Source organism: Serratia sp. JKS000199, from assembly GCF_900215455.1.
GTDB classification, from domain to species: Bacteria; Pseudomonadota; Gammaproteobacteria; order Enterobacterales; family Enterobacteriaceae; genus Serratia; species Serratia ureilytica.
Window position 1 is genome coordinate 3,462,215 of record NZ_LT907843.1, and the last position, 114,718, is coordinate 3,576,932.

At 60.3% G+C, this 114,718-nt stretch carries 106 protein-coding genes, 1 tRNA gene and 1 other RNA gene; 39 read left to right on the forward strand and 69 right to left on the reverse strand.

The window, feature by feature from the left end; all coding sequences use genetic code 11:
• The first annotated feature begins 169 nt into the window (after positions 1 to 169).
• Positions 170 to 1,753, forward strand: a complete 1,584-nt coding sequence (locus CPH57_RS16525) for an L-lactate permease (protein WP_033652156.1) — start codon at positions 170 to 172, stop codon at positions 1,751 to 1,753.
• A gap of 42 nt (positions 1,754 to 1,795) precedes the next feature.
• Positions 1,796 to 2,935 (forward strand): FMN-dependent L-lactate dehydrogenase LldD, encoded by a 1,140-nt coding sequence (gene lldD, locus CPH57_RS16530; protein ID WP_033632193.1) that lies wholly within the window; start codon positions 1,796 to 1,798, stop codon positions 2,933 to 2,935.
• 1 nt (position 2,936) lies between these two features.
• Here lldD and CPH57_RS16535 read toward each other — a convergent pair whose 3' ends face one another.
• Positions 2,937 to 3,746 (reverse strand): MoaF C-terminal domain-containing protein, encoded by an 810-nt coding sequence (locus CPH57_RS16535; protein WP_060660288.1) that lies wholly within the window; start codon positions 3,744 to 3,746, stop codon positions 2,937 to 2,939.
• A gap of 36 nt (positions 3,747 to 3,782) precedes the next feature.
• A complete protein-coding gene (locus tag CPH57_RS16540; protein WP_046687745.1) occupies positions 3,783 to 5,048 on the reverse strand; it encodes an MFS transporter in 1,266 nt (421 codons plus the stop codon).
• A gap of 670 nt (positions 5,049 to 5,718) precedes the next feature.
• On the opposite strand from CPH57_RS16540, the gene CPH57_RS16545 reads away from it, so the two are divergent.
• Entirely contained in the window at positions 5,719 to 6,636 is a 918-nt protein-coding gene (locus tag CPH57_RS16545) for a TIGR03571 family LLM class oxidoreductase (RefSeq protein ID WP_033652158.1), read from the forward strand.
• A 158-nt stretch (positions 6,637 to 6,794) separates the two neighbouring features.
• On the forward strand, positions 6,795 to 7,226 hold the full coding sequence (locus tag CPH57_RS16550) for a VOC family protein (protein WP_033644796.1): 432 nt from the start codon (positions 6,795 to 6,797) through the stop codon (positions 7,224 to 7,226).
• Between the two features lie 6 nt (positions 7,227 to 7,232).
• Here the strand turns inward: CPH57_RS16550 and CPH57_RS16555 are convergent, their stop codons facing one another.
• The gene (locus CPH57_RS16555; protein ID WP_096242569.1) at positions 7,233 to 8,777 is read right to left on the reverse strand and encodes a BCCT family transporter; all 1,545 of its coding nucleotides are present in this window, start codon (positions 8,775 to 8,777) and stop codon (positions 7,233 to 7,235) included.
• A 158-nt stretch (positions 8,778 to 8,935) separates the two neighbouring features.
• Here CPH57_RS16555 and betI point away from each other — a divergent pair, with 158 nt between their 5' ends.
• Positions 8,936 to 9,532 (forward strand): transcriptional regulator BetI, encoded by a 597-nt coding sequence (betI, locus tag CPH57_RS16560; RefSeq protein WP_042785301.1) that lies wholly within the window; start codon positions 8,936 to 8,938, stop codon positions 9,530 to 9,532.
• Positions 9,533 to 9,541: 9 nt separating this feature from the next.
• On the opposite strand, the gene CPH57_RS16565 is transcribed toward betI, so the two are convergent.
• A complete protein-coding gene (locus CPH57_RS16565; protein ID WP_033644936.1) occupies positions 9,542 to 11,311 on the reverse strand; it encodes an ABC transporter ATP-binding protein/permease in 1,770 nt (589 codons plus the stop codon).
• A gap of 181 nt (positions 11,312 to 11,492) precedes the next feature.
• Here CPH57_RS16565 and CPH57_RS16570 point away from each other — a divergent pair, with 181 nt between their 5' ends.
• Positions 11,493 to 12,350, forward strand: coding sequence for a GyrI-like domain-containing protein (locus CPH57_RS16570; protein WP_033652160.1), 858 nt, complete (start codon positions 11,493 to 11,495; stop codon positions 12,348 to 12,350).
• A gap of 34 nt (positions 12,351 to 12,384) precedes the next feature.
• On the opposite strand, the gene actS is transcribed toward CPH57_RS16570, so the two are convergent.
• The gene (actS, locus tag CPH57_RS16575) at positions 12,385 to 13,140 is read right to left on the reverse strand and encodes an amidase activator ActS (RefSeq protein ID WP_033644792.1); all 756 of its coding nucleotides are present in this window, start codon (positions 13,138 to 13,140) and stop codon (positions 12,385 to 12,387) included.
• Positions 13,141 to 13,289: 149 nt separating this feature from the next.
• On the opposite strand from actS, the gene CPH57_RS16580 reads away from it, so the two are divergent.
• From CPH57_RS16580 to CPH57_RS16605, 6 genes are all read left to right on the forward strand, one after another.
• Positions 13,290 to 13,859, forward strand: a complete 570-nt coding sequence (locus tag CPH57_RS16580; RefSeq protein WP_033644791.1) for an HdeD family acid-resistance protein — start codon at positions 13,290 to 13,292, stop codon at positions 13,857 to 13,859.
• 136 nt (positions 13,860 to 13,995) lie between these two features.
• Positions 13,996 to 14,334, forward strand: a complete 339-nt coding sequence (locus CPH57_RS16585; RefSeq protein WP_033644790.1) for a hypothetical protein — start codon at positions 13,996 to 13,998, stop codon at positions 14,332 to 14,334.
• A gap of 259 nt (positions 14,335 to 14,593) precedes the next feature.
• Positions 14,594 to 15,208: a 2OG-Fe dioxygenase family protein gene (locus CPH57_RS16590; RefSeq protein ID WP_223524591.1), complete on the forward strand. Its 615-nt coding sequence runs from the start codon at positions 14,594 to 14,596 to the stop codon at positions 15,206 to 15,208.
• Positions 15,205 to 16,437, forward strand: a complete 1,233-nt coding sequence (locus tag CPH57_RS16595) for a cysteine desulfurase-like protein (protein WP_047573807.1) — start codon at positions 15,205 to 15,207, stop codon at positions 16,435 to 16,437. Before CPH57_RS16590 ends, CPH57_RS16595 begins: the two co-directional genes overlap by 4 nt.
• A 149-nt stretch (positions 16,438 to 16,586) precedes the next feature.
• Positions 16,587 to 16,934: a hypothetical protein gene (locus CPH57_RS16600; RefSeq protein ID WP_052752701.1), complete on the forward strand. Its 348-nt coding sequence runs from the start codon at positions 16,587 to 16,589 to the stop codon at positions 16,932 to 16,934.
• Between the two features lie 164 nt (positions 16,935 to 17,098).
• The gene (locus CPH57_RS16605) at positions 17,099 to 19,096 is read left to right on the forward strand and encodes a choline BCCT transporter BetT (protein WP_096242570.1); all 1,998 of its coding nucleotides are present in this window, start codon (positions 17,099 to 17,101) and stop codon (positions 19,094 to 19,096) included.
• Positions 19,097 to 19,196: 100 nt separating this feature from the next.
• On the opposite strand, the gene CPH57_RS16610 is transcribed toward CPH57_RS16605, so the two are convergent.
• Positions 19,197 to 19,586, reverse strand: a complete 390-nt coding sequence (locus tag CPH57_RS16610) for a DUF3224 domain-containing protein (protein WP_096242571.1) — start codon at positions 19,584 to 19,586, stop codon at positions 19,197 to 19,199.
• A gap of 247 nt (positions 19,587 to 19,833) precedes the next feature.
• Between CPH57_RS16610 and CPH57_RS16615 the strand changes: the two genes are divergently transcribed.
• The 3 genes from CPH57_RS16615 (at position 19,834) to CPH57_RS24720 (ending at position 22,138) form a co-directional block, all read left to right on the forward strand.
• Complete coding sequence (locus tag CPH57_RS16615) at positions 19,834 to 20,673, forward strand: helix-turn-helix domain-containing protein (protein ID WP_089195126.1); 840 nt, start codon at positions 19,834 to 19,836, stop codon at positions 20,671 to 20,673.
• A gap of 232 nt (positions 20,674 to 20,905) precedes the next feature.
• Positions 20,906 to 21,139 carry a DUF6538 domain-containing protein gene (locus CPH57_RS24715; RefSeq protein ID WP_231922811.1) on the forward strand — a complete coding sequence of 78 codons (234 nt, stop codon included), beginning with the start codon at positions 20,906 to 20,908 and terminating at the stop codon, positions 21,137 to 21,139.
• A 396-nt stretch (positions 21,140 to 21,535) separates the two neighbouring features.
• Complete coding sequence (locus CPH57_RS24720) at positions 21,536 to 22,138, forward strand: tyrosine-type recombinase/integrase (RefSeq protein ID WP_231922812.1); 603 nt, start codon at positions 21,536 to 21,538, stop codon at positions 22,136 to 22,138.
• Positions 22,139 to 23,890: 1,752 nt separating this feature from the next.
• On the opposite strand, the gene CPH57_RS16630 is transcribed toward CPH57_RS24720, so the two are convergent.
• The 6 genes from CPH57_RS16630 to xerD form a co-directional block, all read right to left on the reverse strand.
• A tRNA-Gly gene (locus CPH57_RS16630) sits at positions 23,891 to 23,964 on the reverse strand.
• Between the two features lie 147 nt (positions 23,965 to 24,111).
• Positions 24,112 to 25,629 (reverse strand): lysine--tRNA ligase, encoded by a 1,518-nt coding sequence (lysS, locus tag CPH57_RS16635; RefSeq protein ID WP_004931697.1) that lies wholly within the window; start codon positions 25,627 to 25,629, stop codon positions 24,112 to 24,114.
• Positions 25,630 to 25,638: 9 nt separating this feature from the next.
• Positions 25,639 to 26,737 (reverse strand): peptide chain release factor 2 gene (gene prfB, locus CPH57_RS16640; RefSeq protein WP_096242572.1). Its coding sequence is split into 2 segments (ribosomal slippage): positions 25,639 to 26,661 and positions 26,663 to 26,737, totalling 1,098 coding nucleotides; the frame shifts between segments, so codons are not numbered across the junction.
• Positions 26,738 to 26,903: 166 nt separating this feature from the next.
• Complete coding sequence (recJ, locus tag CPH57_RS16645; protein ID WP_096242573.1) at positions 26,904 to 28,637, reverse strand: single-stranded-DNA-specific exonuclease RecJ; 1,734 nt, start codon at positions 28,635 to 28,637, stop codon at positions 26,904 to 26,906.
• Between the two features lie 6 nt (positions 28,638 to 28,643).
• Positions 28,644 to 29,360 (reverse strand): bifunctional protein-disulfide isomerase/oxidoreductase DsbC, encoded by a 717-nt coding sequence (gene dsbC / locus CPH57_RS16650; RefSeq protein ID WP_042785306.1) that lies wholly within the window; start codon positions 29,358 to 29,360, stop codon positions 28,644 to 28,646.
• A 26-nt stretch (positions 29,361 to 29,386) separates the two neighbouring features.
• Positions 29,387 to 30,286, reverse strand: a complete 900-nt coding sequence (gene xerD, locus CPH57_RS16655) for a site-specific tyrosine recombinase XerD (protein WP_033644935.1) — start codon at positions 30,284 to 30,286, stop codon at positions 29,387 to 29,389.
• A 106-nt stretch (positions 30,287 to 30,392) separates the two neighbouring features.
• On the opposite strand from xerD, the gene fldB reads away from it, so the two are divergent.
• Positions 30,393 to 30,911: a flavodoxin FldB gene (fldB, locus tag CPH57_RS16660; RefSeq protein ID WP_033635825.1), complete on the forward strand. Its 519-nt coding sequence runs from the start codon at positions 30,393 to 30,395 to the stop codon at positions 30,909 to 30,911.
• 65 nt (positions 30,912 to 30,976) lie between these two features.
• Here fldB and CPH57_RS16665 read toward each other — a convergent pair whose 3' ends face one another.
• Both CPH57_RS16665 and sdhE read right to left on the reverse strand, forming a co-directional pair.
• The gene (locus tag CPH57_RS16665) at positions 30,977 to 31,399 is read right to left on the reverse strand and encodes a protein YgfX (protein ID WP_042785308.1); all 423 of its coding nucleotides are present in this window, start codon (positions 31,397 to 31,399) and stop codon (positions 30,977 to 30,979) included.
• A complete protein-coding gene (sdhE, locus tag CPH57_RS16670; RefSeq protein WP_019455657.1) occupies positions 31,380 to 31,646 on the reverse strand; it encodes an FAD assembly factor SdhE in 267 nt (88 codons plus the stop codon). The genes CPH57_RS16665 and sdhE overlap by 20 nt, the downstream gene beginning before the upstream one ends.
• 320 nt (positions 31,647 to 31,966) lie before the next feature.
• On the opposite strand from sdhE, the gene ygfZ reads away from it, so the two are divergent.
• A complete protein-coding gene (ygfZ, locus tag CPH57_RS16675; RefSeq protein ID WP_047573794.1) occupies positions 31,967 to 32,959 on the forward strand; it encodes a tRNA-modifying protein YgfZ in 993 nt (330 codons plus the stop codon).
• A 38-nt stretch (positions 32,960 to 32,997) separates the two neighbouring features.
• Here the strand turns inward: ygfZ and CPH57_RS16680 are convergent, their stop codons facing one another.
• On the reverse strand, positions 32,998 to 33,495 hold the full coding sequence (locus tag CPH57_RS16680; RefSeq protein WP_033644774.1) for a DUF2165 family protein: 498 nt from the start codon (positions 33,493 to 33,495) through the stop codon (positions 32,998 to 33,000).
• 150 nt (positions 33,496 to 33,645) lie between these two features.
• Positions 33,646 to 34,320 (reverse strand): hemolysin III family protein, encoded by a 675-nt coding sequence (locus tag CPH57_RS16685; RefSeq protein ID WP_033644772.1) that lies wholly within the window; start codon positions 34,318 to 34,320, stop codon positions 33,646 to 33,648.
• A 183-nt stretch (positions 34,321 to 34,503) separates the two neighbouring features.
• Here CPH57_RS16685 and CPH57_RS16690 point away from each other — a divergent pair, with 183 nt between their 5' ends.
• On the forward strand, positions 34,504 to 35,112 hold the full coding sequence (locus tag CPH57_RS16690) for an HD family hydrolase (protein WP_046687752.1): 609 nt from the start codon (positions 34,504 to 34,506) through the stop codon (positions 35,110 to 35,112).
• A 40-nt stretch (positions 35,113 to 35,152) separates the two neighbouring features.
• Here CPH57_RS16690 and rbsK read toward each other — a convergent pair whose 3' ends face one another.
• The 12 genes from rbsK to CPH57_RS16750 form a co-directional block, all read right to left on the reverse strand.
• Positions 35,153 to 36,079 (reverse strand): ribokinase, encoded by a 927-nt coding sequence (gene rbsK / locus CPH57_RS16695; RefSeq protein ID WP_046687753.1) that lies wholly within the window; start codon positions 36,077 to 36,079, stop codon positions 35,153 to 35,155.
• Positions 36,076 to 36,984, reverse strand: a complete 909-nt coding sequence (gene alsK, locus CPH57_RS16700; RefSeq protein WP_046687754.1) for an allose kinase — start codon at positions 36,982 to 36,984, stop codon at positions 36,076 to 36,078. The genes rbsK and alsK overlap by 4 nt, the downstream gene beginning before the upstream one ends.
• Positions 36,985 to 36,994: 10 nt before the next feature.
• Positions 36,995 to 37,666 carry a D-allulose 6-phosphate 3-epimerase gene (gene alsE / locus CPH57_RS16705; RefSeq protein WP_033644765.1) on the reverse strand — a complete coding sequence of 224 codons (672 nt, stop codon included), beginning with the start codon at positions 37,664 to 37,666 and terminating at the stop codon, positions 36,995 to 36,997.
• Between the two features lie 30 nt (positions 37,667 to 37,696).
• Positions 37,697 to 38,731: an ABC transporter permease gene (locus tag CPH57_RS16710; RefSeq protein ID WP_046687755.1), complete on the reverse strand. Its 1,035-nt coding sequence runs from the start codon at positions 38,729 to 38,731 to the stop codon at positions 37,697 to 37,699.
• Positions 38,732 to 38,741: 10 nt separating this feature from the next.
• Positions 38,742 to 39,728, reverse strand: a complete 987-nt coding sequence (locus CPH57_RS16715) for an ABC transporter permease (protein ID WP_025304132.1) — start codon at positions 39,726 to 39,728, stop codon at positions 38,742 to 38,744.
• The gene (locus tag CPH57_RS16720; RefSeq protein ID WP_046687756.1) at positions 39,721 to 41,238 is read right to left on the reverse strand and encodes a sugar ABC transporter ATP-binding protein; all 1,518 of its coding nucleotides are present in this window, start codon (positions 41,236 to 41,238) and stop codon (positions 39,721 to 39,723) included. The genes CPH57_RS16715 and CPH57_RS16720 overlap by 8 nt, the downstream gene beginning before the upstream one ends.
• Positions 41,239 to 41,240: 2 nt before the next feature.
• Entirely contained in the window at positions 41,241 to 42,224 is a 984-nt protein-coding gene (locus tag CPH57_RS16725; RefSeq protein ID WP_025304134.1) for a substrate-binding domain-containing protein, read from the reverse strand.
• Between the two features lie 48 nt (positions 42,225 to 42,272).
• Positions 42,273 to 43,091: a DeoR/GlpR family DNA-binding transcription regulator gene (locus CPH57_RS16730; protein WP_096242574.1), complete on the reverse strand. Its 819-nt coding sequence runs from the start codon at positions 43,089 to 43,091 to the stop codon at positions 42,273 to 42,275.
• A gap of 381 nt (positions 43,092 to 43,472) precedes the next feature.
• A complete protein-coding gene (locus tag CPH57_RS16735) occupies positions 43,473 to 43,790 on the reverse strand; it encodes a BrnA antitoxin family protein (RefSeq protein ID WP_016929995.1) in 318 nt (105 codons plus the stop codon).
• Positions 43,753 to 44,076, reverse strand: a complete 324-nt coding sequence (locus CPH57_RS16740) for a BrnT family toxin (RefSeq protein WP_071845113.1) — start codon at positions 44,074 to 44,076, stop codon at positions 43,753 to 43,755. The genes CPH57_RS16735 and CPH57_RS16740 overlap by 38 nt, the downstream gene beginning before the upstream one ends.
• A gap of 77 nt (positions 44,077 to 44,153) precedes the next feature.
• Positions 44,154 to 44,897, reverse strand: coding sequence for an SDR family oxidoreductase (locus CPH57_RS16745; protein WP_162997468.1), 744 nt, complete (start codon positions 44,895 to 44,897; stop codon positions 44,154 to 44,156).
• Positions 44,898 to 44,994: 97 nt separating this feature from the next.
• Positions 44,995 to 45,228 carry a hypothetical protein gene (locus CPH57_RS16750; RefSeq protein WP_096242575.1) on the reverse strand — a complete coding sequence of 78 codons (234 nt, stop codon included), beginning with the start codon at positions 45,226 to 45,228 and terminating at the stop codon, positions 44,995 to 44,997.
• A gap of 189 nt (positions 45,229 to 45,417) precedes the next feature.
• On the opposite strand from CPH57_RS16750, the gene CPH57_RS16755 reads away from it, so the two are divergent.
• From CPH57_RS16755 to CPH57_RS16765, 3 genes are read left to right on the forward strand one after another with little or no spacing between them, the layout of a single operon-like run.
• Positions 45,418 to 46,077, forward strand: a complete 660-nt coding sequence (locus tag CPH57_RS16755; protein WP_033652176.1) for a response regulator — start codon at positions 45,418 to 45,420, stop codon at positions 46,075 to 46,077.
• Between the two features lie 4 nt (positions 46,078 to 46,081).
• Complete coding sequence (locus CPH57_RS16760) at positions 46,082 to 47,500, forward strand: ATP-binding protein (protein ID WP_096242576.1); 1,419 nt, start codon at positions 46,082 to 46,084, stop codon at positions 47,498 to 47,500.
• Positions 47,500 to 48,027, forward strand: a complete 528-nt coding sequence (locus CPH57_RS16765) for a GNAT family N-acetyltransferase (protein ID WP_231922839.1) — start codon at positions 47,500 to 47,502, stop codon at positions 48,025 to 48,027. Before CPH57_RS16760 ends, CPH57_RS16765 begins: the two co-directional genes overlap by 1 nt.
• 9 nt (positions 48,028 to 48,036) lie before the next feature.
• On the opposite strand, the gene CPH57_RS16770 is transcribed toward CPH57_RS16765, so the two are convergent.
• From CPH57_RS16770 to CPH57_RS16805, 8 genes are all read right to left on the reverse strand, one after another.
• Positions 48,037 to 49,002, reverse strand: coding sequence for a zinc-binding alcohol dehydrogenase family protein (locus CPH57_RS16770; protein WP_033652179.1), 966 nt, complete (start codon positions 49,000 to 49,002; stop codon positions 48,037 to 48,039).
• Between the two features lie 108 nt (positions 49,003 to 49,110).
• Entirely contained in the window at positions 49,111 to 51,990 is a 2,880-nt protein-coding gene (gcvP, locus tag CPH57_RS16775) for an aminomethyl-transferring glycine dehydrogenase (RefSeq protein WP_015378983.1), read from the reverse strand.
• A 92-nt stretch (positions 51,991 to 52,082) separates the two neighbouring features.
• Positions 52,083 to 52,469, reverse strand: a complete 387-nt coding sequence (gcvH, locus tag CPH57_RS16780; RefSeq protein ID WP_025304150.1) for a glycine cleavage system protein GcvH — start codon at positions 52,467 to 52,469, stop codon at positions 52,083 to 52,085.
• A gap of 46 nt (positions 52,470 to 52,515) precedes the next feature.
• Positions 52,516 to 53,613: a glycine cleavage system aminomethyltransferase GcvT gene (gene gcvT, locus CPH57_RS16785; protein WP_004931631.1), complete on the reverse strand. Its 1,098-nt coding sequence runs from the start codon at positions 53,611 to 53,613 to the stop codon at positions 52,516 to 52,518.
• A gap of 506 nt (positions 53,614 to 54,119) precedes the next feature.
• Complete coding sequence (gene ubiI / locus CPH57_RS16790; protein WP_089197405.1) at positions 54,120 to 55,322, reverse strand: FAD-dependent 2-octaprenylphenol hydroxylase; 1,203 nt, start codon at positions 55,320 to 55,322, stop codon at positions 54,120 to 54,122.
• 78 nt (positions 55,323 to 55,400) lie between these two features.
• Positions 55,401 to 56,579 (reverse strand): 2-octaprenyl-6-methoxyphenyl hydroxylase, encoded by a 1,179-nt coding sequence (gene ubiH, locus CPH57_RS16795; RefSeq protein WP_047573764.1) that lies wholly within the window; start codon positions 56,577 to 56,579, stop codon positions 55,401 to 55,403.
• A 1-nt stretch (position 56,580) separates the two neighbouring features.
• A complete protein-coding gene (gene pepP / locus CPH57_RS16800) occupies positions 56,581 to 57,897 on the reverse strand; it encodes a Xaa-Pro aminopeptidase (RefSeq protein ID WP_033652182.1) in 1,317 nt (438 codons plus the stop codon).
• Between the two features lie 55 nt (positions 57,898 to 57,952).
• Entirely contained in the window at positions 57,953 to 58,531 is a 579-nt protein-coding gene (locus CPH57_RS16805; protein ID WP_004931622.1) for a YecA family protein, read from the reverse strand.
• A 319-nt stretch (positions 58,532 to 58,850) separates the two neighbouring features.
• On the opposite strand from CPH57_RS16805, the gene zapA reads away from it, so the two are divergent.
• The 3 genes from zapA to CPH57_RS16820 all read left to right on the forward strand — a co-directional run bounded on the left by zapA (position 58,851) and on the right by CPH57_RS16820 (position 60,064).
• The gene (gene zapA / locus CPH57_RS16810; protein ID WP_004931621.1) at positions 58,851 to 59,180 is read left to right on the forward strand and encodes a cell division protein ZapA; all 330 of its coding nucleotides are present in this window, start codon (positions 58,851 to 58,853) and stop codon (positions 59,178 to 59,180) included.
• Positions 59,181 to 59,221: 41 nt separating this feature from the next.
• Positions 59,222 to 59,404: non-coding RNA, 6S RNA (ssrS, locus tag CPH57_RS16815), on the forward strand.
• A gap of 51 nt (positions 59,405 to 59,455) precedes the next feature.
• Positions 59,456 to 60,064, forward strand: a complete 609-nt coding sequence (locus tag CPH57_RS16820) for a 5-formyltetrahydrofolate cyclo-ligase (protein WP_096242577.1) — start codon at positions 59,456 to 59,458, stop codon at positions 60,062 to 60,064.
• Between the two features lie 48 nt (positions 60,065 to 60,112).
• Here the strand turns inward: CPH57_RS16820 and serA are convergent, their stop codons facing one another.
• Entirely contained in the window at positions 60,113 to 61,351 is a 1,239-nt protein-coding gene (serA, locus tag CPH57_RS16825) for a phosphoglycerate dehydrogenase (protein ID WP_025304156.1), read from the reverse strand.
• A gap of 292 nt (positions 61,352 to 61,643) precedes the next feature.
• A complete protein-coding gene (gene rpiA / locus CPH57_RS16830; protein ID WP_025304157.1) occupies positions 61,644 to 62,300 on the reverse strand; it encodes a ribose-5-phosphate isomerase RpiA in 657 nt (218 codons plus the stop codon).
• Positions 62,301 to 62,504: 204 nt separating this feature from the next.
• Between rpiA and CPH57_RS16835 the strand changes: the two genes are divergently transcribed.
• Positions 62,505 to 63,398, forward strand: coding sequence for a LysR family transcriptional regulator ArgP (locus tag CPH57_RS16835; protein WP_004931613.1), 894 nt, complete (start codon positions 62,505 to 62,507; stop codon positions 63,396 to 63,398).
• A 48-nt stretch (positions 63,399 to 63,446) separates the two neighbouring features.
• Here the strand turns inward: CPH57_RS16835 and CPH57_RS16840 are convergent, their stop codons facing one another.
• On the reverse strand, positions 63,447 to 64,178 hold the full coding sequence (locus CPH57_RS16840) for an oxidative stress defense protein (protein WP_031300626.1): 732 nt from the start codon (positions 64,176 to 64,178) through the stop codon (positions 63,447 to 63,449).
• A gap of 121 nt (positions 64,179 to 64,299) precedes the next feature.
• Complete coding sequence (argO, locus tag CPH57_RS16845; protein ID WP_025304159.1) at positions 64,300 to 64,917, reverse strand: arginine exporter ArgO; 618 nt, start codon at positions 64,915 to 64,917, stop codon at positions 64,300 to 64,302.
• Positions 64,918 to 65,131: 214 nt separating this feature from the next.
• On the opposite strand from argO, the gene CPH57_RS16850 reads away from it, so the two are divergent.
• Positions 65,132 to 65,830 (forward strand): RluA family pseudouridine synthase, encoded by a 699-nt coding sequence (locus CPH57_RS16850; protein WP_047573755.1) that lies wholly within the window; start codon positions 65,132 to 65,134, stop codon positions 65,828 to 65,830.
• Between the two features lie 7 nt (positions 65,831 to 65,837).
• Here the strand turns inward: CPH57_RS16850 and CPH57_RS16855 are convergent, their stop codons facing one another.
• Positions 65,838 to 66,377, reverse strand: coding sequence for a DUF2058 domain-containing protein (locus CPH57_RS16855; RefSeq protein ID WP_047573752.1), 540 nt, complete (start codon positions 66,375 to 66,377; stop codon positions 65,838 to 65,840).
• Between the two features lie 316 nt (positions 66,378 to 66,693).
• Here CPH57_RS16855 and CPH57_RS16860 point away from each other — a divergent pair, with 316 nt between their 5' ends.
• From CPH57_RS16860 to CPH57_RS16870, 3 genes are all read left to right on the forward strand, one after another.
• Positions 66,694 to 67,671 (forward strand): DUF1852 domain-containing protein, encoded by a 978-nt coding sequence (locus CPH57_RS16860; RefSeq protein WP_033652185.1) that lies wholly within the window; start codon positions 66,694 to 66,696, stop codon positions 67,669 to 67,671.
• A 25-nt stretch (positions 67,672 to 67,696) separates the two neighbouring features.
• Positions 67,697 to 68,728 carry a methionine synthase gene (locus CPH57_RS16865; protein WP_033644741.1) on the forward strand — a complete coding sequence of 344 codons (1,032 nt, stop codon included), beginning with the start codon at positions 67,697 to 67,699 and terminating at the stop codon, positions 68,726 to 68,728.
• Positions 68,729 to 68,915: 187 nt separating this feature from the next.
• A complete protein-coding gene (locus CPH57_RS16870) occupies positions 68,916 to 70,265 on the forward strand; it encodes an MFS transporter (protein WP_096242578.1) in 1,350 nt (449 codons plus the stop codon).
• 97 nt (positions 70,266 to 70,362) lie between these two features.
• Here CPH57_RS16870 and CPH57_RS16875 read toward each other — a convergent pair whose 3' ends face one another.
• Positions 70,363 to 71,490, reverse strand: a complete 1,128-nt coding sequence (locus CPH57_RS16875) for a hypothetical protein (RefSeq protein WP_033644738.1) — start codon at positions 71,488 to 71,490, stop codon at positions 70,363 to 70,365.
• Between the two features lie 255 nt (positions 71,491 to 71,745).
• Positions 71,746 to 72,612 carry a small-conductance mechanosensitive channel MscS gene (mscS, locus tag CPH57_RS16880; protein WP_015378992.1) on the reverse strand — a complete coding sequence of 289 codons (867 nt, stop codon included), beginning with the start codon at positions 72,610 to 72,612 and terminating at the stop codon, positions 71,746 to 71,748.
• A 204-nt stretch (positions 72,613 to 72,816) separates the two neighbouring features.
• On the opposite strand from mscS, the gene CPH57_RS16885 reads away from it, so the two are divergent.
• Positions 72,817 to 73,485 carry a DUF1345 domain-containing protein gene (locus CPH57_RS16885; RefSeq protein WP_096242579.1) on the forward strand — a complete coding sequence of 223 codons (669 nt, stop codon included), beginning with the start codon at positions 72,817 to 72,819 and terminating at the stop codon, positions 73,483 to 73,485.
• 59 nt (positions 73,486 to 73,544) lie between these two features.
• Here the strand turns inward: CPH57_RS16885 and fbaA are convergent, their stop codons facing one another.
• The 4 genes from fbaA to CPH57_RS16905 all read right to left on the reverse strand — a co-directional run bounded on the left by fbaA (position 73,545) and on the right by CPH57_RS16905 (position 78,263).
• Positions 73,545 to 74,624 (reverse strand): class II fructose-bisphosphate aldolase, encoded by a 1,080-nt coding sequence (gene fbaA / locus CPH57_RS16890; protein ID WP_025304179.1) that lies wholly within the window; start codon positions 74,622 to 74,624, stop codon positions 73,545 to 73,547.
• A 116-nt stretch (positions 74,625 to 74,740) separates the two neighbouring features.
• Positions 74,741 to 75,904: a phosphoglycerate kinase gene (gene pgk / locus CPH57_RS16895; protein WP_025160206.1), complete on the reverse strand. Its 1,164-nt coding sequence runs from the start codon at positions 75,902 to 75,904 to the stop codon at positions 74,741 to 74,743.
• A gap of 70 nt (positions 75,905 to 75,974) precedes the next feature.
• Positions 75,975 to 76,991 (reverse strand): erythrose-4-phosphate dehydrogenase, encoded by a 1,017-nt coding sequence (gene epd, locus CPH57_RS16900; protein WP_096242580.1) that lies wholly within the window; start codon positions 76,989 to 76,991, stop codon positions 75,975 to 75,977.
• A 312-nt stretch (positions 76,992 to 77,303) separates the two neighbouring features.
• Complete coding sequence (locus CPH57_RS16905; protein WP_273866173.1) at positions 77,304 to 78,263, reverse strand: LysR substrate-binding domain-containing protein; 960 nt, start codon at positions 78,261 to 78,263, stop codon at positions 77,304 to 77,306.
• Positions 78,264 to 78,345: 82 nt separating this feature from the next.
• On the opposite strand from CPH57_RS16905, the gene CPH57_RS16910 reads away from it, so the two are divergent.
• The 5 genes from CPH57_RS16910 (at position 78,346) to CPH57_RS16930 (ending at position 85,059) form a co-directional block, all read left to right on the forward strand.
• Positions 78,346 to 79,431: a tartrate dehydrogenase gene (locus CPH57_RS16910; protein ID WP_033652189.1), complete on the forward strand. Its 1,086-nt coding sequence runs from the start codon at positions 78,346 to 78,348 to the stop codon at positions 79,429 to 79,431.
• A gap of 364 nt (positions 79,432 to 79,795) precedes the next feature.
• Complete coding sequence (locus CPH57_RS16915) at positions 79,796 to 81,406, forward strand: BCCT family transporter (RefSeq protein ID WP_033644733.1); 1,611 nt, start codon at positions 79,796 to 79,798, stop codon at positions 81,404 to 81,406.
• Between the two features lie 26 nt (positions 81,407 to 81,432).
• A complete protein-coding gene (locus CPH57_RS16920; RefSeq protein ID WP_033644732.1) occupies positions 81,433 to 82,557 on the forward strand; it encodes an aromatic ring-hydroxylating dioxygenase subunit alpha in 1,125 nt (374 codons plus the stop codon).
• A 46-nt stretch (positions 82,558 to 82,603) separates the two neighbouring features.
• A complete protein-coding gene (locus CPH57_RS16925) occupies positions 82,604 to 84,052 on the forward strand; it encodes an NAD-dependent succinate-semialdehyde dehydrogenase (RefSeq protein WP_096242581.1) in 1,449 nt (482 codons plus the stop codon).
• A 41-nt stretch (positions 84,053 to 84,093) separates the two neighbouring features.
• A complete protein-coding gene (locus CPH57_RS16930) occupies positions 84,094 to 85,059 on the forward strand; it encodes a PDR/VanB family oxidoreductase (protein ID WP_096242582.1) in 966 nt (321 codons plus the stop codon).
• A 30-nt stretch (positions 85,060 to 85,089) separates the two neighbouring features.
• Here the strand turns inward: CPH57_RS16930 and CPH57_RS16935 are convergent, their stop codons facing one another.
• From CPH57_RS16935 to CPH57_RS16945, 3 genes are all read right to left on the reverse strand, one after another.
• Positions 85,090 to 86,160 carry an ABC transporter ATP-binding protein gene (locus CPH57_RS16935; RefSeq protein ID WP_033652192.1) on the reverse strand — a complete coding sequence of 357 codons (1,071 nt, stop codon included), beginning with the start codon at positions 86,158 to 86,160 and terminating at the stop codon, positions 85,090 to 85,092.
• Positions 86,153 to 87,922: an iron ABC transporter permease gene (locus tag CPH57_RS16940; RefSeq protein WP_046687772.1), complete on the reverse strand. Its 1,770-nt coding sequence runs from the start codon at positions 87,920 to 87,922 to the stop codon at positions 86,153 to 86,155. Before CPH57_RS16940 ends, CPH57_RS16935 begins: the two co-directional genes overlap by 8 nt.
• 78 nt (positions 87,923 to 88,000) lie before the next feature.
• The gene (locus CPH57_RS16945) at positions 88,001 to 89,089 is read right to left on the reverse strand and encodes an ABC transporter substrate-binding protein (RefSeq protein WP_033641358.1); all 1,089 of its coding nucleotides are present in this window, start codon (positions 89,087 to 89,089) and stop codon (positions 88,001 to 88,003) included.
• Positions 89,090 to 89,659: 570 nt separating this feature from the next.
• Here CPH57_RS16945 and brnQ point away from each other — a divergent pair.
• Positions 89,660 to 90,982 carry a branched-chain amino acid transport system II carrier protein gene (gene brnQ / locus CPH57_RS16955; protein ID WP_096242584.1) on the forward strand — a complete coding sequence of 441 codons (1,323 nt, stop codon included), beginning with the start codon at positions 89,660 to 89,662 and terminating at the stop codon, positions 90,980 to 90,982.
• 69 nt (positions 90,983 to 91,051) lie between these two features.
• On the opposite strand, the gene tkt is transcribed toward brnQ, so the two are convergent.
• The gene (tkt, locus tag CPH57_RS16960; protein ID WP_096242585.1) at positions 91,052 to 93,046 is read right to left on the reverse strand and encodes a transketolase; all 1,995 of its coding nucleotides are present in this window, start codon (positions 93,044 to 93,046) and stop codon (positions 91,052 to 91,054) included.
• A 238-nt stretch (positions 93,047 to 93,284) separates the two neighbouring features.
• Between tkt and CPH57_RS16965 the strand changes: the two genes are divergently transcribed.
• The gene (locus CPH57_RS16965; RefSeq protein ID WP_004937650.1) at positions 93,285 to 94,037 is read left to right on the forward strand and encodes a M48 family metallopeptidase; all 753 of its coding nucleotides are present in this window, start codon (positions 93,285 to 93,287) and stop codon (positions 94,035 to 94,037) included.
• Positions 94,038 to 94,078: 41 nt separating this feature from the next.
• On the opposite strand, the gene CPH57_RS16970 is transcribed toward CPH57_RS16965, so the two are convergent.
• The 14 genes from CPH57_RS16970 to CPH57_RS17035 form a co-directional block, all read right to left on the reverse strand.
• Positions 94,079 to 95,719 carry a thiamine pyrophosphate-binding protein gene (locus CPH57_RS16970; RefSeq protein ID WP_025304194.1) on the reverse strand — a complete coding sequence of 547 codons (1,641 nt, stop codon included), beginning with the start codon at positions 95,717 to 95,719 and terminating at the stop codon, positions 94,079 to 94,081.
• Positions 95,720 to 95,771: 52 nt separating this feature from the next.
• Positions 95,772 to 97,241 (reverse strand): aldehyde dehydrogenase, encoded by a 1,470-nt coding sequence (locus CPH57_RS16975; RefSeq protein WP_046687776.1) that lies wholly within the window; start codon positions 97,239 to 97,241, stop codon positions 95,772 to 95,774.
• Between the two features lie 16 nt (positions 97,242 to 97,257).
• Complete coding sequence (locus tag CPH57_RS16980; RefSeq protein WP_096242586.1) at positions 97,258 to 98,052, reverse strand: aspartate dehydrogenase; 795 nt, start codon at positions 98,050 to 98,052, stop codon at positions 97,258 to 97,260.
• Positions 98,053 to 98,067: 15 nt separating this feature from the next.
• Positions 98,068 to 98,862, reverse strand: a complete 795-nt coding sequence (locus CPH57_RS16985; protein ID WP_033644722.1) for an SDR family oxidoreductase — start codon at positions 98,860 to 98,862, stop codon at positions 98,068 to 98,070.
• Positions 98,859 to 99,677 carry an alpha/beta fold hydrolase gene (locus CPH57_RS16990; RefSeq protein WP_046687779.1) on the reverse strand — a complete coding sequence of 273 codons (819 nt, stop codon included), beginning with the start codon at positions 99,675 to 99,677 and terminating at the stop codon, positions 98,859 to 98,861. Before CPH57_RS16990 ends, CPH57_RS16985 begins: the two co-directional genes overlap by 4 nt.
• The gene (locus tag CPH57_RS16995; protein ID WP_004937634.1) at positions 99,677 to 100,201 is read right to left on the reverse strand and encodes a cupin domain-containing protein; all 525 of its coding nucleotides are present in this window, start codon (positions 100,199 to 100,201) and stop codon (positions 99,677 to 99,679) included. Before CPH57_RS16995 ends, CPH57_RS16990 begins: the two co-directional genes overlap by 1 nt.
• Before the next feature lie 32 nt (positions 100,202 to 100,233).
• Complete coding sequence (locus tag CPH57_RS17000) at positions 100,234 to 101,490, reverse strand: MFS transporter (protein WP_033652738.1); 1,257 nt, start codon at positions 101,488 to 101,490, stop codon at positions 100,234 to 100,236.
• 23 nt (positions 101,491 to 101,513) lie between these two features.
• The gene (locus tag CPH57_RS17005) at positions 101,514 to 102,725 is read right to left on the reverse strand and encodes an NAD(P)/FAD-dependent oxidoreductase (protein ID WP_096242587.1); all 1,212 of its coding nucleotides are present in this window, start codon (positions 102,723 to 102,725) and stop codon (positions 101,514 to 101,516) included.
• On the reverse strand, positions 102,722 to 103,663 hold the full coding sequence (locus tag CPH57_RS17010) for a VOC family protein (protein ID WP_047573726.1): 942 nt from the start codon (positions 103,661 to 103,663) through the stop codon (positions 102,722 to 102,724). The genes CPH57_RS17005 and CPH57_RS17010 overlap by 4 nt, the downstream gene beginning before the upstream one ends.
• A gap of 109 nt (positions 103,664 to 103,772) precedes the next feature.
• Complete coding sequence (locus CPH57_RS17015) at positions 103,773 to 104,567, reverse strand: IclR family transcriptional regulator (RefSeq protein WP_033639418.1); 795 nt, start codon at positions 104,565 to 104,567, stop codon at positions 103,773 to 103,775.
• A gap of 37 nt (positions 104,568 to 104,604) precedes the next feature.
• Positions 104,605 to 105,360 carry an SDR family oxidoreductase gene (locus tag CPH57_RS17020; RefSeq protein WP_033644716.1) on the reverse strand — a complete coding sequence of 252 codons (756 nt, stop codon included), beginning with the start codon at positions 105,358 to 105,360 and terminating at the stop codon, positions 104,605 to 104,607.
• A complete protein-coding gene (locus CPH57_RS17025; RefSeq protein WP_033652735.1) occupies positions 105,357 to 106,400 on the reverse strand; it encodes an aromatic ring-hydroxylating dioxygenase subunit alpha in 1,044 nt (347 codons plus the stop codon). The genes CPH57_RS17020 and CPH57_RS17025 overlap by 4 nt, the downstream gene beginning before the upstream one ends.
• 20 nt (positions 106,401 to 106,420) lie before the next feature.
• Positions 106,421 to 106,729 (reverse strand): recombinase-like helix-turn-helix domain-containing protein, encoded by a 309-nt coding sequence (locus CPH57_RS17030; RefSeq protein WP_019456046.1) that lies wholly within the window; start codon positions 106,727 to 106,729, stop codon positions 106,421 to 106,423.
• Positions 106,730 to 106,731: 2 nt separating this feature from the next.
• Positions 106,732 to 107,049, reverse strand: coding sequence for a non-heme iron oxygenase ferredoxin subunit (locus CPH57_RS17035; protein ID WP_004937614.1), 318 nt, complete (start codon positions 107,047 to 107,049; stop codon positions 106,732 to 106,734).
• A 397-nt stretch (positions 107,050 to 107,446) separates the two neighbouring features.
• Between CPH57_RS17035 and CPH57_RS17040 the strand changes: the two genes are divergently transcribed.
• A complete protein-coding gene (locus tag CPH57_RS17040; protein ID WP_096242588.1) occupies positions 107,447 to 108,688 on the forward strand; it encodes an MFS transporter in 1,242 nt (413 codons plus the stop codon).
• Between the two features lie 110 nt (positions 108,689 to 108,798).
• Here the strand turns inward: CPH57_RS17040 and CPH57_RS17045 are convergent, their stop codons facing one another.
• The 3 genes from CPH57_RS17045 to speA form a co-directional block, all read right to left on the reverse strand.
• Positions 108,799 to 108,951: a Hok/Gef family protein gene (locus tag CPH57_RS17045; RefSeq protein ID WP_172428026.1), complete on the reverse strand. Its 153-nt coding sequence runs from the start codon at positions 108,949 to 108,951 to the stop codon at positions 108,799 to 108,801.
• 335 nt (positions 108,952 to 109,286) lie between these two features.
• Entirely contained in the window at positions 109,287 to 110,207 is a 921-nt protein-coding gene (gene speB, locus CPH57_RS17050; RefSeq protein ID WP_004937606.1) for an agmatinase, read from the reverse strand.
• Positions 110,208 to 110,401: 194 nt separating this feature from the next.
• Complete coding sequence (gene speA, locus CPH57_RS17060; RefSeq protein WP_028127388.1) at positions 110,402 to 112,378, reverse strand: biosynthetic arginine decarboxylase; 1,977 nt, start codon at positions 112,376 to 112,378, stop codon at positions 110,402 to 110,404.
• Positions 112,379 to 113,286: 908 nt separating this feature from the next.
• Between speA and metK the strand changes: the two genes are divergently transcribed.
• Positions 113,287 to 114,441: a methionine adenosyltransferase gene (gene metK, locus CPH57_RS17065; protein WP_096242589.1), complete on the forward strand. Its 1,155-nt coding sequence runs from the start codon at positions 113,287 to 113,289 to the stop codon at positions 114,439 to 114,441.
• A gap of 124 nt (positions 114,442 to 114,565) precedes the next feature.
• Here the strand turns inward: metK and CPH57_RS17070 are convergent, their stop codons facing one another.
• The gene (locus tag CPH57_RS17070; RefSeq protein WP_004937610.1) at positions 114,566 to 114,718 is read right to left on the reverse strand and encodes a Hok/Gef family protein; all 153 of its coding nucleotides are present in this window, start codon (positions 114,716 to 114,718) and stop codon (positions 114,566 to 114,568) included.

Here is a 114,718-nt window from a genome sequence, read left to right on the forward strand (position 1 = left end):
AATTCAGCCTCAACAGCCGACATTTTTCCCGCCGCCGGCACCATTCGCCGACGTTAAAAAATTATCGCGTGGCATCATCGCCAACGTTGTGATTAGAATGAAAATGTTGCGGTAATTAACCTTTCAGTTACATATCTCTGCCCATAAAAATAATAACCCTGAGGATCTTATGCCCCTGCTTTTCAGTATTGCGCCCATCGTCCTGCTGATATGGATGATGACCAAAAGGAATGGCGTGCCCTCTTATCTGGCCCTGCCGTTGACGGCCGCCGTGGTATATGTCCTGCAGCTCTGGTGGTTCGATGCCTCACTGCGGCTGCTGCATGCCAATATCATCACCGCGCTGGTCTCGACGCTGACGCCGATCACCATCATTGCCGGCGCCATCCTGCTCAACAAACTGATGCAGGTAAGCGGTGCGGAAAACGTGGTGCGCCGCTGGTTGGAAACCGTTAGCCCCAACCCGGTGGCCCAACTGATGATTATCGGCTGGGCGTTCGCCTTTATGATCGAGGGCGCCAGCGGCTTCGGCACCCCGGCCGCCATCGCCGCGCCGATTCTGGTCGGGCTGGGCTTCAACCCGCTGCGCGTCGCCCTGCTGACGCTGGTGATGAACTCGGTACCGGTCTCCTTCGGCGCCGTGGGCACCCCCACCTGGTTCGGCTTCGCCAACCTCGGCCTGTCGGACGCCAGCCTGCTGGAGATCGGCCGGCAAACCGCGCTGATCCACGTTGTCGCCGGCTTCGTCATTCCTCTGCTGGCGCTGCGCTTTATCGTTTCCTGGCAGGATATTCGCCGCAACCTGCCGTTTATCTTGCTCAGCGTGCTGAGCTGCACCGTCCCCTATCTGCTGCTGGCCCAGGTGAACTATGAATTCCCGGCGCTGGTCGGCGGCGCTCTCGGCCTGGCGCTGTCGGTGCTGCTGGCGCGCGGCGGCATTGGCCTCGCCCGCGCGGAAAAACCGCAGAGCGCCGCGCAGGCGGTGCCGTTCATGCAGGTGGTCAAGGCGATGACGCCGACCCTGCTGCTGATTGCTATCCTGATAGTGACGCGCATTCACCAGTTGGGCCTCAAGGCGCTGCTCAACACCACCACGCTGCTGTGGCAGGAAAACCTCGGCTGGCTCGGGGAGCTGCGCATCAGCCAAGCGCTGATCGTCGAACTGCGGCAGGTGCTGGGCACCTCCGCCGCGGCCGGCTACAAAACGCTGTATGTCCCGGCGCTGATCCCGTTCCTGCTGGTGGTGGTGTTGTGCATTCCGCTGTTCCGTCTGAATGGCGGCCAGGTGCGGCAAATGTTCAGCGAAACCGGCGGGCGCATCACGCGCCCCTTTATCGCCCTGTTCGGCGCGCTGGTCATGGTCAATCTGATGATGCTGGGCGGCGACAACGCGCCGGTGATCCTGATCGGGAAAGCGTTGGCGGCGCTGACCGGCGAGAGCTGGCTGCTGTTCTCTTCGTTCCTCGGCGCGCTGGGCTCGTTCTTCTCCGGTTCCAACACCGTTTCGAACCTGACGTTCGGCGGCATTCAGCAATCGATCGCCCAGAGCAGCGGCCTCGACGTCAATCTGACGCTGGCCTTGCAGTCCGTCGGCGGCGCCATGGGCAACATGGTATGCCTGAACAACATTATCGCGGTCTGTTCGATCCTGGGGATCGGCAACGCCGAAGGCAAAATCATCAGAAAGACCGCGCTGCCGATGCTGGCGTACGGCGGGATCGCGGCCGGTATGGCGGCGATCCTCTCGCTCTGACTGACAACCCGTTATTTGCAAGAAGACAAGAAGGTAAACACTATGATCATCTCCGCGTCAACCGACTACCGGGCCGCCGCCCAGGCCAAACTGCCGCCGTTTCTGTTTCACTACATCGACGGCGGGGCCTACGCGGAGCATACGCTGAAGCGCAATACCGCAGATCTGGCCGATATTGCCTTGCGCCAGCGCGTGCTGCGCAATATGTCCGAACTCAGCCTGGAGACCACGCTGTTCGGCGAGCAGTTGGCGATGCCGGTGGCGCTGGGGCCGGTGGGGCTGACCGGCATGTACGCCCGCCGCGGCGAAGTGCAGGCCGCGCGCGCCGCGGCCAAAAAAGGCATTCCGTTCACGCTGTCCACCGTGTCGGTCTGCCCCATCGAAGAGGTGGCCCCGGCGATCGATCGGCCGATGTGGTTCCAGCTCTACGTGTTGAAAGACCGCGGCTTTATGCGCAACGCGCTGGAGCGCGCCAAAGCCGCCGGCGTGAAAACTCTGGTGTTCACCGTCGACATGCCGGTGCCCGGCGCCCGTTACCGCGACGCCCACTCGGGGATGAGCGGCCCCAACGCCGCCCTGCGCCGCGTGCTGCAGGCGTTTACCCATCCGCAGTGGGCCTGGGATGTCGGCCTGTTCGGCAAGCCGCACGATCTGGGCAACGTCTCGGCCTACCGCGGCAAACCGACCAGCCTGGAAGACTACATCGGCTGGCTGGGCGCCAACTTCGATCCGTCGATTTCCTGGAAAGATCTGGAGTGGATCCGCGAATTCTGGGACGGCCCGATGATCATCAAAGGCATTCTGGATCCGGAAGACGCCAAAGACGCAGTGCGCTTCGGCGCCGACGGCATCATCGTCTCCAACCACGGCGGCCGCCAGCTGGACGGCGTGCTGTCGACCGCGCGCGCCATGCCGGCGATCGCCGACGCGGTGAAAGGCGACATTACCTTACTGGCCGATTCCGGTATCCGCAGCGGCCTGGACGTGGTGCGCATGATCGCGCTGGGCGCCGACAGCGTGCTGCTGGGGCGCGCCTTCGTCTATGCGCTGGCGGCGGCCGGCGAAGCCGGGGTGGCTAACTTGCTGGATCTGATCGACAAGGAAATGCGCGTCGCCATGACGCTCACCGGCGCGAAAACCATTGCGGAGATCAACGCCGGATCGCTGGTCAGAAACGCCTGACTCACAGCGGCTGCACGCCATCCGGATAAGCGTTGTAGCTCATCTTGCTGATGAAGGCCCCGGCCGGTGACACCAACACCCGGCCGGCGGCGTCCAACCCGAGGAAGGTGCCGGTGCAGCGCCCGGAGATAAAGTCGAAGAAGAACACCGAGCACACCGGGATAATCTTTTCCCGGAAGGTGAACAGGAACATCTCGTCCTCAAACTTGTAGTAAGTGGCGTAATCCATGTCGCCGTGCCCGAACTGCTCGCCGCGCAGGTTTTGCCAGGCATAACGCTCGGTGTTGACGTAGAAGTGCTCGTAGTAATGGTTGGGGCTGTAAACGTTCAGCGTGCGATAACCGATCAGCTCGCGGGTCAGATGCGGCGCGATGCCGCCCGGCGTGACGCCGGCAATCAGCCCAACGTGGAAGCTTTGCTTGAGGCGGGATCCCTTTTCCACCGTTTGTTCGGGCAACAGCGTGCTGCGCACCAGCAGCGCCCGGCCGCTGTCGCGGTTGAGCACCAGCGTCAGGCATTCGTTGCCCGGCGACTGCAGCGGAATATTGAAGAAATAGCGCGCGGCGGAGGTTTGCACCTCTTCGTAAGCGTCCTCACCGCTCTCCCCTCCCCAGGCCCACAACACCCGTTGCCGGTCGGCGCTGAAACGCAGCGTGATGTCCCCGCCGTCTTCAAAGGCGATCTGCAGCGTTTTGCCGCGCCAGTCCTGGGTACCCGGCAACCGGTTGGTATCGATGCCGCGCGCGAAATCGTCGTAATTCTTCCAGTCCGGCTCGGCATTTTGATTCAGTACGGATGATTCTGCTGACATCTTCGCTCTCCTTAATTGAATGGGATAAAACTCGTCTCAAACGTCGGCGACGCCCGCCGGCTTCACCGCTCGGCGGTTCACCACGGCAGGGGCGGTTTCATCGAGAAAACAACTCAGTACCCCGGCGCACACGGCACCGGCGGCCGCCAGCCACATTACGCTGACCAGGCCGTAGCGATCGGCGATCAGCCCGGCGATAAACGGCGCCAGGCAGCCGCCAATCACCTCGCCGATCCCCATCACCAGCCCCAACGCGGTGGCGATGCGCGCCGGCGACACCGTTTCCGACGGGATGGTGGCCATAAACAGCGTGAAACAGCCAAGGCCGGTATAAGACAGGAACACCAGCACGCCCAGCAGCCACGGATTGGCGACGTAGCTCAGGAACAGCGGGCAGCACACCGCCAGCAGCGAAAAGAAAATCAGCGTCGGTTTGCGCCCAAGGCGATCGGAGATCGCCGGTACCGCCACGCCCCAGAAGACCCAGGCGGCGCCGATGGCGCTCATGATGCCGCCCATCGTGCCTTCACCGAAGCCACGGTCGGTCACCAAAAAGTTAGGGGTGAAGGTAATGATGATCATGAACCAGGTGACGAACACGCAGGAGATCAGAATGCACAGCGCCACGTTCTTGATTTTGAACAGCTCGCCGTAAGCGGCCTTGCCCGCCGGCTTACCCGCCGCCGGCGCGGCGCTGAAAGCGGGATCCTTTTTGCCGTTCACATAGCGATAGATCAGCCACGCCAGAATGATGCCCGGCACGGCGGTCAGGTGAAACGCCATGCTCCATCCCCACTTCTGCGCCAGATAGATGATCAGCGGCGGCGCGATGATGCCACCCAACAGCCCCGGCGCCGCGCCCTGGATCAATCCCATGTTGAAACCGCGGCGCTGCGGCTGCGATCTTTCCACCATCAACGATTGCGCGATCGGCAATACCGGCCCCTCAGCAATCCCCATCAGCGCCCGGAAGATCAATAACATGGCAAACCCGCTGACCAGCCCCGACAGCGCGGAGAACAGCGAAAACACTAAGATGGACAGGATCAGCATCGGCTTACGGATATTAAAGCGATCGGCTATCGCCCCCAACCCGGCGCCGGACAGCGCCCAGGTTAGCGCCAACACCGCCGACAGCGTGCCGAGATGCACGTTGCTGAGCTTGAGGTCGGCGGCAATCATCGGAAACAGAAACGAGATGGTCAGACGATCGACGAACACGCAGCCGAACACGAAAAACAAAATAATCAGCAACCGGTTCTCTTCACTTAATGCTCTGCGTGCCGCTGGCGATGTATTCATAGCGTCATTTGTCCATAAGTTAACTTATGAATGGCGACCCGCCATGGCATAAGTGTGTTAAGCGCTCGGCCAAGAGAGAAATTGGCCCTCCGTCACGACAACAACTCATTAACATGTTAATGACATAAAATTATCGCAAGCCGGCGGTCTGTCAACCGGCGCTCTTCGAGAGACAAATGAAATTCTGAACGGGTACTATTTCAATATCGCATTATCACCTTCAGGTTATTTATCCTTCTGTTCTTGATACATATAAAATAATGTCCGGTACTTTCTTGCGATTAAAAAAAGCCTGTTTGCACGTTATTTGCGAATAATCCCATCGATGACGCTTCAGGCTTATTAATTTTTTATCGGCATTGAATGATCCCCGCACGCGCTTCAGAGCCATTTTTATCTATTGAATCATCTCGTTTTATTTTAAGGCCGCAGAAAAAACTAACTCTTACGAGGGAAAGGCCAACGGCGGGGTTATATAACCCCGTCTGGACAATAACAAAAGCGCAGAGCGTGACGTAAATCACGACAAATATGCCGTATCCTGCAAAGCAATTATGCTCGCAACAGCAATTATCTATTGCGATTAGGGCTGTTTATCTCAATTAAGCGCCATGCAACACTTCGTGCCATCGTTCGACACCGCGCCGCAAGGCCTGAGACGGAGTGACACATGAGCATCGAAAAATTAACCCGGGAGCCGCTTTCCATCGGCATCGAGTTGCCGCTGGACAACGATTGGTCCACCAGCGGGCAGCTGAAACGCCAGCAGGACGGGCGGCCGTTCGGCGTGCCGGACATGAGCGAACACGCTGCGCGCATCAAGCTGGCCGATGAGCTCGGCTTTCGCGCCGCCTGGGTTCGCGACGTGCCGCTGTATGATCCGGACTTCGGCGACGCCGCGCAGGTGTTTGAGACCTTTACCTACCTCGGCTACCTGTCCAGCCTGACGCGCAATATTCTGCTCGGTACCGCGGCCGTGGTGCTGCCGCTGCGGCAGCCGTGGCTGGTGCGCAAAGCGGCTTCCACGCTGCAAACGCTGAGCGGCGATCGTCTGTTGCTCGGCGTCGCCAGCGGCGATCGCCCCGTGGAGTACCCGCTGTTCGGCGCCGATTACGCCGCGCGCGGTGAAAGCTTCCGCGCCAGCGTCGGCATTCTCAAAGGGGAAGCCGACAGCGCGCTGCAACCGGGACTGCGCCTGCTGCCGGCCACGCCGCCGCCGCCGCTGCTGGTCGCCGGGCTGGCGCAACAAACGCCCGAGTGGGTGGGGAAAAATATGGATGGCTGGCTGTCGTATCCCGGCACGCCTGCGGACCACGTTTCGCGGGTCAAACTCTGGCGCAACGTAGCCGGTGACAAGCCCTACGTCAGCTTTATTCATCTCGACCTCACCGATAACGCCGACGCGCCGATTCAGCGCCATCGCTTCGGCATCAAGAGCGGCCGCAATGGGTTGATTCAGGAACTGAGCGCCATGCGTGACGCCGGGGTCAACCATATCGGCCTGCATTTTCGCCGCAACCAGCGGCCGCTGGAAGAGACGATGCAGGAGATCGGCCAATGGGTGTTACCGGAATTCCATCGCGCCTGACGCCCGCTTTAGCCCGCTATTCCGACCTGAGCGGGTCTTTGCCCCGTTACCGGGGCTTTTTTATTTCCGCCGCTGCTGGTTCATAACAACTCGGTCTAATCCCTGCCGTCAAACGGCGGCATGATGACAAGGAAACGAGCCACCATGAGGAATGAGCAATGACGGCAAAACTGACAGAAGCAGGCTTTTGGCGCAAAACCGCCGACTCTTCATCGCTGCGCGAGCCGCGCGTGCTGATCCGGGTCTACGTCAACGAAGGCGAGATTGACCGCGCCATCGCGTTTTACGAGCAGCTGCACGGCGTGGAAGCGGATATGCGTTTCGACTTCCCCGAGCATCGGCTGGTGCTGGCGGCGGTGGGGCCATTTCTGATCCTGGAAGGCTCGGAAGAAAACCTGCGTCCTTTTCGCAGCACCGTCGGCACGTTGCTGGTCGATGACATTTATCCCTACCACCAGCGGCTACAGGCCGCCGGCGCCGATATCTTCTTTGGCCCGGTGGAAGTGCCCACCGGCGCCTGTTTCAATGCGCGCCTGCCGGATGGCACGATTATCGAATACGTGCATCATCGGCCGCGCGCGGACGAATAAGCCGCCTCAGGGGAGCGCCGGCTTCATGGCGTAGCCGCGCAGATCCTTGCGCAGGCTGAGCATGTACAGCACGATCACCGCCGAGAAAGGCAAGCCGCACAGCACCACGGCAGTCTGCATCGCGCTGAAACTGCCGGCGTACAGCAGCCCGGCGCACACCAGCGTGGTGACCGCCGCCCAGAACACCCGCAGCCAGGCCGGCGCGTCATCGTGGGCGGAACCGCCCTGGCAGGACAGATTCGCTATCATCAGCGTGCCGGAATCGACCGGCGTCAGGAACAGCACGAAGCTTATCACCACCACAAAACCGGCGGTCAGCTGGGTATAGGGCAGGTATTCGAACAGCTTGAACACCGCCATCGGCGGATCGCTGTGCGCCACCTGCCCCAGAATCGCTTGCCCGCCCTCCAGCACCAGACTGATGGCGGTATTGCCGAAGATCGACAGCCACGCCAGCGTGAACCCCAGCGGGATCAGCAACACGCCGAAGATCAGTTCGCGGATGGTACGGCCTTTGGAAATACGCGCGATAAACAGCCCGACAAACGGCGCCCACGCCACCCACCAGGCCCAATAGAACAGTGTCCAGGCTCCCTGCCACTGGCGCGCCTTGCCGTACAGATACATATCGAAGCTGCGACTGACGAGCGAGGTCAGATAATCCCCAATGTTCTGCAACATGCCGTTGAGCAGGTTCAGCGTCGGGCCGGCCAGAAACACGAACAGCAACAGCAGGCACAGGAAGCCGACGTTGATGTTCGACAGCATGGCAATGCCCTTCTCGACGCCGGTGACCGCCGCCAGCGTGGCCACCACCATCATCACCACGATCAGCGCCAGCAGCACGCCGGTGCTTTGCGGAATGTCGAACAGGTAGAACAGCCCCGAGTTCACCAACAGCGCGCCGATCCCCAGGTTGGTCACCATCGAGATAACCGTCACCAGAATGCCGAAGCTGTCCACCAGATGGCCGACGCCGCCGTGGATGCGCTCGCCGAAGATCGGGTACAGCGCCGAACGCAGCGCCAGCGGCAAACCGCGACAATAGGCGAAATAGGCGAGCGCGGTGGCGATCAACGCATACAGCGCCCAACCGTGCAGCCCCCAGTGTAAAAAGGTCAGCGCCATCGCCTGCCGCGCCGCCTGTACGCTGCCGCCGTCGCCTTCCGGTGGCGACAGGAAGTGATCCAACGGCTCATAGGCGCCGTAATATACCAGCGCAATGCCGATGCCCGACGAGAACAGCATCGCCACCCAGGAGGGATAGCTGAACTGCGGCGGCTCGTCATCCTGGCTGAGGCGAATATGGCCAAAGCGCGACAGCGCCAGCCAGAACACGAACACCATACAGGCGACCATCAACAGCATGTAATACCAGCCGAACACGTCGGCCACCCAACTTTGCGCGACATTCAGCCACTGTTTGCTGGCGGCGGGAAACAGCACAATCAGCGCCCCCAGCAGCAAGATCACCGCGGCTGAGCCGAAAAATACCGGGACATTCAATCTGACAGGTTCTTCGTCAAGCGATGGAGGAGTTTTTATTGTCATTGGCAGGCTTCCATGATGCGAAAGACAGACGATTTAAATGCAACTTTTGATTAACATTTTATCGTCATTTATTTGACATTTTCGCAGCATATAGAGTATTGATTGACCGTTCAATCAATCAAATTCAAAGTGTGATTTGCCTATCAGTTGGGGAAAATATGTACCGCAGAGACATTCCTGAGCAGCGCAAGGAGCAGTTGATTAACGCCGCCTTCGAAACCATCAGCGTGGTGGGGTTGGCCGGCGTCACCCTGTCGCAGGTGGCGAAAGAAGCCGGGCTGTCGACCGGCATCGTCAGCCACTATTTTGGCGATAAGGAGGGATTGTTGAGCGCGACCATGCGCAAGATCCTGCGCGATCTGCGCGACGCGGTGGCCGAGTGCCGCGCTCAGGCGGCGAGCGACAGCCAGTCGCAGCTGTGCGCCATCATTCAGGGCAACTTCCACCCCAGTCAAACCAACGCCATTTCCATGCGCGCCTGGCTCGACTTCTGGGCCGCCAGCATGCACCAGCCGGTGCTGCGCCGCCTGCAGCGCGCCAACGATCGGCGGCTCTATTCCAATATATGCAGCCAGTTCCGCCGCGAGCTGCCGCTGCAGCAGGCGCGCGACGCGGCGCGCGGGCTAGCGGCGATGATCGATGGGCTCTGGCTGCGCGGCAGCCTGGCCGGGGATGACACCGATCTGCAGCAGGATTACCGCATCGCCTGCGAGTACGTGATACAACGGCTCAAGGCCGCGCCATCGATGGTGTGAACGGCAGCGTCAGCGCGGTTCCTGCTCTTCGCTGTACTGGGTTTGCCACATGGCGGCGTAGCGGCCGTTCGCCGCCAACAGCGCCTCATGCCCCCCGCGCTCGACGATCTCCCCCGCCTCCAGCACGATGATCTCATCGGCGTCCACCACGGTGGAGAGCCGATGGGCTATCACCAGCGTGGTGTGGTTGCGGCTCACCTCGCGCAGGTGCCCCTGGATTTCGCGCTCGGTCTGGGTATCCAGCGCGCTGGTCGCCTCGTCGAACACCAGGATGGCCGGATTTTTCAGGATGGTGCGCGCGATCGCCACCCGCTGCTTTTCACCGCCCGACAGCTTCAGCCCACGCTCGCCCACCCGGGTGTCGTAACCGTCGGGCAGACCGACGATAAAATCATGGATATGCGCCAGCCGCGCCGCACGCTCGATTTCTTCATCGCTGGAGCCGGTTTTGCCATAGCCGATGTTGTAGCGCAGCGTATCGTTGAACAGCACCGTATCCTGCGGCACGATGCCGATCGCCTGCCGCAGACTGGCCTGGGTCAGTTGGCGAATGTCCTGGCCGTCGAGGGTAATGGCGCCGCCCTGCACGTCGTAAAAGCGAAACAGCAGGCGCGACAGCGTGGACTTGCCCGCGCCGGAGGCGCCGACCACCGCCACCGTGTGGCCCGCCGGAATGGTAAAGCTCACCTGCTTGAGGATCGGCCGACGCGTGTCGTAACCGAAGCTGACCGCGTCGAACCGCACTTCGCCGCGCTCGAGGCGCAGCGGCTGCGCATCCGGGCTATCGACGATCTCACGCTTTTCCTGCAGCAGATCGAACATGTTCTCCATGTCGATCAGCGCCTGGCGCACCTCCGAGTAGATAAAGCCGAAGAAGTTCAGCGGCTGGTACAGCTGCAGCAGGTAGGCGTTGACCAGCACGAAGTCGCCGACCGTCATCGTCCCCTGCGTAATGCCCTGCGCCGCCATGGCCATCATGACGATCAGCCCGATCGAGATAATGGCGGTTTGCCCCAGGTTGATCGCGGTAAAACTGAATTGGTTCTTGATGGCGGCGTATTCGTACAGCCGGCGCGACAGATCGAAGCGCTCAGCCTCGAACGCTTCATTGCCGAAGTACTTCACGGTCTCATAGTTCAGCAGGCTGTCGATGGATTTGCTGTTGGCGTCGGCGTTGGCCTTGTTGAGCTCGCGGCGAAAGCGGGTGCGCCAGCTCACCGCCAGCACGGTGAACAGGATGTAGCAGCCGACCGTGGTCAGGATCGCCAACGCGAACCAGCCGTTCAGCATATGCCACATGATCGCCGTGACCAGCGTCAGCTCGAACAGGATCGGCACGATGGAGAACAACAATCGCGACAGCACCGTGGACACCGCCTGGGTGCCGCGCTCGATAGACAACGACAGCCCGCCGGTCTGGCGCTCCAGATGGAAGCGCAGGCTCAGCGCATGCAGTTGGCGAAACACCCGCACGCCCAACAGGCGCGTGGCGTTCTGGCTGACGTGGATAAACATCACGTTGCGCAGTTCCTCAAACAGCGCGCCGCCCACCCGCGCCACGCCGTAGGCGACGATCAGCCCCAGCGGCACCGCCAGCATTTTCGCCGTCTCGCCGCTCAGCGCATCGACCATCGCTTTGTAGGCCAGCGGCACCAGCGTGGTGCTGACCTTGGCCGCCACCATGAACACGAAGGCCACCACCAAATACCCCCGCAGCCGCGGGTTGTCTTTCGGCCACAGATAGGGCAGCAGGAATTTCAGCAAGCGGGAACGATCCATCATGTAATATTCATCTTCTCGGTCGGGCTCGCGGCGCATGGCCGCGCGGGGGTTATGAGTTTGGCCTGGCCGGCGGCGAACGCCGCAGCCATTCCGTTTTCCTGCGATGGCAACTCAGCATCATCCGTCAGGAGAGGCGGCGGCGACTCGGGCAAAGTTCAGGCATGGAGGAGACAATCACATGACCCAGACGTATGCAAAGCGCTTTGCGCAGGTCTTTGACTATATCGACCGCCACCTGGACGAGGCGCTTACCGTCGACAAGCTGAGCGAAGTGGCCCATTTTTCGCGCTTTCACTTTCAACGCCAGTTTAGCGCGTATTGCGGCATCTCGGTGTGGCGTTATATCCAGTGGATGAGGCTTAAACGCGCCTCTTACCGCCTGGCGTATAACCCGCTGGAGCCGGTGATTGACATCGCGCTGGACGCCGGCTTTCAAAACCCGGAGTCCTTCAGCCGCGCCTTCAAACAGGCGTTCAGCCAAACGCCGAGCCAGTTTCGCAAACAGCCGGCCTGGATCGATTGGCAGCAGCGCTTTCCCGAACCGAAACACAGAAGGAAACACCCCATGAAGGTAGACATTGTCGACTGCCCGGCCACGCCGGTGGCGATGCTCGAACATCGCGGCCCGTCCGCGCTGGTCAATGAAACCGCCGCGCGCTTTATCGAGTGGCGTAAAACCAGCGGCCTGTCGCCGGTCAGAAGCAGCCGCACGTACGGCATCGCACCGCACGATCCGGCCACCACCGAAGCGCAGGACTTCCGCTTCTACCTCTGCGGGGAGGTCACGGCGCCGATCCCGGAGGACAACGCCTTCGGCGTGGTGAACAGCATGCTGCCGGCCGGACGCTGCGCGGTGCTGCGCCATCTCGGATCGCTGGATGGGCTCTCGGAAAGCGCCCGCTATCTCTACAGCGAGTGGTTGCCGGCCAGCGGCGAGGAGCTGCGCGACTTTCCGCTCTATTTCCACTACCACAACTTCGTGCACGAGGTAGCGGAATATGAACTGGTGACCGATCTTTATCTGCCGCTGAAATAGCTGACATCCGGCCCCGCAAGGAGCCGGATTGACGTTAACAGGACGGCGACGATCCCTGCGGCGGCAGATAGCGCTGCGGATCGAGCGCGGTGGCGCGGTAGCGGATCTGGAAATGCAGGAACACCGAATCGGTGCCGGTGCTGCCCATGGTGCCGATCTTCTGCCCCGCTTTCACATCCTGGCCATTGCGCACCAGCGTGGTGTCGTTGTGCGCATAGGCGGTAATAAAGTCTTCGCCGTGCTTAATCATGATCAGGTTGCCGTAGCCGCGCAGTTGGTTGCCAACGTACACCACTTTGCCCTTGGCGGAAGCATAGATCGGCTGGCCGCGTTTACCGGCGATGTCGATGCCCTTGTTGCCGCCATCGGCATTGGAGTACGCCTGCACGATCCGGCCGCTGGTCGGCCAGCGCCAGCAACGTGCGGCGCCCGGCGGCGGCGTTTGCTTGGCGATCGCGGCGGAAGACGAGGATGTTTTACGGCGCGTAGCGGCGGTTTTGGTCGGCGCGCCGCCGCTCAGCCGCAGTTTTTGCCCCACTTCCAGATTATAGGGCGGGCGTATCTTGTTGATTCTGGCCAGATCGCCGACTTCGCTGTCGGTGATCCAGGCGATGTAGTACAGCGTATCGCCCCGTTTGACGGTGTAGGACTTGCCGGTGTAGCTGCCCTTCGGCAGTTTGTCGTAGTCGCGGTTGTAGGTGTTTTTACCCGAACACCCGGCCAACAGCAGCCCCAATGTCAGACACACCGCGATGCGGCGCCACCTTGCCAGCTTGCTTCCTGTGCTCAAATCCTGTCCCCAATCGTCTTTTCGGTTCTGATACGCGTCAGCCGCACAGTGTAACATTTGCGCCGGGTCAGTCAAAAACCCCCAGACGGTCTATGCTAAACAGGTAAGGATGACTGATTAATTACCCAACGACGAAATGGAGTACTGTCATGTTGAACCTCGACCGCAATAATCTGCCCCTCCTGAGCGAAGAGCTGCTCAAAAAGCAACGCACCACCCTGCTGATCATCGCCTTCCTGCTGCTGGCGGGCGGCATACTGTGCCTGGTGAATCCTTTCGCCTCCGGCGCAGCGCTGAGCATCGTAGTGGGCATCCTGCTGCTGTTGAGCGGCGCCGGGCTGATTATCGCCATGATAGCCAACCGGGCGCAGAATACCTGGCCGATGATCGGCGGCATTCTGCTGGGCGTGGCCTACCTGATTATCGGCTATGTGTTCATCACCAGCCCGCTGGCGGGCATTCTGGCGCTGGCGGTCTACCTCGCCGTGCTGTTTGCGCTCGGCGGCATCGCGCGCCTGGCGGCAGGCTATATGCGCCGAGGCCTGCCGGGCAACTGGCTGCAGTTCGTCATCGGCGTGCTCGATTTGATCATCGCCTGGATGCTGATCGGCTCAGGCCCGGCGGCGTCGGTGACGCTGGTGACGGCGATCGTCGGCATCGAGATGCTGGTCAGTTCCTTTGCCCTGTTCCAGGCGGCGAATCTGTTTAAACGCGCCTGATCGTAACGGCCCGCCGACGGCGGGCCGCCATCCCCTCCCCATTTGCAAACAAAACAAGGCGATACCCCCTCAGCTTGTCCGTGGTTATCTTCATCGGTAAGTGCCAATATAGGCGAAGACAAGGGAGCTGAAACCGATGACAACCCATTCCAAACCGTTGAACTCGCGGGAAGTCTGCCTGCAATTACGCCACTTCAACCAGGTAATCGGGCAACAATGCCGCAATATGGCGCGCCAAAAAACCGCTTGCCCGTGCTGCCTGACGGACATCGCCACCGGCTGCGACGCCGGTATCAAACTGTGTGGACAGCAGTTGGCCAAACCCAACCCGCAAACCCCGTTATTCCGGCAGATTCGCAACCTGCTGCTCGACCTGCGCGCAGAAGCGATAGGGGTTCACAGAATAGACGTCCTGAACCGCACCAATAACGAAATCTCCTGGCTGTTGCGCGAGCTTTATTTCGAGACATTCTGAACACGAGGGCCGCGCGCCCATCGCTTGATACCTGCCGGTGCGGGCAAGATGCCGCGCCGTTTCACCGCCGCACCAGCCGACTTTTCGCCACGTTATCTTTTTGCGCTCTCCCCACTTTACGACCGCCATCACACCTCGCCAACCCCACATTGCGTTGGTTATAGAGTCGTCTACAATTCAATCGAATTACCCCCTACAACATCAGAAATTATTATTATTAGAGGTGATTATGTTACAGAAACACGAAAACGTAATAAGTATGACTGTACTAAGCCCGCAAGCCACCCAAGAGCTGATGCCCTCATTTTCTTCCTTGCCCCACACGCAACATGCCGACGGCAAATATCGCCTGCGCCGTTATTCCGTCGTGAAATACCTCAACCCCAACATCGCCGAAGTGGGGCCGCGTACCTTCATGCAGTCGGATCAGATCAACCATTTCCAGGGCAACGTGGTGCGCCGCTTCGAGCCTATCGACAGCGCCGTGCTGCAGAGCGCCGGCATGGCGGAGATGTGCAACCTGTTTGCCGAAAATAACGAACTGCCGGAAGGCGCCGAGATAGAGATCCACCAGATGCGCGTGGTCGCCATCCAAAAAGATACGCTGGTGGCGCCGGAAGGCATTCACCAGGACGGTTTCGACCATATCGCGATGATCGCCATTCACCGCCACAATATCGTCGGCGGCGAAATCATGCTGTACGACGACAGCCGCCACGATCCTTTCTTCAAAAAAGCGCTGGCCGACGGTGAAGCCGTGCTGTTGGCGGACAGCAAACTGTGGCACAACGCCACGCCGATCAATACCGTAAGCCCGAATGAAGAAGGCTATCTGGATCTCTTCGTCCTCACCGCTCGGGGAGAGAAAGCATGACCTTTACCCCCGAGCTCGCCCGACGCCAGTTCAGCGCCCTGTCCCGGCAGATCGACGGCAAACCGGCGATCTTTTTCGATGGCCCCGGCGGTGCGCAAGTTTCCCGGGCCGTGCTGGAAAAAATGACCGACTATCTGGGGAAGTACAACGCCAACCTGGGCGGGCACTACTTCTCCAGCCGGGTTACCGGCGAGGTGATGGGCCAGGCGCGCGAATCGGTGCGCGCCTTGTTAAATGCGCCGTCGCCCGACAACATCGTCTTCGGCATGAACATGACCACGCTGACCTTTCATCTCAGCCGCATCATCAGTCGCGATTGGCGGGACGGCGATGAGGTCATCGTCACCGCGCTGGATCACTACGCCAACGTCTCCAGCTGGCAGCAGGCCGCCGCCGACAAAGGCGCCGTGGTGCATCAGATAGCGCTGGAGAGCGCCGATTGTTCTCTCGACGCGGCAAAAGTGTGCGCGCGCATCAACGCCAACACGCGTCTGGTGGCGGTCAGCTACGCGTCCAACGTCACCGGCAGCATCGTCGATATCAAAACCATCGTTGAAGCCGCGCATCGGGTGGGCGCGCAGGTGTATGTCGACGCCGTTCATTACGCGCCGCATAACCTTATCGACGTGCAGGCGTTGGGATGTGACTTCCTGGTGTGCTCCGCCTACAAATTCTTTGGCCCGCACGTCGGCATGGCCTACATCGCGCCGCAGTGGCTGCAGCGCCTGCGGCCGTATAAAGTCGAGCCGGCCACCGACGTCGGCCCCGGCCGTTTCGAGACTGGCACGCAAAGCTTCGAAGCGCTGGCCGGCGTCGCGGCCGCTATCGAGTATCTGGCGCAGTGGGGCGCGCCGGGCGCACCGTTAAGGCAGCGTTTGCAGGAGAGCTTCGCCGCCTACCACCGGCATGAAGAGGCGCTGTGCCGCCACTTTTTGCAACGGCTGCAGCAACTCGACGGCGTGCGACTCTATGGCAATCCCCAGGCGGACAGCGCGCGCCGCACGCCGACCTTCGCCCTGACCTTCAGCGGCCATACGCCAGACGCGATCGCCCGTCACCTCGGGCAGCACAACATCTGCGCCGGCAGCGGGCATTTCTATGCGCTGGGCCTGGTTAGGCAACTGGGGCTGCAGGACGGCGGCGTGCTGCGCATCGGCATGATGCACTACAACACCCTTGATGAGATCGATACGCTGTTTGAAATACTCGCCAAGGAGATCCTCGGTTAATGCGCCATAACGGCCCGACCGGTTTTCCGGCGGGCCACACAGCATAAATAGCCGTGCGTGTCGCCGGAGGCGTTAAACGTGAATAACGCTCCCCCTGTTTGAGGGGTTGGGTAGAATAGGCGGGATTTTTTTGAAAAGGGATTTTTACGTTGAGAAAATATGCCGTTATCACCGCCGCGTTGATGATGTCTTCCTGCGCTACGCCGGAAAAGTGGGAAGCGCAAACGGCGGCTCCGACACCCCTTGAAGCCGCCAGAGCAAGCTGCCGACAAGAAGCCGAACAACGCTATCCCGTGAGCCTGTCTTTAGACACCCGCTCGCCTGTATTCTCCTCCATGAATATCAACGGTGCGGATATCCCCAATACTCACGGCGTCGTTTTTCCTTCGGACCGTAATGAAATGCGCAGAAAAGAACACGTTAATGCCTGCATGAAATTGGAGGGATGGGAAAATAAGAATAAGGTGACGGGGTTATTGGCCTTTTTATTTAACTAACGGCAACGTGAATTATTCGGAATTACCGCACAGAGACAGCGGTAATTCCGCTCTATAGAGCGGCGTCGGCCTCCTGCGCCAGCCCGACTATTTTGCTACGATATTACAGTCACCACCTTTCCTCCATTCAGGGCGATAATCAAACAAATGGAATAAATCAATTTATGAGTGAGAAAGACACCTCCTTAAATAAGCCGCAAAGCCATATCAACAAAGCGGTATTCTTCACCTCTGCAGTCCTCATTTTTCTTCTGGTCGCCTTCGCCGCCTTTTTCCCCGACGTCGCTGACAAAAACTTCAAGCTTCTGCAGCAACAAATCTTCACCAACGCCAGCTGGTTTTATATTTTGGCCGTGGCGCTCATATTGCTCAGCGTGACGTTTCTGGGGCTTTCTCGTTACGGCGACATCAAACTTGGCCCCGATCATGCGCAACCCGATTTTCGCTATCACTCCTGGTTTGCCATGCTGTTTTCGGCGGGGATGGGCATTGGTCTGATGTTCTTCGGCGTGGCAGAACCGGTTATGCACTATCTCTCGCCGCCGGTCGGCACGCCCGAGAGCATCGAGGCGGCCAAACAGGCCATGCGCCTGACCTTTTTCCACTGGGGGCTGCATGCCTGGGCGATCTACGCCATCGTGGCGTTGATTCTGGCCTTCTTCAGCTATCGGCATGGCCTGCCGTTGACCCTGCGCTCCGCGCTTTATCCGATCATCGGCGATCGCATTTATGGCCCTATCGGCCACGCCGTCGATATCTTCGCCGTCATCGGCACCGTATTCGGGGTCGCGACCTCGCTGGGTTATGGCGTATTGCAGGTCAACGCCGGGCTTAACCACCTGTTTGGCGTGCCAATCAACGAAACCGTTCAGGTGATATTAATCGTGGTGATTACCGGGCTGGCCACCATTTCCGTGGTTTCCGGGCTGGAGAAGGGCATACGCTTTCTGTCGGAGCTGAACCTCAGCCTGGCGCTGTTGCTCCTGGCCTTGGTCTTGCTGTTGGGGCCAACCGTTTTGCTGTTGAAATCCTTTGTGGAAAATACCGGCGGCTATCTGTCCGAGCTGGTCAGCAAAACCTTCAACCTGTATGCCTATGAACCCAAATCCAGCAACTGGCTAGGCGGATGGACGCTGCTCTACTGGGGGTGGTGGCTCTCCTGGTCGCCTTTCGTCGGGATGTTCATCGCACGGGTTTCCCGCGGCCGAACCATCCGCGAATTTGTCACGGGCGTGCTGTTCGTCCCGGCCGGCTTCACCCTCATGTGGATGACCGTGTTCGGCAACAGCGCCATTTACCTCATCATGGAAAAGGGCGCGACAGATCTCGCCACTACGGTACAACAAGACGTGGCCTTGGCGTTGTTTAACTTCCTGGAGCATTTCCCATTCTCCAGCGTGCTTTCGTTTATCGCCATGGCGATGGTTATCGTCTTTTTTGTCACGTCCGCCGACTCCGGCGCCATGGTCGTGGATACGCTGGCTTCGGGCGGCTCCAGCAACACGCCGGTATGGCAACGCATTTTCTGGGCGTCGCTGATGGGCATCGTCGCCATCGCCTTGCTGATCGCCGGGGGGCTCAGCGCGCTGCAAACCGTCACCATCGCCAGCGCGCTGCCTTTCTCGGCCATCTTGCTGATATCCATTTACGGTTTGCTTAAGGCGCTGCGTCGCGATCTGACCAAGCGCGACAGCCAGAATATGGCCACCATCGCCCCTACCGCCGCCCGCAATCCTATCCCCTGGCAGCGCAGGCTGCGTAATATCGCTTATCTGCCAAAGCGCTCGCTGGTTAAGCGCTTTATGGACGAAGTCATCCAGTCGGCCATGACGCTGGTGCAGGAGGAGCTGAGTAAGCAAGGCACGCTCAGCAGCATCAACACCGGCGCGGAAGATCGCATTCGTTTCGAGGTTGATTTAGGCGATGAGCTTAACTTTATCTATGAAGTCAGACTGCGCGGCTACAGCTCGCCGACCTTCGCCCTGGCCGGGCTGGATAATGATGAACAGCAAGCCGAGCAGCACAAATATTATCGCGCGGAGATCTACCTGAAAGAAGGCGGCCAGAACTACGATGTCATGGGCTGGAATCAGGAGCAGTTGATCAACGATATTCTCGACCAGTACGAAAAGCATCTGCATTTCTTGCATCTGGTGCGCTGAATGCCGACATGCCGTCCCCAGGGGCGGCATTTTTTTGCCCTGCTTTCTTCACCACGGCGCTGACACAAGTTTGGGTCGCCGTTCACCTCGTTTATTCCCCCTAGGGAAGGACATAATCCATCGTGTAGCGGTGCGCGCCTTGGTCGATCTCGATCGTCATCGATCCACTCAATTGCGTCAGCTCACCCGTCCCGGAATCGGGGACGACCGTCAACTGCAGCGACGAAACCCCACGGTTCATGGTGCCGCTGTGCTGTAACACGAAGCTGCCCTTGTGGCCATGCAAGGTCCCCGTTACGCGCTCCATTGCCACATAACCGGCAGAGCCATGCGCATCCATGCGTACAGCCAGCATTTCTCCGAGGCTGGCCGCAGTCAGGTCACCATGAAATTGCTTATCAATCGTCATCCGACTGAGCTTGGCCGTCTCAATTTCGGCCGTTGCGGTTTGCGGCGTCAATTTGATGTCGAATGTTCCTGTCGCATGCATTTTACAAACCCCTTTGTTAAGGTTGATGACACAGACGCATCGGTGCGCGCTGCGTTCCTGGCAATGGCCGCGGCAAAGATTAAACGCGCCCATACAGATCAATCTGTCGAGTTATAAAATCGTCATTATCTTCCAGCAGCTATCGCGGCGCATAACGCGGCGCGAAGACATATGTGAATGTATCAGGAGCGACCAGGTAGATGATTGCAAAAACGCGACAAGTCGCCCCGCATGACGGTAGCTCAAGATGACGGCCGGGAATGCCAAACCGCGCGGAGTGCTGCATCCGCAGCCGACGCAAAGTCAGTTTATACACGAGCGCCACTCGCCATCAGCTGCGTTGGCCGATCTGGTCGAGCACTACTGGTGCGTGCGCTGGGATCTGCGGGAGTTACCGCCTCAGCGGCAAGCGACGCTGCCCCACCCCAACGTGCATCTGGTGATCGAACGGAATGAATCATACGTTTACGGCGTTCACACCGATCGCTTCGAGCGGCTCCTTGAAGGGCGAGGCTTCGCCTTTGGCATCAAGTTTAAGCCGGGCGGCTTCCATCCCTTTCTGCAAGCGCCCATATCGACGCTCGCGAACCGCTCGATGCCTGCGCAGACCGTGTTTGGCGCTGATTGCCAGTCGCTGGCGACGCGTATCGCCACGTGCGCTACGACGAGTGCGATGACGCTCGTGGCGGAGGCTTTCCTGCTGGCGCGGCGGCCCCAACCCGATCCTAACGTCGCGCGAGCGAACAGGCTCGTGGCCGCTATCGCCGACAACCTTGGCATAACGTCGGTAAACCAATTGCTGGGCACTGCGGCGATAGACAAACGCGCGCTACAGAGGCTATTTCATAAGTACGTAGGCGTCGGCCCCAAATGGGTGATCCAACGCTATCGTCTGCATGAAGCCATCGCGCAACTGCAGGCTCACGCGCCGCGCGATTGGAGCAGGCTGGCGCTGGAATTGGGCTATTTTGATCAGGCCCATTTCGCTCGCGATTTTCGCGCTCTGGTGGGCCAGTCGCCCAGCGAGTATGTCAGGTCCCTGCACGCGGAGAATAACGGCATACAGGCGGCCTTTGCCAAACGCTGACCTGCTTTATTGAGAGACAAGGCGCAATGTCAGAATGACTTCGGCGAGATGAGTGCCAGAGGCTGAAACGGGAAATAACGCGTGCTGTGAACGTGTAAGACGAAGGAGTAAACGGGCTTGGAGCGGGTGAAGGGAATCGAACCCTCGTATGCAGCTTGGGAAGCTGCCGTTACTCCATCTCTACATTGTACTTTTCTTGTAACTGATCCTGTGAGAATACAGGAACAGAATCATGGCGACCAAGGGTAATCAATATCTATACCAAAACAGGGACGGCATTTGGATCTTTCAGGTGTTTGTCCCAAAGTACATGCGGGCAATCTGCGATGGGAAACGCGCCTTCAGGAAAAGCACTGGAACACGGGATTTGGTGCAAGCGCGTAATTTTCGTGACCACATGATCATTGAGTTCAACAAGATCAAAAATCAGCTTAAATCTGATACGCCTGAAATCCGTGTTCAATGAGGCATTGCCGCCATTCATTCTTTTACCGGAACACAGCCAAAAAGAACGGCGGTTATTCCACCCACAACGACAAATAAGCCACAACTTGAGCAGGCTCCTCTTGCCTTAGCTACGGTTAGGGACGAGTACCTAGCGGAATATCAGGACAAGCGTCAGCTTGCCACACTGTCTAAAACACTACTCAGCGTTAACCTATTTCTTGAAGCTGTTGGCGAGCCAAATATCGCACTGAAGGAGATACGAAGAACACAGGTTTCTGGTTTCATCAAGGAACAGAAGCGGCAGAAGTCCTCTCAGATCGTCCAAAACTACCTATCAAGCCTTTCGGCAGTTTATGAGTACGCCCGGCGCTGTTATGACGATCTCCCTGCTGATTGCCCTTTCAAAGGCCATGCGTTGGAGGCTAAGTCCACTGTCGAAAGCTACGAACCCTTTACTATTGAAGACACAACAAAACTGCTAAACGCGGCAGACGATGAACTGAGGGATGTGATCTTAATCGGACTGTATCAGGGGATGAGGTTAGATGAGATCTGTAGCATCAGGTGCGTCGATGTGATCAGCGATGGCGGCGGGCTATCGCTCCACATTAACAAGAGCAAGACAAAAGCGGGCATTCGCACAATTCCGGTGCATTCGCTCATTGTTGGAGTAATAGAGAAGTACCTGAGCAGGGGTAATGAATATCTATTGCCTAGCGCAAACAGCGTTACTCGGAGCGATGGGAAGAAAGCGCCGTATTTTAGTCAGAAATTCACACGCTTGAGAAATCGTGTCTTGCCTGCTGCAAGCGATAGGCAGTGTTTCCATAGCTTGAGGGGAATGTTCATCACCTGTTTGGACAGGCAGAACATAGACGACAGCAGGATAGCCGCACTTGTGGGCCACACACAGAAAACCATAGCAAAACAGGTCTACAGCCGAGGGGCCTGGCTGGATGATTTAAGAAAGATCATAGAGTTGGTGGATTATGATGGGTTGCCCCACCAAAACGAGTAAACTTTTTCAGAAATGGAGCGCCCCAGGGGCGCTCCATTGAGTATAAATGTAACTACGGTTTTTTCTTTTGAGGCCTCGGATAGTTGATAGTTTCCGTAACCGTAGTTTTGGGGTTTTTCTTAACTTCTTTCTCAGTCACAAATTGTCCAGTAATCGCACTACGACCAACTTTGCGTTTTGACATCGATACAACCTCACTCAGATATTTGGTGAGAAGGCGGAATAATCCGCCCTCATTGTTTAGTCTCTTTTAACCAGCCTTCGAAGGCTTATCGTAAGACGCCATCATGCCGTCGTTATAACCTTTGGCATACGCTGCCTTAGGGCTTTTATGACGAACGGTCCCCGCTTGGCTTTCAGGTAGAGAATCTAGGTCAACCCAAGCTTGCGAACTGCGTTTAAAGCCTTGTTGCAAGCCTTGTTCATAAGCGCAACCGCAGCACTTATGACGACCTTCCCCCCCCTGATCGTCAGGAAGTGATGTAAACAACTGTGAGTACCGATGACGGTTATAGCAAATTGCCATGTTGTAGAACCTTAGCCCTTTGGGCACAAAATGGTTTTACAAGGCCCGTCTATGCTGTCTACAATCCGATTTATCGAATGTAAGAAAGTAGCTAGCTGACGGTTAACTAAGAGTCGCCAAACTCTTAGAGGCCTTGCTTCTAGGAAAGCCGAGTTCACAATGTGGATTCGGCTTTTTTATTGCCAAGGAGTTTCAAAACACTATATGTAGTGCCCCTTCATTCCTTGGGTAACAAGATAGTGAGAAAAAACGGCGTTTGCAAGTGAACAAAATCGACCTAATTTGTGGATAAGTTGGGAGTGGAATACAACTTGCAGCACCTAACCGCGCGCCGCAACTGGTTAATCCAGCTTGTCAATATTTAAGATAGAATTTTACTAACTTACTGAAAAAACCGATCGTTTGGCGATTTATTAAGCTGCATGAATCAAATTGCATAAATACAGTTAAATGTCATTTAATAGCCAGCTAATAGTAACAAATAAAGATAAAAGCAAGATTGAATGTATAAAAAATAACCTGAAATGTACCGTAGTCCTCCTGCCCCCTCTTCAGTGCACGTCCAAATAAGAGATTAATTTATCCAGTAAAAACAGTATATTGACGTTTTTGTTATGCGTTCTAACGAAATTTATGTGGGGTGTGTTGCTAGGCCAATTTCATTGCCGCTGTTGGTGTAAAGGATGCAAAGGATGCAAAGGATGCAAAGAGGTTGGAGATTAGAGAGTAATTCTCATCAGATTCAGCCCCGTCATAACTTGGCGGGGTTTTTTATTGCCTGGAATTTCCCCATAGCAGCCATAAAACCCCGTTGGTGGTAACACACAAAGCGGAGCGACAGCATCAGTGATCTACTCATAGCAAAGACTTATCAGGATAACCGTGTATCCCATTAGGGAAGCGTGGCCGAAACGCTGGCAGAGCCTGCATATCGTGTGCAGGGACGAAAACCACCATGAACCTGTTTAGAGACATCGGGCTTAAATGCGCCTTGCTATGAGCTTTCTGTGAGTATTTAGAGCCTACGGCGGGGCTAAGTTTTCTTGTTTTGCTATCGCGGTAAGACATTGGAACGACCGCCGACGGTTTGATATGCACACAGATCAACCACACACCAAACAGTGACAGTTACGGGTGTAGTTCAATGGGGCTAAAAGCATTGTAGGTGAGAAACCAACTATGCTGGAAGCGCTTATAAATCAATTATTTGATTTATAAGGAAATTTTGGAGCGGGTGAAGGGAATCGAACCCTCGTATGCAGCTTGGGAAGCTGCCGTTCTACCATTGAACTACACCCGCATCGGTGTGCGACAGGCATTATAACCGGTTATCGGCGGCGGGCAAGCGGAGATGGCGCGTAACTGTCGATGTTTTAAGCGGTTAAGTCCCGCAGACGAAAAAAAACCGGCGCAGTTGCCCGCACCGGTTGTTGCACGCTAAACGCGATTATTTCTGCGGGCGCATCGCCGGGAACAGAATCACGTCGCGGATGGTGTGGCTGTTGGTGAACAGCATCACCATACGGTCGATGCCGATGCCCAGACCGGCGGTCGGCGGCAGGCCGTGCTCCAGCGCGGTGACGTAGTCTTCGTCGTAGAACATCGCTTCGTCGTCGCCGGCGTCTTTGGCGTTCACCTGATCGGCGAAGCGCTGCGCCTGGTCTTCGGCGTCGTTCAGCTCGGAGAAGCCGTTGCCGATTTCACGGCCGCCGATGAAGAACTCGAAGCGGTCGGTGATTTCCGGGTTCACGTCGTTGCGGCGCGCCAGCGGCGACACTTCAGCCGGGTACTCGGTGATGAAGGTCGGCTGAATCAGATGGCTTTCCGCCACTTCTTCGAAGATCTCGGTCACGACGCGGCCCAGGCCCCAGCTCTTCTCAACCTTGATGCCGATGGATTCAGCGATGGCCACCGCTTTGCCCATGTCGGCCAGGTCAGCCAGATCGGTTTCCGGACGGTATTTCTTGATCGCCTCGGTCATGGTCAGCTTCTCGAACGGCTTGCCGAAGTCGAACACTTCGTCGCCGTACTGCACCTGAGAGGTGCCCAGCACTTTCTCGGTCAGGGTGCGGAACAGCGTCTCGGTCAGCTCGATCAGGTCTTTGTAATCCGCGTAAGCCATGTAGAGTTCCATCATGGTGAACTCTGGGTTGTGACGCGGAGAAACGCCTTCGTTACGGAAGTTGCGGTTGATTTCGAACACGCGCTCAAAGCCGCCGACCACCAGACGCTTCAGATACAGTTCCGGCGCGATGCGCAGGTACATGTCGATATCCAGCGCATTGTGGTGGGTGATGAACGGACGCGCCGACGCGCCGCCCGGGATCACCTGCATCATCGGGGTTTCGACTTCCATGAAGCCGCGTTCCACCATGAAGTTACGGATAGCTGACATCACCTGAGAACGCACCTTGAAGGTGTTGCGCGATTCTTCGTTGGCGATCAGATCCAGGTAACGCTGGCGGTAACGGGTTTCCTGATCCGCCAGGCCGTGGAATTTGTCCGGCAGCGGACGCAGCGCTTTGGTCAGCAGACGCAGTTCGGTGCAGTGGATCGACAGTTCGCCGGTCTTAGTTTTGAACAGCTTGCCGCGCGCGCCGAGGATATCGCCCAGGTCCCACTTCTTGAACTGCTCGTTGTACACGCCTTCAGCCAGATCGTCGCGCGCGACGTACAGTTGAATGCGGCCGCCCACGTCCTGCAGCGTAACGAAGGATGCCTTGCCCATAATGCGGCGGGTCATCATGCGGCCGGCGACGGTCACTTCTACGCCCAGCGCTTCCAGCTCTTCGTTGTCTTTATCGCCGTACGCGGCGTGCAGTTTGTCGGAGGTGGAGTCGCGACGGAAGTCGTTCGGGAACGCAATGCCGTTCTCACGCAGGCCGGCCAGTTTCTCGCGACGGGACTGCAGTTCGTTATTGAGATCCAGCGCCTGATCGGCGCCCTGTACTTGTTGTTCAGACATTTCTATTCCTCATAACCCGGCTTTCAAACTTGCCTCAATGAATTTATCCAGGTCGCCATCCAGTACGGCCTGCGTGTTACGCGTTTCGACGTTGGTGCGCAAATCCTTGATGCGGGAGTCATCCAGCACGTAAGAACGGATTTGGCTGCCCCAGCCGATGTCGGACTTGTTGTCTTCCATCGTCTGCTTATCAGCATTTTTCTTTTGCATCTCAAACTCGTACAGCTTGGCTCGCAGCTGTTTAAACGCTTGATCCTTGTTCTTATGCTGAGAACGGTCGTTCTGGCACTGCACCACGATGTTGGTTGGCAGGTGAGTAATACGTACGGCGGATTCGGTTTTGTTGACGTGCTGACCGCCCGCACCGGAGGCGCGGTACACGTCGATACGCAGATCCGCCGGGTTGATTTCGATATCGATATCGTCGTCGACTTCCGGGTAGATGAACACCGAGCTGAACGAGGTATGGCGACGGCCGCCGGAGTCGAACGGGCTCTTGCGCACCAGGCGATGCACGCCGGTTTCAGTGCGCAACCAGCCGAACGCGTAGTCGCCGATGATCTTGATGGTGGCAGACTTCAGGCCCGCGACGTCGCCGTCGGACTCTTCGATCACTTCGGTCTTGAAGCCCTTGGCTTCGGCCCAGCGCAGGTACATGCGCAGCAGCATGCTGGCCCAGTCTTGCGCTTCGGTGCCGCCGGAACCGGCCTGGATATCCAGGTAGCAGTCGGCGCTGTCGTATTCGCCGGAGAACATGCGGCGGAATTCCAACTGATCCAGCTTGCTCATCAGTTGATCCAGCTCGGCGACCGCTTCGTTGAAGGTTTCTTCATCGTCGGCTTCCACAGCCAGTTCCAGCAGCCCGCCGACGTCTTCGCCGCCCTGCTCCAGCTGATCGATGGTTTCAACGATGGCTTCCAGCGCGGCGCGCTCTTTACCGAGCGCCTGTGCGCGCTCCGGCTCGTTCCAAACGTCCGGCTGTTCCAGCTCGGCGTTGACTTCTTCTAGGCGTTCCTTCTTGGCATCATAGTCAAAGATACCCCCTAAGAACCGCAGTCCGCTCGGACAGGTCCTGAATTCGGTTTTTTACCGGGTTAATTTCAAACATGGTTTCGTTCTTTTACGTTGATGTCGTCGATGGCGGAATGCCATTGGAACCGCTAATTCTAACGGATCCGGGCGGCAGTTTATAGCGAGTTGGTCAGTTTTTGTGGCGATCGGGAAGGATGCAGGGGATTGGAGAGCCCAATCCCCGAATTGTGTTCAATTTCGCCTCAGCGCGGCCAAAGATGCTGGATCAGCAGCTGCACGTTGCGGTTGCCGCGAAACTCGTTGACGTCGAGCTTGTAGGCCAGTTCGACCTCGCGCACGCTGCTGTCCGGCCACAGCGTGGTGTCCACGTTGAACGCGATGCCGTCGAGCAGCGGGCCGCCGCCGAGCGGTTCCACCATCAGCTTCAGGTGTTTTTCGCCCACCAGCCGCTGCTGCAGAATGCGGAACTTGCCGTCGAAGGTCGGTTCCGGGAACGCCTGGCCCCACGGGCCGCCCTCGCGCAGCAGCTCCGCCGTGGCCAGCGATAGCTCCTGCATCGCCAGTTCGCCATCGGACCAGATCACCCCTTCCAACATCGCCGGATCGAGCCATTCGCCCACCAGCTCGCCGAAACGCTGGCGGAACTCGTCGAATTTGGCCTCTTCCAGCGACAGCCCGGCCGCCATCGCGTGGCCGCCGAACTTCATCATCAGCCCGGGGTTCAGCATATCCAGCCGCTCCAGCGCGTCGCGCATGTGCAAGCCGGGCACCGAACGGCCGGAGCCTTTCAGGATGCCGTCGCCCGCCGGCGCGAAAGCGATCACCGGACGGTGGAAACGCTCTTTGATGCGCGAAGCGAGGATGCCCACCACGCCCTGATGCCATTCCGGATGATACATCGCCAGCCCGTAAGGCAGCTCGGTGCTGGTGCGCTCCAGCTGATCGCACAGCTGCAGGGCTTCCACCTGCATGCCCTGCTCTATCTCGCGTCGCGTCTGGTTCAGCGCATCGAGATCGTTGGCCAGCATGCGCGCCTGCGCGATGTCGTCGCTCAGCAGCAGCGCCACACCGATCGACATGTCGTCCAGCCTGCCGGCGGCGTTGAGCCGCGGGCCGAGGGCGAAACCGAGATCGTTGGCCGCCAGTTGGCGGGCGTCGCGGTTGGCCACTTCGAGCAGCGCGCGGATGCCCGGTCGGCATTTGCCGGCGCGAATACGGTTTAACCCCTGATACACCAGAATGCGGTTGTTGGCGTCCAGCGGCACCACGTCGGCCACGGTGCCGAGCGCCACCAGATCCAGCAGTTCCGCCAGATTCGGCATCGCCAGCGCGCGCTGCTCGAACCAGCCGCTGTCCCGCAGCCGGGCGCGCAGCGCCAGCATCAGGTAGAACGCCACGCCTACCCCCGCCAGCGATTTGGACGGGAAGGCGCAGCCGCGCAGGTTGGGGTTAACAATCGCTTCAGCCGCCGGCAGGGTCTCGCCCGGCAGGTGGTGATCGGTCACCAGCACCTGCATGCCTTTGGCGTGCGCCACGTCGACGCCGGCGTGGGAGGAGATGCCGTTATCGACGGTAACAATGAGTTCTGCGCCGCGCGCCGCCGCCTGCTCCACCACTTCGGGGCTCAGGCCGTAACCGTCTTCGAAACGGTTAGGCACCAGATAATCGACGGCTGCGCCGCCCATGCTGCGCAGCGCCAGCACCGTCAGCGCGGTGCTGGTGGCGCCATCGGCGTCGAAATCGCCCACCACCATGATGCGGCGACCGTCGGCCAGCGCTTGCTGCAACAGGCTGACGGCGTCGTCGATGCCGTCCAGCTGTTGCCAGGGCAGCATGCCCTTAACGCCGCGCTCCAGCTCTTGCTCAGCCTGCACGCCGCGCAGGGCGTAAAGCCGACGCAGAAGCGGCGGCAAACTGGCGGGCAGATGCGTGTCGTCCGCCGCCGGGCGGCGGCGTAGTTGCGTTTTGATACTCACCGGCGATTAACCACCGGCTTTGGTGGCGGCCTGATGCGCGTCCAGCATGGCGGCCATCTCTTTCGGCCCCTGATAGCCCGGGATCATCATGCCGTTTTCCAGGATGATGGCCGGCGTGCCCTGAATGCCGAACTGCACGCCCAGCTCGTAATGCTTGCTGATGTCGGTTTTGCAGGTCGCCGGAGAAACGGCGTCGCCCTTCATGGCGGCGTCGAACGCCTTGGCCTTGTCGGCGGTGCACCAGATCGACTGCATGTCTTTTTCAGCCTGGGAAGCCAGCCCCTGGCGCGGGAACGCCAGGTAACGCACCGTAATGCCCAGGTCGTTGTACTCTTTCATCTGCTGATGCAGTTTGTGGCAGTAACCGCAGGTGATATCGGTGAACACGGTGATCACGTGTTTCTCTTTCGGCGCTTTGTAAACGATCATCTGATCTTTCAGCGCTTCCATCTTGGTGCTCAGCAGTTGGTTGGTCACGTTGACCGGCTCTTTGCCGCTGACGTCGAACAGCGGGCCCTGCAGGATGTGCTTGCCGTCTTCGGAGGCGTACAGCACGCCGCTGTCGGTCAGCACGGTTTTCAGACCGTTGACCGGCGAAGGCTGCACGTCCGCCTGCTGAATGCCCAGGCTGGCGAGCGCTTTTTTGATCGCCGCGTCATCGGCATGGGCGGCGCCGGCCACCGAAGCCACCAGCAGAGAGAGCAGCATTAAACCTTTTTTCATTGTTCCAATCCTTTCGAACCCGCCGCTCAGGCGCGCGGGTGATGCTGTTGATGTAGCTGTTTCAGTCGTTCGGTCGCTACATGAGTATAAATTTGCGTGGTCGAGAGATCGCTGTGGCCTAACAACATCTGTACGACACGGAGATCGGCCCCATGGTTCAGCAAATGGGTGGCGAACGCGTGCCGCAACACGTGCGGCGACAGACGCTCGCTGTCGATGCCCGCAAGGATGGCATAGTGTTTGATGCGATGCCAGAACGTCTGTCGGGTCATTTGCTGACACCGGTTGCTGGGGAACAGCACATCCAGCGTCTGGCCGTTGACCAGCCACGGGCGCCCGTGCTCCAGATAATTTTCGATCCAGTAGACCGCTTCTTCGCCCAGCGGCACCAGCCGCTCCTTGTTGCCCTTGCCGATCACCCGCACCACGCCCTGACGCAGGCTGACGTCGCTGATGTTCAACCCCACCAGCTCAGAGACCCGCAGCCCGGTCGCGTACAACACCTCGAGCATCGCCTTGTCGCGCAGCTCCAGCGGCTGATCGACGCAGGGCGCCTGCAGCAGCGCATCGACCTGCGCCTCGCTCAGATCCTTCGGCAAACGCTGCGGCAGCTTCGGGGAAGCCAGCTGCGCGGTGGGATCGTCGGCGCGCAGCTTTTCGCGGTACAGATACTGAAACAGGCGACGCATGGCGCTCAGCAAGCGCGCGGAGCTGGTGGCCTTGTAGCCGCCGTCCACCCGCTCGGCGAGAAACGCCTGCAGATCCAAGGCCTGCGCCTGCAGCAAGTCGGTGTTTTGCTGGCCAAGCCAGGCGCCCAGGGCCTGCAAATCCAGCCGGTAGGAGGCCAGCGTATTTTCCGCCAGATTGCGCTCAAGCCACAGCGCATCCAGGAATTGTTCAATCAGCGCATTGTCTTGCTGTTGCACGCGGTCCTCTCTTCGTTGCATTTCCACCCGCGCCATTATGCCTTAAGCCGACGCAAATCAGGTATACTCGCTGCAATTCTCTAAACAGCAACGTAACGGTTTACACATGAAGATTGGTCTGTTTTACGGCTCCAGCACCTGCTACACCGAGATGGCGGCAGAAAAAATCCGTGAGATTCTGGGTGAAGACCTGGTCGACCTGCACAACCTGAAAGACGTCTCGCCCAAGCTGATGGAGGACTATTCCATTCTCATCCTCGGCATCCCGACCTGGGATTTCGGCGAACTGCAGGAAGACTGGGAAGCGATCTGGCCGCAACTGCCGGCGCTGGATCTGAAAGGCAAGATCGTCGCCATGTACGGCATGGGCGATCAGCTCGGTTACGGCGAGTGGTTCCTCGACGCGCTGGGTATGCTGCACGATCACATCGCACCGCTGGGCGTGCAGTTCATCGGCTTCTGGCCAACTGAGGGCTTCGAGTTCACCAGCCCCAAACCGCTGAGCGCCGACGGCAAACACTTCGTCGGCCTGGCGCTCGATGAGGTCAACCAATACGATCTGAGCGAAGAGCGCCTGCAGCAATGGTGCGAACAGATCCTGTTGGAAATGGAGCCGCTGCTGTAGCCGCTATCGGGCGATCTTCCCCAAACGCCGAGCGCCGGCGACATGATTCGCGCCGGCGCCCCCTATCAGTCTTGTTCGCCGTCACCCGCCGGCGGATACAGCAACAGCTGCCGCAGGTGGCGCCACTCCTCTTTGCTCATGCAGTCGGAAGCCAGCCACAGCCGACGGCGCTTTTTGCCCTCCATAGGCTGTAGCGTCAGCAGCAGGCCGTAGCCCGGCATCCAGGGCTTTTTCGCCAGCCGCCACTCGCGGCCGTGCCAGCTGAAACGCCTGTCCGCCAGCAGCCGCAGTTCACCCTGCACCGCAGCGATGCGCTTCTGGCTGCGAATGCACTGAAACACCACCAGCGTCAGCAACACCAGCCAGAGCGGACCAAAGCCTTCCGGCCAGGGCGAAATCAGGATCAGCAGGATCAGGACGCCGTGGGTCAACAGAGAGAACAGCTGGGTGCGCCAGGAAATGCGGATATCACATCGCCACTGGGCCACGATCTTTATTTCGCGTTTGGATCAGGGTCACCATTCTTTGCAGCTCGCTGTCCTGCGGCGCGCCATGATTCATCAGCCAGTTGAACAAATCGGGATCGTCGCACTCGAGCAGACGGATGAACAGCGCCTTGTCCGCGTCATTCAGGCTGTCGTATTCGTATTCGAAGAACGGCATGATGGAGATGTCCAGCTCGCGCATGCCACGACGGCAAGCCCAGTGAATACGTGCTTTGTTGTTAATATCCATGTTGTTATGACTCACCTCTTTTCAGCGCGGCAGCGCCAGCGCAGGGTTCAAATGACACACTGTATGGCAACGCCGTCGCAATATAATTCCATCAACCGGGGATCTGTCTGCAAGGGTGCCCTGGCCGCAAGCCTATAGAGTAACAATTTGACATACACGCCGGGAAGGCGCTTTGTGGCGGAAAACGCAATAAAGCGCAAAATGCCAAAAAAAGCGCTCCCCGGCGCCGCGGCGCGAATAACAGTTTGCAAAGCCCGCCGCCTCTTTTACCATGGGTTCAATACCCTTCAGGTAAGCTAAACGTTGAGCAGGAACTTACTATGGCGCATAACATTCCATTCCCACCCCGTCAGCCCTCCGCTTCCACCCATCTGCCCCTGACGCTGATCTCGCTGGAAGATTGGGCGCTGGTGACGCTGAACGGGCCGGACGCGGTGAAATATCTCCAGGGCCAGGTGACGGCGGACATCGACGCGCTGGCGGCCGATCAACACGTGCTGTGCGCCCACTGCGACGCCAAGGGCAAAATGTGGAGCAACCTGCGTCTGTTCCACCGTGGCGAAGGCTTCGCCTATCTGGAGCGCCGCAGCGTGCTGGACAGCCAACTGGCTGAAATCAAAAAATATGCGGTGTTTTCCAAAGTCACCATCGCCGCCGATAATGACGCGGTATTGCTGGGGGTCGCCGGTTTCCAGGCGCGCGCCGCGCTGGCGGGCCTGTTCGCCACGCTGCCGAGTGCCGAGCACCCGGTGGTGCAGGAAGGCGAAACCACGCTGCTGCACTTCGCTGCGCCGGCGGAACGTTTTCTGCTGGTGACCCGCCCCGCCGTGGCCGAACAGCTGATCGGCAAACTGCATGATCAGGCGGAACTGAATGACAGCAGCCAGTGGCTGGCGCTGGAGATCGAAGCCGGTTATCCGATTATCGACGCCGCCAACAGCGCGCAGCTGATCCCGCAGGCCACCAACCTGCAGGCGCTGGAAGGCATCAGCTTCAGCAAGGGCTGCTATACCGGCCAGGAGATGGTGGCGCGCGCCAAATTCCGCGGCGCCAACAAACGCGCGCTCTACTGGCTGGAAGGTAAAGCCGCTCGCGCCCCGCAGGCGGCGGAAGATCTGGAGCTGCAGCTGGGTGAAAACTGGCGCCGCACCGGCACCGTACTGGCGTCGAGCCAATTGGCCGACGGCACGCTGTGGGTGCAGGTGGTGATGAACAACGATTTGGACGCCGACAGCAAGCTGCGGGTACGCGACGATGCCGCCAGCCAGTTGGCGATCAAACCGTTGCCCTACTCGCTGGCCGAAGAGAAATAATCCGTCGGCCGCAGGCGCCCTGCCTGCGGCCATCTTCGTTACTCGTCCAACTCCCCGTCGCGCTGCACCAGATAAATCAGCACCAAAATGATGGTGATGAAGAAACGAAAGGCATCGGGAACGCCGTTCCACTGCTTCGACATCCACATGCCGAACCACTCGCCGCCTATCGACATGAAACCGACCTGCCAGGTGAGGAAGCCCAGCGTCAGGCCGACCACCGCCAGCTTTTTGCGACCGTTGAAGGCCCTGGCGGGCAGTTTCAGGCCGCCCAACAGTCGCAGGCCGCCGATCCAGCACAGCAGCGCGGTCAGGCTTTCCAGCGCGATGATGAAAATATAACCGGCGTGATGCAGCCACGGCGTCTGTATCGAGCGATAGCCGATGGTGGCGTCGGGGAAAATCGTGTCCATCATAAAGACATGGCGCACAAAGGCGAAGTTGGAGCCGTAGTCGGTGATGTTGCCGAAGGCGACCAGCGAAGCGAACAAGGCGATAGCGCAGACCAGCAGCGCTTTGGATAAGCGAACGATCATCTTGGTGAGTCCTGAACAGAGGTTAAAGAAACGGTATGCGGGCTCAGAAATGAAGGAACGGGCTTGCTGGATACCCGAAAGAAGCAAGCGCCTCTTTTTTAAAACAAAAGAGGCGCCAGTTCAATACGCATTCAGACGTAGCGGCAACGCTTAGACGTACAGGTAGATCGCCATGAAATGGCAGGCGCTGCCACCGAGCACGAAGCCGTGCCAGATGGCGTGGCCAAAGCGAATGCGCTTGGAAGCGTAGAAAATCACGCCCAGGGTATAGACCACCCCGCCGATCGCCAGCAGGGTGACGCCGCCGGCCTCCAGCCGCGTGACCAACTGATAAATCACGATCAGCGACAGCCAGCCCATCGTCAGGTAGGTCACCAACGACAGGGCTTCAAAACGGTGGGCGAAGGCCAGTTTGAACAGCACGCCGAGCAGCGCCAACCCCCAGATTACCGCCATCAATCCCTTCGCCAGCGGCGAATCCAGCCCCACCAGCAAAAACGGTGTGTAAGTGCCGGCAATCAGGAGATAAATGGCGCAGTGATCGAACTTTTTCAGCCAATGCTTGGCCTTCTGGTGCGGAATCGCATGGTACAGCGTGGAAGCGAGAAACAGCAGAATCATACTGCCGCCGTACAGGCTGTAACTGGTGATGGCCGTCGCATCGGCGCCGGTATTCACCGCCTGCACCAACAGCAACACCAGGCCGACGATGCCGAACACCAGCCCGATGCCGTGGCTGATGCTGTTGGCGATCTCTTCCGCCCACGGATAAGCCGCGGCGACAATCTTATTGGTCCCGGCTTTCACTACGTCCGTTTTCCCCATAACGCGCAACCCCTCAAAATGCCCTGCTTTGTTCGAAATTAACGCAAAGCAGCTTAACTGAGAATAATTCCAGTGTACACGTGTACGCTAAAATAAAAATGTGAACGCGTGTAACCATCGAAATCCCCTGCCCGGTGGTCTACAATCGTCAGGCTTCAACCCACCCACCTTGAGGTTTACACCATGTCATCCGCTGTACCCGCGTTAGATTTCGGTTCAATGACCCAGGCCATCCAGTTCCTGATGGAAATCGATAAGTTGAAAGGCGTGCAACGCCGCACCAAAGTGCTGGGCATCCAGCGCCAGGAAAACTCCGCCGAACACAGTTGGCACTTCGCCATCGCCGCCATGAGCCTGGCCCCGTACGCCGGTGATGACGTAGACATTCAGCGCGTGATCCAGATGGCGCTGCTGCATGACATCGTGGAAATCGACGCCGGTGACGTACTGGTCTACGATCTGGCCGCCCGCGCGGCGATCCACGATCAGGAAGTGGCGGCGGCGCGCCGTCTGTTCGGCATGCTGCCGCAGACACAGCGCGAGTATTTCACCGCTTTATGGCAGGAGTATGAAGATGGCGAAAGCGCCGATGCCCGCTTCGCCTTGCTGCTGGATCGCACCATGCCGATGCTGATGAACCTGCACAACGAAGGCCAGAGCTGGGTGGAAAACGGCATCAGCCTGGAGCAGGTACTGTCGCGCAATGCGGCGATCGCCGACGTGCATCCCGAGCTGTGGCGCCACCTGGAGCAACATCTGCGGGACGCGCAGCGCAAAGGCTGGTTGAAATAGGGGAACCGGGCTGCCGCCTCCGCGCCGCAGCCCGTTATCGTCACGCGAACGTCCGTTGGCGTTCCAACGCCTCCTCATAGCTCGGCATCGATCCCGCCGCACCGGCGCGCTCCACGCAGACCGCCGCATAGGCGGCGGCAAAGCGCACCGCCTCGGCTAACGGCACCTGATTCGCCAGTTGCGCCGCCAAGGCGCCGTTAAACGCATCGCCCGCGCCGGTGGTGTCTTTCGGCTGTGCCGGAAACGCCGGGATCAGTTCGCTGTTTTCCCCGTCCGAGAACAACGCCCCTTGCGTGCCCAACGTCACGATCAGCAAACGAATGCCCTTGGCGTGCAACACCTGCGCCGCCTGGCGCGCCGAAGCCACATCGCGCACCGGCACGCCGGTCAGCAACGTGCACTCGGTGGCGTTGGGCGTCAGCAGATCGACCTGCGCCAACAGGCTGTCCGGCACCAGCTGAAACGGCGCCGGGTTGAGTATGATGAACGTTTGCGCTTCGCGGGCAATGGCGATCACCTGCTCGATCGCCGGCAGGTTGTTCTCCAATTGAGTCAGTAGAATATCCGCCGCGGCGATCGCCGGCCGGCACTGACGCACCTCGTCTTCGCTGACCGTCAGGTTGGCGCCGGGATCGACGGCGATCATGTTTTCCGCATCCTCGCCGGCAACGTAGATAAGCGCATTGCCGGTGGGGCAATCGCCGGTAGAGAACAGCGTCACCGCATCGAAACCGGCGGCGGCGAGGTGGCGCCGGGCGAACGTGCCGAAGTCGTCGCGTCCCACCTTGCCGATATAATGCACCCGCGCTCCGGCGCGCAGCGCGGCGGTCGCCTGGTTGGCACCCTTGCCGCCCGCCCCCATCATGCTGTTGCGGGCGATCAGCGATTCGCCGGGCTGCGGAAAGCGCGCCATGCCGGCGACGATATCCAGGTTGAACGAACCGAACACGCAGACTTTGCCTTTCATTGCTGGTACTCCCTGCTCAATTGGAGGTGGCGCCGGGCGGCCAGACAGGCGCCTTTGCTGCCGGTTTCATCGCTGAGGCGGCTGACGGAGATCGTCAGCCCCTGCGCCGGCTGCGGCGCGCGCAGATGACGGCGGATCTCTTGCTCCAGCCGCGCCAGCGGAAAACCGCGCATGGCGATCACGCCGCCGCCCAGGATCAGGCGCTGGGGGTCGATCACGTTCATTTCGACGGCGATGGTCTGCGCCAATCGCTCGACGAAGCGCTGCAGATCAGGATGATCGCCGTGGCGTTCGAACAACCGGTCGAACGGCGTTTGCGCCGCGTTGGCGCGCGCCCAGCCGGTTAGCCAGTGACCGGACGTCAGACTCTCGACGCAGCCCCGTTTACCGCACGGGCATTCGCCCTGATGGCCCGGCCAGGGAATGTGCCCCAGCTCGCCGGCGGCGCCGTGCGCGCCGTGGTAAAAATCGCCGTTCAGCCACAGGCTGTTGCCCATGCCGGTGCCCAGATACAGCCCGACCGCCACCTGCGGCAACGCAGGCAGCTGCTGCAGATCCCACCACAGCAGATGATTGACGTCCTTGTCCATTCGCACCGGCAGCGCCAGCAAATCGGCCAACAGCGCCGCCACCGGCTGAGTGTCCAGCGCCGGGATAAACGGCAGCGACAGCACCCGTGAGCGATCGCGGCTGAGGATCCCCGGCAGCCCCAGCATCACCTGCGCCACCTGACGATCTTGGCAATGCCCGGCGATCAGCCGGCCCAACGCCGCCAGCGGATCGGCCTGCCGCGCCCAGTCGGCGGTCGCTATCTTGCGGTAACCGCTGAATTCACCTTCATCATCCATCAACAGCAGGCGGGTATTGGTGCCGCCGACGTCAACGCCAAGAAAATACCGCATCATGTCCCCCGCCTCAGGCCGCCTGCCGCATCTGATCCAGCATTTTTTCCCATGCCGTCTCCAGATCCGGATCGAGATTGAACAGCCCGGAGCTGCCGACGATCAACACTTCTGCACCGGCACCCATCAGATCGCGGTAAGTGCGCTGGTTGCAGGATCCGTCGATCTCGATCAGATAGCGCAGATTTTGTTGGCTTTTCAGATCGCGCAATTGGCGGATCTTTTCCAGCATCTCGGGAATGAACGGCTGCCCGGCATAGCCCGGATCGACGGTCATGACGGTGACCTTGTCCAGCAGGTGAAGGTAGTGGCGAATAAACTCCACCGGCGTGGCCGGGTTCAGCACCACCCCCACTTTTTTGCCCAGCGCGCGGATTTGATTGATCACCCGAAACGCGTCGCGGTTGATGGTTTCAGCGTGCGGGCAGATAAAGTCCGCGCCGGCGCGGGCGATTGGCTCGATAAAGTCGGTCGGGTTCTCCACCATCAGATGCACATCCAGCAACAACGAAGTGTGCGGGCGGATCTGTTCGATAAAGAACGGCGACAGCGTGATGTTTTTAACGTAATGCCCGTCCATGATGTCGATATGCAGCATATCGGCGCGGCGGTTCAGCACCGCCAATTGCTGGCGGATATCCATCAGGTTCATGCACATCAGTGAAGGCGAAATCTGGTATTTCATTAGCGTTATCCTGCGCAAAAGGGAAAAGGATCAGTGGCCCGCCGCGGTTCTGGCCTGGGCCGCGCTGCGGCGCATCGCCCGCCGCTGCCGATAGCGATGCCGGAAAAACTTCAGCGCCAGCACCGCGATCAGCACGGCGCCCCACATCGCCAGACTGAAATGCGGGCTGACGTTCATCAGATTCAAACCGGTCGCGATCACCTGTAGCACGATCAGCGCCAGCACCACGCCGCTGACCCGGCCAAAACCGCCGAACGGATCGGTGCCGCCCAGAATGATCGCCAGCACCGTGAGCAGCAGGTAAGAGTCGCCGTAGCCCATGCGCGCCGAGTTGAAGCGCGCCATCATCACCAGCCCGGCAATGACGCACAGCAGGCTGGAGAGGGTGTAAATGGCGATCAGCACCCGATGGGTATTCACGCCGCTGAAGTGGGTGGCGTTGATGTTGCTGCCGCTCATGTAGATGCATTTGCCGAGCCGGGTTTTCTGCAGGAACAGCGCCAGCAAGGCGGCGACCGCCAGGAAGATCCACAGTGGCACCGGCACGCCCAGCACGCTCTCGGCGCCGATAAACCGCACGATCTCCGGCATGCCGCTCAGGGCTGCGCCGCGCGTCAGGTAGATGCCGATGCCGTTGACCGTGGTCATGGTGGCCAGCGTCACCAAAATCGGGTGCGCGCCGACGTAGGCCACCAGTGCGCCGGTCGCCGCGCCGATAAGCCCGGCCAGCAGCATCGCCGCCGCCAGCGCCAAGGCCAGACACAGCGCCTGCAAGCCCAGCCCGGCGTCCGCCGGCAGGTAGCTGATGAACAGCCAGGCCATCAGCAGGCTGGTCAGGTTGGCGCTGGCGATAATGCACAGGTTCAGGCCGCCGCTGAGGATCGGAATGAACATCGCCAGCGTCAGCAGGCCCAGCTCCGGCAGCTGGAAGGCCACGCTGGTGAAGGTGGCGCCGCTGAAGAAGCGCCCCGGCATCAGCAGGCTGAAGGCGAGCACCACCGCCAGCAGCAAGGCCAGCAAACCGACGGCGGCCCCGTCCAGACGAAATTTCAGGTTGTTGCCCATCAAGCGCTCCTCAGGCGAAACCAACGTCGGTTTCTTTGCGTTTCTTGTAGTGAGTGACGGTGATCGCCGCGACGATCACCAGACCGATCACCACGTTCATGAAGTAGCTGGACACGCCGATCAGGTTAAGGCCGTTTTTCAGCACGCCGATCAGGAACACGCCCATCAGCGTGCCGACAACGCTGCCCTTGCCGCCGTTCAGGCTGGCGCCACCCAGCACCGCCGCCGCCAGCACGTCGAGCTCGCCGCCCACCAGCGCGTTGGGCACCACTTCCCCCATGCGATACACCTGCACCAGGCCGCCGATCGCCGCCATCGCGCCCAGATAGCCATAGGCGAACAGATGCAGCAGGCCGACGCGAATGCCGATGCGCCGCGCCGATTCCGCATCCCCGCCCACGGCAAACAGCTGGCGCCCGAGGTGCGTTTTGTTCAGCAGCAGCCAGGTCAGCAGCGCCACCGCCAGCATCACCAGCGTCGGCAAACCGAGCTGATAGCTCTGCTCACCCAGTTGGAACGGCAGCACGCTGCGCGGCAGCGTCCACCAGTCCGGCAATGCGTACAGGCTGCGGCCGTTGGTCAGCCACATCAGCATGCCGAACAACAACGCCTGCATGCTGATGGTGACGATGATCGAGACGATGCGCAGGCAGTAGATCAACAGCGCGTTGACCATGCCGAGCGCGGCGCCGATCGCCAACGCCAGCAAAATACTGCCCGCCGGGCTGGCCAGGCCATAATGCGTCGCCAGCGTGGCGATCAGGTACTGCACCACCGAGGCGACTGCGGCGAAGGAAATGTCGATGCCGCCGGTCACCAGCACCACGAACAGGCCGAGGGCGAATATGCCGCTCACCGCGTAGCTTTCGCTGAGATCGAGCAGGTTTTGCACCGTCAAAAACTGATCGCTGAGCAGCGAAAAGACGATGACCGTCAGCAGCAGCACCCAGGCCAGGTAGCCTTCGTTGCCGCGCGGTTTCAGACTGAATCTACGCATTAACCGCCTCCGCCAGCTGCTGCTGGCTCACCTGCTCCGGCAGGTACTCGCCGATCACGCTGCCGCCGCTGAAGTGCAGCACCCGATCGCAGTTGTAATACACCTCGGGCACCTCGTCGGAGATCAGCAGAATCGCGATCCCCTCCTGCGCCAGCAGATGGATCAGTTGGTAGATGCTGGCCTTGGCGCCGACGTCGACACCGACGGTCGGCGAGTCGAGGATCAGGATCCGCGGTTGGGTCAGCACCCACTTGGCCAACACGATCTTTTGCTGGTTGCCGCCGGACAGCGTCGAAACCGCCTGCTCCGGATCCGCCACCCGCACGCCAAGTTTGGCGATCCACTCCGCGACGATGCGATTCTTGCGGTAGTCGTCAATCAGGCGAAAACGCCCGCGCAGCTTATCGAGAATGGTCAGCACCGCGTTGTCCGCCACCGACTGTTGCTGCACCAGGCCGAGCGTCAGGCGATCCTCCGAGACGTAGCCGATGCCGGCTTTGATCGCGTCCTCATGGCCGCGAAAGCGCACCGGTTTGCTGTCGAGGTAAAGCTTGCCGCTGTCCGGCCGGGTCATGCCGAACAGGCTCAGCGCCAGCTCGGTGCGCCCGGAGCCGAGCAGTCCGCACAGCCCGAGCACCTCGCCCTGATGCAGGCGGAAGCTGACATCGTGATACTGCCCGGCGCGGCTGAGACGATCCGCCTCCAGCATCACCCGATCCTTATTCATGCTCGGTGACTTCAGGCGATAGTCCAGCGTCAGGCCGGTCATCAATTCGGTCAGGCGATCGCCGGTGATCTCCGCCGCCGGCCAGGTGCCGATCTTGTTGCCGTCGCGGATCACCGTGACGCGATCGGAGATCTCCAGCACCTCGTCCAGCCGATGGCTGACGAACACCACGCAGATGCCCTGCGCTTTCAAATAATCCACCGTGCGCAGCAGCTGATTGACCTCGGTGCGGGTCAGCGAGGCGGTCGGTTCATCCATGATCACCAGCCGTGCCTGCGCCACCAGCGCGCGGCAGATCGCCACCTGCTGGCGCTGGGCGATCGGCAGTTCCGCCACCGGTTTGTCGAGATCGAGATTGAAATTCAGCTCCTGCAGCAGGCGCTCGGCGGTGCGCCGCAGCCTCGCCGGGCGGTGCCATCCCAATAGCCCGTGCAGGTTGTGCTCAAAGGCGATGTTTTCCGCCACCGTCAGGTTGGGAAACAGCGACAGATCCTGATAGATCACCTGAATGCCGAAGGCGCGCGCCTGATCCGGCGATAGCCGGCCGAAGGTTTGCCCATCGAAGGTAATGCGGCTGCCGTCATCCGGTTGATACACGCCGGCGATCGCCTTGATCAACGTACTCTTGCCGCAGCCATTGGTGCCGGCCAGGCAGTGCACCTCCCCCGGCATCAGCGCCAATGAAATATCGTTCAGCGCGCGCTGCCCGCCGAAGGTCATCGACAGCTGTTGCAGTTCGATAAGCGGCGCGCCCCTCGTTGCCGTATTGCCGGAAATCGCCATGATTACAGCCCCATCTTCACCAGCTTCGGCAGGTTTTGCTTATCCAGGCTTTCGGTGGCATTGCCGAGAATGGTGTGCTGCTGCGCATCCACCTGCACCTTGCCCATGCCTTCGATGGTCATGCCATCGGTGATTTTTTCGCCCTTGTGCATCATGTCGGCGATGCGCACGAACACTTCGCCCGCCACCATCGGGTTCCAGATATAACCGCCCTTGATGGCGCCGCGATTGACCAGCGAAGCGCCCTGCCCTGGGCTGAACGGCCCGATGACGCAGATATCGTTGCTTTTGCCGCGGTTGAGCACCGCGCGCCCGGCGCCGATCGGCCCCTGCGAACCGAACGCCAGCACGCCTTTCAGATCGGGATATTTGGCCATCAGATCGTTGGTGGTGCGCACGCTGTCATCCAGCGATTCCCCCACGCCGAACTTGTCGCCCACCAGCTGCATGTTCGGGTAGTGCTGCTTCTGGTAATTGATGGCCGAGTCCGACCAGGTGATGTGCAGCGGCACCGTCAGGCTGCCGACGTATACCGCGTACTTGCCCTGCTCTTTCATGCAGGCGGCCAGCGCTTTCATGTGGTTGACCCCGTGCTGCGAGGCGTCCACCAGCTCAAAATCCCAGTCGGCGTACTTCTGGCCGGGGGACTCGTGCACGATCACTTTGATGCCCGCCTCCTGCGCGCGCTTGAGCACCGGCTCCAGCACCCGGGCGTCGTTCGGCACCACGCCGATGATGTCCACCTTCTGCGCGATCAGATCCTCGATGGCGCGCACCTGCAGCGCCGGATCCGCCGCCGTCGGCCCGACCATCCAGGCGTCGATGCCGCGTTTGGCGCTCTCGCTTTTGATGCCGGCCTCCATGGCGTTGAACCAGGGAATGCCGCCGATCTTCACCACCACGCCCATTTTCAGCTTGTCCGCCGCCTGCGCGGAGACCGACAGCAGCAGCGAGGCAAACAGACCGACCAGTACGGATTTTTTCATTGTTCTCTCTCCACAAGTGTTGGCTGTAATAAAAGGTTTTCGTTGTTGTTATCGCGCCGCCCTTTTCGCGACGGGTGAAACTTCAATCACATCGACGTTGTTCCAGGCCAATTCCTGACGAAACTCGTCATCGCCAAGCCTGTCGGTGATCAGCGTATCTATTTCCCGGTAATGGCAAATGCGGGCGAACGAGCGGCGGCCGAACTTGTTGCTGTCCACCAGCAGGAACTTGCGCTCCGAGGCCAGCAGCATCTGTTGCTTCAGCCGCGCATGGTGCTCATTGCTCTCGCGGATGCCGCCGTCCTGGCAAATGCCGTGGCAGGAGAAAAACAGCTTGTTGATCACGAACTCTTTCAGCATCTGCTCCGCCAGCACGCCGATAAAATCCTCGTACTTGGCGGAATACTCGCCCCCCAGCCCGATGGTGCGCACGTTGGCCTTGCAGGCCAGCGTCTGGATGATGTGCAGCGAGTTGGTCAGCACCACCAGCGAGATATCCGGCAGCTGGCGCGCCAAAAACCAGCTGGTGGAGCTGCTGTCCAGCAGCAGGCAATCCCCGGGCGCGATAAACTCCAGCGCGCGTTTGGCGATGCGCGTCTTCTGCTCCGGCGACTCATTGCTGCGCTGGCGGAAGGACTCCCCCTGATCTATCTCGGCGGGCACATAGGTTTTTTCCACCGCCGGCGGCTCGACGAAGACCGCGCCGCCGTGGCTGCGCAGCAGCAGGCCGCGCCGTTCCAGCAGGGCCAGATCACGCCGCGCCGTCTCGATAGAGATGTGGCACAGCTGCGCCACCTCCTGCACCATCACGCGGCCGCGCTGGCTCAAGACTTCGGTAATAAAGCGATGACGTTCTACAGGCAGCATGTTTCTTTTCTCCTCCACGACGATGATTACGATATCGATTTGCCGCGCCGCGTTTTGCGCGCAGACGCAAAGCGCATCGCCCCGCGATCGGTCAACGCTCGCGCTGTGATAGTTGTCAAAAAAATCGGGAAGGAAATGAAATGAATAATTACGAAAGTGTGGAGTAACAGACAGTTATGATGCGCGACCGCCTGAGACAGACAGGAGAGAAACGGTAAACGGTCACAATTCCACGTTCCGCGGCATGACCGTTAATGACCGTTTGTGTGGTTTTGACCGAGCGCCGCAAGGAGACAGCCGGCGTTGATAACGCATTACCTGAAAAAACAGCAAAAAAAATCCGGTGAGAATCTCACCGGATCGTTAGCCGCCTGACACAAATTATTCCTCGTGCTCATGCTCTTTCAACATCGCCTCACGCAACACGGCGTTCAGGCGTTTCTGATAGCCTTTGCCTGGTCGCTGAAGCCAAGCCAACACATCCGCATCGATTCGGATGGTTTTTGATACTTTCATCGGCTTATAAAAACGCCCCTGAACCGCAGTCTGCCACGTTTCTTCCCCCAGCGCCGGCGCATCGGCATAATCGATTCCCTCGTCCGGCAACGCACTCAGTGAAGCAATTTGCGCTTTCTGCTCCTCCGTCAACGGCGGGAGTACGCTATGGGCCAGATTTTTGGCGGAATTTTTGCGCTTCATATCTTCCCCTCTCTTTGGCATCGGCCTTGCGTGCTGAAATGATACGCACGATCTCTACTGTATCGCCTTCGACATCCGTTTCGATCGTCGTATGTGCCACCAGCAACAGCAAACAGGATCCGACCATACCGATCGTTTGCCAACGTTCTTCTCCATCCTCGATCCTTTCCAGCACAGCCAAATGGTTGGGATCCAGAAAAACCCGTTGCGCTATCTCAAAACTGACACGGTGTTTGCGCTGGTTACTGTGATTTTTATCCTGATTCCATTCAAAATAAACATACATTTTTGTAACTACATTTTGGTTGTTATTTAATCAAAATACATCACCTCCGAAGGGATGTCAAAATTCTCCGGATGCGTTCAACGCCCGCCTGCGGCCTCGATAAAGGTGCCGGTCACGTAAGACGCGGCGTCAGACAGCAGCCAGGCGATCGCCTCCGCCACTTCCTGCGGCTGGCCGCCGCGCTGCATCGGTAAACTGTCCTTCACGCGATCCACCCGGCCGGGTTCGCCGCCGCTGGCGTGCATCTCGGTATAGATGAATCCGGGCCGCACGCCGTTGACGCGGATGCCCTGCGCCGCCACCTCGCGCGATAACCCGATGGTCAGGGTATCGACGGCGCCTTTCGAGGCGGCGTAATCGACGTATTCCCCCGGCGCGCCTAAACGGGAAGCGGCGGAGGACACATTGACGATAGCGCCGCCCTGCCCGCCATGGCGCTGCGCCATGCGCTTCACCGCCTCGCGGCAACACAAGAAATACCCGGTGACGTTGGTGCCGAGCACCTTATTGATGCGCTCGGCGGTCAACTGTTCAATGTTCGCCTGCCGGAACAGAATGCCGGCGTTGTTGACCAGCGCGCTAAGCGTGCCCAGCCCGGCATCCAGCGCCCTGAACATCGCCATCACCTGCGCTTCATCGGCCACGTCGGCCTGCAGCGCCAGCGCCTTGCCGCCCTGCGCCTCAATCTCCGCCACCACCTGCCGCGCCGCACTTTCGTCGCGCAGGTAATTCACGCCCACCGCATAGCCCTGCCGGGCCAGCAGCAACGCAGTCGCGCGGCCAATTCCCCGGCTTGCGCCGGTCACCAATGCCACTTTCATCATCGTATTTTTTCTCTGGTTGGCGATGTCGACAACGGCCTGCGCACAGGCCTTCCGTTTGCCCGTCAGAGTATAGAGCGGCGCCCTAAAAAACGCTTCAAAGCTGAGCCAGGCGGCGCAGCTGCTTTTTAATGCGCGACTTGGCGCAGCCGTAAGCGTCCGTCTCCGCCGCCTGATGCACCCGCTGCAAAGCGGAAGCATGATGGCCGCCGTGGCTATGGCTCTGCGCATCACTGCGAAAAGACAGCATCAACAGAACGAGCAGTATCGCCACGCCTGAATACATCAGCCGCCGCGAGGCGCCCGCGTTCGGGAAACCTTCAGTCTGCATGTTTCGCTCCCTCAGCCATGATTTCGAATGGCAGCAAAATAACTGAAATTCCCCCCCGCTCCCTTAACGCGAGATTAAAGCCAGATTAAGGTTTGCTTAAGAACGCGTAGGCAGAGCGGTTTTCCTCGTTGTCTTCCCGCCAGCGTTATAGTTAGATAATCGCGACTCAAGGCTCTCAGCGGAAATAACGTGAACATACTGTTGGTGGAAGACGACCTGCAATTAGGCAAGGCGCTGTGCCGAGCATTGGAGCTGGCCGGCTTTAATTTGTGCTGGGTGCGCCTGCTCACCGACGCGGAAAATAAACTTTCACCCGGCGGGTTCGATTTGATGCTGTTGGATCTCACGCTGCCGGACGGCGACGGTTTGCAGAAGCTGATCGCCTGGCGCGCCGCCGGACAGAATATCCCGATCATCATCCTGACCGCCCGCGATCGCATCGAGAGCCTGGTGAACAGCCTCGACTCCGGCGCGGACGACTTTCTGGCCAAACCTTTCGCGCTGCCCGAACTCATCTCGCGCGTCAAGGCAGTCAACCGGCGCATGGCGGGCTTCGCGTCTCAAACCTGGAGCCTCGGCGCGCTGTATCTCGATCCGGTCAACCATCAGGTCATGCTGGATAACGAACTGCTGATGCTGTCGAAAAAAGAGTATCACCTGCTGCACGAACTGATGCGCTGCGCCGGCACCGTGGTGCGCAAAGCGGTGTTGGAACAGCGGCTGTTCGGCCACGGCGATAGCGTGGAAAGCAACTCGCTGGAAGTACACATGCATAATTTACGCCGCAAGATTGGTAAAGAAAGAATCATTACCGTACGCGGCATTGGCTATTTGCTGAAGAAAGAGTAGCGGGATGATCGGTTTCAAATCCTTCTTTATGCGCACCATTATTTTCCAGGTCCTGGCCATTTTATTATTGTGGGGGATCCTCGTCGCCTGGGTGAAGTACTGGTATTACCCCGACATGGAGAAATATTTCGATAACCAGCAACGCATCGTCGCCGCAGGCATCGCCAATATTCTCGATGAAACCGGCACCGATAATATCGATTACCGCGGCATCATCAAAACCATTGAAGGCATGTACATTGATTCCATCAATAACGGCATGCAGGATGAAATCGACTATCACCCGCTGTTTGTGGTTTACGATCGGGACAGCCGGGTGCTTTACAGTTCGCAAACGCAGGGAGAACCGCTGCGTCTGCCGCCTTCGGTGCTGTCCGGCTCCGTCAATTACGCCGGCGCCAACTGGCACCTTGCCGGCAGCTGGAGCGAAAAGCGCCAGTACCGGGTGATCGTCGGCGAGTCTTTCAACGATCGCACCACGCTGTTCGGCAACCCGGCGGAAAGCACCGCCGTACCGCTGTTGGGCATTCTGGCGGCGATCATCATTACCTTGCTGTTTACCGCCTACTTCAGCCTGCGGCCATTGCGCCAGATCGCCCGCACCATTTCCGATCGCCAGCCTGGCAACCTGTCGCCGCTCAACGTCAGTGAGCAGTATCAGGAAATCCGGCCGGTGGTGATGGAGGTCAACAAACTGATGGCGCGCATCGACGCGGCCAATCAGCGCGAGAAACGCTTTATGGCCGACGCCGCGCACGAGCTGCGCACGCCGATCGCCGCCGTGCTGGCGCAGCTACATTTGCTGACCCAGGTCAGCGAGCAGCAGGAGCGCCGGGAAATCATCGGCGACATGCAGCAAGGGCTGGATCGCGCGGCGTCGCTGTCACGCCAGCTGATCAACCTGGCCAAGCTGGAGGCAGAAGATTTTCCGCTGAAGATTGAGGCGGTGGATATCTATGCGGAGATCGGCAAATGCATCGCACAGCACGTCCCCTATGCGCTGGAGAAAGATGTCGAACTGTCGCTCGACGGCAGAGAGGATGTGGTGGTGAGTACCGACCGCCATGCGCTGATCGCCATCTTCACCAACCTGCTGGATAACGCGCTCAAGTACGCGCCGCCCGGCAGCCGCATCGAGGCTAATATCCGCTCGCTGGCGCCGCTCGGCTGCTATATTACGTTGCGCGATAACGGCCCGGGGGTGAGCGAAGAACACCATTCCCGCCTGTTTGAACGCTTTTACCGCGTGCCCGGCACGCAGCAAACCGGCAGCGGGCTCGGATTGGCCATCGCCCGAAACCTGGCCGACAAAATCGGCGCGCAGCTGCGCGTCACCGAAGGCCTTGACGATCGCGGCATCGGCTTCATCATCGATTTGCCGGAAAGTTATCGGCCACAGACTGAGAGTGAACAACGACCATGATTGCCCCTGTTCTGCTGCAACGGCAGCAACTCGACCGGCTATGGGATATCGACCGCAGCGAAATTATCGACACACTGTATCGCCTGCGGGACGGCAAGTTGCAATCCTATGCGGAGTACTACGACGTGCGCGGCTGGGATCCGCACGATCGGGAAACCTATACGCCAATCCACGCAGCGTGCTTCGATCGCGGCGGCGCGTTCTTCGCGCTGTTCGAAGGCGAGGAGATCGTGGCGGCGGCGGCGCTGGACACCGAGCCGCGCGGCCCACAGCGGGATCTGCGCCAGCTGCTGTTCTTTTACGTCAGCGCGCACAAACGCGGCCAGGGGTTAGGCAGGCAGCTGTTCCAGCTCTGCCTGCGTCAGGCGGCGCAAGACGGCGCCGCCGGGCTGTATGTCTCCTCCATCCCCAATAAAAGCACCGTAGACTTCTATCTGGCGCAGGGCTGCCGGCTCATCGAACAGCCGGATACCGAATTGTTCGCCCGTGAGCCGGAAGACATTCACCTGGTCTGCCCTTGCCGCTAGCGGCCGGGGTTAACGGGCGATGCGCATCACCGAACGCACGTCGCTTTTCTTGTTCAGATCCCACACCTCGGCGATCTCCGCCAACGCGTGCTCCTGCGTCTCGATAGTGAGCGCTCCGGTCGCCGCCAGCGCCAAAATCTCGGTCGCGTAGCGCTGCATCTCCGGTATCGGCGGGAAGTTGCCGGTACCGCTGCCGAGGATCTGCAGCTGATTGCTGCGCAACACCGCCGCCGGCAGCCGGATGTCCGGCGCGGCCATCGAACCGACATTGACCAAGCGAATGCCGCGTCCGCCGGCGTAAGACGAGAGATCGTGATTATTGAGCGTCGCCAGCAGCGCTTCAGTCGCCGGGCCCCAGATGTAATCGACGATTACCTGATAACCGCCCGGCCCCGCCGCCGCCGCGAAGGCCTGCGTCAGCGCCTCGCCCTGCAGGCTCAGATCCACCGTGGCGTCTACACCCAATGCCTCCAAAACACTCAGTCGACGGCCGGCGGCAACAATGCGTCCGGCCCCCGCCTGACGCGCCGCCGCGACCGCCAGCTTGCCCGAGGTGCCGGTGGCGCCGATGATCAGCACCGTTTCACCGGGCTGCAGATCCGCCCGCCAGCGCAGCGGCAACCAGGCGGCGAAGGCCGGATTGATCAGCGCGGCCGCCGTGGCGTCGTCCACCGTCGCCGGCACCGGCACCGTCCAGGACGCGACGCTGCGCTCTGCCATCGCGCCGTAAGGGCGACGGAAAGAGGCGAAGTACACCCGTTGCCCGTCCGCCGTACGGCCCACGCCGTCGGTGCCGGGCACGATCGGCAATTGCTTCGGGCTGGAATAGTGGGTTCCGGCGACGGTGGCGCGATCCAGCTGTTTGATGCCGGCCGCCAGAACGTCGATCGGCACTTCATTCGCCTGCGCCTGAGGCTCCTCAAAGGTGCCGAAAACCGGGGGTTGCCCCAGCGCTGTTACGATTGCCGCTTGCATGGTGACTCCTCAAATCGTGGGAACGTACAGGAAAGAATAGGCCGCTATAAAATAAAAAGGGACACCGCATGATGCGGTGTCCCCCAAACACAAACTTTGCCGAACGTGTTATTCGTAATCGCTCATCGGCACGCAAGAGCAGAACAGGTTACGGTCGCCGTACACGTCGTCCAGACGCTTAACGCTCGGCCAGTACTTGTTCTCGCGTACGCCGGCCACCGGGAACACCGCCAGTTCGCGGCTGTACGGATGCTGCCAGTCGTTGACCAGCTCCGCCTGGACGTGCGGCGCATTCACCAGCGGGTTGTCTTCCAGCGGCCATTCGCCCTTGGCGACGCGGTCGATTTCGCTGCGGATCGCCAGCATCGCATCGATAAAGCGATCCAGCTCCACCTTGCTTTCCGACTCGGTCGGCTCGACCATCAGCGTGCCCGCCACCGGGAACGACATGGTCGGGGCGTGGAAACCGAAGTCGATCAGGCGCTTGGCGATGTCCATTTCGCTGATGCCGGTCTCTTCCTTCAGTGGACGAATATCGAGGATACATTCGTGCGCCACGCGGTGATCGCGGCCGGTATACAGAATCGGGTACGCGTCTTTCAAACGGGTGGCGATGTAGTTGGCGTTCAGGATCGCCATCTGGCTGGCCTGCTTCAGGCCCTCCGCGCCCATCATGCGGATGTACATCCAGCTGATAGGCAGGATGGAGGCGCTGCCGAACGGCGCCGCGGAGACCGCGCCCTGCTGGGTGGTCACGCCGTCGATCTGCACCACGCTGTGGCCCGGCACGAACGGCGCCAGGTGCGCTTTCACGCCGATCGGGCCCATGCCCGGGCCGCCGCCGCCGTGCGGGATACAGAAGGTCTTATGCAGGTTGAGGTGCGACACATCCGCGCCGATGTAGCCTGGCGTGGTGATGCCCACCTGGGCGTTCATGTTGGCGCCATCCAGATACACCTGACCGCCGAACTGATGCACGATCTGGCACACTTCACGGATGGTTTCTTCATACACGCCGTGGGTCGACGGGTAGGTCACCATGATGCAAGAGAGTTCTTCGCCTGCCTGCTCCGCCTTGACGCGCAGATCGTGCAGATCGATGTTGCCGTTCTTGTCGCAGGCCACCACCACCACGCTCATGCCCGCCATCTGGGCGGAGGCCGGGTTGGTGCCGTGTGCCGAGCTCGGGATCAGACAGACGTGGCGGCCCGCTTCGTTGCGGCTTTCGTGGTAGCGGCGGATCGCCAGCAGGCCGGCGTATTCGCCCTGCGCGCCGGAGTTCGGCTGCATGCACACCGCGTCATAGCCGGTCAGCTGCACCAGCCACTGGGACAGTTGGCCGATCATCTGCTGGTAACCGGCCGCCTGCTCCGGCGGGCAGAACGGATGCAACTCTGAGAATTCAGGCCAGGTGATCGGGATCATTTCCGCCGCGGCGTTCAATTTCATGGTGCAGGAACCCAGCGGGATCATCGCCTGGTTGAGCGCCAGATCCTTGCGCTCCAAGCGATGCATGTAACGCATCATCTCGGTTTCGCTGTGATAGCGGTTGAATACCGGGTGGGTCAGGATCGGATCCTGACGCAGCATGGCGGCCGGGATCGATTGGCTATTTTTGCTCACCGCCGCGTCCAACGCGTCGATGTCCAGACCGTGATTGTCGCCGGCCAACAGTGCGAACAGCGTTTGCACGTCTTCACGCGAGGTGGCTTCATCCAGCGTGATGCCGACGGCGCCGTGAATGTCGGTACGCAGGTTGATGCCGAAGCTCAGCGCGCGCTCCAGCACGGCGGCCTTGTCCTTCACTTCGACGGTCAGGGTGTCGAACCAGGTGTGGTGACGCAGCGTCAGGCCGGCCTTCTGCAGCCCGGCGGCCAGAATGTCGGTCAGGCGATGGATGCGCCCGGCGATGCGCTGCAGGCCTTGCGGGCCGTGATACACCGCGTACAGGCTGGCGATGTTGGCCAGCAGCACCTGCGAGGTACAGATATTCGAGTTGGCTTTCTCGCGGCGGATATGTTGCTCGCGAGTCTGCATCGCCATGCGCAGCGCGGTGTTGCCGGCGGCATCGCGGGAAACGCCGATAATGCGGCCCGGCATCGAACGCTTGAACTCGTCGCGGCAGGCGAAGAAGGCGGCGTGCGGGCCGCCGTAGCCCATCGGCACGCCGAAGCGCTGCGCGGAGCCGAACACCACGTCGGCGCCCTGCTTACCCGGCGCGGTCAGCAGCACCAGAGCCATGATGTCGGCAGCCACGCTGGTGATGATTTTGCGCGATTTCAGTTCGGCCAGCAGCGCGCTGTAGTCGTGCAGTTCACCGGTAGTGCCCACCTGCTGCAGCAGCACGCCGAACACGCCGTCCAGCTCCAGCACTTTTTCCGCTTTATCGACGATGACGTCGAAGCCGAAGGTTTCGGCGCGGGTGCGCACCACGTCCAGCGTTTGCGGATGCACGTCGTCAGCCACGAAGAAACGGTTGGCGTCTTTCAGCTTGCTGGCGCGTTTGGCCAACGCCATCGCCTCGGCGGCGGCGGTCGCTTCATCCAGCAGCGAAGCGGAGGCCAGATCCAGACCGGTCAGATCGAGGGTCACGGTCTGGAAGTTCAGCAGCGCTTCCAGACGGCCCTGCGACACTTCCGGCTGATAGGGGGTATAAGCGGTGTACCAGCCCGGGTTTTCCAGCATGTTGCGCAGGATCACCGGCGGCGTCAGCACGGCGCTGTAGCCCATGCCGATATAGGATTTGTAGCGCTGATTCTGCGAGGCGATCGCCTTCAGCTCAGCCAACGCCTGATGTTCGGTCGCCGCGTCGCCGACCGGCGGCGGCCCCGGCAGCTGAATGTCCGCCGGCACAATCTGTTGGATCAGCGCGCTGAGCGAGCGAGCGCCCACCGCTGCCAGCAACTCCTGGCGTTGTTCCGCAGAAGAGCCGATGTGGCGTTCAATGAACGCTTCGCTGTGTTCGAGTTGGCTGAGTGTCTGAGTCATTGCTACAAATTCCTGAATGCTTGCGTGATACGGGATATAGCTTGAACGGTAACTAAAACGCCCCGGCCGAAAGGCCTGGGGCGTGGTCACGATTACTCGTCGATCGAGGCCTGATAAGCTGCGGCGTCCAGCAGGTTCGCCAGCTCGCCTTCGTCGGAGGCTTTAATCTGGAACAGGAAACCGTCACCGTAAGGTTCGCTGTTCACCAGTTCCGGAGAGCTTTCCAGCTCGCCGTTCACCGCCACGATTTCGCCGCTGATTGGTGCGTAAATGTCCGATGCCGCCTTGACGGATTCCGCCACGGCGCAATCTTCACCGGCGGCGACGCTGCGGCCCACTTCCGGCAGATCGACAAACACCATATCGCCCAGCAGTTCCTGCGCATGTTCGGTGATGCCTACGGTGTAAACGCCGTTACCTTCTGCACGAACCCACTCGTGGGAAGATGCGTATTTCAATTCTGTTGGCACATTGCTCATCGCCGGTTACTCCTTCGAAGAAATAAAAGAATCAATCAATAAAAAATCAATTTGTCAGCGGCTTGCCGGCGCGAACGAAACCGGGCTTGGTCACTTTGACCGGCATTTCACGGTTGCGGATCTGCACGATAGCCTGCTCGCCGATGCCTGCCGGCACGCGTGCCAGCGCGATGCTGAAGCCCAGCGTCGGAGAGAACGAGCCGCTGGTGATCACGCCTTCGTGGGTTTGCCCCGCCGCGTCGGTGAAACGCACCGGCAGCTCATTACGTAATACGCCTTTTTCCGTCATGATCAAGCCGACCAGTTGCTCGGTGCCCTGCTCGCGCTGTTGTTCCAGCGCTTCGCGGCCGATGAAACGGCGATCTTCCGGCTGCCAGGCGATGGTCCAGCCCATGTTGGCGGCCAGCGGCGAAACGCCTTCATCCATCTCTTGCCCATAGAGGTTCATGCCCGCTTCCAGGCGCAGGGTGTCGCGTGCGCCCAGACCGGCCGGCTTGACGCCCGCGGCCAGCAATTTTTGCCAGAAATCCGCCGCCTGCTCTTTCGGCAGCGCGATCTCATAGCCGGCCTCGCCGGTGTAACCGGTGGTGGCGATGAACAGTTCGCCGGCCTGCACGCCGAAGAATGGCTTCATGCCTTCGACCGCGCTTTTTTGCTCCGGGGTGAACAGGGTGCCGGCGCGCTCTTTGGCCTGCGGGCCCTGCACCGCGATCAGCGCCAGATCGTCGCGCACCGTCAGCGCGACGCCATACGGTGCGGCGTGCTCTTCGATCCAGGCCAGGTCTTTGTCGCGGGTGGCGGAGTTCACCACCAGGCGGAAATAGTCTTCAGTGAGGAAATAAACGATCAGGTCGTCGATCACGCCGCCGGAGGCATTCAGCATGCCGGTGTACAGCGCTTTGCCGGGTTGGGTCAGTTTGGCGACGTCGTTCGCCAGCAGGTAGCGCAGGAACTCGCGGGTGCGGGCGCCGTGCAGATCCACAATGGTCATGTGAGACACGTCGAACATGCCGGCATCCTGACGCACCGCGTGGTGCTCATCGAGCTGCGAGCCGTAGTGCAGCGGCATCATCCAGCCGTGAAAGTCTACCATGCGCGCACCGCACGCCACATGCTGGTCGTACAGTGGGGTTTGCTTTGCCATCTTTTCCCTCTTTCCACTCGTCGCTAGAAGTTAGGGTGCTGCCACGCAATGCGGCGGAGCCTGGCTCGCGGCCCGATCGCCATGGCGCACTGACTGCTCAACACAAATGCTGCGCCGGGACGGGCGGAAACTGCGTGCAACCGCCGTGACGCAAACGATACCTTTCCCTCGAACTTATCACCGAACGACCACATTAACCATAAGTTAAAATAGGCTCATCGCCGTTCCGGGGCGGTAAAACGCCGGGCTAGTGTGCAGAGTTTTTCACTGGAAAAATGCGCCTTAAGGCACAAAATTAACAATTAAAGCGGCAAAACACCGAACTTATATAACAAACCTATGGCCTCACATGGGATCCGGACTTTTGATAACCGAACATGGAATTAGAAAAAGTAATGATAAAAAGCGGCTGAAATTAGATTATTTCAAATGAAGGGTTATATAAGGAAAAGCGATGGAATAAGGCGGGAAGCGCGAGCCCGGTGCGGGCCCGCAGAAGGAAGGGATCAGGCAAGCCACTCGGGCAGATCGTTCAGGCCCATCGCCTGACGCACCAGCTTCGGTTTGACGCCCGGCAGGCTGTCTGCCAGCCGCAGGCCCACGTCGCGCAACAGCTTTTTGGCCGGGTGATTGCCGTCGAACAGTTCGCGGAAACCCTGCATGCTGGCCAGCATTACCGCCGCGCCATGTTTGCGGCGGCGCTCATAACGGCGCAAATAGAGGTGCTGGCCGATATCCTTGCCCTGCCGCTGCAGGCGGCGCAGTTCGGAAATCAGCTCGGCGGCGTCCATGAAGCCCAGGTTAACGCCCTGGCCGGCCAACGGATGCACGGTATGCGCCGCATCGCCCACCAGCGCCAGGCGGTGCGCTGCGAAGCTGCGCGCATAGCGGCCGGTCAACGGGAACGCCAGCCGTTCGCTTTCCAGGCTGCAAGCCCCCAGGCGCATGTCGAAGGTCATCGCCAGTTCGCGGTTGAACTGCGCCGGTTCCAGCCGTTTGAGCCTTTCGGCTTCTTCCGGCGTCACCGACCAGACGATAGAGCTCAAATACGGATCGCTGAACGGCAGGAACGCCAGAATGCCGTCGCCGTGGAAAATTTGCCGCGCCGTCGCCTGATGCGATTCTTCGGTGCGAACGGTGGCCACCAGCGCGTGGTGGCGGTAATCCCAGAAGGTGAGCGGGATATCGGCATGCTGGCGCAGCCACGACTGGGCGCCGTCGGCGCCAATCACCAACCGGGCGGTCAGCATGCGGCCGTCCTCCAGCGTGACGAAGGCGTCGTTCTCGCCCCACGCCACCTGCTTGAGCGCGGCCGGGGTAATCAGCGTGATGTCCGACAGGCTTTCGGCGCGTTTCCACAGCGCCTGCTGGATCACCGAATTTTCGATGATGTGGCCGAGATGGCTGAAGCCGCACTCGTCGCCGCGGAAGGCGATTCTGCCGAAGCTGTCGCGATCCCACACTTCCATCGCGTTATAGGCGCTGGCGCGCAGCTGGAGAATGTCGTCCCACACGCCGATGTGCTGCAGCAACCGCTCGCTGGCGGCATTGATGGCGGAGACGCGCAGGGCCGGCTGTTCCGACGGCGGCGCCATCTCCGGCTGGCGCTGCTCCAGCACCGCCACGCGCAGCCCGCTGCCCTGCAGGCCGCAGGCCAACGCCAACCCCACCATACCGCCACCGGCGATAATCACGTCAAATGATTGCATGCTGCTCGATTTCCTTAAATAACGCGCGACGCCTTGCCGCGCCGCGCTTTGGGCGCGTTAAAGCGCCCGACCATGTCTCTAACGTTCCACCCAGCCCAGCGTACGCTTAGCGAAGGCATCGCGTATCGCCGGCAAACGTTCCATCGCCATCAGCCCCAGATTGCGGCCGATCACCAGCGGGCCATAACGGTTGGCGAACAGATGAATCAACCCATCGGTCACGCCGATCGTCGCCCGCTGATCGTTTTGCCGCCGCTGCTGATAACGGCTCAGCAGTGCGTAACCGCCGGCGTCTTCGCCGCTGTCTGCCGCTTCCGCCAGCGTTTCCGCCAGCGACATCACGTCGCGCAGGCCAAGGTTGAACCCCTGCCCGGCGATAGGATGCAGCGTTTGCGCCGCGTTGCCCACCAGCGCCAGCCGGTGGCTGACATGGCGATCGGCGGTCAGCAGACCGAGTGGGTAACTGTGCCGTTTACCGGCTTTGAGGATGCGCCCCAGCCGCCAGCCGAAGGCCTGTTGCAGCTCGGCGATAAACCGCTCGTCGTCCCAGGCATCCACCTGGGCGCGATCTTCGCGCGCATGGCACCATACCAGTGAACTGCGCCCCTGCGACATCGGCAACAGCGCCAGCGGCCCATAGCGGGTAAAGCGCTCAAAGGCGCGCCCCTGCGGATCTTCCGCCGTGGTGACGTTGGCGATGGTGGCGAACTGCGGATAGTCCTCCTGCCGCCACTGCATATTGCAGGCTTGCGCCAGCGCAGAGCGCGAGCCGTCGGCCGCCACCAGCAATTGCCCGCGCAGACGCTGGCCGTTGTCCAGCAGCACTTCCGCCCGCTCTGCGGTGCGAATCACGTCCACCACCCGCGCCGGGCAGTGCAGCGTAACGCCGGGGGCCTTGGCCAGCAGCGCGAACAACCGCTGCCCGGCGTCGTGCAGTTCGATCACCTGGCCGAGCGCATCGACCTGATAATCTTGCGCCTGCAGATTCACAAACCCGGCGTGCCCGCGATCGCTGACGTGCACCTGAGTGATCGGCGTAGCGCAATCGCGCAGCGCCGGCCAAACGCCGATGCGCGCCAGCTGTTGGCAGGTGCCCTGCGCCAGTGCGATGGCGCGGGCGTCAAAGCCCGGATGGCTGCGGTCGTCCGGCCGGGTCGCCTCGACCAGATCCACCGCCATTCTTCCCTGAGTGAGCGACGAAATGGCCAGCGCCAACGTCGCGCCCGCCATACCCCCGCCAACGATAATAACGCTCATGCTACGACCTTGCCGCCGCCATCAAAGCCTCGATGGCATCGGCGTCTTTCACCACGGTGGCGGTCAGGTTTTCATTGCCGTCGGCGGTGATCACGATATCGTCCTCGATGCGGATGCCGATGCCGCGGTACTCCGCCGGCACGTCCGCATCCGGCGCGATGTACAGCCCCGGCTCCACGGTCAGCACCATGCCCGGCTCCAGCAGCCGATCGCGGCTCGGCGTGCCGTAGTGGCCAACGTCGTGCACGTCGAGACCCAGCCAGTGGCTCAGCCCGTGCATGAAGAACTGACGGTGCGCCTGCTCGGCGATCAGCAGGTCGACTTCACCTTTCAATACGCCCAGCTCCACCAGCCCGACCACCATGATGCGCACCACTTCGTCATTGACTTCGCGAATGCTGGTGCCGGGTTTGAACAGTTCCAAAGCGCGCTGCAGCGACGCCAGCACAATGTCGTACACCGCGCGCTGCGGCCGGCTGAACTTGCCGTTGACCGGGAAGGTGCGGGTGATGTCGCCGGCGTATCCCTGGTACTCGCAGCCCGCGTCGATCAACACCAGATCGCCGTCGCGCATCTGGCTCTCGTTCTCGGTGTAGTGCAGGATACAGCCGTTTTCGCCGCTGCCGACGATGGTGTTGTAAGACGGGTAACGGGCGCCGAGGCGGGTGAACTCATGATGAATTTCCGCTTCCAGCTGGTATTCGAACATGCCCGGACGGCATTTTTCCATCGCGCGGGTGTGCGCCAGCGCGCTGATCTCACCGGCGCGGCGCATCACCGCCAGCTCTTCCGGCGACTTGAACAGCCGCATGTCGTGCAGCCACGGCCGCCAGTCGGTAACGGTGGCCGGCGCCTGCAGGTTCTGGCGGAACCCCTTGCGCAGCTTGTCCAGCGCGCTGAACAGGATCTGATCGGCATAGGCGTATTCGCCCTGCGCGTGGTAGACCACGTCCAGGCCGTTGAGCAGCAGGTGCAGTTGGTCATTGATTTCATCGAACGGCAGCGCGCGATCCACGCCCAGCTTTGCCGGTGCGGCGTCTTGCCCCAGGCGGCGGCCAAACCAGATTTCCGCCGTCAAATCGCGCACCCGGTTGAACAACACGCTGTGGTTGTGCGTTTCATCGCTTTTAATCAGCACCAGCACCGCTTCCGGCTCATTGAAGCCGGTCAGGTACCAAAAATCGCTGTTCTGCCGGTAGGGATAGTCTGAATCTGCACTGCGCGTCGTTTCCGGCGCAGAGAAAATAACCGCCGCACTGGCCGGCGCCATTTTCGCCAACAGCGCCTGGCGGCGGTTGTTGAATTCCTGCTGAGTCATTACCTTCTCCTGAAATCATGCCATCCGCACCGCCGGCGGAGAGGCGATAGAACGTTTAGTGCAGCGTCGGTTTGATATTTTCCGGCGCCGTCGGTTTGTGACGGGTGAATTCGCCGTGGCACATGATGGCGGCGACCCGCACATACTCCGCCACTTCTTCCAACGACTGTTCCAATTCTTCCTGATCTTCGTCTTCGTCGTAGCCCAGCTGCGCGATATTGCGCAGATCGTCAATCGCTTCACCGACTTCGTCTTTCACCTGAGCCAGCTTCGGCTGCATCATGCCCAGCCCGAGCAGGAAGTGGTTGACCCAACCGGCCAGCGCGTCGGCGCGATCGAACACGCTGACGATCTCCCCTTCAGGCAGCATCAGTTGGAACAGGAATTCGTCATCTTCCAGCGTGTCACGCGTCGCTTCATACAGCTGCTGCAGCGGTTGGCTAAGCGCCTGCGGGAAGGCGACGCCTTCGTTGGTCAGATCGTGCACCAGCGCCTGCCAGCCGGCATCACGGCTGCCGCCGCACAACAGGCCGCTGATCAGGCCATGCATTTCTGCCGCGGTCAGCGCCACCGACTGCTGGTTGAGGGCCACGGTCAAAGATTGGTAACTTGGAAATGTATTCTGTATAGACATGCGCATTCGTCATCGTTGGCAGGATAAGTTCGTGTTATGCTACCACCAAGGTCCGTCGCTATACCAGATAAGCGCGACACCTCAGTGGCTAGTTATAATCGCGATGTGGCAGGTTTCACACTGCGCCGGCGGGTGACGAAAGTGCGGTAAATACGCATTTTGAAACCCTTTTTTGACTGGCAATGTCCGCCACAGTAGATTACAACCAGGTACTGAAAAAGGGGTTGTATCTTGGTACCGAGGTATATATAGTGGCGCCCGCTTTGACGGCCCGGCCCGGGCGGACAAGGCTGGCGCGAAATTTAGGCAGGAAGGTGGCATGTCTGCACAACCGGTAGATATTCAAATTTTTGGCCGCTCGTTAAGAGTCAATTGCCCGCCAGAACAACAAGATGCGTTGAATATGGCGGCGGACGATCTTAACCAACGGTTGCAAGATCTTAAAGTTCGCACTAGAGTCTCCAATACTGAGCAACTGGTTTTCATCGCGGCATTGAACGTCTGTCACGAACTTGCTCAAGAACGGTTGAAAACCCGTGACTATGCGTCCAATATGGAACAACGCATACGGATGCTGCAGCAGACCATTGAACAAGCGCTGCTTGAACAAGGTCGCATCTCTGAACGTCAGGATGCACAATTCGAATAACTTAAGTTGTTGAAAGCCAAGTTTTCGGCAACGAGTACAAAATTTCTCTGAGATGTTCGCCAGCGGGCCAGTCCCCTGAGCCGATATTTAGTACAAACAGAATGTGTTGCTCCGCGATCGGTGAGCACGCTCGGTGCGCCGAGAAGCCTTAAGATTGCGACGGCACGTTCACCTTGAACCATGGGTTCAAGGGTTACAGCCTGCGACGGCATCTCGGAGATTCCCCTTCTCAGCGGTTTTGTGTGCTGAACGCCACACTGAGCAAGCCTGATACGATGTCTTTTCAACCCCAATTCGCGCAGCAGCGCCAAGCCATTCGTCAACTCATTCGCCAACGTCGGCGCGAGCTTACGCCCGAGCAGCAACGCTTTGCCGCAGAAAAGATAACCGAACGCCTCACCGCACACGCGCGCATTCAAGCGGCGCACAACATCGCGGTCTTCCTGTCGTTTGACGGCGAACTCGATACCGGGCCGCTGATCGAGCGTCTGTGGACGCTCGGCAAACGGGTTTACCTGCCGGTGCTGCACCCGTTCAGCCCGGGTCACCTGCTGTTCCTGCGCTATGCGCCGGAAACGCCGCTGGTACGCAATCGCTTCAATATTCTCGAGCCCCGCCTCGATGTGCGCCAGGTGTTGCCGCTGGGCGAACTTGACGTCGTGCTGACGCCGTTGGTGGCATTCGATCATACCGGGCAGCGTTTGGGCATGGGGGGCGGTTTCTACGATCGCACCCTGCAAAACTGGCGCAGCGGCGGCCCCTATCCCATCGGTCTGGCCCATGATTGCCAGCAGGTGGAGCGCCTGCCGACCGAACACTGGGATATCCCGCTGCCGGAAATCCTCACCCCGCTCTGCAGCTGGGCGTGGCGGGAGCCCAAATAGCAAAAGGCCGGATCGCTCCGGCCTTTTTCGTTGCGGCGAGCCGCCGAATCAGAACAGCAGACGGGCGCGAATGGTGCCGTCGATGGCCTTCATGCGCTGCAGCGCGGCGTCGGCGCGCGCGGTTTCCGCTTCGATGTCGATCACCACATAGCCAATTTCCGGCCCGGTTTGCAGATACTGCGCGGCGATGTTAACCCCCTCTTCGGCGAAGATCTGGTTAATCTGCGTCAGCACGCCCGGACGGTTTTCATGGATGTGCAGCAGACGGCTGGCGTTCGGGCCATGCGCCGGCAACGACACTTCCGGGAAGTTGACCGCCGACAGGGTCGAACCGTTATCGGAATATTTCGCCAGCTTGCCGGCCACTTCGTCGCCGATGTTTTCCTGCGCTTCCTGAGTGGAACCGCCGATGTGCGGCGTCAGCAGCACGTTATCGAACTCACACAGCGGCGAGTTGAACGGATCGCTGTTGGTCGCCGGTTCTTCCGGGAAGACGTCGATCGCCGCCCCCGCCAGGTGATTGCTGGCCAGCGCGTCGCACAGCGCGGGGATATCCACCACGGTGCCGCGCGAGGCGTTGATCAGAATAGCGCCCGGTTTCATCAGCGCCAGCTCTTCCGCCCCCATCATATTCTTGGTCGCCAGCGTTTCCGGCACGTGCAGCGTCACCACGTCGCTCATATTGAGCAGATCGGACAGATGACGCACCTGTTGCGCGTTGCCCAACGGCAGCTTGTTCTCGATATCGTAGAAGAACACCTTCATGCCCAGCCCTTCGGCCAGAATGCCCAGCTGGGTGCCGATATGGCCGTAGCCGATGATGCCCAGTTTTTTGCCGCGCGCTTCATAGGAGCCCACGGCCAGTTTGTGCCACACGCCGCGGTGCGCCTTGGCGTTGGCGGCCGGAATGCCGCGCAGCATCAACAGCAGCTCGCCCAGCACCATTTCGGCCACGGATCGGGTATTGGAGAACGGGGCGTTGAAGACCGGAATGCCGCGTTTGGTCGCCGCTTTCAGGTCAACCTGGTTGGTGCCGATGCAGAAGCAGCCCACCGCCACCAGTTTTTCTGCGGCGGCGAACACCTCTTCGGTCAGATGCGTGCGCGATCGGATGCCGACGAAGTGCGCATCGCGGATGGAGGCCTTCAGCGATTCGGTGTCTAACGCACCCTTGTGGTATTCGATGTTGGTATAACCGGCGGCACGCAAATTATCGACCGTGCTCTGATGAACCCCTTCCACCAACAGGAATTTAATCCTGTCTTTCTCCAATGATACTTTTGCCATTTACCCGACCCTATGTTCAGACTTCAGAAGCGGCTGTGACGACACAGCTCCCATCCAACATAACAAAAATAACGCGGGCGGCAATACAAACGATTGCCTGCCCGGCAGGACAAGGCGCAGCGTTGATGGCGGTTTACGGCAGAAAATGCCATAGGGAAAGTTTTCGGCAGAAGCTTTGGGGAGTCAGTTTTCACAATGTGACATAAGTCACCAAATTTGCCGCTTTTTAGAAAAGATGTTTTAACCGAAGAAATATGCGGCCCGGCACTGCCGGGCCACAGGCCGCAGAGGCTTATTTGACCACTTTCACGCCTTCCGGGGTGCCGACCAGCGCCACGTCCGCGCCGCGGTTGGCGAACAGCCCCACGGTCACCACGCCGGCGATGCCGTTGATCTTGTTCTCCAGCGCGATAGCGTCGGTGATGCTCAGGTTATGCACATCGAGGATCACGTTGCCGTTGTCGGTCACTACGTTCTGGCGATACTCCGGCAGGCCGCCCAGTTTCACCAGCTCACGCGCCACATAGGAGCGGGCCATCGGGATCACTTCCACCGGCAGCGGGAATTTGCCCAGCACGTCCACCTGCTTGCTGGCGTCGACGATGCAGATGAATTTCTTGGCGATGGCGGCGATGATCTTCTCGCGCGTCAGCGCCGCGCCGCCGCCTTTGATCATCTGCATGTGGCCGTTGATTTCGTCCGCGCCGTCCACGTAGATATCGAGCGAGTCCACTTCGTTGCTGTCGAACACATGGATGCCGAGGCTTTTCAGCTTGGCGGTTGAGGCGTCTGAGCTGGACACCGCGCCTTCAATCTGGTGCTTGATGGAGCCCAGCGCGTCAATAAAGTGGGCGGCGGTAGAGCCGGTGCCCACCCCGACGATGGTGCCCGGCGTCACGTATTCCAGCGCCGCCCAGCCCACCGCTTTTTTCAGTTCATCCTGCGTCATAATATGTCCCTTGCCTCTGTACGAAAACGTGTGCGTATTATAGGGTAAAACGCTGTTTTTCACGCCGGCAGGATCACACTTATTTACCGCAGCCCGCATTTTTACCCGCTTGGCGGCGAGCTGGGGGCGTGATTTTTCCACCTGCGCCGCACGCAAAATGTGGCATAGTGCCGGTATCATTCTAATTTAAGGGATATCTTTCCGATGAAACGCCCAGACTATCGTACGCTGCAAGCGCTGGACGCGGTGATCCGTGAGCGCGGCTTCGAGCGCGCCGCGCAAAAACTCTGCATCACGCAATCGGCGGTATCCCAACGCATCAAACAGCTGGAAAACCTGTTCGGCCAACCGCTGCTGGTCCGCACCGTGCCGCCGCGCCCGACCGAACAGGGGCAAAAGCTGCTGGCGCTGCTGCATCAGGTGGAGCTGCTGGAAGAAGAGTGGCTGGGCAACGACACCGGCGTCGATACGCCGCTGCTGCTGTCGCTGGCGGTCAACGCCGACAGTCTGGCGACCTGGCTGCTGCCGGCGCTGAAGCCGGTGCTGGCGGACTCCCCCATTCGTCTGAATCTGCAGGTGGAAGATGAAACCCGCACCCAGGAGCGGCTGCGCCGTGGTGAGGTGGTGGGCGCGGTGAGTATTCAGCCGCAGCCGCTGCCGAGCTGCCTGGTGGATCGGCTGGGGGCGCTGGACTACCTGTTCGTGGCCTCCAGCGGCTTCGCCGAGCGCTATTTCCCGAACGGCGTCACCCGCTCCGCGCTGTTGAAAGCGCCGGCGGTGGCCTTCGATCATCTCGACGACATGCACCAGGCATTTCTGCAGCAGAACTTCGATCTGTCGCCGGGCAGCGTGCCCTGCCACATCGTGAACTCATCGGAAGCCTTCGTGCAGCTGGCCCGTCAGGGCACCACCTGCTGTATGATCCCACATCTGCAGATCGAAAAGGAGCTGGCATCCGGCGAACTGATCGATCTGACGCCGGGGCTGTACCAGCGCCGCATGCTGTACTGGCACCGCTTCGCGCCGGAGAGCCGCATGATGCGTAAAGTGACCGACGCGTTGCTGGAGCACGGTCACCAGGTGCTGCGCCAGGATTAAAACGAAAAAAGGTTCGCCGCAGCGAACCTTTTCTTCATGACAACCCCCTTACTGCGCGGCGTTGCGCTGCAGCTCGAACACCACATCCACCTGATCGTCGAAGTGAATGCTTTGCTGTTCATAGGTTTGCGCCGCGTCGTTTTCCGCCGCCGCGCCGGCCGCCTTATACATCCGCGCCACCGGCATCGGCTGGTAGTTGGCGACCCGGTAGCGAATGCTGTACACCGGCCCCAGCTTGGCGTGGAAGCCCTTGGCCAGGGATTCGGCCTGCTGAGTCGCGTTCTCGATCGCTTTTTGCCGCGCCTGCTCGCGATACACGTCCGGCTTGGCGACGCCCAGCTCCACCGCGCGGATCTCGTTCAGGCCGGATTTCAGCGCGCCGTCCAGCAGCTCGTTCAGCTTGTCCAACTGGCGCAGGGTAACCTGCACCTGGCGCACCGCCCGGTAGCCCTTCAGCACCGACTCGCCGGTTTTCAGGTAATCGTATTCCGGCTGGGTGCGCAGGTTGGCGGCGCTGATGTCTTTCTTCTCGATGTTGTTTTTCTGCAGGAAATCAAAGTACTGCGCCACGCGCTCGTCCACCTGCTTCTTCGCCTGGGCGGCGTCTTTGGAGGAAACGCTCACTTCGATCGCCAGAGTGGCGATATCCGGCGTGGCGTCCACGCTGGCGGTGCCGGAGGTGACGACGTGCGGCCCTTCAGGCAATTCAGCCGCCTGCAGCGCCATCGGTAGCGTCCCTAATCCGACCATTGCGGCCATAGCCAATGCTTTTAGCTTCACAGTGTCTCCTTAATGACAGGCTGTCTCTGATCGCCGGCTTTTCCCTGCGAGAACCGCCGGTTTCCTGGCATCAAACGTAGCATATCGCACGGCGTTTTGAATTCGGATTAGTGACAAATTCTTATAAATTTGCCCCCTGCCAGGCCAGCTGCAGCGCGATGCCCCACATCACCAGACCGACCAGCGCGTTGATGATGCGCTGCGCCCGCTGGGTGTTCAGCCACGGCGCCAGCCAGGAGGCCAGCAGCGCCAGGCCAAAGAACCACACCGCCGACGCGCTGACCGCGCCAAGCGCGAACCAGGAACGCACGTCCGCCGTCAGCTGCCCGCCCAGGCTGCCGAGCACCACGAAGGTATCCAGATAGACGTGCGGATTCAGCCAGGTGACCGCCAGCATGGTGACCACGAGGCGCCAGCGGCTCTGCGCCAGCTCCTGCGCCGCGGCCTGCGCCGGTTGTGGGCTGAAGGCGGAACGGAACGCGCCCCAGCCGTACCACAGCAGAAACGCCACCCCGCCCCAGGTCACCAACGCCAGCAGCAGCGGCGAGCGGGTCAGCAACGCGCTGCCGCCGAAAATACCGGCGCAGATCAGCACGATATCGCTCAGCGCGCACAATGAGGCGATCATCAGATGATACTGACGGCGAATGCCCTGATTCATCACGAATACGTTCTGCGGGCCCAGCGGCAGGATCATGGCGGCGCTCAGGGCAAAGCCCTGCAGGAAGACGGCTAGCATGGGAAATTCCTCGAATGATAAAAGGCGCCGGACGTGGGCGCGTATCGGTCAACACGCGCATCATACGAGGAAGCGATCATTAGGTGAAATTGATGTTTCTAATCAAGTATCAGAGATGCTAATACCCTGTGGGCGCCAGGCCAGCGCCGCCAGATTCGCCCATCGGCGAAAAATTCGCTATCATCCGCCCCTCCTCCCTCCAGCCGGCCGACCGATGTCTACGATTACCGATACCTTCATCGCCCCGCCCTGTCATGACCAGATAGAGATCCTCTATCAGGACGATCATCTGGCGCTGATCAATAAACCCGCCGGGTTGCTCAGCCTTTCGGGCAAAAATCCGCAAAATCTCGACTCGGTGCACTATCGGCTGGTGCAGATCTTCCCCGGCTGCACGCTGGCACACCGCCTGGATTTCGGCACGTCCGGGTTGATGGTGGTAGCCCGCAATAAGGCCGTCAATGCCGCGCTCTGCCGGCAGTTCAGCGAGCGCACCGTCGGTAAAATCTACAGCGCGCTGCTCTGCGGCCATCTGGCGGATAACGAAGGGGTAATAGACGCGGCGATCGCCAAAGATCCGGCGCTGTTCCCGCTGATGTCAATTTGCGCCCTTCACGGCAAGCCCGCTCGCTCCCGCTATCGGGTCATCGAGCGTTTTTATCGTGAAACGGAAGGCGGGATCTCGCTGCCGCTGACGCGGGTACAGCTTACCCCAGAGACTGGGCGCACCCACCAGCTGCGTATTCACAGCCGGCAATTGGGCCATCCTATTTTAGGCTGCGATCTGTATGGTGGGCGCCTGCTGCCGGGTGCCGAGCAGACGCCGCGGTTGATGCTGCACGCCAGCGAACTGGACTTTGTGCACCCCATCCGCGGAGAGCGGATAACCGCTCGTCACGCCGCGCCGTTCTGAACGCGGCTTACCACATCAAATCGTCAGGCACTTTAAAGTCGGCGTACGGATCGTCTTCATCCTGCTCTTCCTGACTCAGCGCGCTGTGCAACACAATGCTGCCCGCATCGCGCTGCGCGATTTTATCGGCGACGCTCGCGGGGATAATCGCGTATTCACACTCTTCCCGGTTCTCGACCACCAAGCGGGCAATGGCGAGGCGGCCATTGATCAGTTGGGTCTGCGTCGCCTTATCCACCAGGATTTTTTTGATCAGGTTGCCATCGGTGAAGTTAAAACCGATATCGCCTTTCGCCAGAACGATGCGATTCATCTCGATCAGCTGCTTCACCTGCGCCTTGTATTCTTTGGACAGCGCGGCTTGCTTTTGCTGCTCGTTCAGCTGCTTATCGCGCTCAAGCTGCGCCTTTTTATTCTCTTCCACCGCCTCTCTGGCCTCGCGGGCCTGAACGCGTGATTTTTTAGCCGTTCTTTGGACTTTGGCCATTTTCTTGCTGGTTACCAAGCCCGCTTTGAGCATCTGCTCTTGTAAGGTGAGTTTTGTCATGTTCGTGTCTGAAGCCGTGGGATCATGAAGGGATTATACCCGTAATTTTTCAGGCTGCACCAGGTTGCCGGCCCAACCCATCGGCGGTTTGCGCCGCAGAGCAACGGCGGTAAAACGGCCCGAACGCCCGATCATGAATACCGCTCATGTGGTAATGAAATTAAGTCTCTTTCACTCCCTCCGGGACTCTGGCAAAAATAGACCTCATTAACGACAGACAATATGAAATCGGCTGAATAAAAAAATAGAAAAACAAGCCATTGAAAGAAATGGATAAATCCAGCCTTCATATCATATAACAGGATGCTATAAGACGATGAATACAGACTTTACCTTTACGATTAAGAGCAGTTCTTTCGACGAAGATTATAACCCTTCTGAAAATACGCGTATCACCACCAACTTTGCCAATTTGGCCAGAGGGAAAAACCGCCGGGAGAACCTGCGCAACACGTTGGTGATGATCGACAATCGCTTTAATGCATTAGCCTATTGGGATAACCCCAAGGCCGATCGCTACTCTGTCGAGCTGGAAATCATCTCGGTTGAGATGCGCATCGAAGATCAGGGCGCCAGCTTTCCAGTTATCGAAATCCTGAAAACCAACATCATCGATAAAAAAACGCAAAAGCGTATCGAGGGCATCGTCGGGAACAATTTCTCGTCTTACGTGCGCGATTACGACTTTAGCGTCTTGCTGCCGGCGCACAATAAAAACGCGGCGGAATTTACCATTCCGGATGATTTCGGCGATTTGCACGGCAATATCTTTAAGCACTTCGTCAATTCAAACGAATACCATGAAAATTTCAGCAAACCGCCGGTGATCTGCCTCAGCGTATCCAGCAAAGACACCTACCATCGGACGGGCAATCAACACCCGGTCTTGGGCGACGAGTATCGGCAAGACGGCGCTTCATTGACCGACCGGTATTTTAAAAAAATGGGCCTGCAGGTGCGCTATTTCATGCCGAAAAATAGCGTTGCACCCCTGGCCTTTTATTTCCCCGGGGATTTGCTGAGCGATTACACCGACCTGGAACTGATCGGCACCATCAGCACGATGGAGACCTTCCAGAAAATCTATCGGCCTGAAATTTACAATGCCAATTCGGCGGCGGGGCAATGCTATCAGCCAAGCCTGAATAACCAGGATCATTCATTAACCAAGATTGTTTACGATCGCGAAGAGCGTAGCCAGTTAGCGATTGAGCAGGGGAAATTTACGGAAGAGCAATTTATCAAACCCTACAAGCCTATTCTTGAGCAATGGTCTGCTCACTACGCGCTTTGATTCACTTAAATACAGGTCACCTATCATGAAAATATTGCTCCCCACATCGACCGCCGGCAGCTTGCCCAAACCGGTCTGGCTGGCCCAACCGGAAACCCTGTGGTCGCCCTGGAAATTGCAGAATGAAGAACTCATCGAAGGGAAACAGGACGCTCTGCGTTTGTCACTGGCAGAGCAACAACAGGCCGGCATCGATATCGTCAGCGATGGCGAACAAACCCGTCAGCACTTCGTCACGACGTTTATCGAGCATCTCAGCGGCGTCGATTTCGAAAAACGCGAAGTGGTTAAAATCCGCAATCGCTATGAGGCGAGCGTGCCGACGGTCGTGGGGGCGGTCTCGCGTCAAAAACCCGTTTTCGTTGAAGACGCCAAATTTTTACGCCAGCTGACCACACAGCCGATTAAATGGGCCCTGCCGGGGCCGATGACCATGATCGACACACTCTATGACAACCACTATAAAAGCCGCGAGAAATTAGCCTGGGAGTTCGCGAAGATCCTCAATCAGGAAGCCAAAGAGCTCGAGGCCGCAGGCGTCGACATTATTCAGTTTGATGAGCCCGCATTTAACGTGTTCTTTGACGAGGTGAATGACTGGGGCATCGCCGCCCTGGAAAGAGCCATTGAAGGGCTTAAGTGTGAAACCGCCGTACATATCTGCTATGGATATGGGATTAAAGCCAATACCGACTGGAAAAAGACGCTGGGCTCGGAATGGCGACAATATGAAGAGGCGTTTCCGAAACTGCAAACGTCCAACATCGATATCATCTCGCTGGAGTGCCATAACTCGCACGTGCCCATGGATCTGCTTGAACTGATCCGCGGCAAAAAGGTGATGGTCGGCGCCATCGACGTAGCGAATCATGCCGTTGAGACGCCGGAGGAAGTGGCCGACACGCTGCGCAAAGCGCTGCAGTTTGTCGATGCCGACAAACTCTATCCGTCGACCAACTGCGGCATGGCCCCCCTGCCCCGTCAGGTCGCCCGCGGCAAGCTGAATGCGTTAAGCGCAGGCGCCGAGATCGTGCGCCGAGAGCTGTTAGCCAAATAACCTTGCCTGCGCCCGCCACAGACACCTCCTGCGGCGGGCGATTATCAGCGATTCCCCCTCCACGCAACGCCCCCGATCTGGTGTATACTCGGATTTCTACGCGATGCCAGCCACAGCGGTTTTGGTTCAGGCCTGGCCTGAACAGCCCTCAGCCAGCCCACACCAGCCGAATAACAGTGGAATAACCATGAGCCCAAATACCGCTCGCATCAGCGAAATCATCGATCGCGCCAGGATCTCCCCCTACCAAATCCTGATCCTGACCCTGTGTTTCCTCATTGCCCTGCTGGATGGCTTCGATACCGCCATCATCGGCTATATCGCGCCGGCGCTGCGTGAAGAGTGGGGCCTGCACCCCTCGCAGCTTTCTCCTGCCTTCGGCGCGGGGCTGTTCGGCCTGCTGATCGGCAGCCTGCTGTTCGGGCCGATCGCCGACGCCATCGGCCGCAAACGCGTGCTGCTCGTCGCGGTGCTGGTGTTTGGCGGCTGCACCCTGGCTTCTGCCTATACGCAATCGATAGAATCCCTGACCTTGCTGCGCTTCATCACCGGCATTGGCCTCGGGGGCGCGATACCGACCTGCATTACCCTCAGCTCGGAGTACTCACCGGCGCGCCGCCGCATGCTGATGGTCACCCTGAGCTGGAGCGGCTTTACCGCCGGGCTGGCCCTGGGCGGCCTGCTGGCCGGGCAGATCATCCCGGCGTTCGGCTGGCGCGGCGTGCTGCTGGTCGGCGGCATTGCGCCATTGGCGCTGCTGCCGCTGCTGGCCTGGCAGATGCCCGAGTCGGTACGCTTTATGGCTGCCAACGCCAAACATGCCGATCGGCTGCGCCGGGTGGTCGAACGCATCACCGGCCAGCGTTGGGCCGGCGTGACGATTGTCGATGACGAGCGCCCACCGCAGGCCACATCGCCGATATCACACCTGTTTATCGAAGGCCGCGCCGTGCGCACCCTGCTGCTGTGGGTGGCGTTCTTCTGTTCGCTGTTCGTGTTCTACCTGCTCACCAGCTGGCTGCCGACCCTGCTCAAAGACGCCGGTTACGATATCGCCCACGCCTCGCGCATCGGCGCGATGGTGCCGCTCGGCGGCACCCTGGGCGCCATCCTGATGGCGCTGCTGATGGATCGGATCGGGCCATACCGCGTACTGGCCGTCTCCTACCTGGGCGCCGCACTGGTAATTGGCGCGACCGGGTATCTGATGGGCGACGTCTACACGCTGGCCGCCGTCGTGTTCCTTATCGGCTTCGGCGTGGCCGGCGCGCAAAACGGCCTGAACCTGGTCTCCGCCACCCTTTATCCGACCGCAGCCCGCGTCACCGGCGTCAGCTGGGCCATGGCCAATGGCCGCTTCGGCTCAATTGTCGGCTCGATGCTCGGCGCCTGGATGATGGCCGCCGCCGGCTCGACGGAAGTGTTCTTCCTCTGGCTGGCGCTGCCGGCGCTGCTGGGCGCCGCCGCCATCTTCCTGCTCTATCGCCTCAGCCTGCGCCGCCGCACGCCGCTCACGGAACCGGCTGCGGGCATCTGACCTCGCGGAAAATAAAAGGCCGAGACGCCATCGGTAGCATCTCGGCCTCTCATGAGAAACCCTTAACCTATCGGTTATTTTTCAAAAGCGCTTGCCGCTATAGTGCACTGTTTTCCTTGTCATTGGCTTCCTTTATGCACTCATCGACATTTTTAAAATCATATTGCAGATAAACGCTCCCAACCCCACTATTGACGGCGGTCGCTTCAAGCATAATCCCCTGCAAATCGTTCTTGAACGGTTTATCTTTTTTCTCTTCCCAGTCAATACCGAAATAGCGTTCTTTTTTAAGCAGCCCCATCATCCAATCACCAGGTTCTTTCCATAACGACCCCGGCAACAGCAAGTCAGTAGCATTTCCTTTGCCATAATTAGCGGTCAATGATTTAGCAATGTCCTTCACCCTGGACTTTAACTCCACCCCATAACTGTCTGTATTGATATCACCGCTAAGCGCGCGAATTCGGCATAAACCAACCTTGGGAGAGATGAGCAAAATGTAGGTTTCAAAGGCGTAATACGTTTTGGGGACGACCTCCGTAGTATAAATATTAAGACGATTCGGTATTGCCGTTAAGGTAACGCCTGTCATGTCCTCGACGTTCTTTTTCGTCAACCCCATTTGCAGTCCAAACGGCCCAATGCCGGGCGGAAGCAACGCGTCTTTCGCCACCGGTTCTTCCCGCTGATTGGATTTTGAAGCGGTTGATGTTGCATGATGGGCTATCGTCGGAACGGCCAGGCCATATTTCGCCGACAGCAATTTTTGCTGCAACATCGCCAGACTTTGCTCTTGAGTGGCTATCGTTGCCTTTTTTATCGACCCCACCAGACCACCATCGTATTGTGCGGCCTCTTGTTTAGCGGTCGATATTTCCCGAGTCAGCATTGCCAATTCGGCGGTGAGCTTTTCCGCCAGCTTCAGATCCGGCGCGGTCTGGTTCGTGACAATCTCAACCTTTGATCCAGACTCAATCGCATTGATTCGTTGCTGAATAAGCGCCTTGTTCGTTTTCAGAATTTCCAGTCGCGCCATCACCAGAGATTTAATCAAGCCGCCGTTTAACGTGTCCTGCTGTTTAGCTGCGTTTTCAATCTCGGCATCCGTACTCACCAGCTCTGACTTTAAATCGTCTACTTGCTGTATTTGTTCAGGCGACAATGCTTTTGGCCCACATCCAGAGATCAAGACGCTCAATAATGCGGCAATAACAGCCCTTTTCATTTCATCCCTTTCCTATCGACAATCCACAAGAAAGCTATGGTATCAGAGAAGGAAACAGTAACAACGAAAAGTCGTTTTTACCGCGACTTATTGAGCTTCTCGTTATTACGCCCGCATCTACTTGTCATAGGCCGCAATTTCCGAAGGCGCATATCGGCTTGGCGCCAATATCGATACAGCGGAGACAGATTGAATGGCTGCCTGGCTAATACGGGGAAAATAGCAATAAAAAAGGGGGCAAGGCCCCCTTCTCTGTTATTCCGCCTTGGCGGAAGCGTCTTCGGTGCGATACAGGTGCACATCCATCTGCGGGAACGGAATGCCGATGTTGTGGGCATCCAGCGCGCGCTTGAAGTTTTCCATCAGATCGAAGTACACGTTCCAGTATTCCGCATTGGTGGTCCAGGAACGGGTCACGAAGTTCAGCGAGGACGGCGCCATCTCGTTCAGACGCACGGTCACGCCTTTGGCGTGCATGATGCGTTTGTCGGCGGCGATCACGTCGCCCAGCACCTTCTTCACCACGTCGATATCGGCGTTGTAGGCCACGCCCACCACGATATCCACGCGGCGGTTCGGTTCGCGGGAGTAGTTGATGATGTTGCCGGCGATGATTTTACCGTTCGGCACCACGATGGTTTTGTTGTCGGCGGTGCGCAGGGTGGTGGAGAAAATCTGCACCTGATCGACGGTACCGGCCACGCCGCCCAGATCGACATATTCACCCACGCGCAGCGGACGGAAGATCACCAGCAGCACGCCGGCGGCGAAGTTGGACAGCGAGCCTTGCAGCGCCAGGCCGACGGCCAAACCGGCGGCACCCAGCACCGCGATCACCGAGGTGGTCTGCACGCCGACGCGCCCCAGCACGGCGATGAAGGTGAACGCCAGCACGCCGTAACGCACGATCGCCGACAGGAAGTCGGCCACCGTGGCGTCGATGCCGCGCAGCTTCATCACGCGGTTCAGCGCATTGCCGACCACGCGGGCCACAATCGAACCGATGATCAGGATAACGATGGCGGCGACGATATTCACCGCGTACTGGATCAACAGATCCTGATTCTTCACCAACCAGTCGCCGGCACCGTTGATGCCGTCTACTACATTCAAATCTTTCATTCGTGTCGTCCTAACTCAGTCCCTAACGGGAGAAACTCGCAAAAATACACTGGCCTCGGCGGCCAGTAGGAAACCACGCCTAAGGGTAACCAACATTAAAGGCTCATGCCAACCATCAGCATTAAAAATAGCCGAAACCGCCCGCCGCTTCTTCTATGCTGAGAACAGCGCGTTGGCCATTTCACGACAAGGGATCCGTTCTTCATGCACATTCGCTCTTCGCTCAAACACTATTGGCAAGTGCGGCCCAGGCTGCTGTTTTCCGTCGGCGCCGGGCTGCTATGCTTTCTGCTGCTGCCCGCCCAGCTCTCGCTGCTGCAACGCTTGATGATCGGCTGGAATACGCTGGCCTGGCTCTACCTGCTGTTTCTCTGGCGGCTGATGCTGGTCAGCACGCCGCAGCACATTCGCCAAATCGCCCGGCGGCAGGACGAAAGCGCCAGCATGGTGCTGGCGTTAGTCAGCCTCGGCTGCCTGGTCAGCTTACTGGCGATCCTGTTTGAATTGAGCAGCGCCAAACAGGTGGCCGGCTCTCTGAAAACGCTGCATTTGCTCCTGACCGGCGCCACGCTGGCGGTCTCCTGGCTGCTTCTGCCGACCGCCTTCACCATGCACTATGCTCATCAGTTTTATCGCCAGGGCGCACAGCAGGATCCTTTGCCGCTGCTGTTCCCCGGCAATCTCGCCGATCCCACCTATCTGGATTTCGCCTACTTCTCCTTCACCATCGCGGTCGCGTCGCAAACCGCCGATGTGGCGGTCGGCGCGGCAGAGGTACGCAAAATCGCGCTCGTGCAGTCGGTTATTTCGTTCGTGTTCAACATGCTGATCCTGGGCCTGTCGATCAATGTCGGTGCCGGCCTGCTGGGCTGAAAACGAAAAAGGCTCCCCGCAGGAGGGAGCCTTGTACTTCATGCAACAGGTGCCGAAGATTACAGAACGTCTACCGCGTTCAGATCTTTGAAGGCCTGCTCCAGACGCGTCACCATGCTGGTTTGCGCTGCGCGCAGCCATACGCGTGGATCGTAGTATTTCTTGTTAGGCTGATCGGCGCCTTTCGGGTTGCCCAACTGGCCCTGCAGGTAAGCTTCGTTCGCTTTGTAGTACTGCAGGATGCCGTCCCAGGTCGCCCATTGGGTGTCGGTGTCGATGTTCATCTTGATCACGCCGTAACCCACAGACTCTTTGATCTCTGCGTCGGTAGAACCGGAACCACCGTGGAACACGAAGTTCAGGCTGTTGTGCGGCAGGTTGAATTTCTTGGACACGTAATCCTGAGAATCGCGCAGGATGGTTGGAGTCAGCTTAACGTTGCCTGGCTTGTACACGCCGTGCACGTTACCGAACGATGCAGCGATGGTGAAGCGCGGGCTGATGGCGTTCAGTTTTTCGTACGCGTAAGCCACGTCTTCCGGCTGGGTGTACAGAGCGGAAGCGTCCATATGGCTGTTGTCCACGCCATCTTCTTCACCGCCGGTGCAGCCCAGTTCGATTTCCAGCGTCATGCCGATTTTGGCCATGCGCTTCAGGTAGGCGCTGCAGATCTCGATGTTTTCTTCCAGAGACTCTTCAGACAGATCGATCATGTGGGAAGAGAACAGCGGTTTGCCGGTAGCGGCGAAGTGTTTCTCGCCGGCGTCCAGCAGGCCGTCCAGCCATGGCAGCAGTTTCTTCGCGCAGTGGTCGGTGTGCAGGATCACCGGCACGCCGTAGTGTTCAGCCATCTGGTGAACGTGGTGTGCGCCGGAGATAGCGCCCAGAATCGCTGCGCCCTGAGGCACATCGGTCTTCACGCCTTTGCCGGCGATGAATGCGGCGCCGCCGTTGGAGAACTGAACGATGACCGGCGCGCGCACTTTAGCCGCGGCTTCCAGCACTGCGTTGATGGAGTCGGTACCCACGCAGTTTACCGCTGGCAGCGCAAAGTTGTTCTCTTTAGCAACTGCGAAGACTTTCTGAACGTCATCACCCGTGATGACACCCGGTTTTACGAAATCAAAAATTTTAGACATGTTACTTTGTCCTGTTTCGTCGGCCGTAGATGGATGTAAATCGATGTTTTCACGCCGCGCAGCATTTGCCGCGCGGTATAAAACAAACGGGCGGCTTTCGCCTCCCGTTGTCTGAATTACTGCTTAGCGCGCTCTTCCAGCATCACGACTGCAGGCAGCGGTTTCCCTTCAACGAATTCCAGGAATGCGCCACCGCCGGTGGAGATGTAGGAGATTTTGTCAGCGATACCGAACAGATCGATGGCTGCCAGAGTGTCGCCGCCGCCAGCGATAGAGAAAGCGTCGCTATCGGCGATCGCGCGGGCGACAATTTCGGTGCCCTTACGGAAGTTAGGGAACTCGAATACGCCAACCGGGCCATTCCACAGAATGGTTTTGGCGTTCTTCAGGATAACGGCCAGACGCTCGGCAGAGACGTCGCCCATATCCAGAATTTGCTCGTTGTCCTGGATCTCGTTGGCCTGCTTCACGGTCGCGGTCGCGGTCTCAGAGAACTCGGTCGCCACGCGCACGTCGGTCGGCACCGGAATGTCGCAGGTTTCCAGCAGTTTCTGCGCGTTCGGGATCAGATCCGGTTCGTACAGGGACTGGCCCACGTTGTTGCCCTGCGCCGCCACGAAGGTGTTGGCAATGCCGCCGCCGACGATCAGCTGATCGGCGATTTTGGACAGGGAATCCAGCACGGTCAGTTTGGTGGAGACTTTAGAACCGCCCACGATGGCGACCATCGGACGGGCCGGGTTACCCAGGGCTTTGCCCAGCGCTTCCAGCTCGGCGGACAGCAGCGGGCCGGCACAGGCGACAGGCGCGAACTTGCCCACGCCGTGGGTGGAAGCCTGCGCGCGGTGCGCGGTGCCGAACGCGTCCATCACGTACACGTCGCACAGCGCCGCGTATTTCTTGGACAGGGTTTCGTCGTCTTTCTTCTCGCCCTTGTTGAAACGGACGTTTTCCAGCACCACCAGTTCACCTTCGGCGACGTCGACGCCATCCAGATAATCCTTCGCCAGACGCACTGGGGATTTCAGGTGATCTTTCAGGTAGTTGACCACAGGCAGCAGGGAGAATTCTTCGTTGTACTCGCCTTCGGTAGGACGACCCAGGTGGGAGGTTACCATCACGCGGGCGCCTTGCTTCAGCGCAGCTTCGATAGTCGGCAGGGAAGCGCGGATACGCGCGTCGGAAGTCACTTTACCGTCTTTTACCGGCACGTTCAGATCGGAGCGGATCAGTACGCGTTTACCCGCCAGATCCAGATCGGTCATCTTAATTACAGACATGGTGAACCCTCTTTATTGAATCTCTATAAAATTGCCTGAGCAGCGCGCCAATCACGCCGGCGCCGCCGTACTAGAAACCGCTGGCGGCCATTGCCCGTGTTGTATCCAACATCCGATTGGCAAAGCCCCATTCATTGTCGCACCAGACCAAGGTCTTTATCAGGTGCTGCCCGCTGACCCGGGTCTGCGTACCGTCGACGATAGCGCTGTGCGGGTCATGGTTAAAATCGATCGAGACCAATGGTAATTCCGTGTAGTCAACTATACCACGAAATGATTCCCGTGCGGCCTTTTGCAACAGCTGGTTGACCTCCGCCACCTTCACTGCGGCGCTCACGCTGACGCTAAGATCGATAGCCGTCACGTTGATGGTCGGCACGCGCACCGAGATAGCCTCGAAGCGATCGCAAAACTGCGGGAAGATGCGGGTGATGCCCGCGGCCAGCTTGGTATCGACCGGAATGATCGACTGGCTCGCCGCGCGGGTGCGCCGCAAATCCGCGTGATACGCGTCGATCACCGGCTGATCGTTCATCGCCGAGTGAATGGTGGTCACGGTGCCGGACTCGATGCTGTAGGCGTCGTCCAGCAGCTTGATCACCGGAATAATGCAGTTGGTGGTGCACGAGGCGTTGGACACGATGCGATGTTCCGCCAGCAGCGTCTGATGGTTGACGCCGAACACGATGGTGGCGTCCAGATCGTTGCCGCCCGGATGGGCGAACAGCACTTTCTTCGCCCCCGCCGCCAGATGGGCCTCGCCATCCGCCCGGCTGCCGTACACGCCGCTGCAGTCCAGCACCACGTCGACGCCCAGTTCGCCCCAGGGCAACTGCTCCACCGCCGGTTGGTGCAACAGGCGAATCGCGTCGTCTCCGACGCTCAGCGTGTCGCACTCTTGCCACACATCCCAGGCGAAGCGGCCATGGCTGGAGTCGTACTTCAGCAGATGGGCCATGCCTTCGGCGTTCGCCAGCTCATTGATCGCCACCACGGAGATTTCCGCCCGTCGGCCCGATTCGTACAGTGCGCGCAATACGCTGCGGCCGATGCGGCCAAAGCCGTTTATCGCTATGCGGATGGTCATGCTGCTCCTGAAAAAGGGCCGTCCACGCCGGGTTGACTCACCGGCGCCGCCCGGCGCTGACTGGTTGTCTCACTAACCCGCATAGAGTAGTGGATCGTACCGCCCGCTGTGAATCGCCGAGTTTGCATTATTCCCGCGCTTCAGCGGTTTTTCACCGCCGTCACATCGGCATTTCTGTCGAAGAGTGCTTCAACTGAAACGCTTCAGCTGAGCATAAACCAAAGTTTTGGCAAAAGGAACACGTGCGACAGTTCCTCAGGTAACGGATGGGAATTTTACGAGCATAAGATGATCTGGCGCACATTTTTGGCCTTAAGACCGCGACGGATTTTCACTCGCCGGCACCGTTTCGCCGTAGTGCTCACAAAAATAGTCGCGCAGAAATTCGACGGTCACCCGCACTTTCGCCGACGTTGCCAGCCGGGAAACGTACACCGCCCAGATATTGGCCGGCTGATAATACTCCGGCAGGATGTGCACCAGTCGGCCGCTGTCGATGTTCTCTTTCACGTCCCAGGCGGAACGCAGCGCGACGCCCTGCCCGTCCAGGCACCACTGATGCACGATTTCGCCGTGGTTCGACGCCAGCGCGCCCGTCACCTTTACCGTTTCTTCACCGCTCGGCCCCTGCAGCCGCCACAGCCCGAACGGATGATCGCGTTCTTTGATCACCAGACAGGAACGGCCCGCCAGCTCCGCCGGGTTTTTCGGCGCCCCGTGGCGCTGCAGGTACGCCGGCGAAGCGCACAGTATGCGCTGGTTGTCCGCCAGCTTGCGCGCAATAAGATTGGGGGCGATATCGTCGCCGATGCGGATATCCAGATCGAAACCTTCGCTGACCAGATCCACCAGCCGATCGGAAACGTCGAGCCGCAGTTCCAGCTGCGGATACTGCCGTGCCAGCGCCGACAGCGCCGGCGCGACGAAACGCCGGCCAAAGCCGAAGCTGCTGACCACTCGCAGCATGCCCTGCGGCGCCTGGCGCACTTCGGACAGCTCGTCCATCATCTGATCGACATCGTTGAGAATGCGCTGCGCCCATTCGTAGATGCGCTCGCCGTCTTCGGTGATCGCCACCCGCCGCGTGGTGCGGTGCAGCAACGACACGTCCAGCGTCTTCTCCAACAGCGCGATGCGCTTGCTGATAAAGGCCGGCGAAACGCCCAACTCTTCGGCGGCGGCGGCAAACCCGGCGCGGCGCGCCACCAGCACGAACACCCGCAGGTCACTCAGGATCGGCATATTGTTCATGATTCGTGTTTTATGTTTCACCGTTTTCAGGATTGATTAACAGTTAGTCAATTATAGGATAACAGTGTTGTCAATCTCCCCTACCTACAAATGAGACCTCTGTATGAGCAAAACTTACAAGATTGCCGCCATCCCCGGGGACGGGATCGGGCGGGAAGTGTTGCCGGAAGGCATACGAGTATTGCAGGCGGCGGCGGCGCGCTGGGATCTGTCGCTGGAATTCGCCACCTTCGAGTGGGCCAGCTGCGACTACTACCAGCACCACGGCCAGATGATGCCGGACGACTGGTTCGAGCAACTGAAAGGCTTCGACGCCATCTATTTCGGCGCCGTCGGTTGGCCGGACACGGTGCCCGACCATATCTCGCTGTGGGGTTCGCTGCTGAAATTCCGGCGCGACTTCGAACAGTACGTCAACCTGCGTCCGGTGCGGCTGTTTCCCGGTGTGCCCTGCCCGCTGGCGAACAAGCAGCCGGGCGATATCGATTTCTACGTGGTGCGCGAAAATACCGAAGGGGAATACTCCTCGCTCGGCGGACGGATGTTCGAAGGCACCGAACGCGAGATGGTGATCCAGGAATCGGTCTTCACCCGTCAGGGCGTGGACCGCATCCTGAAGTACGCCTTTGAGCTGGCGCAACAGCGCCCGCGCAAACGCCTGACCGCCGCCACCAAGTCCAACGGCATGGCCATCAGCATGCCGTACTGGGATGAGCGCGTGGCGGAGATGGCGCGCCAATACCCTGATATCGCCTGGGACAAACAGCACATCGATATTCTGTGCGCGCGTTTCGTGCTGAACCCCGAACGCTTCGACGTGGTGGTCGCCTCCAACCTGTTCGGCGATATTTTGTCGGATCTCGGCCCGGCCTGCACCGGCACCATCGGCATCGCCCCCTCGGCCAACCTGAACCCGGAGCGCAACTTCCCGTCGCTGTTCGAGCCGGTGCACGGCTCGGCGCCGGACATTTTCGGCAAAAACATCGCCAACCCGATCGCCATGATCTGGAGCGGCGCGATGATGCTGGACTTCCTCGGCGACGGCGATGCCCGCTACCGCCAGGCGCACGACGGCATCCTGCAGGCGATTGAGCGCATTATCGCCGACGGGCCGCGCACGCCGGACATGCGCGGCGACGCCTCCACCCAGCAAGTCGGCCAGGCGATCGCCGCCCTGCTGCAACGCTGAACGCCGCAGATTTTCCCGCGCAGGGCGCCCTTCCGCGCCCTGCTTTGCCACGTCCGTTTTTCCGCTTCGATCGCTGCCGCAAATCCGTTGAAAACCACCGCAGAAGGCACGCCAATACCCCGGTCAAGATCACAACAAATTGTTTACATACTGTGTTTTATCCTTTTACAGATGCCCCAATTGTGGCCCTCCTGTAATTTGTGCACACTCGAAAATGTTAATGAAGAGTGAATATTCCCGGTAGCGACCCACCGGGCGGTTTGCTCCTCGCGGTGTAACAAAACAAATGGTTCAAGCCAATAAGGCCCGGGCGCACCCTACGCTTTGCGCACCGGCCCACCACCGATAACAGGAGTTCACTCCCATGCAGAGCAATCCCAAAAAGGATGTCACGCTCATCGCCATCAGCCTGTGCAGCATTGCGCTGATCGCCCTTTGCCTGATGCTCTTTCCGGCTCAATCCGCGCTTATCGCCAACACCATTTTCAACGGCGTCACCCGGCTGTTCGGTTCAACCATTCAAATCCTGGTGCTGATCGCCCTGCTGGTGGTGCTGTATCTGGCGTTGAGCAAATACGGCAATATCCGCCTCGGCGAAGGCAAACCGCAATACTCCACGCTGGCCTGGCTGTTCATGTTCATCTGCGCCGGCCTGGGCTCGTCTACCCTGTACTGGGGGGTGATGGAATGGGCGTATTACTACCAGACGCCGGGGCTGAACATCGCGCCGCGCACCCCGAAGGCGCTGGAATACAGCATCAGCTACTCCTTCTTCCACTGGGGCCTGAGCGCCTGGGCGACCTACGCCCTCGCCTCGCTGATCATGGCCTATCACTTCCACGTGCGTAAGAACAAAGGGCTCAGCCTGTCGGGGATCATTTCCGCCATCACCGGCGTGCGCGCCAACGGCCCGGTCGGGCGGGCGGTGGATCTGATCTTCCTGGTCGCCACCGTCGGCGCCCTCACCATTTCACTGGTGCTGACCGCCTCCACCTTTACCCGCGGGCTGACGGCGCTGACCGGCATTCCGGACAACTTCGCGGTGCAGGCGACGGTGATCCTGCTGGCGGCGGTGATCTTCTGTCTCAGCTCTTACATCGGCATCGACGGCGGCATGCAGCGCCTGAGTAAAATGGTCGGCTGGGGCGCATTCGCTTTCGCCGGGCTGGTGCTGCTGGTCGGCCCGACCGAATTCACCATCAACAACACCATCAACGCCATCGGCCTGACGGCGCAAAACTTTCTGCAGATGAGCCTGTTCACCGATCCGATGGGCGACGGCAGCTTCAGCCGCAGCTGGACGGTGTTCTACTGGCTGTGGTGGATCTCCTATACTCCGGGCGTGGCGATGTTCGTCACCCGCGTCTCGCGCGGCCGCAAGATTAAAGAAGTGATCTGGGCGTTGCTGCTCGGCAGCACCCTCGGCTGCTGGTTCTTCTTCGGCTCGCTGGAAAGCTACGCCATGCACCAGTTCATCAGCGGGCAGCTCAACGTGCCGGAGATCCTCAGCACCCAGGGCGGCGAAACCGCCGTGCAGATGCTGCTGACGGCGCTGCCGCTCGGCAAGCTGTTCCTCGCCGCCTATCTGTTCATCATGATCATTTTCCTGGCCTCGCACATGGACGCCGTGGCCTACACCATGGCCGCCACCAGCACCCGCAACCTGCAGGAGGGGCAAGATCCCAGCCCGATGCTGCGGCTGTTCTGGTGCGTAGTGATCACCCTGATCCCGCTGTCGATCCTGTTTACCGGCGCCTCGCTGGACACCATGAAAACCACGGTGATCCTGACCGCACTGCCGTTCCTGCTGGTGCTGCTGGTGAAAACCTACGGTTTCGCCCGCTGGCTGAAGCAGGACTACGCGGCCATCCCGGCGCACCTGATCGAAAGCAGCCCGCCAACGCTGCCCGAAGCGCCGCCGGCCGGCGAACTCTCCGCTCCATCGTCGTATCAACCGCGCCCTATGGCGAAATGACAATAAGAAAAGAGGAAGGTTAACTTATGAGCACTCTGATCCCTGAATTTACCTTACCGAAAGATTTCTGCGCCGACGCACGCGAGGCCTACACCATACCGGCCCGGTTCTACACCCACCAGGCGGCGTTCGAGCACGAAAAAGAGCAGGTGTTCGCCACCAGTTGGATCTGCGTGGCGCACCGCAGCGAGCTTGCCCAACCGAACGACTACATCACCCGCGAGATCATCGGTGAAAACATTCTGGTGGTGCGCGGCCGCGATAACGTGCTGCGCGCCTTTTACAACGTCTGCCCGCACCGCGGCCACCAACTGCTGGCGGGCGACGGCCGGGCGAAAAACGTCATCACCTGCCCTTATCACGCCTGGGCGTTCAAGCTGGACGGCGAGCTGGCGCACGCGCGCAACTGTGAAAACGTGCAGAACTTCGATAAAGAAAACTCGCACCTGGTGCCGGTGCGGGTCGAAGAGTACGCCGGGTTTATTTACGTCAATCTGGACTCGCAGGCCGGCACGGTGGAAGACCAACTGCCGGGCCTCGGCGCCAAAGTGCGCGAAGCCTGCCCGCAGGTCGACGATCTCAAGCTGGCGGCGCGTTTCGTCACCCGCACCCCGGCCAACTGGAAGAACATCGTCGACAACTACCTCGAGTGCTACCACTGCGGCCCGGCGCATCCCGGCTTCGCCGACTCGGTGCAGGTCGATCGCTACTGGCACACCCTGCACGGCAACTGGACGCTGCAGTTCGGCTACGCCCGCCCTTCCGAGCAGTCGTTCAAGTTTGAAGAGGGCAAAGAATCCAGCTTCCACGGCATCTGGCTGTGGCCGTGCACCATGTTCAACATGCCGCCGCTGGAAGGCATGATGACGGTGATCTATGAGTTCCCGGTCGATGCGGAAACCACCCTGCAGCACTACGACATCTACTTCACCAACACCGATTTGAGCGACGAACAGCTCAAACTGATCGACTGGTACCGCGACGTGTTCCGCCCGGAAGATTTGCGGCTGGTGGAAAGCGTGCAAAAAGGCCTGAAGTCGCGCGGCTATCGCGGCCAGGGGCGCATCATGGCCGACGGCGCCGGCAGCGGCGTCAGCGAACACGGCATCGCCCACTTCCACAACCTGCTGGCGCAGGTTTATCAACCTTGATGCGACGGGGCCCGCAGGCCCCTTTCCCCTGACTTGTGAGGTTCTTGTGAATATTTCCGATCGGGCGCTATTCCGCCAACAGGCATATATCAACGGCCAATGGCGCGACGCCGACAACCAGGAAACCCTGCCGGTGAGCGATCCCGCCACCGGCCAACTCATCGGCAGCGTGCCCAACATGGCGACGGCCGAAACCCAACGGGCGATCGACGCCGCCCAGCAGGCGCTGGAAGGCTGGCGCGCGCTGCCGGCGCAACAGCGCGCGCAGCTGCTGCGGCGCTGGTTTGAACTGATGCTGGAACACCAGCAGGATCTGGCCAACCTGATGACGCTGGAGCAAGGCAAACCGCTGGCTGAATCGCTGGGTGAGATCCGCTACGCCGCCTCCTTTATCGAATGGTTCGCCGAACAGGCCAAGCGCGCCAACGGCGACATCATTCCTTCGCCGAGCAGCGATAAACGCCTGATGGTGCTGAAACAGGGCATCGGCGTGTGCGCGGCGATCACGCCCTGGAACTTCCCGGCGGCGATGATCACCCGCAAGGCTGCGCCGGCCCTGGCGGCCGGCTGTACGCTGGTGGTCAAACCCGCCAACGAAACCCCTTATTCGGCACTGGCGATGGCCGAGTTGGCCGAGCGCGCCGGCATTCCCGCCGGGGTGTTCAATGTGGTGACCGGCAATTCGCAGGCGATCGGCGCCGAGCTGACCCGCCACCCGCAGGTGCGCAAACTCAGCTTTACCGGCTCCACGCCGGTGGGCCGCCTGCTGATGCGCCAAAGTTCGGACACCATCAAGAAAGTGTCGCTGGAGCTGGGCGGCAACGCGCCGTTCATCGTATTTGACGATGCGGACATCGATGCCGCGGTGGAAGGCGCGCTGATCGCCAAGTATCGCAACGCCGGGCAGACCTGCGTCTGCGTCAACCGGTTCTACGTGCAGCGCGGCGTTTACCCGCAGTTCGCCGAGAAGTTTGTCGCCCGCGTGGCAGCGCTGCAGGTCGGCAACGGCTTCGAAGCCGGCGTACAGATTGGCCCGCTGATCAATCGCAAGGCGCGCGATAAGGTGTTGGAGCTGCTCGATGACGCGCTGAGCAAAGGCGCTCAGGTGCTGACCGGCGCCACGCCGCACGCGCTGGGCGGTAATTTCTTCACCCCGACGGTACTGGGCGACGTGCAGCCCGGCTCGCTGCTGCTGGAAGAAGAGATCTTCGGCCCGGTCGCGCCGCTGGTGATATTCGATGACGAAGCCGAGGCGATCCGCCAGGCCAACGACACCATTTACGGCTTGGCCGCTTACTTCTACACCCGCGATGCGGCGCGCATCTGGCGCGTTTCGGAACGGCTGGAGTACGGCATGGTCGGCATCAATACCGGGCTTATCTCCAACGAAGTGGCGCCGTTCGGCGGGGTGAAACAGTCGGGGCTGGGGCGTGAAGGCTCCGAATACGGCATCGAAGACTATCTGGAGCTCAAATACCTGTGCCAGGCGGTATAACTTTTTCATGCGCGGGGACGCCCGCGCTTTGGAGCCAATGAATGACCAGCTATCAGATGCTTGATGTCCGCGTCGTCGACATCGAAACCGTCACCGCACGGGTCAAGCGCTTTACCCTGGCGGATCCGCAAGGCCGGCCGCTGCCCGCCTTCAGCGGCGGCAGCCACATCATCGTGCAAATGCAGGACGGCGAGCAGCGCTACAGCAACGCCTATTCGCTGCTCAGCTCACCGTTCGAACTCGAGCATTACCAGATCGCCGTTCGGCGCGAGTCTCCTTCCAAAGGCGGTTCCGACTTCATGCATGACCGGTTGGCGGTCGGCGATACGCTGACCATCAGCACCCCGAATAACCTGTTCGCGCTGGCGCCGGAAGCGCAACATCACGTGCTGATCGCCGGCGGCATAGGCATCACGCCGTTTATGGCCCATCTGCATGAGCTGCAACGCAGCGGCCAACGCTACCATCTGCACTACTGCTTCCACAGTGAAGAGCACAACGCCTTCCAGCAGCAGCTGATGCAAGCGCCGTTCGCAGACAACGTCAGTTGCCATGTCTCCAGCCTTGGCGGCCGGTTGGATCTGGCGCGCACGCTGGCCGATGTGGAACCCGGTGCCCATATCTACGTCTGCGGCCCGGCGGCGCTGAACGAAGCGGTTTACCGGATCGCCGCCGAACTGGGCATCGCCCCCGGTCGCTTGCACAGCGAAGCCTTCGCCGCCGAAGACACGGCGGGCGGTGCCTTTACGCTGGTGCTGGCCCGCTCAGGTATTGAGCTTGAAGTGGCGGAAGACATGACCATCCTGCAGGCGCTGGAAAACAGCAAGGCGGCCAAGGTCGAGTGCCTGTGCCGCGAAGGCATTTGCGGCACCTGCGAAACCCGCATCGTCGAAGGGGAAGCCGATCACCGCGATCAGTATCTCAGCGAGGAAGAACGCGCGGCGCAGCAGACCCTGTTGATCTGCTGCTCGCGCGCCAAAGGCAGCCGGCTGGTGCTGGATTTGTAAAAGGAGCGCCCGCAACGGCGGGCGTCCTGGTTAAGCTTTCGGGAATATCCACAGATGCTCGGCCGGCAGGGAGAGCCGGCACAGCGCCCGATCGCGCGCCTCGTGGCCATAGGCGCGTACCACGAAATCTTCGGCCACGGTGCGGAACAGGTATTCCCAGCGATCGCCGAGATACATGCTGGTCAGCAACGGCAGCTCAAGCTGATTACCCTGTGGATCTTCACCCAACCGCACGCGCTCCACGCGGATCACCGCCGTGCCCTCCTGCCCGACCTGCACGCCTTCGCCCGCTTTGCCCCACAGCGCCCAATCCTTACCTTCGATGCGCGCCCGGCCATCTTCCAGCGCCACGATCTTGCCAGGCAACCGGTTGTTGCTGCCCATGAATTCGGCGGTGAACAGCGTGGCGGGCGAACCGTACATCTCCTGCGGCGTGCCCTGCTGTTCGATTTTGCCGTTATTGAGCAGCAGGATGCGATCGGAAATGGCCATCGCCTCGTTCTGATCGTGGGTCACCATCAGCGCCGACAGACCGAGCTTGATGATCAGCTCGCGCAGAAATACCCGCGCTTCTTCGCGCAGCTTGGCGTCGAGGTTGGACAGCGGCTCATCCAGCAGGATCACCGGCGGGTTGTAGACCAGCGCACGGCCGATCGCCACCCGCTGCTGCTGGCCGCCGGAGAGCTGGTGCGGATGGCGCTTGGCCAAATGCCCCAGCCCGAGCTGATCCAGCACCGCCTGTACCCGTTGGGCTATTTCCGCCGAGGCGGTCTTACGCAGCTTCAGCGGATAAGCGACGTTCTCAAACACCGTTTTGTGCGGCCACAGGGCGTAGGACTGAAACACCAGCCCCAGGTTGCGCTCTTCGGCGGGAATTTCGCTGCGCGCGCTGCCGTTGTAAACCGCGCTGTCGCCGATGACGATTCGCCCCTGGCTCGGCTTCTCCAGCCCGGCCACCGCCCGCAGCAACGTGGTTTTGCCGCTGCCCGACGGGCCCAGCAGTGAGACCACTTCGCCCCGTTTCAGATCCATCGACACCCCTTTCAGCACCGGGTTGTCGCCATAGGTCAAATGCAGGTTCTCTACCGAAAGTTCAATCATGTAATTTCACTCCAAAGCGCAAAGCGATCCCCAGCCCCAGCACCACCAGCAGGATATTGATGAACGACAGCGCGGCGACGATATCGATGGCGCCCGCGGCCCACAGGGAAACCAGCATCGAGCCGATGGTTTCCGTGCCCGGAGACAGCAGATACACCCCGGTGGAATATTCGCGTTCAAAGATCAGGAACATCAGCAGCCAGGAGCCGATCAGGCCGTAGCGCGACAGCGGAATGGTAACGTGTCGGGTGATCTGGCCGCGGCTGGCGCCGGCGCTGCGCGCGGCTTCCTCCAGTTCCGGCCCTACCTGCAGCAGCGTGGAAGAGATCAGCCGCAGGCCATAGGCCATCCACACCACGGTGTAGGCCAGCCAGACGCTGAAGATGGTGCTGCGCAGCGAACGCAGCCAGACGATCACGTTCTCGCGCAGCCATTCGGCCATCGGCAGCACGGACAGCCAGCCTTCCTTGAGCGATTTATCCAGCCACATCGGCAGGAACAGGAACACCCACAGGAACGCCAAACCGGCCAGCAGCCCCGGCACCGCGCGCGGCACCAGCACGCTGTAGTCGAGGAAGCGCGTGGCGCCGTCCGGCTTGCGGTGCATCGCGATGCCGATAAACAGATAGCACGCGACCGCCAGCGCCCCGCCGATCACCCCGATCGCCATCGAGTTGACGATGGCGCGCAGCAGGTTGGGCTGCGCCCAGATGGTGCGGAAGGTGTTGATCGACAGTTCGTCCCAGACGGAAACGCCCACGCCCCAGTTGGAGATAAAGGCGCGCAGCACCACGCCGATCAGCGGCACGCCGATGGTCACGGTCAGCCAGAACATCACCACCGCGCCGGCCACCCAGCGCCATTTGCCCAGCGGCAACGCGCGCGCCTGCGAGGCTTTGCCCTTGACGGTGACGAAACGGTTGGCGGTACGCATCAGCCTGCGCTGCAGCATCACCAACGGAATGGTGATGCAGATCAGCACCACCGCTACCGCCGCCATCAGGTGGTAAGACGGCGTGCCCAGCTTGTTGGTCAACTGATACAGGTAGGTCGCCAGCACCAGGTTGCCTTCCGGATCGCCCAACACCAGCATCAGGCCGAACACCTCCAGCCCGAGGAAGAACAGCAGCACCCCGGCGTACAGGATAGACGGCCGCACCATCGGCAGGCTGACGGCGGTCATCACCTGCAGCGGCGTAGCGCCGGCGGTGCGCGCCGCTTCTTCAACGTCGGAGCCCACGCTGCGCAGCGCCGAGGAGATGTACAGGTAGGCGTGGGGCACGTGCGTCAACCCGGCGATAACCACGATGCTGGCCATCGAATAGATGTTCCACGGCACGAAGCCCAGCAGCGCCTCCGCCCACAGCGAGAAGAAGCCCACCGGCCCCGCCGCCACCACGTAACCGAAGCCCAGCACCATCGGCGACACGAAGATCGGCACCAAAATCAGCGGTTCGATGAGCCGCCGCCCCGGCAGATCGGTGCGCACCATCAGGAAGGCCAAAATGCCGCCGAGCGGGATAGCGATGATCACCAGGCCGAATGCCAGAATAAAGCCGCTTCTCAGCGCCTTGTAGAAATCCGGATCGGTAAAGATGAACTCGAAGGCCTCCAGGCTGAAGACCTTGGAGGGAGAGAAAAACGGAGCCGAGAGGAAGCTTTGAATGATGATAAACGACAGGGGGACATAGATAACCAGCGCGGTTATCAACACCACCAGGCCGCGCGGCAGGCTCTGCCACTTTCTGCGCCATGCTTGCATAAATGCTCCCTATGGTTGTAAACGACGACCAAAGGGCGCGCGCCTGTACGTCAGGCGCGCGTCCGAATGCAGTCCCTGTTATTTCGCCGCGGCGGCGCGCCATTGTTTGATGTAGTCGAGACGCTTGGCCGGCTGCAGATATTCCAGCAGGCTGTCATCGACCGGGATCGGTTTGAGCGCGTTACCCAACAGCTTGGTCATGCCATCGATGTCGTTCTTGCCTTCGATGTCGTTGCGGATCGAGGGGATATCCGCCTGATTGGCGAGAATATTTTGCCCTTTCTCCGACAGCACATAGTCAAACCACAGCTTGGCGGCGTTAGGGTTGCCGGCCTCTTTACCGATGAAGCTCACGCGCGACAGCACCAGGGTATAGTCTTTCGGATAGACGATGCCGAGCGACGGATCGCTCTTGGCGCGGGCCTCGGCGTATGAACCGAGGATATTGAAGCCGATCAGGTTTTCACCGGAGGAAACGCGTTCCATCATGGTGCCGGTGGAGGATTGCACCGCCAGGCCACCCTTGGCCACGTCGGCCAGCGTTTTGAAGTAGTTGGGATCGGCCTTGAAGTCCTGCACCGACAGCATGAAGCCGACGCCGGATTTTTCGATGTCGTAAGTGGTGACTTTCTTCTTGAATTTGTCCGTCTGGCCGGCGATCAGCTTGGCCAGCGCCGCATGCGAATCCGGCACATCGCCTTGCGGGATCAGGCGTTTGTTATAGATAAACACCACCGGCTCATAGGTGGTGCCATACACCTTATCTTGCCATACCGCCCATTTCGGCAGTTGAGCCTGCTCGGGAGAGGCGTATTCCTGCGCGTAATCGCCCGCCAGTTTCAAAATGGTGTCCATCGACGAACTCCACACCACGTCGCCGCTGGTGCCGCCGGCCGCCTGCTCGCTGATAAAGCGGTTATACAGTTCGGTGCTGTTCATGTCGTTGTATTCGACCTTGATGCCCGGATACAACGCCTCGAACCCCTGGATCAGCGGCGCCGCCGCCTTGGTGTCGGTGGTCGAGTAAATCACCACCTTGCCTTCTTTCTTCGCGCCGTCGACCAGTTTCTGGTAGTCGGCGGGGTAGCCCGCCGGGAAGGCCGCATAGGCGGAAACGGAGCCCAGTAAGGTGATTGCAGCCACGGTAGCGCTGATTTTTTTCATCATCATCCATCCCCAGATCACATTTAATAAACCAAAAATTAACATACAGTTAATAATTGCGACGAGGCAACGGCGTTGCTTGTTATCTTTCGGTTTTGTGAGGTTGGACGTTTTTCAGTCAATACCCACGCCCGGCGGCGCGGGCTTTACGGCGCTTCCTGTCGCAAACTATTCGGCCAGGCGAGAACGCCGCAGCAGGCGAATTCGCTGTACGATGGCGACCCTGCAACGTCAGAACAAAGCCGGCATTCGACCCGCGATATGCCGATCTTTTTCCCCCGTAAACCGGCCGAAGACGGCCACGTCTCTTTCAAGCCGCACATCGAAATTCCGCTGTCGATAGACAGGGTGGCGCGCTAACGCGCTGCCGGGTCGGCCGCCATGATCCCTCTGTGCAGCCGGTTCACGCCAGGATAAACAGCGCTGTATTAATCAGGTTTTTGTCGCCGAATTATTATATCCTGCCGGACGAAAATTTTTGCGGGCGTACGCAGCCCCACGCGCCTCCTTCTGCAGCGCTTCATTTCGCAGCCAGGCCGTTTATTTCATGAATACAGGCAGTGCCATACCGTTATGACCAAGAGTTTATCCCCGAAAGACATTATCGCCCTGGGCTTTATGACCTTCGCCCTGTTTGTCGGCGCCGGCAACATCATTTTCCCCCCGCTGGTGGGGCTGCAGTCCGGTGAACATCTGTGGCCGGCCGCACTCGGGTTTATGGTGACCGCCGTCGCTCTGCCGGTGATCGCCGTGATCGCGCTGGCGCGCGTCGGCGGCAGCATCAGCCTGCTGACCGGCCCCATCGGCCGCACCGCCGGCCTGCTGTTGGCGACCGTCTGCTATCTGGCGCTCGGCCCGCTGTTCGCCACCCCGCGAACCGCCAATGTTTCTTTCGCCCTCGGCATCGCGCCCTTCACCGGCGACGGCGCCCTGCCGCAGTTCATCTACAGCCTGCTGTTCTTTACCCTGGCGATGGTTGTGTCGCTGTATCCCGGCCGCTTGCTCGATAACGTCGGCCATATTCTGGCGCCGCTGAAAATTCTGGCGCTGGCCGCGCTCGGCATCGCCGCCCTGGTGTGGCCCGCCGGTGCGCCGGTCTCCGCCGTCGGCAGCTATCAGGCCGCGGCGTTTTCCACCGGCTTCGTGCAGGGTTATCAAACCATGGACACGCTGTCGGCGCTGATGTTCGGCTCGATTATCGTCACCGCCGCCCGCTCGCGCGGCGTCAGCGACAGCGGCCTGCTGCTGCGCTACACCCTGTGGGCCAGCCTGATCGCCGGCGTCGGCCTGACGCTGGTCTATATCTGTATGTTCAAGCTCGGCGCCGGCAGCGGCAGCCTGGTCGGCAGCGGTGCTCAGGATGGCGCGGCAATCCTGCACGCCTATGTGCAGCACACCTTCGGCGATCTGGGCAGCGTCTTTATGGCGGTGCTGATGTTCATCGCTTGCCTGGTGACGGCGGTCGGCATGACCTGCGCCTGCGCGGACTTCTTCTCCCGCTACCTGCCGCTCTCTTATCGCACGCTGGTGGTCATCCTCGCCCTCTTCGCCATGCTGGTCTCCAACATGGGGCTGGCCAACCTGATCCGCGTCTCACTGCCTGTACTGACGGCGATATACCCGCCTTGCATCGCGCTGGTGTTGCTCAGCTTCAGCCAGAACCGCTGGCGCAGCGCCAGACGCGTCTTCGCGCCGGTGATCGCTACCAGCCTGGTGTTCGGCCTGGCCGATGGCCTGAAGGCTTCAAGCTTCAGCGGCCTGCTGCCCGCCTGGTTCGATAAGCTGCCGCTGGCCGAGCAGGGTCTGGTCTGGCTGCAGCCTACGCTGTTGGTGCTGTTGCTGGCGGCGGCTTACGACCGGTTGCGCAGCGCCGAAAGCGTCAAGACCGCGTCGTAATCGCGATTTCCGCCCATAAAAAAAGCCGGTCATGATGACCGGCTTTTTTATCGGCTTGCGCCCGGCGGCTTACTTCAGCAGCGCCTGCGCCTTGGCCACCACGTTGTCCACGGTGAAGCCGAACTCGGCGAACAGCTGCTCCGCCGGCGCCGACTCACCGAAGGTGGTCATGCCCACGATAGCGCCGTTCAGGCCCACGTACTTGTACCAGTAGTCCGCGATACCCGCTTCCACCGCCACGCGCGCCGTTACCGCCGCCGGCAGCACCGATTCGCGGTACGCCGCATCCTGCTTGTCGAACGCGTCGGTCGACGGCATCGACACCACGCGCACCTTGCGGCCCGCCGCGGTCAGTTTGTCCGCCGCCTCCACCGTGATGCCCACTTCGGAGCCGGTGGCAATCAGGATAACGTCCGGCGTGCCCGCACAGTCTTTCAGCACGTAGCCGCCGCGGTACACGTTCGCCAGTTGCTCTGCGGTGCGCGGCTGCTGGGTCAGGTTCTGGCGCGAGAACACCAGGGTGGTCGGGCCGTCGTTGCGCTCGATGCCGTACTGCCACGCCACCGCCGATTCCACCTGGTCACACGGACGCCAGGTGCTCATGTTCGGGGTCACGCGCAGGCTCGCCAGCTGCTCCACCGGCTGGTGGGTCGGGCCGTCTTCGCCCAGACCGATGGAGTCGTGGGTGTAGACGAACACGTTGCGCAGCTTCATCAGCGCCGCCATGCGCACCGCGTTGCGGGCGTATTCCACGAACATCAGGAAGGTCGCCGAGTACGGCAGGAAGCCGCCGTGCAGCGCGATGCCGTTGGTGATGGCGGTCATGCCGAACTCGCGCACGCCGTAATGAATGTAGTTGCCCGCCGGGTCAACGTTCAGCGCTTTCGAACCGGACCACATGGTCAGGTTGCTCGGCGCCAGGTCGGCGGAGCCGCCCAGGAACTCCGGCAGCACCTTGCCGAACGCTTCCAGCGCGTTCTGCGACGCCTTGCGGCTGGCGATGTTGGCCGGGTTGGCCTGCAGTTTTTCCACGAACGCTTTGGCGTCCGCTTTCCAGTCCGCCGGCAGCTCGCCGTTCATGCGGCGCTTGAACTCGGCGGCCAGTTCCGGGAAGGCCCTGGCGTAGGCGGCGAACTTGTCGTTCCAGGCCGCTTCCTTGGCCTGACCGGCTTCCTTGGCGTCCCACTGGGCGTAGATGTCCTGCGGAATTTCAAAGGCGGCGTATTTCCAGCCCAGCGCTTCGCGGGTGGCGGCCACTTCGGCGGCGCCCAGCGCGGCGCCGTGCACGTCATGGGTGCCGGCCTTGTTCGGCGAACCGAAGCCGATAACGGTCTTGCACATCAGCAGCGACGGCTTGTCGGTCACCTTGCGGGCTGCTTCAATCGCGGCCTTGATGGCGTCCGGGTTGTGGCCGTCGACGTTGCGCACCACGTGCCAACCGTAGGCTTCGAAACGCAGGGCGGTGTCGTCGGTGAACCAGCCGTCGACGTGGCCGTCGATGGAGATGCCGTTGTCATCGTAGAAGGCGGTCAGCTTGCCGAGCTTGAGGGTGCCGGCCAGGGAGCAGACTTCGTGCGAAATGCCTTCCATCATGCAGCCGTCGCCCATGAAGGCGTAGGTGTGGTGGTCGACGATGTCGTGACCAGGGCGGTTGAACTGCGCCGCCAGGGTGCGTTCGGCGATGGCGAAGCCGACGGCGTTGGCGATACCCTGGCCCAGCGGGCCGGTGGTGGTCTCAACGCCCGGGGTGTAACCGTACTCCGGGTGGCCCGGGGTTTTGGAATGGAGCTGACGGAAGTTTTCCAGCTCGCGCATCGGCAGGTCGTAGCCGGTGAGGTGCAGGAGGCTGTAAATCAACATGGAGCCGTGGCCGTTGGAGAGCACGAAACGGTCGCGGTCAGCCCAGTGCGGGTTAGTCGGGTTGTGGTTGAGGTAGTCACGCCACAGGACTTCGGCGATGTCCGCCATGCCCATAGGGGCCCCCGGGTGGCCGGAATTTGCTTTTTGTACGGCGTCCATGCTGAGTGCGCGGATGGCGTTGGCAAGCTCTTTACGAGAGGACATGTTTTACTCCAGGTCGGATAAAAAAAGCAGTCAAGTTCCCTATTTTCTCAGACTCCACATCACAACGGCAATCCCTAATGCCAAATGAGAGCGAGTTCACCACTTATTAGCACGATTGGACGCTTTTTCGGAATAACACTATTCTCGCCCCGTCTGGCGTACACTAGGCTCTTGCGGCAAGATAGCCTCAAAGCAAAATGACTCTTTTACCTTGTTACCTTCACAGGAAGATGGCGTTATGAAGATCCGTACCTCTTTGATTGCGTTGGGCATTGCCACCTTGGCAACCGGCTGTCAAAACCTGAATACCGAAACCCTGATGCAGTCCGGCGCGCAGGCGTTCCAGGCGGCGACCCTGAGCAACAACGACGTTAAGGCCCTGAGTGATAAATCCTGCGCCGAGATGGACAGCAAGGCACAAATCGCGCCGGCCGACAGCACCTATGCCAAGCGTCTCAACAAAATCGCTGCGGCGCTGGGCGACAACATCAACGGCACCCCGGCCAACTACAAGGTCTACGTGACCAAAGACGTCAACGCCTGGGCGATGGCCAACGGCTGTATCCGCGTTTACAGCGGCCTGATGGACATCATGAACGACAACGAAGTGGAAGGCGTGCTGGGCCACGAAATGGGCCACGTGGCGCTGGGCCACACCCGTAAAGCGATGCAGGTGGCTTACGGCACCGTGGCGCTGCGCACCGCGGCGTCCTCCGCCGGCGGCGTTATCGGCTCGCTGTCGCAGTCGCAGCTGGCGGACATCGGCGAGAAGCTGGTCAGCGCCCAGTTCTCGCAGAAGCAGGAAAGCGAAGCGGATGATTATTCGTTCGATCTGCTGAAAAAGCGCGGCATCGATCCGAACGGCCTGGCCACCAGCTTCGAAAAACTGGCCCAAATGGAAGCCGGCCGTCAGAGCAGCATGTTCGACGATCACCCGTCTTCCCAAGCGCGCGCGCAGCACATTCGCGATCGCATCGCGGCAGAGAAGTAACAACGAGAACGCCCGGCAACCGCCGGGCGTTTTTTATCGTATCAATACAGGGTTTTCTGCGGCGGCCCGGCGAAGGTCAGCGGCCCGACCTGCTTCATGTCCACCTCAACCACCGACGGCCCCGGGTAGTTGATCGCTTCGGCCAGCACGCCGTTGAACTGCGCCGCCGCCTCGACCTTCCAGGCTTTCAGCCCCATCGCTTCGGCTATTTGAGTAAAGGCCGGCGTATGCAGCTCGTTGTAATACTGGCGCCCGGCGAAATACTTGTCCTGAATGCCGCGCATCACGCCATAGCCGCCGTCGTTCATGATCAGCAGGGTGATGTTCACCTGTTCCTGCGCCATGGTCGCCAGTTCCCCAAGGCCCAGCGCCAAACCGCCATCGCCCACCAGCCCCACCACCTTGCGCTGCGGGTTGGCGATCGCGGTGCCGATCGCCATCGGCAGCCCCATGCCGATAGCACCGGCCAGCGAGTGAATGTTGCACAGCGGCGAGATCGCGCGGAACAAACGGCTGCCCCAGACGCTGCCGGATACGGTGATATCGCGCACCAGCAATCCGTCCTGCGGCAGCGCGGCGTCGATGGCGTCGTTGAGTTTGGCGTATTCACCGGACTGCTGACGCAACGCACTCTCCGCCTGCTGCACCGCCCCCGCGATCTCGGCATCCCACTCGGCGTTGACCTTCTCGCCGGGGCTCAGCCGCGCCGCCAGCGCGGCCAGCAGCGCCGCACAGTCGCCATTGATCTGCTCATCGGCCAGGTAGTTGCGGTTGGCCGCCGCCGGATCGATATCAATCTGCACCAGCGGGCGCGGCAGCGGCAGCGTCCAGGTGCGGGTTTCATTACTGCGCAGCCGTGAACCGGCCACCAGCGTCAGGTCGCACTGCGTCAGGATAGCCTCGATGCTCGGCGAGTTGTGGAACGCCCGCAGGCTGCGCGGATGGCTGTCCGGCAGAATGCCGCGCCCGTGGGTGCTGGAGATCACCGCCACGCCGGCGTCCGCCAGCTTGCGCACCGCATCGCCGCAGGCCAACGCGCCGCCGCCCAGCCACAGCAACGGGCGCTTGGCCTGTTTCAGCCGCTGATGCAGCCGCTCCACCGCCGCATCGTCCGCCTTCGGCAGCGGCGCCGGCGCCAATGCTTCGGTCAGCACCGAGCGGGAAACCAGGCTGCTTTGGATATCGATCGGGATCTCGACCGCCACCGGGCCGCAGGGCACGGTTTGCGCATCCAGGATCGCTCGCTGGATCACCGCCACCGCCTGTTCCGGCGAATTGACCCGGTAGGCGCGCTTGGAGCAGGCGCGCAGAAAACCGAGCTGATCCCGGGTTTCATGAATAAACCCGGCGTCGGCGTCCAGATAGGCTTTTTCCACCTGGCCGGTGATATGCAACAGCGGCGTGTTGGCGTTAAGCGCTTCAATCATCGCCCCCACCGCGTTGCCCGCGCCGGCGCCGGTGCTGGTCAACGCCACGCCCAGGCCGGAGAAGCGCCCATGCGCATCGGCCATGGTGACCGCGCCCGCTTCGCCGCGCGCCGGCACGAAACGAATTTTATCGCGCTGCCCCACCGCATCGGCGATCGGCAGATTATGAATCGAAATGATGCCGTACATCGCCGACACCGCGTACTGTTCCAGAGTCCGGGCTATCGCCTCGCCAACCGTGATTTTATCGCTCATCATCTGCCTTCTTAGGGTAGTCGTTATTAGGGTTATGCGTAGAGGTGTCGGCCTAGTCGCTCCAGCGGTTCACCTGATGGCTCAGCGCCAGATACACGCTTTTCTGCTGCATGTAGGCCTTGATGCCGTTCAGGCCCTTTTCGCGGCCCAGCCCGCTTTCCTTGAAACCGCCGAACGGCGTGGAAATCGAGAACGTTTTGTAGGTGTTGACCCAGACGGTGCCGGTTTCCAGCCGCTCCGCCAGCGCCATCGCCCGTGGGAAATCGCGGCTCCAGATGCCGGCCGCCAGGCCGTACACCGAGTCGTTGGCCTGTTCGATCAGCTGTCGCTCGTCGTCGAACGGCAGCGCCACCAGCACCGGCCCGAAGATCTCCTCCTGGCAGACGCGGGCGTCGTTGTTTAAACCTTCAATAATGGTCGGCAGGTAATAGCTGCCGCTCGCCAGTTGCGGATCGGCCGGCGCTTCACCGCCGATGACCACCCGGCCGCCCTCCTGCCGCGCCAGCGCCACGTAGTCCGCCACGCTTTGCCGGTGTTTGGCGCTGATCAGCGGGCCGAGATGCACGCCCGGCACCAGCGGGTTGCCGATGCGCAGCCCCGCCGTCAGTTCGGTCAAGCGCGCCAGCAGCGGCTGATACAGCGAACGATGCACGAACAACCGCGAGCCGGCGATGCAGGCCTGCCCGGCGGAGCTGAAAATGCCGTAGCAGATGCCGCGCGCCGCCTGCTCAAGATCGGCGTCCTCCAGCACGATGGTCGGCGATTTGCCCCCCAATTCCAGCGAGGTGGAGATCAGCTTGTCGGCGGCGATGTGCGCCAAATGGCGCCCGGTGCTGGTCCCGCCGGTAAAGGCGATCTTTTTCACCAGCGGATGGCGCGCCAACGCCTCGCCGATCACCGAACCTTTGCCCGGCAGCACGCTGAGCAGCCCGGCAGGAAGCCCCGCCTGTTCGAACAGCTCGGCCAGCTTTAGCGCCATCAGCGGCGTGGCTTCGGCCGGTTTGAGCACCACCGCGTTGCCCGCCGCCAGCGCCGGCGCCACCTTCTGCATTTCGCTGGCGATCGGTGAGTTCCACGGCGTGATGGCGGCGATCACCCCCATCGGTTGATACTGACTGAGCGTCATCACTTCGGCGCTGCGCGGGGTCGGCAGCTCGCCCTCCAGCACCTCGCAAGCGGCGGCGAAGTAACGCGCGGTCGCTGCCGCGCTGGCCACCAGGCCGCGGGTTTCCGCCAGCGGTTTGCCGTTGTCGCGCGTCTGCAGCTCGGCCAGCTGTTCCTGCTGCGCCAGAATCAGGTTGCTGACGCGGTAGAGAATTGAGGCGCGTTGGTGCGGCACCAGCCCACGCCATTCCGGCGCGCGCCAGGCCTTTTCCGCCGCCTCAACCGCCTCGTTGACATCCTCGACGTTAGCGGCGCGCAGCCGCGCGTTGACGCTGCCGTCGGCCGGGAATACCGAAGCCATCTCTTCGCCGCGCCCTTCACGCCAGCGCCCGGCGACAAAAATATTCAATCGTTCCATGCTCCGCTCCTGCCGTTCAGGCAATAAAACCGCCGTCCACCAGACGGCGGCAGGCTTGTACCGCGCTCAGCGCCGCCAGGGTTGATGTTTTGGGATTGCTCACCAGCGGGGTGCCGCTCAGCTCGATGTGAAACTCGCCAAAGTCGCCGCATACCTGCAGCCGATGGGTATTGCGCCGGGTGGCGGGATCGACCTGCAGGCGTACCCGAGTGGCGTCCATCCCCAGGCCGTTGAGAGCAATGGTGGCCGCCACGTTGGCGTTGGCCGGGAATAAACGCGCCGCTTCACGCGCCGACCCTTCAAAAAATACCTGCGCTTCGCTCACCGCATCGAGATCTATCAACTGTTCCGCCGGGCTGCCGCGCCAGCTGGCCGGACTTTTGCTGGCCTGATAGGTCACGCTCTCCAGCCCGCCTTCGCGCGCCGACGCCAGCCCGTCCATGCCCGCCACCGCGCCGGACAGCACGATCAGCTGCCCGTGATGGCTGCGGCAGGCCTGCTGCAACCGCTGTTGCAATGCGGCATCCGCCAGCGCGCCGGTCGAAATCAGCGCCAGCGGCCAGCCGCGCTGCAGCACCGCTTCGCCAAACTCCGCCACCGCCTGCTGGCTGGCGCACTCCAGCACCAGATCCGGCCGCTGCGAACACTGCTCCGGATGGGTCAGTGCCTGCACGCGCCCAGCAAAAGCCTCATCGATCGCCGCATGATGAGCTGCGCGCGCCAGGATCCAGCCGACCTCCACGCCTTCAGGCAAACGGGCGATCACTTCCTTCGCCATCGCGCCATAGCCAATCATCATGATCTTCTTCATCTTTTTCGGCCCCTGCTACACATGGCGGTTAAAGCCGCCGGAAACGTCCAGCGCCGCGCCGGTGGTAAAGGAAGCCAGCGGCGAAGCGAGGAACAGCAGCGCCTGCGCCGGTTCCTGCGGCTTGCCGAGGCGCTTCATCGGGATGCCGCGGCGTTCGGCGATCGCCGCCGTCCACTGCTCCCAGCTTTGATCTTTATCGCTGCGATCGTCGAAACGGCGGCGCCATTGGCCCGACTCCACCATCCCCAGCAAGATCGAGTTAACCCGAATGCCTTTGCCCACCAGCTCTTTCGACAGCGTCAACGTCATATTGAGCAGCGCGGCGCGCGCCGCCGAGGTGGCGATCATGTGTTCTTCCGGCTGCAGCGCCAGCAGCGAGTTCACGCAGGTGATAGACGCGATATCCGATCGTTCCAGCGCCGGTAAAAACGCCTGCACCGGGTTGATCACGCCGAACAGCTTCAGCTCTGCCTCATGCAGCCAGGCTTCGCGCGGCGTCTGGTCAAAGTGGGCGACGAAGCCCTGACCGGCGTTGTTGATCAGCAGATCCACGCCGCCGAAACGCGCCGTCACCTGAGCGGCGAACTGCGCCACCTGCTGCGCATCCAGCACGTCGCAGCGCAGCGCCAGGATCTCCGCCTGCGGGAAGTCCGCGCGCAGGCTGGCCTCCGCGCCGGCCAGTTTGTCCGGATCGCGGCCGCAGAACGCCACCTTCGCCCCTTCGGCCAGCAGCAGTTTCAGGGTTTCGAAACCGATGCCCGATGAGCCGCCGGTCACCACCGCCACCCGATCCTCAAGCTGAAAATTCATCGTTGGATTGCTCCCGTAAAATCCCGCAGATAGCGGTTGAAACACGCCGGCGCATCGAGGTAGCTGGCGTGACCGGCGGCGGCAATCAGGCGCAGCGTCGCATCTTGCTCACGCGCCAGCTCGGCCGCCTTCTCCGGCGGCGTAATGCGATCCTGTTCACCGCACCACACTTCCAGCGGGCCGCGATAGCGCGCCAGATAGCGGCCAATATCATCGTTGGCCAGCATCCAGGCGGCACTCAGAAAACCGTCGGGATCGAGCTGCTGCATGCCGTTACGCACCCAGGCGATATCCTGCGGATCCGCACCTTCGCGCAGCAAGGCCGCCGCCCGCTGCTCGCCGTAGCCCACCGGCCCCAGCGTCTCCATCATCTGTTGGCGCTGGCCGTACACCTGTCGGCGTTTTTCCTCCGGCGCCGCGGCATAGCCCTGCGCCGGATCCGCCAACACCAGCCCACATAGCCCGTCCGGATAGCCGGCGGCGTAGGCGCTGCCGATCAGCGCTCCCAGCGAATGGCCGACGATCAGCGGCTGCGCCAGCTGCAGCTCATCAATCAGCGCCGCCAACGCCGCCGCATAACCGGCGGCGTCAGCCTGCGGATCCGCCAACGGCAGGCTGCCGCCGTAGCCCGGCGCGTCCCACGCCAACAGACGATGGCCGTCCGTCAGGCCGCTGTCGTTAAACTGCTTGATCCACGAGGCGGATCCGGAACTGATGCCGTGCAGCAACACCACCGGCCGCCCCTGCCCGGCCTCGCGCCAGCTCAGGGTATACGCCCCGCAGCGCGCCCGTTGGCGTTGCGCCAGGCCGTTCATCAGTTACGCTTCACTTTGGACAGCGGGTGGTCCGCCGGATAAGTCGGGATCTCCGGCTTGGCGGTGCCGAGCATCACGCACATCAGCGCCTCTTCCTCGCCGTGGTTGAACAGGCCGCGATACACGCCCGCCGGCACCGAGATCAAATCGCGCTCTTTCAGCCTGGTTTCGTAATACTCTTCGCCATCCTGGATCATCAGCGTGATGCTGCCTTTCAGCATGAAGAACACTTCTTCCACGTCGTCGTGCAGGTGCAACGGGCCCTCGCACTTCGACGGCAACACCATGGTGGAGAAGGTGAAATTGCCCGCCGGAATGGTGTTGGCGTCGCTGGCCACGCCGGTGGCGCCGGTGCCGATGTAGCGCATCTGCGCGCGGCGGTATTTCGGGTCGAAATCGGCCTGGAATTTCAGCGCGTTCCAGTCGTATTTGCGGCCTTCGAAACGGGCGATGCGCGACTCCACCCAGTTTTCCATCGACAGATCCTGCGGCTTGACGCCGGCTTTGTTCTCAACCTGAGACATGTTGTCACTCCTCTGTTGAAACGATTGATTAATCAGTACTTTCTCAGCAACGGCAGCAGAATGAGGCAGCCGACGAACGCCATCACCACCAGGAACAGCAGGCCGTTATCCATATTGCCGGTGGCGGCGATCAACGCCCCCATCAGCACCGGCGCCAGCGCGCCGGCAAAATTGCCCAGTCCATTGAAAATGCCGCCGGCGGTGGCGCTGACCTTGCTGCTGGTCGCCTTCGCCAACAGCGCGAAAATATTCGGCGCGCCGGCGCCCCACATAAAGGTGCTGAAAGCCATGGCGGCGATCACGCTGTAAGTGCCCTGCAGGTGCAGCACCACCGCCAGGCCAAGGCCGGCGCCGCACAGCGACAGGAAGCAGGCCAGCGCACGCCGATCCAGCTTGTCCGACAGCCAGGCGCCCAGCACTTCACCGAGCAGCATGGCGATGAACGGCAGCGAAGAGAGGTAACCGGCATGTTCCAGATGAATGCCTTTGCCCTTGATCAGATAGCTCGGCAACCAGCCGTTCATGCCCCACAGGTAGGTCAGGAAGGCGATATTGAACAGGCAAATCATCCAGAAATGCGGGCTGCGCAACAGCTCGCGGCGATGCTGTTGGCGTTCGGACACCGCCGGCTTGGCCGCCGCCGCCGGACGCGACACGTTCAGGTGGCGCATGCCGAACAGCACCAGCAACATCACCGGCAGCGTCAGAAACGCCATAAAGAAGAAGGTGGCCTGCCAGTCGAAGGTATTGAGGATGTACAGGGTGACCGGGAAGCCGAGCGCGGCCCCGAGCGGCGTGCCGAGCAGCCACAGCATGGTGGCGCGCGCCTGCAGCTGCGGCGGGAAGGCCTGACGAATAATGGCGTAGGCCATCGGCAGCAGCGGCCCTTCGGCGATGCCGAGCAGAATGCGCAGCGTCATCATGGCGTGATAGGAGCGCACCAGCCCCATCAACACCATCAGCACGCCCCACACCACCATCATGCCAATCAATACTTTGACCGGATTAAGCCGATCGCCGATGCCGCTGAGCAGCATCGAGGAGATGCCGTAGGAGAACAGAAACGCGCTCATCAGCAACCCCAGCCGCGCCGGGTCAAAACCGATGCCCAGCGCCTGCTGAAACTCGGCGTCGGAAAACAGCGCCGCGATGCTGATTTTGTCGAAAAACGCCAGCAGCACGCAGGCGAACAGCGCGATCGGTACCGACCAGCGCACCCGCTGCTGCGGATTTTCGGCAACGGTTTCCCCCGCCCGTCCAGCGCGGGCGTCAATGTCTTGTGTAGTCATAAAACGCTCCCGAGGTTCGGGCGTTATTTCAACGCCATCAAAGAAAACTCCGCATCCGCCAGCTGCTGCGGATCCAGCACCCGGCCGCTCGCCAGCCAACGCTTGCCGAGCTTGATGGTGCGCGCGTCGTTGAACGCCACCATCTGCACCAGCTGCCGATCGGCGTTCAGCGTGAAGAACACCTGCGACTGCGGCGTGCGGCGCACCACATGGTGCACGCCGCCGCTCGGCACGCCGAGGATCTGGATATTGACGTCGTATTGATCCGACCAAAGCCAGGCCACGTCGTCATACGGAGCGGCGAAGGCGTCGAGCATTGCGCAGGCGGTGCTGATGGCCTGATTTTGCGCGTAGGCCCAGGACTGCAGGCACAGGCCGAGCGTCGGGTGGCGCGCCACATCGCCCGCGGCGAAGATTGCCGGATGGCTGGTGCGCCCCTGGCCGTCGACCACGATGCCGGACTCGATAGCCAGCCCGGCGCTGCGCGCCAGTTCGAGATTCAGCTCGACGCCGATCCCCACCACCACCAGGTCGAAGGCCTGCGGATCGCTGACTTCGCTGCCGATCCAGGCGGCGCCGTCGCGATCTTCCAGCGAGATCTCGCCGCAGCCGCACAACACCGTCACGCCCTGCCGGCGATGCAGTTCGAGCAACGCCTGTGAGACATCAGCGCCGACGCTGCGCATGCACAGCGCAGGCTGGCGCTCAAACACCGTCACCTCAACGCCGAGACGGCGCACAGAAGCGGCGATCTCCAGCCCGATCCAACCGCCGCCGACGATCGCCAGGCGACGGCAACTCTGCAGGCCCTGCCGCAACCGGGCCGCATCATCCCAGGAACGCAGCGTCATCACGCGCGGGTGCTGCGCCCAGGCGGCGCCCGGCAAACGCGGCCGCCCGCCGGTGGCGATCAGCAACTGCTCGAACTGCAGCCGTCGCCCGTCGCTGAGCGTGACGATTTGCTGTTCGGCGTCGATAGACTCGGCGCGCAGCGGGCGACGCCAGTCGATGTTCAGCTCCGCCACCGCCTGTTCGCTGAACAGCCGGCTCAGGGGAGCAGCGGCATCCAGCAGCGCCGCTTTCGACAGCGGCGGCCGCTCGTAAAAATCGTAGGGTTCGTCGCTTATCACCGTCAGCCGGCCGCTGTAACCCCGGTCACGCAGCGTCTTGGCCGCCCAACCGCCGGCCTGGCCGCCGCCGACGATGACAATGCCCGCCTGTTCCGGCCGGTTCATAACGCTTGCGCCTTTTTATGCTGGCGGCGCGTATCGTGATCGATGCCGCCTTCTACCGCCCATTCGGTGAAGGAGACCAGCGAATGTTCCAGCTCGCGCGGCTGCCAGTTTTCCGTCAGATAATCGTCGTTGGTGTAGTACTCGAACGCGCCGCCGGTCGGGCTGTTGACGTACCAGAAATACGCCGAGGAAATCGGGTGGCGGCCAGGGCCGATGAAGGTGCTCCACTGCTCTTTGTTCATGGCGATGCCGCCGCCGATCACTTCATGGATATCGCGCACGGTGAACGCCACATGGTTCAGGCCGCGTGGGCGGTTGGGCAGCTTCAGCAGGAACAGATTATGGTGACCACCGCGCGCCTGGGTGCGCAGGAAGACGGCGCGATCGATATAGCGATCGGAAACCTGGAAATCCAACAGCTCGCGGTAGAAACGCTCGGTCGCCGCCAGATCGTCAACGAAGAACACCACGTGGCCGATATTGATCGGCTGCGCCTGCGAGTAGACCGGGCTGGGTTGATCGATGCGGCGCACGTCGCCCCATTGGTTGATCGGCGTGACCGGCACTTCGACCGCCTGCTGGCGGCTGACGACGAAGCGCAGCGTCATGCCGTTGGGATCGCGGCATTCCAGCTCTTCCCCCACCTGACGAAAGCCGGGCATCAACGCCAAACGCGGCTGCAGACGCGCCAGATCCGCGGGCGATGCCACGCCCCAGGTCATGCGGCGCAGGGTGGAACCGCCTTCAAACGCCGCAGGCAGCGCCGCGCTTTGCAACGGGTGCAGAACGACCCGCGCCCCGCTCAGGGTAGTGAATTCGCGCTGCGGTTCGCCCCAATGTTGCGTGGCGGGCTGCAGGCCAAAGTCATGCATGAATTTTTCGCAGGTTGGCAGATCTTCGACGCCAAACTCCAGTTTTTCGATTCCGATTACGCTCATTGCTCAGCCTCACGTTCTCGCTGTATACGGTTTTCAGGCATGACTGAACCCCGGCCCCTGTTTGCTGTGGGCCTTATCCCTGCCTGAGTGAAAGAGTCGGTCCTGTCGGTTAGCCGACGTTGGCCTGCGGCGGCGCGCCGAGGAAGCCGGAAATTTTCTCCGCCGCATCGCGCACTTCCATGCGCAGCCGCTCGCGATCCGCTTTCGGGATCTCATCGGACGGCACCATGATGCTGACCACCGCCTCGACCCGCTGCTCACGGTTGAAGATCGGGTAGACGATCGAGGAGATGCCGTGGCGGAAGAATGATTCGCCGATCACATAGCCGCGCGCCTTGTCTTGCTGCACCATCTGCCACAGCGTTTCGCGATCCGCCGGGGTGCCCGGCGCGTTGCCCGGCAGCTGCTCGTCCGGATAGAGTTGCTCGAACTCGCTGCGGGTGGCGCTGGTCAACAACATGCGGCCAAGCGAGGTTTGGTGCACCGGCAAACGGGTGCCGACGCTGACCTGGTTGATCTGCGAACCGGCGGCGCTGACGCGAGCGATGTAGATCACGTCGCGCCCGTCGCGGATCGCCAGATGACTGCTGCACTGGCTGCGATCGCGCAACTGCTCGATCACCGGCTGGCCGGCCTGTGCCACATCCAGCGACGCGATGTATTCGAAGCCGAGGCGCAGCACCTTGATGCCGAGCGCAAAGGTGTTGGTGCGCGGATTGCGCTCCAGGAAGCCCAGGTGCTCGAGCGTCTGCACCACGCGGTAGGCGGTGGCCTTCGGCATATCAACCAGGCGATGCAACTCGGCAAAGGTCATTTCCTTATGCTGCTCGCCAAACGCCAGCAGCAACTGCAATCCGCGATCCAGTCCCGGGATCAGATACTTACATGCTTGCTCGTCCGCCATCTCTCGCTCCTGCGCTGTGCGCCTGCCCTGCGGGCCGTCAGTTGAATACGAAGCCGCCGTTGACCGGCAGCAGTTGGCCGGTGACGAAATCCGCCAGCGGCGACAGCAGATAAAGCACCGTGCCGTTCACATCGTCCGGATGCTGCGCCCCGGCCAGCGCGCGCCCCTGCTCATACAGCTGATGGCGCTCGGCGGGCACATACTCGGTGGCTTCCACCCGCGTCAGGCCCGGCGCAATAGCGTTGACGCAGATGCCCTGCGGGCCCAGCTCGCGCGCCATCGATCTCGTCATCGCGATCACCGCGCCTTTGCTGGCGACATAGGCCATCAGGCGCGGCGCGCCCCACAGCGCGGTGTCCGACGCCACGTTGACGATCTTGGCGTGCGGGTTGCGCGCCAGCAGCGGCACTGCCGCCTGGCTCACCAACCAGGTGCCGCGCACGTTGACCTGCATTACCCGATCCCACAGATCGATGTCGTATTCCATCATGGTTTTACCGCCGACGCCGGTCGCCAGCGCCGCGTTGTTCACCAGCCCGTCGATCCCGCCGCCTGTGGCGATCTTCTCGAACGCCGAACGGATCGAATCCGGTGAGGCCAGATCGATGATTTGCGTTTCCACCTGAGCGCCCTGCTCGCGCAACGCGGCGCCGCTCGCCGCCAGCTCATCCGCCAAAATGTCGCACATCACCACCTGCGCGCCGGCAGCGGCAATGGCGGCGGCGAAGCTGTAGCCCAGACCGCGCGCCGCGCCGGTGACCACGATGCGCTTGCCGTTCAGCAGGCCGTTCACTGCGCCGCCTCCCGCTCGCGCAGCGTCGCCAGCTGTTTCTGCGCCTCTTTCTGCATCAGGCGGCGCAGGCGCGACAGACCGACGTCGTGCTGGTACAGGTATTCGCGGCCACGGGCATTAGGCGCCATGTTTTCAAGCACGATGCGATCCTGCTCGAGGACGTCCCAATGCAATGATTCCAGGCGATTGCGATACATGAAGCGCCACATGTCGCGCTGCCAGTCTTTGACCTTACGGATGCGCCAGAAGAATACCCGGCAGTGATCCTTGTCTTCCGGCACCACCATACCGATGATCCAGAAGTGGCCGCCCGGCCCGAAACGTTTCTTGTACGGGATCGACAGACGCATCCAATACGCGCCGCTGTTGCCGAACTCCACCCAGTCGAAGTTGACGCCGATCTGGCCGTTTTTCTTGAAGATAAACCCGCTATCGGTCGGCTCCAGCCCCATGTCCGCCTTGCGATCCCCTTCCGCCATCGAGTGCGAGGAAGAGTGCAGGTAGGTGCCGTGCATCGGATCCATCACGTTTTCCAGGGCGTATTGGTAGTTGCAGTTCCAACTGGCGGTACACAAGAAGTGGCTGTACGACGCTTCGTCCGCCAGCTCTTGCGGGAAAGTCAGCTCCGCCGGCGCTTCATCCGCCGTCACGCCAAAATAGAGGAACACCGCGCCGTAGGCTTCTTTGGCCGGGTAAGCGCGCAGGCATTTTTGCCCCACCAGCGGGCAGCGATCCACCGCCGGCACGTCTTTCACCGTCCCGTCGCCGCCGACTTCCACCCCGTGATACCAACAGGCGATGCGATCGCCGAGGTTCCACCCCATGGAAAGCCGCGCGCCGCGGTGCGGGCAGCGATCTTCCAACGCGTGTATCTGGCCTTCACCGTCGCGCCACACCACGATTTGTTGCTCAAGGCGGGTGATGCCGACCGGGTTGTTGCCTACTTCCCAACTGGCCAGCACCGGATACCACATGCCGCGCAGCCCCTGGTCAAGATAGTCCTGCAAGCTCTGTTCGGAGGATGTTGTGTTTGCTGTCATTGTCTTCTCCCGGGTGTCGATCAGAAACCGTTAACGTGAAGGAATTCGCGGAACGTCGCCTCATTCCACGGCTGGCCGCTGCGATCGAACAGGCGGCGCTGATTCAACGCGCTGACGATCTGTTCCAGCTCTTCCGCGCCCTGATCGAAAATCGTTTCCAGCGCCGCCACCAGCGCGGTTTCGAAACCGTCCGGCACCCGGGCACGGTTTTGCCACACAACGTTGCGGAACTGGCCCGGCTGATGGATTTGACCGTTGCCGCCTTCGCGGGCCGGCGTCACCTGTTGGGTGTCCGGCAGCCAGGGATTGAAATCGGTGATGTGCTGCATGATTACTCCTCCGCGATAAAGGTGATCTGGATTTGGTTGTCGACCACCCGGGTGGGATAGGTTTGCAGATCGCGGCCGCCCGGCTCACGCAGGCACTGGCCGGTGCGCACGTCAAACAGCGCTTCGTGCAGTGGGCACTCAACCTTGCCGTCGTCTACAAACCCCTGGCTGAGCAAGGCGTAAGCATGCGGACAGACGTCTTCCAGCGCATAGTAGTTACCGTCGAGCAGGTAAACCCCGATCTCTTTGCCTTCCACTTTGCCGGAGAAAGGAAAATCTTCTTTCACCTGAGACACTTCGCACACATTCTTCCAGCTCATTGCTTTTATCCTCTATCTGATTGTTTCATATATGAAACTCAGTTTCTTATTTAATACAGTCACTATAAGTCTGGCGAAACTTTCGTCAAGCGAGCGGCGCGGCAAATGTTAATGAAAGGTTGTTTAAAAATGACAAATGCGGGAAGGATCACGAAATAATGCACCGATATGAAAAACCTATGTCAGTTGTGCGCTCTTCAGCTAGTTTATGGCAAAAATTGCGTTGATCCTGGCGGCGCATTGCGCGTAAAAGAGTGCTCTCGCTGTCTTTTACACCCAATTTTATAACAATAAATTTACATAAATCGGCCTCATCCCCGCGTTTGCGCGTAATGGCATCCGCAGGTGAGTTTACTGCTGCCTGAATTCGTCAACCGCTCGCACTGAGGAACGCGCCGTGCAACAACGTCAACGCTGGTTTGGGGTGATCGCCCTGCTGTTTCTGATCGTTATCGCCTATGCGGATCGGGTCAATATCGCCGTGATGTTGGTCAATCCCGACTTCCTGCAACACTTCCAACTCGGCGGCGACCGCGCCCACCAGGGCACGCTGATGACGGTGTTTTTGCTCGGCTACGGTCTGTCCGCCATGTTGCTGACGCCGTTTCTGGAAACGCTGATGGGTTATCGCCGCGCGCTGACGCTGAGCGTGGTGCTGTGGGCGCTGCTCACCGCCGCGTCGCCGCTGGCGGGATCGCTGATGCTGCTGTGCGTGGTGCGCGCGCTGCTTGGCGTCAGCGAGGGGCCGCTGTTCTCGCTGAAGACCATGTACATCAGCGATCATTTCGCCGCCGACGAGCGCGGCAAGCCCAACGCCATCAGCGCGCTGGGCGTTTCGTTGGGGCTGGTGCTCGGCTTTCCGCTGGTGAGTTTTCTGATGGCGCACTTCGGCTGGGCGATGTCGTTTCACCTGCTGGCGTTGCTCAACCTGCTGCTGGGGCTGGCGCTGGTGCGGCTGTTCGTTCATCCCCTCGCCCTGCCTTCACCCTCGCGCCCTGCTGCTCCGCAACCGGTGCTGAGCCGCGTCTGGCACACCTTTACGCTGGCCTGGCGCACGCCAATGCTCGGCTGGATCCTGCTGATCGAGATCGCCACGCTCAGCTATCTGTGGGGCTCCAGCTCCTGGTTGCCGGCGTATCTGACCGATGAAAAGGGGTTCTCCATCAAGCAGATGGGCTGGATGGCCGCGCTGCCTTTCATCGTCAGCATCGCCTCCAAATACCTCGGCGGCGTGTTGCTCGATCGTATCCGTCCTTATCAAGCGCCGCTGATCTTCGTCTGCGGCGGCGCAGCGACCGCGCTGTGCATCTATGGCGTGATGAACAGCCATCAGCTTGGCTGGATCGCCTTCTTCCTGCTGGCGGCCAATGCCTGTTGGGGCGCGCAGGGCGCGGCGATCCCTACCCTGCTGCAACATTATGCGCGGCCGGAGGCGGTCGGCAGCGCCTATGGGCTGATCAACGGCATCGGCAATCTGTTTTCGGCGTTTGTGCCGATGGCGATGGGCATGGTGATGGCCAGCCAGGGTAAGGTGTCTTCAGGCTTTGCGGTGCTGATCGCCTCGCAGTTGCTGACATTGCTGGCAGGCGGCGCACTGTTTGGCCGCATGTTGCTGGCGCGGCAGGTGAAGCGGGCATAGCCTGTTCCCGCACCGTTGCGGCAGAGAAAGCCAATGGCCTTGAGAGGGTGCTCATGGATCTGGACGCCATCAACCAGCAGACGGGGGACATCCCCCGTCGCCGGGTTGCCTTACCGTTCGGATTCGTAAGCCAAAATGGCCGCAACCTCCGTAGTGCCCGTTCGGATCCGCAGCTCGCACAGCGTGCTACGGGTTATCCATGCCAGTGATATTACCGTGGCACAAATAACCACCAGTTTTAACAGGCTCCGTTTGTTCGGCATCATGCCTTCTTCTCCTTGCCTCGCGGCGGGTAAGAGGCTAACTTAACGTTGCTGGCGTTAGAGTAGGCCTCGGGTTGATGAATATCGACTCGGGGCTTTTCTCTTTGTACCTTTCACGCAGGCTCTAGATACAAAGATCCAGAGCACCCGCCCGCAGTATATTCATCCTCCCCGTTATCCCGGTTCCTTTTTACTGACTCCGTTTCATTTCTGCGCAAAATTGCGCAAAGGCGTTGCAACAGACTGAAAATCGCCGCACGGATGGCGACAAATGAAATAAAAAAAGCGGCCCCCATACGATGGGAGCCGCTTTTTCAGCGAGGCGTGGCCTGGCGTCAGGCGTGTTTCTTGGCCGCCTGCAGGTACAGCATCTCCAGACCCAACGTCGCCGCGGCCAGCGCGGTGATCTCGGACTGGTCATAGGCCGGCGCCACTTCCACTACGTCCATGCCGACGATATTCAGCGACTGCATGCCGCGCACCAGTTTCAGCGCGCGATCGGAAGTCAGGCCGCCGATCACCGGCGTGCCGGTGCCCGGTGCGAACGCCGGATCCAGGCAGTCGATGTCGAAGGTCAGGTACACCGGCATATCGCCGACGATGCCTTTGATCTGGGTCAGCAGGTCGTCCACGCTGCGATCGTTCACCTGCGCGGCGTCCAGTACGGTAAAGCCATTGTCGTGATCGAACTCGGTGCGAATGCCGATCTGCACCGAGTGATGCGGGTCGATCAGGCCTTCGTTCGGCGCATGATAGAACATGGTGCCGTGGTCGAACTTGCTGCCGTTGGCGTAGGTATCGGTATGGGCGTCAAAGTGCACCAGCGCCAGCTTGCCGAAATGCTTGGCGTGCGCACGCAGCAGCGGCAGGGTGACGAAGTGGTCGCCGCCGAACGAGAGCATGCGCTTACCGGCCTTCAGCAGTTTCTCCGCGTGCGCCTGCAGCTTGTCGCTCATGTCCTGCGCATCGCCGAAGTTGAACACGATGTCGCCGCAGTCAACCACGTTCAGGCGATCGCGCAGATCGAAGCTCCACGGCCAACGGTTGCCTTCCCAAGCCAGGTTGGTGGACACCTGGCGGATGGCCGCCGGGCCGTGACGGCCGCCGGCGCGACCGGAGGTCGCCATGTCAAACGGAATGCCGGTGATGACCCACTCTGCATCGCTGTCGTAAGGCATGAAGTTCAGCGGAAAGCGCAGGAAACCAAAGGCGTTGGACACTAATGAATTATCGGACTGATGGCCTAAGGTGCTCATAGTAAACCCTCGTAGTTCAACAAGTTGCCGGGCGCAGACGCCGGGCCGTGACAAAAAAAAATCCCTCCCGCGTCGTTAGCCCGACGAGAAAGGGATTTATTCGATGTGTGTTTCGGTGCTACCGATACGGCAGATTATGGCCGCATTTTGTTCATGCTTCAAGGGGGCCGATATCGCCCCCCTGAAGAAGGCGGTTACTCGTCTTCCAGATACGTGTAGCCGTACAAGCCAGCTTCAAACTCTTCCAGGAACTGCGCCTGCAGCTCGCTGTCCAGATCGGTTTCTTTGACTTGATCGCGGAACTTGGACAGCAGCGCGCTCGGATCGAGCTGCACGTACTCCAGCATATCCGCCACGGTATCGCCCTCGTCGGACAGCTCGGTCTCGACGCTGCCGTCCGGGAACACGTACACGTCAACCGAGGCGGTGTCGCCGAACAGGTTGTGCATGTTGCCGAGGATCTCCTGGTACGCGCCGACCATGAAGAAGCCCAACGCCGGCGGGTTCTCCGGATCGTATGGCGGCATCGGCATGGTGGTCGCCACGCCGTCGCCGTCGACGTAATGGTCGATGGTGCCGTCGGAATCGCAGGTGATGTCGAGCAGCACCGCACGGCCTTCCGGCGGCTTATCCAACCCTTCCAGCGGCAGCACCGGGAACAGCTGATCGATGCCCCAGGCATCCGGCATCGACTGGAACAGCGAGAAGTTGACGTAGAACTTGTCCGCCATGCGCTCTTGCAGTTCGTCGATGATCGGGCGGTGTGCGCGGTTGCTCGGATCGAGCTGCTGCTGGATCTTGTTGCAGATGTTCAGATACAGCTGCTCGGCCCAGGCGCGCTTGGTCAGGTCCAGCATGCCGTGCGCGTATTGGGTATGCACGTCGTGCAGATCCATCTGGCTGTCGTGCAGCCATTCGCGCAGCGAGCGGCGGTTTTCCGGCTCGTTCATTTCCAGCCAGGTTTCCCACATGCTTTCCAGCGCGCGCGGCGCGTCGGCTTCCGGCGGCTGCGGTTCGCTGAACTCGTTGCGCTCTACGCCGATCACGTTGGAGACCAGCACCGTGTGGTGCGCGGTCACGGCGCGACCGGACTCGGTGATCACCGTCGGGTGCGGCAGGCCGTGTTCGTTACAGGCGTCGCCGATGCCCCAAATCACGTTGTTGGCGTATTCGTTCAGGCCGTAGTTGACCGAGCAATCGGACTGCGAACGAGTGCCTTCGTAGTCGACGCCCAAGCCGCCGCCCACGTCGAAGCACTGAATGTTGACGCCCAGCTTGTGCAGCTCAACGTAGAAGCGCGCCGATTCGCGCACGCCGGTGGCGATGTCGCGAATATTGGCCAGCTGCGAACCCAAATGGAAGTGCAGCAGCTGCAGGCTGTCGAGGCGGCCCGCTTCACGCAGGGTTTCCACCAGCTTCAGCACCTGCACCGCCGCCAGACCGAACTTGGATTTTTCGCCGCCGCTCGACTGCCATTTGCCGGAGCCTTGCGATGCCAGACGCGCACGCACGCCCAGGCGCGGTATGACGTTCAGCCGCTCGGCTTCTTCCAGCACCAGATTGATCTCGGACATCTTCTCGATCACCAGGTACACCTTGTGCCCCAGCTTTTCCCCGATCAGCGCCAGACGAATATATTCACGATCTTTATAACCATTACAGACGATCACCGATCGGGTCATGCCGGCATGCGCCAGCACCGCCATCAGTTCGGCCTTGGAGCCGGCTTCCAGCCCCAGCGGTTCGCCGGAGTTCACCAGCGATTCAATCACGCGGCGATGTTGGTTCACCTTGATCGGATACACCAGGAAATAGCCGCCCTGGTAACCGAAGGACTCACGCGCGCGTTTGAACGCGGCGTTGATAGAGCGCAGGCGATGCTGAAGGATCTGCGGGAAGCAGAACAGTGCCGGCAGACGTTGGCCGTCTTTCTGGCGCGTTTTCACCAGTTCTGCCAGATCGACGCGCGCCTGCGGGACATCCGGATCCGGGCACACGCTGATATGGCCCAGCTCGTTGACGTCATAGTAATTGTTGCCCCAGTAGGCGACGTTATAAGTACGCAGCATCTTGCTGGCATTACGATCATTCATGGCAACCTCCTGCATGGAGCGCAAAGATAAAGACTCGCCCGCAACCGGCGGACGGTGAATCAACAGATCATCAGACATGGTTCGCCTCACATTCCGTACTGACGAAACCGTCAGCCACTATCGCAGCTACAACCCGCGAGAACAACCCAACAAGCCGCGCCGGCGGCAGCGAAGAGAACTGCCGTTCGCGGTCAGCGATCGGTTTATCACTCATATAATTGTAAGACACCCTGTTCAAACCTCGTGAATCGGGCCAAGAAACATCCCACAGGAAGGCTGCAGGCTACCCTTGTTCAGTTCTTCAGACGACCGTTAGCCGGCCCGAGAATCCTGAGTAGCGGCCAAGTGTTTATCGCACCTGGTAAGTGACAGAGAGACAAGACGGGAAATAGCAGAAGAATGTGCGCCAGAACGGCACTGCTGTTGAGAACCAACAACCGGTAGACAACGGATCATTAATCCAACCACCTCCACGCGCGCCGTTCACAGTGAACGACCCAGCCTCTAAAATAGTGTAAGAACGTGACCGTTCGATGAAGCGGCGGCGCCACGGCGAACGCCCGCGACGGATAATAGCGCAATGCCGACGAATGCAAAGCGGAAGTTTACCGTACCTTCCCCCACGCCAGACCGCCGTACTGTGCAGCAAATGAACCGCGCGCGCAGTTTATACCGGTAAGCAGGTTAAAAAGCAAAATGAAAATTCGCCGAAAACTGTTTCAAGCGATGAAAATGGCGCCAACCCGTTTGCGCAAAAGAGCGAAAGCGCAAAAAATTACTGGCAATCTGGCTAAACCCTGACCTAAAATAGACGTCCAGATGTTAATCCATCTATACTGGTTAACTGATAAACTGCTTAACGGCTTTGCCTGAGGGGCGTTGCAGGATGCATCTCGCGCCATCAGCGGAAGACCCTTCGCTTCGATGCCGGATCTCCAGCGCTGTGCAGTAATTTCTAACCCGTCTTATGCAAGGTAAAGAACACAATGGCTAAACACCTCTTCACGTCCGAATCCGTCTCCGAAGGACATCCAGATAAAATCGCCGATCAGATCTCCGATGCCGTCCTCGACGCCATCCTGGAACAAGATCCGAAAGCGCGCGTCGCCTGCGAAACTTACGTGAAAACCGGTATGGTGCTGGTCGGCGGTGAAATCACCACCAGCGCCTGGGTCGATATCGAAGAGATCACCCGCAAGACCGTGCGCGAGATCGGCTACGTTCATTCGGACATGGGCTTTGACGCCAACTCCTGCGCAGTGTTGAGCGCCATCGGCAAGCAATCCCCGGATATCAATCAGGGCGTTGACCGTACCGATCCTCTCGAGCAGGGCGCCGGCGATCAGGGCTTGATGTTTGGCTACGCCACCAATGAAACCGACGTGCTGATGCCTGCGCCTGTCACCTACGCGCACCGTCTGGTGCAGCGCCAATCCGAAGTGCGTAAGAACGGCACCCTGCCGTGGCTGCGCCCGGACGCGAAGAGCCAGGTGACCTTCCAATACGACGACGGCAAAATCGTCGGCATCGACGCCGTCGTTCTGTCCACCCAGCACTCAGAAGACATTTCGCTGAAAGATCTGCAAGAAGCGGTGATGGAAGAGATCATCAAGTCGGTACTGCCGGCGGAATGGCTGACAGCGGGCACCAAATACCACATCAACCCGACCGGCCGTTTCGTTATCGGCGGCCCGATGGGCGACTGCGGCCTGACCGGCCGTAAGATCATCGTCGACACCTACGGCGGCATGGCTCGCCACGGCGGCGGTGCCTTCTCCGGTAAGGACCCGTCCAAGGTTGACCGTTCCGCGGCATACGCGGCGCGCTACGTGGCGAAAAACATCGTCGCCGCCGGCCTGGCCGATCGCTGCGAGATCCAGGTGTCTTACGCTATCGGCGTAGCGGAACCGACCTCCATCATGGTGGAAACCTTCGGTACCGAGAAAGTGCCAACCGAACAACTGACGCTGCTGGTGCGCGAATTCTTCGATCTGCGCCCATACGGCCTGATCCAGATGATGGATCTGCTGCAGCCGATCTACCGCGAAACCGCCGCCTACGGCCACTTCGGCCGCGAACACTTCCCATGGGAAGCGACCGACAAAGCTGCGCAGCTGCGCGATGCCGCCGGCCTGAAATAAGCCCCGACATCAACATGAAAAACGGCGAGCCAAGGCTCGCCGTTTTTTTTGAACGGATGGGTGCTCATGGATCAACGCATCGACTGCCGGCCGGCGGAGGCAAGGCCCCCGCCGCCGGGTTGCCTTACCGTTCGGATTCGTAAGCCAAAATGGCCGCAACCTCCGTAGTGCCCGATCGGATACGCAGCTCACACAGCGTGCTGCGGGTTATCCATGCCAGTGATATTACCGTGGCACAAATAACCACCAATTTTAACAGGCTCCGTTTGTTCGGCAT

Coding starts and splice junctions, on each gene's coding strand:
- CPH57_RS16525 (WP_033652156.1), top strand. CDS start 170: ATGCCCCTGCTTTTCAGTATTGCGCCCATCGTCCTGCTGATATGGATG.
- lldD (WP_033632193.1), top strand. CDS start 1,796: ATGATCATCTCCGCGTCAACCGACTACCGGGCCGCCGCCCAGGCCAAA.
- CPH57_RS16535 (WP_060660288.1), bottom strand. CDS start 3,746: ATGTCAGCAGAATCATCCGTACTGAATCAAAATGCCGAGCCGGACTGG.
- CPH57_RS16540 (WP_046687745.1), bottom strand. CDS start 5,048: ATGAATACATCGCCAGCGGCACGCAGAGCATTAAGTGAAGAGAACCGG.
- CPH57_RS16545 (WP_033652158.1), top strand. CDS start 5,719: ATGAGCATCGAAAAATTAACCCGGGAGCCGCTTTCCATCGGCATCGAG.
- CPH57_RS16550 (WP_033644796.1), top strand. CDS start 6,795: ATGACGGCAAAACTGACAGAAGCAGGCTTTTGGCGCAAAACCGCCGAC.
- CPH57_RS16555 (WP_096242569.1), bottom strand. CDS start 8,777: ATGACAATAAAAACTCCTCCATCGCTTGACGAAGAACCTGTCAGATTG.
- betI (WP_042785301.1), top strand. CDS start 8,936: ATGTACCGCAGAGACATTCCTGAGCAGCGCAAGGAGCAGTTGATTAAC.
- CPH57_RS16565 (WP_033644936.1), bottom strand. CDS start 11,311: ATGGATCGTTCCCGCTTGCTGAAATTCCTGCTGCCCTATCTGTGGCCG.
- CPH57_RS16570 (WP_033652160.1), top strand. CDS start 11,493: ATGACCCAGACGTATGCAAAGCGCTTTGCGCAGGTCTTTGACTATATC.
- CPH57_RS16580 (WP_033644791.1), top strand. CDS start 13,290: ATGTTGAACCTCGACCGCAATAATCTGCCCCTCCTGAGCGAAGAGCTG.
- CPH57_RS16585 (WP_033644790.1), top strand. CDS start 13,996: ATGACAACCCATTCCAAACCGTTGAACTCGCGGGAAGTCTGCCTGCAA.
- CPH57_RS16590 (WP_223524591.1), top strand. CDS start 14,594: ATGACTGTACTAAGCCCGCAAGCCACCCAAGAGCTGATGCCCTCATTT.
- CPH57_RS16595 (WP_047573807.1), top strand. CDS start 15,205: ATGACCTTTACCCCCGAGCTCGCCCGACGCCAGTTCAGCGCCCTGTCC.
- CPH57_RS16605 (WP_096242570.1), top strand. CDS start 17,099: ATGAGTGAGAAAGACACCTCCTTAAATAAGCCGCAAAGCCATATCAAC.
- CPH57_RS16610 (WP_096242571.1), bottom strand. CDS start 19,586: ATGCATGCGACAGGAACATTCGACATCAAATTGACGCCGCAAACCGCA.
- CPH57_RS16615 (WP_089195126.1), top strand. CDS start 19,834: ATGACGGCCGGGAATGCCAAACCGCGCGGAGTGCTGCATCCGCAGCCG.
- CPH57_RS24715 (WP_231922811.1), top strand. CDS start 20,906: ATGGCGACCAAGGGTAATCAATATCTATACCAAAACAGGGACGGCATT.
- lysS (WP_004931697.1), bottom strand. CDS start 25,629: ATGTCTGAACAACAAGTACAGGGCGCCGATCAGGCGCTGGATCTCAAT.
- dsbC (WP_042785306.1), bottom strand. CDS start 29,360: ATGAAAAAAGGTTTAATGCTGCTCTCTCTGCTGGTGGCTTCGGTGGCC.
- fldB (WP_033635825.1), top strand. CDS start 30,393: ATGAAGATTGGTCTGTTTTACGGCTCCAGCACCTGCTACACCGAGATG.
- sdhE (WP_019455657.1), bottom strand. CDS start 31,646: ATGGATATTAACAACAAAGCACGTATTCACTGGGCTTGCCGTCGTGGC.
- ygfZ (WP_047573794.1), top strand. CDS start 31,967: ATGGCGCATAACATTCCATTCCCACCCCGTCAGCCCTCCGCTTCCACC.
- CPH57_RS16680 (WP_033644774.1), bottom strand. CDS start 33,495: ATGATCGTTCGCTTATCCAAAGCGCTGCTGGTCTGCGCTATCGCCTTG.
- CPH57_RS16685 (WP_033644772.1), bottom strand. CDS start 34,320: ATGGGGAAAACGGACGTAGTGAAAGCCGGGACCAATAAGATTGTCGCC.
- CPH57_RS16690 (WP_046687752.1), top strand. CDS start 34,504: ATGTCATCCGCTGTACCCGCGTTAGATTTCGGTTCAATGACCCAGGCC.
- rbsK (WP_046687753.1), bottom strand. CDS start 36,079: ATGAAAGGCAAAGTCTGCGTGTTCGGTTCGTTCAACCTGGATATCGTC.
- alsK (WP_046687754.1), bottom strand. CDS start 36,984: ATGATGCGGTATTTTCTTGGCGTTGACGTCGGCGGCACCAATACCCGC.
- alsE (WP_033644765.1), bottom strand. CDS start 37,666: ATGAAATACCAGATTTCGCCTTCACTGATGTGCATGAACCTGATGGAT.
- CPH57_RS16710 (WP_046687755.1), bottom strand. CDS start 38,731: ATGGGCAACAACCTGAAATTTCGTCTGGACGGGGCCGCCGTCGGTTTG.
- CPH57_RS16715 (WP_025304132.1), bottom strand. CDS start 39,728: ATGCGTAGATTCAGTCTGAAACCGCGCGGCAACGAAGGCTACCTGGCC.
- CPH57_RS16720 (WP_046687756.1), bottom strand. CDS start 41,238: ATGGCGATTTCCGGCAATACGGCAACGAGGGGCGCGCCGCTTATCGAA.
- CPH57_RS16725 (WP_025304134.1), bottom strand. CDS start 42,224: ATGAAAAAATCCGTACTGGTCGGTCTGTTTGCCTCGCTGCTGCTGTCG.
- CPH57_RS16730 (WP_096242574.1), bottom strand. CDS start 43,091: ATGCTGCCTGTAGAACGTCATCGCTTTATTACCGAAGTCTTGAGCCAG.
- CPH57_RS16735 (WP_016929995.1), bottom strand. CDS start 43,790: ATGAAGCGCAAAAATTCCGCCAAAAATCTGGCCCATAGCGTACTCCCG.
- CPH57_RS16740 (WP_071845113.1), bottom strand. CDS start 44,076: ATGTATGTTTATTTTGAATGGAATCAGGATAAAAATCACAGTAACCAG.
- CPH57_RS16745 (WP_162997468.1), bottom strand. CDS start 44,897: ATGAAAGTGGCATTGGTGACCGGCGCAAGCCGGGGAATTGGCCGCGCG.
- CPH57_RS16750 (WP_096242575.1), bottom strand. CDS start 45,228: ATGCAGACTGAAGGTTTCCCGAACGCGGGCGCCTCGCGGCGGCTGATG.
- CPH57_RS16760 (WP_096242576.1), top strand. CDS start 46,082: ATGATCGGTTTCAAATCCTTCTTTATGCGCACCATTATTTTCCAGGTC.
- CPH57_RS16770 (WP_033652179.1), bottom strand. CDS start 49,002: ATGCAAGCGGCAATCGTAACAGCGCTGGGGCAACCCCCGGTTTTCGGC.
- gcvP (WP_015378983.1), bottom strand. CDS start 51,990: ATGACTCAGACACTCAGCCAACTCGAACACAGCGAAGCGTTCATTGAA.
- gcvH (WP_025304150.1), bottom strand. CDS start 52,469: ATGAGCAATGTGCCAACAGAATTGAAATACGCATCTTCCCACGAGTGG.
- gcvT (WP_004931631.1), bottom strand. CDS start 53,613: ATGGCAAAGCAAACCCCACTGTACGACCAGCATGTGGCGTGCGGTGCG.
- ubiI (WP_089197405.1), bottom strand. CDS start 55,322: ATGCAATCATTTGACGTGATTATCGCCGGTGGCGGTATGGTGGGGTTG.
- ubiH (WP_047573764.1), bottom strand. CDS start 56,579: ATGAGCGTTATTATCGTTGGCGGGGGTATGGCGGGCGCGACGTTGGCG.
- pepP (WP_033652182.1), bottom strand. CDS start 57,897: ATGACTCAGCAGGAATTCAACAACCGCCGCCAGGCGCTGTTGGCGAAA.
- CPH57_RS16805 (WP_004931622.1), bottom strand. CDS start 58,531: ATGTCTATACAGAATACATTTCCAAGTTACCAATCTTTGACCGTGGCC.
- zapA (WP_004931621.1), top strand. CDS start 58,851: ATGTCTGCACAACCGGTAGATATTCAAATTTTTGGCCGCTCGTTAAGA.
- CPH57_RS16820 (WP_096242577.1), top strand. CDS start 59,456: ATGTCTTTTCAACCCCAATTCGCGCAGCAGCGCCAAGCCATTCGTCAA.
- serA (WP_025304156.1), bottom strand. CDS start 61,351: ATGGCAAAAGTATCATTGGAGAAAGACAGGATTAAATTCCTGTTGGTG.
- rpiA (WP_025304157.1), bottom strand. CDS start 62,300: ATGACGCAGGATGAACTGAAAAAAGCGGTGGGCTGGGCGGCGCTGGAA.
- CPH57_RS16835 (WP_004931613.1), top strand. CDS start 62,505: ATGAAACGCCCAGACTATCGTACGCTGCAAGCGCTGGACGCGGTGATC.
- argO (WP_025304159.1), bottom strand. CDS start 64,917: ATGCTAGCCGTCTTCCTGCAGGGCTTTGCCCTGAGCGCCGCCATGATC.
- CPH57_RS16850 (WP_047573755.1), top strand. CDS start 65,132: ATGTCTACGATTACCGATACCTTCATCGCCCCGCCCTGTCATGACCAG.
- CPH57_RS16855 (WP_047573752.1), bottom strand. CDS start 66,377: ATGACAAAACTCACCTTACAAGAGCAGATGCTCAAAGCGGGCTTGGTA.
- CPH57_RS16860 (WP_033652185.1), top strand. CDS start 66,694: ATGAATACAGACTTTACCTTTACGATTAAGAGCAGTTCTTTCGACGAA.
- CPH57_RS16865 (WP_033644741.1), top strand. CDS start 67,697: ATGAAAATATTGCTCCCCACATCGACCGCCGGCAGCTTGCCCAAACCG.
- CPH57_RS16870 (WP_096242578.1), top strand. CDS start 68,916: ATGAGCCCAAATACCGCTCGCATCAGCGAAATCATCGATCGCGCCAGG.
- CPH57_RS16875 (WP_033644738.1), bottom strand. CDS start 71,490: ATGAAAAGGGCTGTTATTGCCGCATTATTGAGCGTCTTGATCTCTGGA.
- mscS (WP_015378992.1), bottom strand. CDS start 72,612: ATGAAAGATTTGAATGTAGTAGACGGCATCAACGGTGCCGGCGACTGG.
- CPH57_RS16885 (WP_096242579.1), top strand. CDS start 72,817: ATGCACATTCGCTCTTCGCTCAAACACTATTGGCAAGTGCGGCCCAGG.
- fbaA (WP_025304179.1), bottom strand. CDS start 74,624: ATGTCTAAAATTTTTGATTTCGTAAAACCGGGTGTCATCACGGGTGAT.
- pgk (WP_025160206.1), bottom strand. CDS start 75,904: ATGTCTGTAATTAAGATGACCGATCTGGATCTGGCGGGTAAACGCGTA.
- epd (WP_096242580.1), bottom strand. CDS start 76,991: ATGACCATCCGCATAGCGATAAACGGCTTTGGCCGCATCGGCCGCAGC.
- CPH57_RS16910 (WP_033652189.1), top strand. CDS start 78,346: ATGAGCAAAACTTACAAGATTGCCGCCATCCCCGGGGACGGGATCGGG.
- CPH57_RS16915 (WP_033644733.1), top strand. CDS start 79,796: ATGCAGAGCAATCCCAAAAAGGATGTCACGCTCATCGCCATCAGCCTG.
- CPH57_RS16920 (WP_033644732.1), top strand. CDS start 81,433: ATGAGCACTCTGATCCCTGAATTTACCTTACCGAAAGATTTCTGCGCC.
- CPH57_RS16930 (WP_096242582.1), top strand. CDS start 84,094: ATGACCAGCTATCAGATGCTTGATGTCCGCGTCGTCGACATCGAAACC.
- CPH57_RS16935 (WP_033652192.1), bottom strand. CDS start 86,160: ATGATTGAACTTTCGGTAGAGAACCTGCATTTGACCTATGGCGACAAC.
- CPH57_RS16940 (WP_046687772.1), bottom strand. CDS start 87,922: ATGCAAGCATGGCGCAGAAAGTGGCAGAGCCTGCCGCGCGGCCTGGTG.
- CPH57_RS16945 (WP_033641358.1), bottom strand. CDS start 89,089: ATGATGAAAAAAATCAGCGCTACCGTGGCTGCAATCACCTTACTGGGC.
- brnQ (WP_096242584.1), top strand. CDS start 89,660: ATGACCAAGAGTTTATCCCCGAAAGACATTATCGCCCTGGGCTTTATG.
- tkt (WP_096242585.1), bottom strand. CDS start 93,046: ATGTCCTCTCGTAAAGAGCTTGCCAACGCCATCCGCGCACTCAGCATG.
- CPH57_RS16965 (WP_004937650.1), top strand. CDS start 93,285: ATGAAGATCCGTACCTCTTTGATTGCGTTGGGCATTGCCACCTTGGCA.
- CPH57_RS16970 (WP_025304194.1), bottom strand. CDS start 95,719: ATGAGCGATAAAATCACGGTTGGCGAGGCGATAGCCCGGACTCTGGAA.
- CPH57_RS16975 (WP_046687776.1), bottom strand. CDS start 97,241: ATGGAACGATTGAATATTTTTGTCGCCGGGCGCTGGCGTGAAGGGCGC.
- CPH57_RS16980 (WP_096242586.1), bottom strand. CDS start 98,052: ATGAAGAAGATCATGATGATTGGCTATGGCGCGATGGCGAAGGAAGTG.
- CPH57_RS16985 (WP_033644722.1), bottom strand. CDS start 98,862: ATGAATTTTCAGCTTGAGGATCGGGTGGCGGTGGTGACCGGCGGCTCA.
- CPH57_RS16990 (WP_046687779.1), bottom strand. CDS start 99,677: ATGAACGGCCTGGCGCAACGCCAACGGGCGCGCTGCGGGGCGTATACC.
- CPH57_RS16995 (WP_004937634.1), bottom strand. CDS start 100,201: ATGTCTCAGGTTGAGAACAAAGCCGGCGTCAAGCCGCAGGATCTGTCG.
- CPH57_RS17000 (WP_033652738.1), bottom strand. CDS start 101,490: ATGACTACACAAGACATTGACGCCCGCGCTGGACGGGCGGGGGAAACC.
- CPH57_RS17005 (WP_096242587.1), bottom strand. CDS start 102,725: ATGAACCGGCCGGAACAGGCGGGCATTGTCATCGTCGGCGGCGGCCAG.
- CPH57_RS17010 (WP_047573726.1), bottom strand. CDS start 103,663: ATGAGCGTAATCGGAATCGAAAAACTGGAGTTTGGCGTCGAAGATCTG.
- CPH57_RS17015 (WP_033639418.1), bottom strand. CDS start 104,567: ATGGCGGACGAGCAAGCATGTAAGTATCTGATCCCGGGACTGGATCGC.
- CPH57_RS17025 (WP_033652735.1), bottom strand. CDS start 106,400: ATGACAGCAAACACAACATCCTCCGAACAGAGCTTGCAGGACTATCTT.
- CPH57_RS17030 (WP_019456046.1), bottom strand. CDS start 106,729: ATGCAGCACATCACCGATTTCAATCCCTGGCTGCCGGACACCCAACAG.
- CPH57_RS17035 (WP_004937614.1), bottom strand. CDS start 107,049: ATGAGCTGGAAGAATGTGTGCGAAGTGTCTCAGGTGAAAGAAGATTTT.
- CPH57_RS17045 (WP_172428026.1), bottom strand. CDS start 108,951: ATGCCGAACAAACGGAGCCTGTTAAAACTGGTGGTTATTTGTGCCACG.
- speB (WP_004937606.1), bottom strand. CDS start 110,207: ATGAGCACCTTAGGCCATCAGTCCGATAATTCATTAGTGTCCAACGCC.
- speA (WP_028127388.1), bottom strand. CDS start 112,378: ATGTCTGATGATCTGTTGATTCACCGTCCGCCGGTTGCGGGCGAGTCT.
- metK (WP_096242589.1), top strand. CDS start 113,287: ATGGCTAAACACCTCTTCACGTCCGAATCCGTCTCCGAAGGACATCCA.
- CPH57_RS17070 (WP_004937610.1), bottom strand. CDS start 114,718: ATGCCGAACAAACGGAGCCTGTTAAAATTGGTGGTTATTTGTGCCACG.